We start from the raw sequence: 112818 nt of genomic DNA on the forward strand, positions 1-112818 counted from the left end.
CTTTCGGCCTTCGGCACCTTCCTGATCGTCGGTCTGGTCGGGCTGATCGTCGCGAGCCTGATCAACCTGTTCCTGCAGTCGGGCGTCATGAGCCTCGTCATCAGCGCCGTCGGCGTGCTGATCTTCGCCGGCCTTACCGCCTATGACACGCAGCGGACGAAGAGCCTGTATTTCGAAGTCGCGGGCACGGACATGGTCGGCAAGGCCGTCATCATGTCGGCATTGTCGCTGTACCTCGATTTCATCAACATGTTCCTGTTCGTCCTTCGCCTGTTCGGCGCCTCGCGCGACTAATCAGGAAGGCGAGCGTTACCTGTCATGAGCCCGGTGGCCGATGCCGCCGGGCTCTTTCTTTTGCCTGAAGGATCGGTGCCGATGCGGCTCTCCATTGCCGTCGACCTGGATTACGCGATCATCGGGCAGCCGGCGGACGTGTTGTTGCAGATCGAGGCGGCCGCGATGCCCGATCAGCGGATCGTCGCCGAGGCGCTGACGGTCTGGAGCGACAATCCGGTCGCGGCCGTGCGGGGCGAGGACGGGATCGGGCAGCGATGCTGGATCCGCGCCGAGAACTGGCTGAAGGCGGAATATCGCGCCACCGTCGAGGTCGAGCGGGAGCCGGTCGATCTCGCGTCCTTGCCGCCGACGTCGGTCAGGGCGCTCGACGGCGCGCTGGTGCCGTATCTGTTGCCGAGCCGCTATTGCCAGTCCGACCGGCTGGAAGGATTCGTCCGTCGTGAATTCGGCGGGCTGGAGGGCGGAGCGCTGGCAAGCGCGCTGAGCGAGTGGGTGGCGGAATCGCTGCAATATCGATCAAACGCCAGCAGTGGCGAAACGACGGCGCTGGACACCTTTGCCAGCCGTTCGGGCGTGTGCCGCGATTATGCGCATCTGCTGGTCGCGCTGGCGCGGGCCGGCGAGATCCCGGCGCGGTGCGTTGCCGCTTATGCTCCGGGTGTCGATCCGCCCGACTTCCATGCGGTGGCCGAGCTGTGGCTGGATGGCGCGTGGCGGTTGGTGGATGCGACTCAGATGGCGCCGGCGGAATCGATCGCCCGCGTCTGCGTCGGCCGCGATGCGACTGATATCGCGTTCATGACGGTATTCGGCGAAGCCCAATTCGTCCGGCAGGATGTTCGCGTTGCACAGGTCTGATCCGGCCTGCCGATGACGGCAGGAACGGAAACGTTCGAGCAATCGTTCTCTCCCTGTAATCACAGGAGGGTGTCACTATGACCGGTATCGACGAAAAGGCGCTGGACAGCCTGTCGGTCGCGCCGAACGCCGGCAATCAGGAGCGCGACCCGCGCCAGGATGCCGGCCAGGACAAATCGATCAACAAGCGGCTGGAGAAGAATCCGGAAAGCTCGGACGCGCGGCTCGATGCCGGGCTGGACCAGTCGATGGACGCGAGCGATCCGCCCTCGTCGACGCAGCCCGTACACAGCAACGGGCCGGCTCCGTCGTCGGGATATGACGAGGAGGCGGAACGCGCCCGTCAGGGGTAATCCGTTCGGTCGTTATCACCAAGCGGCGGTCCCGGGAGGGGCCGCCGTTTTCGTCGGTGGTCCCGGCTATCGATATTGGCCGGCGCAGCATTGTTGCTAGCCGGCCGCCGCGAGCGTCCATTGCGACCAATCGTATTCGCTCCGTCGCATCGATGTTGCGGTGCAACAGCTTTCGTGATGCATTTGTGACGTCGAACCGTGGCCGGGATGAGAGCGTTAAGCTGCCCGTTAACCATCCTGTGCCATAGTGCGATCGAGTTCACTGGGGTGGGGTGTAACGATCATGGGTGCCAAGATGAGACCGGCCGAAGGCGCGATGACGCTGTCCGAGATGAAGGAGTTCGCAGGCTTTCCGAGCTCGACGCAGCGCTACATCCGGCGCAGCCTCGATATCGGGCTCGACCGCGACGATGCGATGGCGCGCTGGTCGCGCGACGTGGTCGAGGCGGCGAGCATCCGGGCGCAGGCGCGGCTGTACCGATCGCTGCCCGAACTGCGGCAGATGGTGCCCGACGATTCGGACCTGGGTGCGGTGGCCCCGTTCCTTGCGCCATTGATCACGCTGGTCGGGTTCGATCTGGGGCAGGGGCGGCTGACCACCTTTTCGGCGTTCCGCTTCCTGTACGAACGGTTGATCGGTGCGGAGTCGCGACCGTGGTTGCCGAGCGCATTCTGTGCGGCGGCGGCGTTGCCGCACCTGCACCCCGAATTGCGGCGCAAGCTGTTGCAATCGATCAGCGAAGCCGCGGCCACCGCGTCGGGATGGTCGAACCGGCAGCCTGCATTCTTCCCGCACTGGGTGGAAAAGGTCGACAACGGGTCGGCGGCATTGCCGAACTGATCAGCATGCTGCGCTAACGGCAGGCTCGCCATCCCATGCTGCCGCGGTTCGCCTGATCGAGGTGCAGGTGATCGCGGTGGGCGGCGTTATAGTCGGGCGACAGCGTCGTCGCGAACAGATCGCAGGCGCCATCGCGTATGTCGTGCAAAAACGCGGCTTTGGCGTCGTCGCCGCGCCAGTCCCCCACAACGGTGATGCGGGTGCCGTCGGCAAGGCGGAAACCGGCGATGTCGACCGCGTCGGCGGTCGAGTGTTCGCTCCAGTTGCCGGCATCGCGACCGTAGATGCGGCGACAGGAATAGCTGCCGAAATGGTCGATGGCAGTGACGCGGCTGCCAAGATACTTCTGAGCCGCGGGTTGCACGACGTCCCATTCCCACATCGCCAGTGCCGCCGCGACCGGACAGGCGATGCCGAGGTTCGCCGGACGAAAGCCGATGTTGCGCGATCCGCCGTCGGTCAGGCGCACGCCGTCGGCATAGCCACAGCGGTCACCGTCACGCCGTTCGGGCAAGGCGGTGTAGCGCACGCCCGCATCCTTCAGCAGTGCGCGACATTGCGGAAAATCCCCTGTCAGCGCCGTCAGTTTGCGCCCGGTGAAGAGGCCGATCGGTTCGCCGAGCTGTAACGGCGTCCAGGGCATGTCCTGTGGCCGCCCCTTCGCAAACGCCCAGAGCAGGAAGACCGCCGCGCCGATCGCCAGCAATGCGACGATCCAGTCGATCGCGTGGCGTACCGCCCGGATCCAGCGCGCATCCATCAGCCGCGCATGGCCGCGCTCATCGGCTCGGCCGTGATGGGATAGCCCAGGTCGTCGGGGATGCAGAGGTGCGCGACGCCGTCGCGATCCTCGGTAAAGGGGGTGATGGTGCGGACCGGATAGGCGCGGGCATCGGCGACGGCATCGTCATAGTCGGCGTAGAGTGCCAGTCGTTCGAGGTTGCGGCGGGTGGGATAGATGATCGTCACATGGCCCGCATCCGCCTGCGCCAGCAGTTCGGCCGCGCCAGTCCAGATCAGTCGCACATTCTCGGTACGGTCGACGGTGGCGACCGCTTCATCCGGCGCCCTGACGAGGAAGAAGAGCGTGTCGAAGATCCGCATATGCGCGTGCGCCGGCAACCAGCGGGCAAAGGGCACCAGCACGTCGGGGTCGATCGCCAGCCGTTCGTCGGCGAGGATCGCCGCCAGCCCCTCGCCGGCATGCAGTCGCGCCCGGATCGCGACCACCTGCGCCGGCGAAGGTTGCGGGGACAGGCCGATCGCGAGGCCGGCTTCCTCCAGCGTCTCCCGGATAGCGGCGATGCGAGCCGCGCCGTCCTCGCCTGCACCCGATGCTTGAGCCAATATGTGGTCGCCGGGATCGATCCTCCCACCGGGGAACACCATGGCACCGCCGGCGAAGGCCATCGCCTTCGCGCGTTCGACCATCAGCAGTTCGGGCGGTCCGTCCGGTCGATCGCGGAAGATGACGAGGGTCGCTGCGGGAATCGGATCATCGGGCATGTCACGCTATAACGCGCATCGGCACGGTTGGTGACGGATGATCCGGGGAGATTGCGGGGTGGTGGTGGAGCTGAGGGGAATCGAACCCCTGACCTCTGCAGTGCGATTGCAGCGCTCTCCCATCTGAGCTACAGCCCCGCACCCCGACCGGGCAGCGCCCGGAAGCGTCGCCATTAGCGGCCCCGCGAAACCGATGCAACAGGGCTCGATCGGCGGTTCATAAATTCCCCTGCGACCGGCCGCCCGCTGCGCACGACACAAAGTCGTTGCGATCGTTCAACAATAGGAACGAAGCGACGGCTTGACCTTTGTTAACTCAGGAGCAGGGGCGCGCAGCAACGACGCGTCTCGCACCCGCAGGATGTTAATGCAGGAGACGAGCATGGGCTACGAACGCTATCCGCGCGGCACCAATCCGCAGAGCGACTATTACGGGCGCACCGATCCGCAGGACTATGGCCGCGACTACGGCTCCGGCCGTGATTACAACTATTCGAGCGCGCGCGACTATCAGGCCGCAGGGCAGTCCGGCGATCGCGATCGTCAGGGCTATGGCGCGCGCGAATACGGCAACCAGGGCTATGGCCAGCGCGACCAGTATCAGCGCGGTGCCGAAGACGGCCGTGGTCGTTACGGCGCAGGCAGCGGGTACGATCGCGACGACCGGCAGGATCGCGGCTACGGGCGGTCCGAACACGGCTATGGCGAGCATAGCCGTTACGGCGCAGATGCGGGCGGTGGCCAGAGCCGCGAATATCACGGCAGCTACGGATCGGGCAGTCGCCGGTTCGAGGATCATGGTCGCTACGCCCATGCCGACGACGATAATTACCGCAGCGGCAATCGCGACCGGCAGCAGGCTTATGGGCGATCGCAGCAGCAGGGATATGGGCGCCAGCCGCAGGGCTACGACTATGAGGACCGCGGCTTCTTCGCGCGGGCAGGAGACGAGGTCCGGTCGTGGTTCGGCGACGAGGATGCCGAGCGTCGACGCGAGTTTGATTCGCGGATGGACGACCGGTACGACAACGATCGCGACAACGACTATCACAGCTGGCGCCGCGGGCAGATCCAGTCGCTGGATCGCGACTACGACGAATACCGCCGCGAGAACCGTTCGAAGTTCGAGAGCGAGTTCGGATCGTGGCGCTCGACGCGCCAGACCCAGCGTGATTCGCTGAACAAGGTCGAAGAGCATATGGACGTCGTCGGCAGCGACGGCGAGCATGTGGGCACGGTCGACAAGGTGCGTGGCGACCGTATCCTGCTGACCAAGAACGATGCGGATGCGGGCGGTCGCCACCATTCGATCCCGTCGAGCTGGCTGCAGTCGGTCGACAGCAAGGTGACGCTGAGCAAGTCGGCCGCCGATGCCAAGCGGGCGTGGCGCGACGAGGAGCGCAATCAGGCGATGTTCGGCGACGAGGGCAACGATCGTTCGCGATACGGACTGGGCGGAAGCCAGTCGTCGTCTACGACGAGCGGTCAGTCGTCGGCCAGCAGCACGTCCGGCGATGGCAAGACCCTGAACAAGAGCTTTTCGGGCACCTATTAAGGCGCGGGAGACGTGAAGCGAAAGGCCCGGGGCAATGCCCCGGGCCTTTTTCGTTGCAGACTGCAACTGACATCGTCAGGTTGCGGGTACATCAGAACAGGAGAGCGAGAATGGCACGTGCATGGAGCCTGAAGTCCCGGCCGCAGGGGATGCCGACGATGGACAATTTCGAGTTGGTCGATCTCGGCACCCGCGACCTGAAGGATGGCGAGATCCGCGTCGCCAACAGCTGGCTATCGGTCGATCCGTACATGCGCGGACGGATGAACGACGTGAAGAGTTACACACCACCGTTCGAACTCGGCTCACCGATGCAGGGTGGCGCGATCGGCAAGGTGATCGAGAGCCGCTCCGATACGTACAAGGAAGGCGAGATGGTCCAGCATTTCGCCGGCTGGCGTGACGAAGCGGTGCTGCCCGCCGATCAGGCCCAGTCGCTGCCGCAACTCGACGTCGATCCGCAAGCCTATCTGGGGCAGCTCGGTATGCCGGGGATGACCGCCTATTTCGGACTGCTGGAGGTTGCAGGCGCAAAAGAGGGCGACACGGTGTTCGTGTCCGCTGCGGCCGGCGCGGTCGGATCGACGGTGGTGCAGATCGCCAAGGCCAAAGGCTGCCGCGTGATCGGTTCGGCCGGCGGCGCAGAGAAGTGCGCCTGGGTGGAATCGTTGGGTGCCGATGCGGTGATCGATTACAAGAGCGGAACGCCGGTGGTGAAGGCGCTGGGAGAGGTCGCCCGGACCGGGATCGACGTATACTTCGACAATGTCGGCGGTGAGCATCTGGATGCGGCCCTGGCGCACGGCAATCAGGGTGCGCGCTTCGCGATCTGCGGGATGATCGACGTCTACAACAGCGGCAAGGCGACCGAATTGCGGTATCTTGCGCGGCTGATCGGCATGCGGATGCGGGTGCAGGGCTTCATCGTCAGCGACTACATGGATCGCGCGCCCGAGTTCTATCGCGACATGGGGGGCTGGCTGAAGGACGGCAAGCTGAAGCGCAACGAGACGGTGTTCGACGGACTGGATGCGATGCCGGATGCGTTCCTCGGCCTGTTTACCGGGGGGAACACGGGCAAGATGTTGGTGCGGGTGTAAGGATGGCGAGCGCCGGGTCGCAATGATCGCGTGCGGTGCCCGGCATTCCGGAAGTGGTGACTGGTAACAGTTCGGTCATCGCGACGGCAGAATCCGCTCACAAAGAAAAACCCCTCCCGCTCGAGTGAGCGGGAGGGGTTTTCGTATCAGCTCATGCGCCGAAGGTGCGTTGCCACCAGCCGCGGCGGGGAGCTTCGCCGTCTTCGGGGGCCGTATCGTCGGCGTCGGCCGGAGCGGTGCCGTCCTGCGCAACTGCCAATGTCGATTCCGGCTGTGGGACAGGTTCCGCTACCGGTGCCGCGACCGTTTCCACCGGAGCGGCCTCGGTAGCCGCGGCGGGCTTGCGAGTGCGGCGGCGCTTGGGCTTCTCCTCGGCGGCGGGCGCTTCGGTCGGGGCTTCGACGACAGGCGCCGCTTCCTCGATCGCGGCGGCAGGGGGCGCCTTCTTGCGGGTGCGCTTGGGCTTGATGGCCGGGGCCTCCGCTTCGGTTGCAGGTGCCTCGGCCGGGACCGGCGCTTCGGCGGCCGGAGCCTCCACCGCAGGCGACGCGGCGCGCGCGCGCGGTCGGCGGCGGGTCTTGGGTGCTTCTACAGGAGCTGCGTCCTCGACCGCGACCGGTGCGGGCGCGTCGAGGCCGGTGGTGACCGGACCGGCATCGCCGGCTTCGGCGATCGGTTCGAGCTCCACGGCGTCGGCCTCGACATCGTCGGCCGACAGCTGCGGTTCCGTCGTGCCGTCGTTGCCTTCGGTCTGATCCCCCGCCTGACGACGTCCGCCGCGACGACCGCGACGACCGCGACGACGACGGCCTTCGCCTTGCGGCTGTTCGCCAGCGAATTCGGCGGTGTCCGCCTCGTTGCCTTCGATCGCCTCCGGCTCGTCGCCTTCGCCGGTGTCGGCCTCGACGGCGTCGCTTTCGACACCGGCATCGTCCTGCACCGTCTCGCCGTTCTCGTCCTTGCGACCGCGACGACCGCGACGACGGCGGCGACCACGACCGCGGCCTTCACCCTCGCCACGATCTTCGCGTTGCTCGGGACGGCGGCCGCCTTCGCGACGGGGCAGTTCCTCCGCCTCCTCGACGATCTCTTCCTCTTCCTCGTCCTCGATCTCCTCGGGGACGTCGTCGTAATCTTCCTCGATCAGCGCCTCGATCCTGGGGGCGTAGGCGGGCGGCGGTCCGGAGACCTCGACCGACATGCGGGCGCCCTCTTCCTCGCGATCGGGGATGATCTCGACCTGCACGCCGTAGCGATCCTCGATCTCGGCGATGTCGGCGCGCTTGCGATTGAGCACGTAGATCGTCGCTTCCTGCGAAGCGCGCAGCGTGATGAGCGAGCCGCGACCGCGTGCGGCCTCATCCTCGATCATGCGCAACGCGGACAGGCCGGCTGACGATGCGGTGCGGACCAGACCGGTGCCCTCGCAATGCGGGCAGGCGCGGGTGGAGGCTTCGAGTACGCCCGTGCGCAGGCGCTGACGGCTCATCTCCATGAGGCCGAACGACGAGATGCGACCGACCTGAATGCGGGCGCGATCGTTCTTCAGCGCCTCCTTCATCGCCTTCTCGACCTTCCGGACATTGGAATTGTTGTCCATGTCGATGAAGTCGATGACGACGAGGCCGGCCATGTCGCGCAGCCGCAATTGGCGCGCGATCTCATGCGCGGCTTCGAGGTTGGTCGCAGTCGCGGTCTGCTCTATATTGTGTTCGCGGGTCGAACGGCCCGAATTGATGTCGATCGACACCAAAGCTTCGGTCGGATTGATGACCAGATAGCCGCCCGATTTCAGCTGCACGACCGGATGGTACATCGCGGCGAGCTGATCCTCGACGTGTGCGCGCTGGAACAGCGGCACCGCGTCGGCGTATTGCTTGATGCGCCGGCCGTGGCTGGGCATCAGCAGTTTCATGAATTCCTTGGCGTGGAGATAGCCTTCCTCGCCCTCGACGATCACCTCGTCGATATCCTTGTTGTAGATGTCGCGGATCGCGCGCTTGATCAGGTCGCTGTCGCCGTAGATCAGTGCCGGCGCGGCCGAACCGAGCGTGGCTTCGCGGATGCCGTCCCAGAGGCGGGCGAGATAATCGAAGTCGCGCTTGATCTCGACCTTGGTGCGCTGGAGGCCCGCGGTGCGGACGATGCAGCCCATCGACGGCGGCAGCTGCATGTCGGCCATGATCGACTTCAGGCGCTTGCGGTCGGACGCATTGCTGATCTTGCGGCTGATCCCGCCGCCGTGCGACGTATTGGGCATGAGCACGCAGTAGCGACCGGCAAGCGACAGATACGTGGTCAGTGCCGCGCCCTTGTTGCCGCGCTCTTCCTTGACGACCTGCACCAGCAGCACCTGACGGCGGCGGATGACGTCCTGAATCTTGTAGCGGCGGCGCAGGTTCATGCGGCGCTGGCGCAGCGCCTCGACCTGGTCGTCGTTCGCGGTGCGCGGCTTCTTCGAGGTGCCGTCCGACGTGCCTTCGTCGCCGTTGGCCTCGTCGTGCTCGGCGTCATCGTCGTGATGGTCGGCGTCGTCGAAATCGTCATGCTCGTCGTCATGATGATCACCGTCATGGTCGGCGTGATCGTCGTCATCGCCGTCATGTTCCGCACGCAGCGCGGCTTCCTCGGCGGCATGCTCGGCTTCTTCGCGGAGCAGCGCGTCGCGGTCTTCCTTCGGGATCTGATAGTAATCCGGGTGGATTTCGCTGAACGCCAGGAAGCCGTGGCGATTGCCGCCGTAATCGACGAACGCCGCCTGCAGCGACGGCTCGACGCGCGTCACCTTGGCGAGGTAGATATTCCCCTTGAGCTGTTTGCGCTCGGCACTCTCGAAATCGAACTCTTCGATCCGGTTATTCTTGACGACGGCGACCCGGGTTTCTTCCCGGTGGCGTGCGTCGATCAGCATACGCGTGGTCATTGAAATGTCTCCGCGCGCGTGGCGCTCCAGCGGGTGGCCCTGACAGGACCGGTCCGGAGGGCGCGCATGCGCATTGATAAAGCGCGCCGGGCAATCCGGCGCGTATGTATGGCAAAGATGCGTCTGCTCGCCCGGCACATCGGGGGGCTCGGCCCTCCCACACGTTCGACACGCCGCCGGCCGAAGCCGGGCGGTGTCGAACGTTGGAAAAGTGCGTCATGCGAGCGTCAACCTGGTTAAACCCGACCCAGGAAGGGCCGGGGACCTGTGCTTCGCGTCTTACGGATAGCGCGCGTCGCACGGGTGCAGTCCGTTGGTAGCATCGGACCCGACGCACCGCAACTGGCAGGAACTTGCCGGCCGACGCGGCAAAATAATGCCGAATTCCGGATTAACCTTGCCGGGCAACTCCGCGTTCGCACCCCGGCATCTAGAACAAACCCCGGCGATCGCAGGAGAATCGTCAAAAGGGGTTTGGTAATGGCTTTTCGCTGGACCCGCGCATCGTCTGCGCGGCAAGGACGCCGTGTGTTCGCGCTCTTCGCCCTGATCGCCGGCTGGCTGACGAGCGCGCCCGCGTGGGCAGCGACCGCCATTCGCAGCGTCGTGGTGCAGGACGGATCGATCGTCATCCGCTTCGACGGGCGTGTCGGCGACGCGACCGGCATCATCCTGGACGGGACCCGCCAGATCGCCGTCGATGTCGCAGGCGCCTTACCGGGCGTGCGGGCCGCAACCGGTGGACCGGTAAGCGGTGTACGCCAGCTGCGTCAGGGAAGCGGCACGCGCCTGTTGTTCGATCTCGCGCGTCCGGCGATTCTGGGCGATGGCGGGTTTGACGCGGACGGGCAGAGCCTGACGCTGTCGCTGGAGCCGGTCAGCGCCGCGCGTTTCGCCGCCGCCAGCGCGGCCGGGCCGCTCAGCTTCATGGCATTCGACTTCGGCGACTGGGCCGCCAAGCCGAAGTACAAGGTATCGATCCCTGTGCCGCCGCCCGCGCGCGGCGTCGCGCTGCCACGGGTGCGCGGTGACGACAGCCGCCCGTTGGTGGTGATCGATGCCGGTCATGGCGGCGTCGATCCGGGTGCGATCAATCCCGAGACCGGCCTGCGCGAAAAGGACGTGACGCTGCGGATCGCACAGGCGATTCGTGACGAACTGCTGGCGACGGGCCGCGTCCGCGTGGCGTTGACGCGGGACGACGACCGTTATCTGGTGTTGCGTGAACGGTACGGCATCGCACGCCGGCTGAAGGCGAGCCTGTTCATCTCGGTTCATTGCGACAGCGTCGGTAGTGGCGATGCCTCCGGTGCCTCGGTCTACACGCTGTCCGAGGTCGCGTCCGACAAGGAGGCCGCGCGGCTGGCAACGCGCGAGAACAAGGCGGACGTCATCTCCGGCGTCAACCTGGGAGATGCCGGTGCGGACGTGTCATCGATCCTGATCGATCTGACGCAGCGCGAGACGATGAACACCTCCGCCAGTTTCGCCCGACTTCTCGGGCGTGAGGCCAAGCCGCTGATCCCGACGAAGCCGGTGTTCCATCGCATGGCGTCGTTGATGGTGCTGAAAGCGCCGGACATGCCATCGATCCTGTTCGAGACGGGCTATATCTCCAATCCGTCGGATGCGGCGTTTTTGGATAGCCGGCAGGGGCGCGAACGGATCGCGGAGAGCGTAACGAAGGCGGTGGAAGTACATTTCGCGCGGCAACTGGCAAGCCGCTAGTCGGGATCGCCCCCTCCCTTGCGGGAGGGGGACTGGATCAGATCGCGCCGGAGAAGGTGTCACACTGGGCCGGGTCGCCCGTCGTCAGGCCGCGTTGCAGCCATGCCTGACGCTGCGCCGACGTGCCGTGCGTGAAGCTGTCGGGAACGACCCGGCCCTGGCTCTGCTTCTGGAGCGTATCGTCGCCGATCGCCTGAGCCGCGGTGAGACCCTCTTCGAGATCGCCGGGTTCCATCCGACTGCGGTTCTGCGCCGCCCACACCCCGGCATAGCAATCCGCCTGTAGCTCCAGCCGCACCGAAGCGGCGTTGCCTTCCGTCTCGCTGCCGCGGCGCTGGATCTGCTGCACCTGATCGGACGTGCCGAGCAAATTCTGGATGTGGTGGCCGAATTCGTGCGCGATCACGTAATCCTGCGCGAAATCGCCCTTGGCGCCGAAACGCGTGGCGAGCTCGTCGAAGAAGCTGGTGTCGAGATAGATGCCCTGATCGGTCGGGCAATAGAAGGGACCCATCGCCGCCTGCGCCGCGCCGCAGCCGGATTTGCCGCTGCCACCGAAGAAGACGAGCTTGGGTTCCTGAAAGCGCTGGCCGGCTTTTTCGAACAAGGCGGTCCAGGTGTTTTCCGCGGACTGGAACGCGTTGCAGGCCGCCTTGCTCTGCGGCGTCAGGTTGCAGCTCGATGCGACATCGGTGCCGGCGCGCTGGCTGGTCGGCGCGGACACCTGACCGCCGCCACCGCCGAGCATGCCGCCGAGGTTGCCCAGCCCGCCGAACACCGCGAACAACAGCAGCACCACGACGATGCCGCCGCAGCCAAAGCGACTGCCGATCAGCGGCAGCAGACCAAACAGCAATCCGCCGCCGCCACCGCCGCCACCGCCGAAGCTCTGGCCCCTTTGATCCTCGACATTGATATCATTGGGATCGAAATCGTCGAGGCGCATGGCAGGCTCCGTTTTGCTTGCGTTACGAAATGCGCGAACCGTACCGACGGTTGCAACGTTTACCGTGACGACGCAGGACGACTCGCGTTCATCAGGAGATCCCATCGCCATGTTCCTCAAGGGCAAGACCGCGCTCATCACCGGCTCCACCTCGGGTATCGGCCTTGCCTATGCGCGCGCCTTCGCCGCCGAAGGCGCCGCGGTGATGATCAACGGCTTCGGTGACGCCGACCAGATCGAGGACATCCGGGCCGAGCTGGCCGCCACCAGCGGCGTGGCTGCGCTGTATGATGCGGCGGACATGACGAAGCCGGACGAGATCGCGGCGATGGTCGACCGGGCGGCCCGGGAGACGGGAAGCGTCGATATCGCGGTCAACAACGCAGGCATCCAGCACGTCGCGCCGATCGAAAGCTTTCCGGACGATAAAATGGAGGCGATCATCCGCATCAACCTTCTGTCGGCCTGGTACGTCGCAAAGGCGGCGATACCGCATATGAAGGCGAAGGGATGGGGACGGATGATCACCACCGCCTCGGCACACAGCCTGGTCGCGAGCCCGAACAAATCGGCCTATGTCATGGCCAAGCACGGGATCGCCGGCCTGACCAAGACGCTGGCGCTTGAGACGGCGCAGCAGGGCATCACCGTCAATTGCATCTCGCCCGGCTATGTCTGGACACCATTGGTCGAGGCGCAGATCCCCGACACGATGACGGCGCGGGGCCTGACGCGCGATCAGGTGATCAACGACGTGCTGCTCGCCGCGCAGCCGACCAAGGAATTCGTCACGCCGGAACAGGTTGCCGCGTTGGCGCTGTTCCTGTGCCGCGACGAGGCGAAGGCGATCACCGGTGCGAACATGTCGGTGGACGGCGGCTGGACGGCGGCATGACGGCATGGCGCCTTGCCGTGCCCGTGCTGTTGGCCGCGGCGATGGCATCGCCGGCGACCGGTGCGCAACGCGATGTCGATGTCGACTGGCGCAAGGTCGCGACGAAGCAGGATCGCGAGCGGCTGCGCGGCTGGCGTGATGCGTGGATCGAAGCGCTGGGCAAGGTGCGTACGACGCGCAACGGCGCCGCCGCACTGGCGCAAGACGCGGCGCTGTTCGATCCCGACCGGTTGATTCAGGGAGCGGCGCTGACGCCGGGGTCCTATCGCTGCCGGATGTACCGGCTGGGCGGTGTCGGAGCGGGAGCGCGGGTGCTGCTCAGCGGCGGATGGGCCGGATGCCGCGTCACGGAAAATGGCCTCGTCCGTCGTTTCGTGACCGATGGTGCGCAGCGGGCGAGCGGCAATCTGTTCGACAGCACCGACTCCCGTACCGTCTTTCTCGGCACTCTGGCGCTTGGCGACGAGGACAGGCCGATGCGTTACGGCCGCGATGCGCGTCGCGACATGGCGGGGCTGGTCGAGCGGATCGGGCCGGACCGATGGCGGATGGTGCTGCCGTTCCCCGGTTTCCAGTCCACGCTGGACGTGATGGAAATCGTGCGCGGTTAGTTGACTGTCGCGGGCGCCGTCGCCGGATCGGGGGCGACCGTCGGCCCAGCGGTGATCGGCGGCCCCGCTCCGATCGGCGGCCCCGCTCCGATCGGCGGCAATGACGCGAGATACGCCTTCCCATGCATGTTGACGATCGTCACCCGCCCCGGATTGGCCTCTGCTACCGCCTTCAGGTAGGAACGCGGCTTCTTCATCAATCCGGGCTGGTCGAGACCCGACAGGCCGGCGATTCGTGCCGCTTCCTTGACGAAATGAACGCAATTGCGATTGTTGAGGTTGTAGTGCCCATCACCCGTCTTTTCGTCCCACGCGGCGATCAGCGTCAGTATCTCGGCATATTGCGCATCGCTGAGCACGAGCGAGAACTGGGCATCGCTGCCAGCGATATAACCGGGTTTGGATATGTCGAGCCGGCCGGCGACGGTTCCCATCAGTATCTTCGGTGACACCGATTTGGCCGTGAAGCCGTAATTGACGTCGACCGGGTTACCGCCTGCGTCGGGCACACCGCGCAACGTGAAGAAGGTATGCGGGAAGCTGTTGCCGAGTTCGTGGCTCCAGAAGGTGATCGTCACCGCCGCCCATGCCGGCGCAGATCCGAAGATCGAGCCGAGCAGCAGCAATGTGGCGAGCAACGGGCGCAGAAGTGAGCGGTGCATGGAGGCGATGATATCCGCATCGCCGCGTCACCCGCAATCGCGATTCGCGCGGTGATGCCGTCACGCTGCCGGAACGATCGTGCAGCGCGGCGGTTGGCGGCGTCGAACGGGAGACGCGGCATGACGGCGAAAGCAAAAACGAACGACATCAACGGACTGGAGATGGCGGCGCGGCTTGGCTTCGCTGCGCGTGCGGTGACCTATGGCGCGATCGGCTATCTGACGCTGCGGCTTGGCCGGACGGAGGACAATCAGGGCGTGCTCGGATTCGTGCAGAGCACCGGCGGCAGTATCGTGCTGTCGCTGATGGCACTCGGTTTCGCGGGGTACGGCCTGTGGCGATTGTCCGAGGCGGCGGTGGACAGCGAAGGGCAGGGCAGTGGTGCGGGCGGCATGGTCAAGCGGCTGGGGGGTGCGATCTCCGGCGCAATCCACCTGGGGCTGTGCTGGGCGGCGGTGCGGCTGCTGGTATGGGGCGAGCGGAGCAGCGGCGACAGCGCCGAATGGGGGGCATCGACCGCGCTGCGCTTCCCCGGCGGCGAGGTGGCGTTGATCCTGGTCGCGATCGTGCTGCTCGGTCTTGGCATCTATCAGGCGGTCAAGGCGGTTAAGCTTGGCTTCCTCAAGCATCTGAAGCCGGCGGCGGCGGCAAGGCCTTGGGTCGGCTGGGTCGGCCGTGCCGGTTATCTGGCGCGCGGCATCGTGTTCGCTGCCACCGCATTGTTCATGGTGCAGGCGAGCATGAACAGCCGCGCCTCGGCAGCCGGGGGGCTGGAGCAGGCGCTCGACCGCTTTCCCGAATGGCTGCGGTTGCTGGTCGCGGCGGGACTGTTGCTGTTCGGCGTGTTCAGCGCGGTGGAGGCGGTCTATCGCCGGATCACCGATCCGCAGGTCGTCGAACGGCTGACCCGCGGTGCGGCGAGGATCGTCGGCTGAGCGTCACGGCTGCTCCGGCGGCCGGATGGTCGCCAGCGTCGCGGCATTTTCATGCTTTTCCGGGCGGATGTAGATCGAGCTCAGCATCGGCACGGCGATGCGGAGCTGGTCCTCCATTTCCTCAATCAGTCGCTCGCCATCGCCCATCGTCACGCTGTCGACGAAATCCGCGCTGACCGCGACGAAGATCGCATCGGGCGCGGTGTGGATCGTGCGGACGTGGTTCACCGCCGTCACCGCCGGGTGGCGGGCGATGATGTTGCGCACCGTCTCGACAACCTGAGGGTTGGCTCGTTCGCCGATCAGCAGGCCCTTGGCCTCCCGCGCCAGAAGTACCGCAACCAGACCCAGGATCAGGCCGATGACGATCGAGGCGACGCCATCGATGCGCGGATCGGCGAATGCATGGCTTGCCCAGACGCCGATCCCGGCGATGACCAGGCCCGCGAGTGCCGCCGAATCCTCGAACAGGACGATGAAGCCCGCTGGGTCCTTGCTTTGACGGATCGCGCGCCACCAGCCGCTGTCGCCCTTTGCCTTGCGAAATTCGCGCATGGCGATGAACCACGACGATCCTTCGAGGGCGAAAGCGATGACGAGGACGATATAGTTGACCAGCGGATCGCTGAGTTCCTCCGGCTCGACGATGTGCAGATAGCCTTCGTACACCGATACGCCGGCGCCGACCGCGAAGATCAGGATCGCGACGACAAATGCCCAGAAGTAAAGCTCGCGACCGTAACCGAAGGGGTGGATCGTGTCGGGCTTCTGCCTGGCGCGATGCTGTCCATAGAGCAGCAGGATCTGATTGCCGCTGTCGACGCAACTGTGCACGCCCTCGGTCAGCATCGACGACGATCCGGTGATACCCGCCGCGACGAATTTCGCGACGCCGATCCCGAGATTGGCAGCGAGCGCACCGTATAGAACGATATTCTCGCGGATGCGGGCGGTCAGTCCTTGACTCATGCGGGGTCCTCGTCGGCGTCCGGGGCAGTGTGGAGGCGATACGCGCGAAGGGACGATGGGGTCCGACCGGCGTATCCGCAGCCGCCTCGCCACGCCGTCTGTGCCGCGATCATATCGCACGAGCCCTGAAACGGAATGACCGCCGGAGCACGAAGCGCCGGCGGTCACCTTTCCTCCCCAGGAAACTTTCGAAATTCCGTTAGCTACAGAGTGGGCTTCGGGGCAGTGGGCGGTGACCGGCAAGCGAGGTCATGGTGTATACCGCGCAGACAGTGACACTGGTCATGCTGTAAGGAATTGACAAGTCGCGTTGCATACCGGACCTTCTGTACCGGAAGGAGCTGCGGTGGCGGATCGGAAATTGTTTGCTGGCCATGCGGTGCGACGGCTGCGGCGACAGGCCGGGCTGACGCAGGCGGCAATGGCGGAGGTGCTGGCGATTTCGTCGAGCTATCTCAATCTGGTCGAGCGCAACCAGCGGCCGTTGTCGGCGGCGCTGCTGGTCAAGCTGGCCGAATCCTACGACTTCGATCCACGTGCCTTGACTGCGGGAGAACCGGGTGGCGGCGAAGCGGCAATGCGGCGGCGGCTGGCAGACCCGATATTCGCCGACCTTGAGATCGATCGGAACGAGGTGGGCGAATGGCTCGCCGGCGCCCCCGGCGGGGCGGAGGCTTTCGCGCGCGCCTATGATAAATTGGGTGCCGGTGGCGGTGGTGGCGCTTCGGAGGGCGTCGATCCGGTAGCGGAAGTGCGGCGCGAGATCGAGCGGTGGCGGGGGCATTTCGCCGATCTGGACAGTGCGGCGGAGGCGCTGGCAGACGAATTGCGGCTGGGGGCGGGCGACCTGTATGGTGCCATTGCCGAGCGGTTGCGGGTCAAGCACCAGCTTACCATCCGCATCCTGCCCGTCGATGTCATGCCCGACCTGTTGCGGCGGCTCGACCTGCATGCGCGGCAGGTGCAGTTGAGCGAGGTGCTCGATTCGGCGTCGCGGACCTTCGCCGCGGCGTATCAGCTCGCGCAGATCGAGGCGCGGGCGGAGATCGAAGCGCTGGCCAAGGGGGCGGCGTTTGCGGATCGATCGTCGGAGCGGTTGTTCCGGCGGCACCTCGCCAGCTATTTTGCGGCGGCGGTGATGATGCCGTACGCGCGGTTCCTGCGGGCATGCGAGACGACGGGATACGACCTCGAACTGTTGCAGCGGCGGTTCGGGGCGGGGTTCGAGCAGGTGGCGCATCGGCTGACAACGCTGCACCGGGTGGGTGCGCGGGGGCTGCCGTTCTTCCTGATCCGGATCGATCGGGCTGGGCAATGTTCGAAGCGGTTCTCGGGCGCGAGCGCCTCACCGCTGGCGGAGGCGGAGGGACGGTGCCCGTTGTGGCGGTTGCATCATGCCTTCGACAGGCCGGGGGCGCTGGCGGTGCAACTGGTCGAACTGGAGGACAAGGCGCGGTGGTTGACGATCGCGCGGACGGTGACGCCGCAGCGGCGGCGCTATGGCGGGGTGCTCGCCGAATTTGCGGTGGGGATCGGTGTCGCGGCGGAACTGGGGGGCGCGCTGGCGGTAGCGCGGGGGGTCGATCTGAAGGGGGATGCGACGCCGATCGGACTGGGGTGTCGTGCCTGCCATCGCACCGATTGCCCGCAGCGTTCGGCCCCGCCGGCGGGGCGGGCGCTGCTGATCAACGAGCGCGATCGGGGGGTGTCGGGGTTTACCTTCGCGGGCGACTGATTGTAAACAGTCACACCGAAATACAATGTTTAGTCATGAAATGTTACAGCTTCACGCTGTTTATGTTGGCGTATCGGCTGTAGTGTCTGTGAAGTTCAGTACACATCCTCGCATTCGTACAGAGTGAGGACGTGGACATGACGTATCAGCAGCAGATCGGCACCGCCAGCCAGACCATCGGTGCGCAGGCGACCTGGGGCGGGATCGACGCGGAGTCGGTCGCGCGCATGCGCTTGCAAAACCGCTTCCAGACCGGGCTCGACATCGCGCGCTATACCGCCGCGATCATGCGCCGCGACATGGCGGCCTATGACGCCGATCCGGCGGCGTACACGCAGTCGCTGGGCTGCTGGCACGGCTTCATCGGCCAGCAGAAGATGATCAGCATCAAGAAGCATTTCGGCACGACCGACAAGCGCTACCTGTACCTGTCGGGCTGGATGGTCGCGGCGTTGCGCAGCGATTTCGGGCCGCTGCCCGACCAGTCGATGCACGAGAAGACGAGCGTGCCGGCGCTGATCAAGGAGCTGTACACGTTCCTGCGGCAGGCGGATGCGCGCGAGCTGAGCCTGTTGTTCCGCGATCTCGACCATGCGCGCGATGCGGGTAATGAAGTCGAGGCGCAGCGGCTGATGCAGGCGATCGACAATCACCAGACGCATGTCGCGCCGATCATCGCCGATATCGACGCCGGCTTCGGCAATGCCGAGGCGACGTATCTGCTGGCGAAGAAGATGATCGAGGCGGGAGCGTGTGCGCTCCAGATCGAGAATCAGGTCAGCGACGAAAAGCAGTGCGGCCATCAGGACGGCAAGGTCACCGTGCCGCACGAGGACTTCCTCGCGAAGGTGCGCGCCTGCCGCTACGCATTCCTGGAGCTGGGCGTCGAGGACGGCATCATCGTCACGCGTACCGACTCGCTGGGCGCGGGCCTGACCAAGCAGATCGCGGTGAGCAAGACGCCGGGCGATCTGGGCGACCAATATAACAGCTACCTCGATTGCGAGGAGGTGACCGACCTGTCGACGATCAACGGCGACGTCATCATCAACCGCGACGGCAAGCTGATGAAGCCCAAGCGGCTGCCGTCGAACCTGTTCCAGTTCCGCGAGGGCACCGGCGCGGACCGCTGCGTGATGGATTGTATCGCGTCGTTGCAGAATGGTGCGGATCTGTTGTGGATCGAGACGGAGAAGCCGCACATCGAGCAAATCGCATCGATGGTCGATCGCATCCGCGAGGTGATCCCGAACGCGAAGCTGGTCTACAACAATTCGCCGAGCTTCAACTGGACGCTGAACTTCCGCCAGCAGGTTTACGACGCGTGGGTCGAGGCGGGGCGTGACGTCTCGGCGTACGATCGGGCGCGGCTGATGTCGGTCGATTACGACGGGACCGAGCTGGGGGCGGAGGCGGACGAGCGCATCCGCACGTTCCAGAAGGACGCGGCGGCGCGGGCGGGGATCTTCCACCACCTCATCACGCTGCCGACCTATCATACCGCGGCGCTGTCGACGGATAATCTGGCGAAGGAGTATTTCGGCGACGCGGGCATGCTGGGGTACGTCAAGGGCGTGCAGCGGAAGGAGATCCGCGAGGGGATCGCGTGTGTGAAGCACCAGAACATGTCCGGGTCGGACATCGGTGACGATCACAAGGAGTATTTTGCTGGCGAGGCTGCGCTGAAGGCGGGCGGGGCGCACAATACGATGAATCAATTCGCGGCTTGAAGCCTGCTCACTGCCTCTCCCCTTTGGGAAAAGGGTCGGGGTGAGGGGTTCTCCGACGGGGAGAGGGCTATCGCTTTTTAGGCACCGGCGGTGTCGAGGCGGTCTAGCTGGTTCTTGGTCAGCTTCAGCTCCATTGCGGGGAGCAGGTCTTCCAGCTGGTCTACCCGCGTTGCGCTGGCGATCGGGGCCGTCACGCCCTCCTGTGCGATGAGCCATGCCAGCGCGATCTGTGCCAGCGTTGCGCCGGTTTCCTCGGCAACCGAGTCCATCGCCTTCAGCACCGCGGCGCCTTTGCCCTCGAGCAAGTCGGCCATGCGGCCACCGCGGACGCTCTGGCCAAGGTCGTCCTTCGACCGGTACTTGCCGGTGAGGAAGCCGGAGGCGAGGCCGTAATAGGGCAGCACGCCGATGTTTTCGGTGATGCAATAATCCTGCAACTCGCCCTCGAACTTGTGGCGGCTGACGAGGTTATATTCGGGCTGGAGGACGTGATAGCGGGGCAGGCCGCTCGCCTTGGCTGCGTCGACCGCGGATTTCAGGCGTGCGGCGTGGAAATTGGAGGCGCCGAGGACGCGGACCTTGCCGGCGTCGATCAGCTTGCCGAACGCTTCGAGCACCGCGTCCTGCGGGACGGCATCGTCGTCCTGATGCGCGTAATAGAGGTCGATGCGGTCGGTGCCGAGTCGCTTGAGCGACGCTTCCGCTGCGGCGGCGATGCGGGCGGGGGCGAGCTTTTCGCCGCCGTCGCCGGGTAGCATGCCGACCTTGGTGGCGATCAGCACCTGGTCGCGCTTGCCGCTCGTTTTCAGCCATTCGCCGATCATGGCTTCGGACTCGCCGCCGCTGTGGCCGGGGACCCAGGCGGAATAGACGTCGGCGGTGTCGATCATCGTGCCGCCACCCGCGACGAAGGCGTCGAGCACGGCGAAACTGGCGGCGCGATCCGCGGTCCAGTCGAAGACGTTGCCGCCGAGCACCAGCGGCGCGATCTGGAGGTCGGTGGAGCCCAAGCGGCGTTTGGCGGTCATGATCCGGTGTCCGTATCGTCGGCGGTCGCGGCGTTGAGGTCGATGCTGTTCGCGTCGAGCATCGCGGCGGCGTCGTTGAGTTGTTCGGCCTCGTCGGTGGTCACCGCGCCGGGGTCGTCGCTGCCGCCGCCGGAGCAGGCGGCGAGCAATAGCAGGGGAAGCAGTGCCGACGGGACTGAACGTGACATGCGATACTGCTCCCCCGACTGCAAAGCTTAATCCTTCAACGAACGGCCGGCGCGTTCAAGCGCGTTGCCGGTCGCGTCCACCGCGCGGTCGGCAGCAGCCCCGGCGCGGTCGGCACCGTTGGCGATCGCCGTACCCGCACGGTCGGCCCCGGCATCGAGGCGCTCGCCGGTGCGATCGGCGGCGGCACCGACCGTGGCGCCGGCATTGTCGAGGCTGCGCTCTGCCGAGCCGAACGCCTGATCCGTCGCCGCATCGACGTCGCTGACCGCGTTGCGGGTCGTCGCTTCGGTATCGGCGGCGATCGCGTTACCGGCTTCGGCGGTCTCGTTCTGCGCGCTCGGGCTGCAGGCGGCGAGGCCGAGGGCCACGGGGGCGGCGAGGATCAGCAGGCGTTTCATCTTAATCTCCCTCAAGAACTAACCGCATGCAAACGCAGTCCGGCCGGTTCGGGTCCGCGTTGACCCCATATAAAGATATCTTTATATGTTGATGCGACATGACCCTCGCGCTCGACATCTTCCGTGCCTTAGCCGACGCCACGCGGCTGCGCATCTTTTCGCTGCTGCGGACGATGGAGCTGTCGGTGGGGGAGCTGGCGCAGGTGCTGGGGCAGAGCCAGCCGCGGGTCAGCCGGCATGTGAAGATCCTGTGCGACGCCGGTCTGGCGGAGCGGCGCAAGGAGGGGAGCTGGGTGTTCGTCGCTTTGGGTAAAGCCGCCGCGACGCAACCGGTGGCGGCGGCGATCGACCAGTGGAACAAGGCCGAGCCCGATCATTGGGCGGTGGCGGATGCGGCGCGGCTGGCGGCGGTGCGCGCGGATCGCGCGGCGAGTGCGGCGCAATGGTTCGAGGGCCATGCCGACGAATGGGATGCGATCCGGTCGCTGCATATCGCGGAAGATCAGGTCGAGGCGGCGATGGCGGGGGTGTTGGGGGATGGGCCGCTCGGCAGCCTGATCGACATCGGCACCGGCACCGGGCGGATGCTCGAGGTGTTCGGTGGCCAAGCGGACAGCGCGCTGGGGATCGACCGGTCGTCGGAGATGCTGCGGCTGGCGCGGGCCAAGCTGCACGACCGGCCCAATACGGAATTGCGGCAGGCGGATCTGTACGCGCTGCCGATGGCGGATGGTGCGGCGGATGTCGCGATCCTGCATCACGTGCTGCACTTCGCGCAGCAGCCGGGAGCGGCGATCGCCGAGGCGGCGCGGGTGCTGGGGCCGGGCGGGCGGTTGCTGATCGCGGACTTCGCGCCGCACGATCGCGAGGATTTGCGGACGCGCGATGCGCATACCCGGCTGGGCTTTGCGGACGATCAGATCGCGGGCTGGTTCGGCAATGCCGGCCTTGGACTCGCGCAGACCGAGACGCTGAAGGGCGGGGAATTGACCGTGACATTATGGCTGGGCGTGAAGCCGGGCGCGAACTTGCGTGAGGTAAAAGCAGCATGACGATCTCGGTGAACCAGCTCGAAGAGGCGCAGATCGCGTTGAAGGCGCCGCTCTATGCGGACGTGGCCGGCGACCTCGACGTGTCGTTCGAATTCTTCCCGCCGAAGACGGAGAAGATGGAAGAGCAATTGTGGGACGCGGTGCGGACGCTGGAGCCGCTGGCGCCGAGCTTCGTGTCGGTGACCTATGGCGCGGGCGGTTCGACGCGCGAGCGTACGCATGCGACGGTGGCGCGGATTCAGCGCGAGACGTCGCTGGCGGCGGCGGCGCACCTCACCTGCGTCGAGGCGACGAAGGCGGAGATCGATCAGGTCGCCGAGGAATATTGGGCGGCGGGCGTGCGGCATATCGTCGCGTTGCGGGGCGATCCGCCCGCGGCCGGCGCGAAGTTCGCCAGCCATCCGGGCGGGTATGAGAATGCGGCGGCGCTGGTCGCGGGGTTGAAGCGGCTGCATCCGTTCGAGATTTCGGTTGCGGCTTACCCGGAATGCCATCCGGATTCGGCGGACATGGCGGCGGATATCGACAACCTGAAGGCGAAGTTCGACGCCGGCGCAACGCGGGCGATCACGCAGTTCTTCCACGAGCCCGAGACGTTCTTCCGCTATCGCGACAAGGTGGCGGCGGCGGGGATCACCGCGGAGATCGTGCCGGGGATCATGCCGGTGACCAACTTCGCCAGCGTCGTGCGGATGAGCAGGATGTGCGGGACCGAGGTGCCGGCGTGGATGGCGCGGCTGTTCGACGGGCTGGAGGATCATCCTGCGGCAAGGCAGCTGATCGCGGCGACGCTGGCGGCGGAATTGTCGCGCAAGCTGTATGCGGGCGGGGTGAAGTCGTTGCACTTCTATACGCTGAACCGCGCGGAGCTGGCGTTTGCGATCTGTCACCTGCTGGGTGTGCGATCGAAGCCGGTTGCCGCGGTGGCTGCGGCTTAACACGACGAAGCCCCTCCCCTTCAGGGGAGGGGTTGGGGTGGGGCCTATCCGCGGGCTTCGGTCTCGGTGAGATGCCCCCACCCCCAACCCCTCCCCTGAAGGGGAGGGGCTATCAAGGACAAGACATGACCATCCGCGACACGTTCCTGGCCGAGGCCGCCAAGCGCATCCTGATCACCGACGGCGCGTTCGGGACGGAGATCCAGAATTGGAAACTGTCCGAAGCGGATTATGCCGGCTCGCTGGGGCTGACCCACGACCAGAAGGGCAACAACGACATCCTCGCGCTGACCAAGCCCGAGGTGCCGGCGTCGATCCATCGCGCGTACTTCGAGGCGGGGGCGGACATTGCCGAGACCAACACGTTTTCGGCGAACCGGATCAGCCAGGCGGATTACGGCGCGGAGCATCTGGTGCGCGAGATCAACGTCGAGAGCGCGGCGATGGCGCGCCGCATTGCCGATGAGTTTCAGGCGCGCGACGGGCGTCCTCGGTTTGTCGCGGGGGCGATCGGGCCGACCAACAAGACCTTGTCGCTGTCGCCCGACGTCAACGATCCGGGCTATCGCGAGATCGACTTCGACCATCTTAAAGGCGTGTATCGCGAGCAGATCGATGCGCTGGTCGAGGGGGGCGCGGACTTCATCCTGATCGAGACGGTATTCGATACGCTCAACGCCAAGGCGGGGATCATGGCGACGCTGGACGCCGCCGACGATCTGGGCCGCGACCTGCCGCTGATGCTGTCGATGACGCTGACCGATCTTAGCGGGCGCAACCTGTCGGGGCATACGGTCGAGGCGTTCTGGCATGCGGTGCGGCATGCCAAGCCGGTGACGATCGGGCTGAACTGTTCGTTCGGGGCGGAGCAGTTGCGGCCGCATGTGAAGACGCTGAGCGAGATTTGCGACACGCTCATCATGGTCTATCCCAATGCCGGGCTACCGAACGAACTGGGTGCCTATGACGAGGAGCCGGCGACGACCGCCGGGCTGGTCGGCGAATGGGCGCAGGCGGGGCAGGTCAATGTGCTGGGCGGGTGCTGCGGGTCGACGCCGGCGCATATCAAGGCGATCGCCGACATGGCGCGCGGGGTGACGCCGCGGAAGGTGCCGGTGCCGCCGGTGCGGACGCGGCTTGCCGGGCTGGAGCCGTTTACGATGGCGGCCTGAGTAAAAAGCCCCTCCCCTTCAGGGGAGGGGTTGGGGTGGGGGACGTCGCCTCTGCCGAAACGATCGCCTGATGGGACAGGCCCCACCCCAACCTCTCTCCTGAAGGGGAGGGGCTAGAAAGATTGACATGACCACCAATTCCTCCGCCCAGTTCGTCAATATCGGCGAGCGCACCAACGTCACCGGATCGGCGGCGTTCAAGAAGATGATTATGGCGGGCGATTACACGCGCGCCGTCGAGGTCGCGCGTCAGCAGGTGGAGAATGGCGCGCAGGTGGTCGACGTCAACATGGACGAAGGGCTGCTCGACGCCGAATTCGCGATGACGACGTTCCTGAAGCTGATCGCCGCCGAGCCGGATATCGCGCGCGTGCCGATCATGATCGACAGTTCCAAATGGAGCGTGATCGAGGCGGGGCTGAAGTGCGTCAGCGGCAAGCCGATCGTCAATTCGATCAGCATGAAGGAGGGCGAGGAGGCGTTCCTGCATTACGCCCGCCGCTGCATGGCCTATGGCGCGGCGGTGGTCGTGATGGCGTTCGACGAGGTCGGGCAGGCGGATACGCAGGAGCGCAAGGTCGAGATCTGCAGCCGCGCCTACGACCTGCTCATGGGCATCGGCTTTCCGCCCGAGGACATCATCTTCGATCCCAACGTGTTCGCGGTGGCGACGGGGATCGAGGAGCATAACAATTACGGCGTCGACTTCATCGAGGCGTGCAAGGCGATCAAGGCGCGCTGCCCGCACGTCCATATCTCGGGCGGGTTGTCGAACCTGAGCTTCTCGTTCCGCGGCAACGAGCCGGTGCGACGCGCGATGCATTCGGTGTTCCTCTATTATGCGATCCCTGCCGGCATGGACATGGCGATCGTCAACGCCGGGCAGCTCGACGTGTACGACACGATCGATCCCGAGCTGCGGCAGGCGTGCGAGGACGTGGTGCTCAACCGCGATCCCGAGGCGGGCGACCGGCTGGTCGCGCTGGCGGAGAAGTATCGCGGCACCGATGCGGTCGCGGAAAAGCAGGCCGCCGAGTGGCGCAGCCTGCCGGTGACCAAGCGGCTGGAATATGCGCTGGTGAAGGGCATCGACGCGCATGTCGTCGACGATACCGAGGAATGCCGCCAGCAGTTCGCGCGGCCGATCGAGGTGATCGAAGGGCCGCTGATGGACGGCATGAACGTCGTCGGCGACCTGTTCGGCAGCGGCAAGATGTTCCTGCCGCAGGTGGTGAAGTCGGCGCGCGTGATGAAGAAGGCGGTGGCGCACCTGCTGCCCTTCATCGAGGCGGCGAAGGAGCTGGGCGCGAAGGGCAAGGGCAAGATCGTGATGGCGACCGTCAAGGGCGACGTCCACGATATTGGCAAGAACATCGTCGGCGTGGTGTTGCAGTGCAACGGCTTCGACGTGGTCGATCTGGGCGTGATGGTGCCGTGGTCGAAGATCATTGCGGCGGCGAACGAGAACGATGCCGACATGATCGGGCTGTCGGGGCTGATCACGCCGAGCCTCGACGAGATGGTGACCGTCGCCGAGGAGATGAAGCGGGCGGGCATGACGATGCCGTTGCTGATCGGCGGCGCGACGACATCGAAGGTGCATACCGCGCTGCGCATCTCGCCGGCTTATGACGGGCCGATCGTGCATGTCCTCGACGCCAGCCGTGCGGTGGGTGTGGCGACGACGCTGGTCAGCGATACGCAGCGCGATGCCTATGTGCTCGGGATCGCCGACGAATATGAAAAGGTGCGCATCGCGCGCGCCAACAAGGGGCAGAACGACCTGTTGCCGCTCGCCGAGGCGCGGGCGCGGGGGTTGAAGGTCGACATGGCGTTGAAGGCCCCGCCAGCGGCGCAACCGGGCGTGCACCGGTTCGACGACTGGGACCTTGCCGACCTGCGCGGCTATATCGACTGGACGCCGTTCTTCCGCGCGTGGGAGCTGGCGAGCAATTTCCCGGCGATCCTGACCGACGAGGTCGTCGGCGAGAGCGCGACCGGGCTATACGAGGACGCGCAGGCGATGCTCGATCGGATCATCGCGGAGAAGTGGCTGACCGCGCGTGGCGTCGCCGGGCTGTGGGCGTGCCATCGCCATGACGACGACGTCTGGGTGTATACCGAGCATCGCGAATCGCACCGCAGCCCGGATGGCGCGAGCATTCCCGAAGGGTTCCACATCCCCAACCTCGATCGCACGCAGGAGGCGACGGTGCGGCTGCCGTTCCTGCGCCAGCAGATCGCCAAGCGCGAGGGGCGGGCGAACATGTGCCTCGCCGATTTCATCGATCCGGCGGGCGACTGGATGGGCGGCTTCGCGGTCGGCATCCATGGGATCGAGCCGCATCTGGCGCGCTACAAGGCGGATCACGACGATTACAATGACATCCTGCTGAAGGCGCTGGCGGATCGCTTGGCGGAGGCGTTCGCCGAGCGGCTGCACGCGCATGTCCGCACCGATTTGTGGGGTTATGCGCCGGGCGAGCAGCTGACCAACGAGGCGCTGGTCCGCGAGCAATATCGCGGCATCCGGCCGGCGCCGGGTTATCCGGCGTGTCCGGAGCATTCGTTGAAGCGGACGCTGTTCGATATGCTGGATGCCGAGGCGAACGTCGGGCTGGAGCTGACCGAGAGCTTCGCGATGCTGCCGACGGCGGCGGTGTCGGGGTTCTACTTCGGGCATGCCGAGGCGGAGTATTTCGGCGTGGCGCGGATCGGGCAGGATCAGGTTGCGGACTATGCGACGCGGCGCGGCGTGGACGTGAAGCAGGCGGAGCGGTGGTTGCGGCCTAACCTGGATTGATCGCGCTCACCCTCACCCTATCGCCGCCTTCGGCGTCTTTTCCCTCCCCCGGCGGGAGAGGGAAGGAGCGGCGTAAGCCGCGGGAGGGTGAGGGTGAGGCGGCGCTTCAAAACCCCCGCTTGCGCAAGCCCGGATCGCGATTCAACATCGGCGCGACGATCGGGATCGTCAGCATCGTGCTCGCCACCGCCATCAGCAGCAGGGCGGTGAAGGTTTCGTTGGTGATGATGTGTTTGTCGAGCAGGATGTTGGCGAAGATGATCATGATCAGCGCCTTGGTCTGGAGCAGCCAGCCGATCGCCTTCGCATCGCCCTTCGGCCATTTGAGGACGCGGCCCGCGAGGTGGATGCCGGCGAGCTTGCCGCCGACCGAGGCGACCAGCAGCAGCGCGGCGGCGGCGAAGACCGCGGTGCCGCCGACGCCCCATTGCGTCTTGAGCCCGGTCGAGAGGAAATAGACCGGCATGATCGCGAGCAGGATGGTGGCGCGGAAACGGTCCATCCGCTCCTCGCCGAACCAATGCGCGTCGAGCACTGCACCCGCCAGGAACGCGCCGACCATGAAGTGCAGCCCGGCCCAGTCCGCCGCGAACCCGCAGGCCGCGAGCCAGATCAGCCCGACGTACCAGCGGTCGTTCTCGTTGATCGCGCGCAGCAGCCTGCGGATCGCCCAGGTCGCGATCGCGAAGCCGATGAGGAAGCCCGCCTGTCGCCCGACGCGTTCCCAGTCGAGCAGGATCAGCGCCAGCACGCCCCAGATCGCGATATCGTCGAGGCTGGCGTAGCGCAGCACGCGCTGGCCCAGCGGCGCGCGCAGGATGTCGAGCTTTTCCATCAGCAGCACGAGGATGGGGAGGGCGGTGACCGCGCACGCCATGCCGATACCCAGCACCACCTGCCAGTCGGCCCCGTCGCCCCCGCGCCAGCCGGGGAAACGCAGCATCACCATCGCGGCGAGTGCGCCGGCGACGAGCGGCACGCCCAATGCGAGGCCCGCGGTGATGCCGGTCTCGCGCCGTCGCTTCCATGCTTCGCCGACGTCGAGTTCCAGCCCGGCGACCCAGACGAACAGCATCACCGACCACCAGGCGATGCCGTTGAGCGCGCCCATCGTCGGCGCGGCGAAGACGAAGGCGTAATAGTCCGGGAACAGCGCGCCGAGGATGCCGGGCCCGAGCAGGATGCCACCGATGATCTGCACCACGACAAGCGGCGCCCAGTAATCGGTCCGCCCGACCCGCCAGACCAGCCACGGCAGCGTGAAGATGATGAGGATCGCGAGGAGGAAGACCTCCGTCGGTGACATCGCGTGCATCGTCGGCCTGCTTCCCCCCTGGCCGGCCCCCCGGCCGCCGTCTCGTTATGCCGCGGTCTAGTCGATGCGGGCGCGGGAGTGCAATCGGGCCCGCACGCGCCTCATTTCGGGACAGGTGCCGACGGCGGTAACCGGCGGGGCAGCCGAGGGCGCGCGTTAACCGTGAATGTCACTGGTTCCGGAGCGGAAGGCAGGCGCAGGACGATGGCATGACCCGCGCCATCCTCGCCCTCGCCCTGATCGCCGCGCCTGCCTTTGCGCAAAGCGGTAAGCCGTTCACCATCGCCGAGACCGGGCAGGGCTTCGACGACCTGCAGGAGGCGGTGTCGTCGGTGCGGATGGGGACGGCGACGATCAGAATCGCGCCGGGCGTCTATCGCCAGTGCGCGGTGCAGCAGGGCGGGCGGATCACCTTCAAGGCGGTCGAGCCCGGCACCGCGATCTTCGAGAAGGAGACGTGCGAGGACAAGGCGGCGCTGGTGCTGCGCGGGCAGGGATCGGCGGTAGATGGGCTGGTGTTCCGCGGCTATAGCGTGTCGGACGGCAACGGCGCCGGCATCCGCGCCGAGATGGGCGACCTGACCGTCACCAATTCCATGTTCCTCGACAGCCAGGAGGGCATCCTCGGCGGCGAGCCGACGGGGCAGCGTATCACCATCGACCGGTCGACCTTCTCGGGGCTGGGGCAGTGCGACGAGGCGGTGAATTGCTCGCACTCGATCTACCTCGGCAACAAGGGCAGCGTGACGATCACCAACTCGCGCTTCGAGCGCGGGACGGGGGGGCATTACGTCAAGCTGCGCGTGCCGAATGTGACGATCACCGACAATAGCTTCGACGATACGGCGGGGCGCAAGACCAATTACATGATCGACCTGCCTGACGGCGCACGCGGGCTGATCGCGCGCAATACGTTCGTGCAGGGGCGGGGCAAGGAGAACAGCAGCGGGCTGATCGTCGTCGCAGCGGAGAACAAGAGCTTTCCGTCGGCCGGGCTGCGCGTGGAGGACAATGACGCGCGGATGGCTCCGGGTGCGTCGGGTAGCCCGGCGTTCGTCGCGGACCTGAGCCACGAGCGGCTGGCGGTGGGGGCGAACCGGTTGGGTGCGGGGATACGCATGTTCGAGGTGCGGTGAAAGTGGTCGCGAACCTATTGCGCTACGTCTGATCGACCGGTCGTCTTAGTGCCGACGACGGAGACGGTCGCGCGTTCGCCGGCCGACATCGGCGTCACGATCTTCTTCCCCTTCCAGATGAAGTTGAAGTTGACCGGGCCGAAGAGCTTGCACACTGCGCCCTTGCCGTCCGGCAGGCACATGTTTTCCAATCGGCGATAGTCCTCCACCGTGGCGGGCTCGACCGGCGAGACGCCGACCCCGGTCGCGGACGATCCGCCGACGATGAAGCGCTGGCCGAAATTCATCGCGCTGACCGTCCATGTCGTCCGCCCGTCGGGGGCCGCGGGTCGATCGATGCCGCTATTCGTCGCCAACCGGGAGCAGAAGTCGCCCGTCACGGCAGTCGGTGAAGGCGGCATCGTCTGGCCGGTCAGCAGAATGAACGATGCGCTTACTGTCAGCTGCCAGATGCCTGTCACGATCATCATCCCCGTTGTTGTTCAAGATGCGGCTCGAAAACGCCGTTCCGCGAAGGCTGTTCGCACTTCACATCGCACACGTATCCCCCGCACCGGGATCGAGGTCCAGACACCGGCCGTCGAGCCCCTTCACCGGCAGGCCGATCGTCGCGGCGAGCGTAGGGACGATGTCGACGGTTTCGACCGACAGCGGCTGTTCAAAGCCTGCCATGCCCTTGCGCCAGAACAGGATCGGCACGCGGCGGTCGTAATCCCACGGACTGCCATGGGTTTCGACATAGGTCTTGCCCGGTGCCACCACCGAGGTGACGCGGGGCCTGAGCAGTACGAGCAGGTCGCCAGACCGCTCCGGGTCGAATGAGGCGCGGGCGCGTTCGAGCAAGGTCCAGGTTTCGGGCGGGGTGGTCGGCATCGGCGTCGCCGCGATCTGCGTGGTGGTCAGCACCGCCTCCACCCGCGGATCGGCGGCATAGCGTTTGATCGCGTCGGCAAGCACGCGGGGGCGCTGGGCGGGCGTCAGCGTGCGGGCAAGATAGACGTCGCTGTCGAAGCCGGTCTTCGATTCCGCGCTGACCAGCACCGGCCCGGCGATGCCCAACGCCGCGCCGACCGCGGCGCTCATCGCGTCGGCCTTCAGCGCGACGGGCACGTGCGCCTCCATCGGCATCGCGCGCTGCTGCTGCCGCTCGGTCATGTCGTGCGCACCGTGGTCGGCGGTCAGCACGACCTCGTAATCCACGCCCCAGTGGTCGAGCCGATCGAAGAAGCTGCCGAGCGTCGCGTCGAGCTGCGCCATCTGGATGCACATCTCCGACCCCTGCGTGCCGTTGGCATGGCCGATGTAATCGGTGGCCGACGCACCGATGGAGATGATGTCGGTCGCGGCGCCCTGACCGAGCTTCATGTCCTGGATCAGCCCGGCCGCGAGCGCGAAGACCGCGGCGTCGAAGGGGGGCGAATAGCGGAACTGCTTCACGTCGCCTGCGGCGCGTTCGAACCGCCCGGTGCCGAGCATCTGGTCGCCGACAGCGATCGGGCGCGACAGGCCGGCGCAGAAGGCGGGCAGCGGCAGCGCGGCCTGAGGCTGAGCGATCAGCGCGGCGGTTGCCGCCTTGGCGCGGGTGACGACGGCGGGTTCGGCGCGGCCGGCGTAGGTCGTGAAGGTCTTGTAGTCCCACCACCACAGCTCGTCGACCTTGTGGCCGCCCATCATCACCGCGGCGCGATCCTTGCCCGCGACCGAGACGACGCGGGTGGCGGGGCGCGCCGCCTTCATCATCTCGCCCAGCGTCGGAACCTTCAGGTGGCGATCGCTGACGGTATAGGCATTGTGGTCGGAACCGGGGACGGCTTCGTCCTCGCTGCAATAGACGTTCTTGTCGACGCGGCCGGTGCGCTGGTCGATCCAGTTGTTGGCGATGATGCCGGTGTGCGCCGGGCGCATGCCGGTGAGGATCGTCGAATGGCCGGGACACGTCTCGGTCGCGGCGTGGCTCTGATAGCCGGAGGGGAAGACCGCGCCGGTGAGCAGACGGGCGAAGCCGCCGGTGAAGTGGTTGCGATATTGCGCGAAGAGGTCGGCGGAGAATTGGTCGACCGAGATGGCGACGATCAGGCGCGGCGGCGTGCGCAACGGCACGGTGACGATCTCCGGCATCGGCGTGCCGGCCGGTGCGGGCGTCGGCGTCTGCTGCGCGAACACGGGCACGCAAGACAAAGTCGCGGAAGCGAGCAGGGCGGCGGCGATCAGCGCTTTCATCGGCGATACTCGTTTTATAGGCGTTTAAATGATCCGCGGTCGCTATGGCGGTGCGCGATGGACGGGGCAAGAATGGCAAATCGAACGATCGCGGCGATGCGCGTGCTGTGTTGCGCGGTGATGACGCTGCTGGCGTTTGCGCAGGTGGCGCATGCCGATCTCGCCCCCGCCAACGGACCGCCGCATCTGGCGATGACGATGGTGCCGGAGACGGCGAGCCCGCGCGCCGGCCAGACGCTGACGGTGGCGCTCGACACGCGGCCGGAAAAGGGCTGGCATGGCTATTGGCGCAATCCCGGCGATGCGGGCTTCGCGCCGTCGCTGACGTGGGCCTTGCCCGAGGGCGCGCGGGCGGAGGCCGAACTGCAATGGCCGGTGCCGACGACGCTGCTGATCGCCGGCCTGATGAACTACGTCTACGAAGCGCCTTACGCGCCGTTGGCGACGCTGCATGTGCCGGAAGGGCTGGCGCGGGGCACGCGATTGCCGGTCAAGCTGACGATCAATTATCTGGTGTGCACCGATGCGATCTGCGTGCCCGAGGCGCAGGATTTGACGCTCGACCTGACGATCGGCGACGGCGCGCCTGCCGGGAACGGCCGGTTCGATGCGTGGCGTGCGGCGATCCCCAAGCCGCTGGATGCGGCGGGGACGTATCAGGTGAAGGACGGCCGGCTGCTGCTGGCGGTGCCGCTGCCCGCGGCGGCGAAGGTGCAGGATGCGGCCTTCTTCCCCTACGGGCCGGACATGGTGAAATACGCCGCGCCGCAGACGGTGACGCGCGACGGCGACCGGCTGCTGATCACGACCGAGGGTGCGCCGAAAGGAGGCATTGCGGGCGTGTTGCGGATCGGCCCGAACCTAGGACTGAGCGTGACCGCGGCGGCGGGGACGGTGGCGCTGCCCACCGATCGCAGCGGCTGGTCGGCGGCGTTGCTCGCGTTCGCGGGGGCGGTGCTGGGCGGGTTGATCCTCAACGTCATGCCGTGCGTGTTCCCGATCCTGAGCCTGAAGGCGCTGCATCTGGCGCGTGGCGGCGAGGACGAGCGGGCGGTGCGGATCGATGCGCTCGGCTATATGCTGGGGGCGGTGCTGATGTGCGTGGCGCTTGGCGGGCTGATCCTGGGCCTGCGCGCGGGCGGGTCGGTGGTCGGCTGGGCGTTCCAGTTGCAGGACCCGCGGATCGTCGTGTTGCTGATCGCGCTGACCTTTGCGATCACGCTGAATCTTGCCGGGCGGTTCGAAGTGCCGGTGCCGCAATTCGCGTCGCATGGCGGGGCGGCGGGATCGATCGCGACCGGCGCGCTCGCGGCATTCGTGGCGACGCCGTGTTCGGGGCCGTTCATGGGCGCCGCGCTGGGTGCGGCGCTGGTGCTGCCGTGGCCGGCGGCGCTGGCGGTGTTCGCCGGACTGGGGTTGGGGCTGGCGTTGCCGTTCCTTGCGATCGGCTTTGTGCCGGCGTTGCGGCGGCGACTGCCCAAGCCGGGACTGTGGATGGAGCGGTTCCGGCGAGTGCTGGCCGTGCCGATGGCGCTGACCGTGTTGGCGCTGCTGTGGCTGGCGTGGCGACAGGCGGGGACGCCTGGCTTGATCGCGGGCATCGCGGTGATGGTGGCGATGTTGCTGGTGCTGAGCCTCGGCGGCAAGCGCCAGAAGCGCGGGGAGGGCTTCGGCTGGGCGCTGGCGGCAGCGGCGCTGGTGGTGCCGGCGGGTGTGGCGGCGGCGCTGACCGGCGGCGCGGCCCGGCCCGCGAAGGTCGACGACGATGCGTTCAGCGAGGCGCGGCTGGCGGCGTTGCGCAAGGCGGGGCGGCCAGTGTTCGCCTACTTCACCGCGGACTGGTGCCTGTCGTGCAAGGTTAACGAGGCGTCGTCGATCGATACCGCTGCGACGCGGGTGGCGTTCGCAAAGAACAAGGTGGCGGTGCTGGTCGGTGACTGGACCGACGGCGATCCGGCGCTGGGGCGGTTCATCCAGGCGCACAATCGCGCCGGGGTGCCGCTGTATCTGTACTACGCGCCGGGTGCGGCGGAGCCGCAGGTGCTGCCGCAGGTGCTGACGCCGGGGATGCTGGCGGGCTTGCGGTAGGGAAAGCCTTCTCGCCGTGGGGATGGGGAGCCGAAGGGGCAGACGTCTCCTTGTGGTGCAAAACGACGCTTGTGCAGCGCAGCGATTCCGCACAGCATGGAACTCAGGCATTCGTGGAGGGCTTTACCGTTCCGATGGGGAAACGACCGGCGTTCGACGAAATCATGGGCATGACGGGCGATACGCCCCCACGCCCCGCATTGGCGGCCTTGGGCAAATGGCTCGACGATACGCCGGACGACGATCTGCGGCGACGGCAGGAGGCGGCGGAGACGACGTTCCGCCAGCTCGGCATCACCTTCGCGGTCTATGGCGACACCGACAGCCGGGAGCGGATCATCCCGTTCGACATCGTGCCGCGCGTGTTTCTTGCCGACGAATGGGCGCGCCTGTCCGAAGGATTGGTGCAGCGGGTGGAGGCGATCAACGCCTTCCTCGACGACATCTACGGCGAACGCCGCATCCTCAAGGAAGGCGTGCTGCCGGAGGACCTGATCCTCGGCAATCCGCAATTCCGCCCCGAAATCGCGGGGATGCGCCCGCCTCACGGCATCTGGGCGCATATCTGCGGCATCGATCTGGTGCGCACCGGGCCGGACGAATTCTACGTGCTGGAGGACAACGCGCGGACGCCGTCGGGCGTGAGCTACATGCTCGAAAACCGCGAGGCGATGGTGCGGCTGTGCCCCGAGCTGTTCCGTGAGTTCCGCGTCGAGCCCGTCGACAGCTATCCCGATCGCCTGTTGGAGACGATGAAGTCGGTGGCGCCGCGTGGGTCCGCGTCGCAGCCGGTCTGCGTCGTGCTGACGCCGGGGCATTTCAATTCGGCCTATTACGAACACAGCTTTCTGGCCGATTCGATGGGGATCGAACTGGTCGAGGCGGCCGATCTGGTGGTCGACGATGATCAGGTGTGGATGCGGACGATCGGCGGGCGGGTGCGCGTCGACGTCATCTATCGCCGGGTCGACGACGATTACCTTGATCCTTTGGTGTTCCGGCCGGATTCGATGCTGGGCGTGCCCGGGCTGATCGCCGCCTATGCCGCGGGTAACGTCGCGATCATCAACGCGCCGGGCAACGGCATCGCCGACGACAAGGCGATCTACAGCTACATGCCCGAGATCGTGCGATTCTATTCGGGTGGCGAGGCGAAGCTGCCAAATGTCGAGACGTGGCGCTGCCGGGAACCGCAGGCGTTACAATACGTGCTCGACAATCTCGACCAGGTGGTGGTGAAGCTGGTCGACGGATCGGGTGGCTATGGCATGCTGGTCGGGCCGACCGCGAGCCGGCAGGAGATCGAGGAATTCCGCCGTGCGCTGATCGCCGAGCCGCATCGCTATATCGCGCAACCGACGCTGGCGCTGTCGACGGTGCCGACGCTGGCGGATAGCGGGCTGTCGCCGCGGCACGTCGATTTCCGTCCCTTCGTGCTGAGCGGGTCGAAGGGCGTGCAAGTGGTGCCCGGCGGATTGACGCGGGTGGCGCTGAAGGAAGGATCGCTGGTCGTCAATTCGAGCCAGGGCGGGGGCACGAAGGACAGTTTCGTGCTGATGGCCGATGGCCAGCACCAGACTCAGGGGCAAGGTCAGGCACAGAGCCAGTCGTTGGGCGGTATGACGCAGTCGCAGGGGTTCGGCTCTTGATGCTCTCCCGCACCGCGTCCTCGCTCTACTGGCTGGGACGTTACATCGAACGCGCGGATTTCTTCGCGCGGTTGATTGAGGCGACCGTGCGTTTCGACGTGATGTCTTCGCGCCCGGCGGGTGAGGTCGCGTGGTCGTCGGCACTCGCGGTCACCGACACCGAAGCGGATTTCGCCGCGAGCGGCGGTGCGATGACGCAGACCGACGTGGTGCGGTTCCTGACCGTCGACACCAGCCATCCCGGCTCGCTGATCCGCTGCCTCGACCGTGCGCGCAACAATGCGAAGGCGGTGCGCACCGCGCTGAGCCGCGAAGCGTGGACCGCGATCAATCGGTCCTGGCTGGTGTTCGAGAACCGGGATCAGGTCGGCGATACGCAGGCGACGCTGCGCCTCGTCGAATCGGTGAAGAACGAAACCCGCGGGTTCGAGGGTGCGGTGCACCAGATGCTGCGCAACCAGTCGCACTGGTTCATCCGGCTGGGTCAGGCGGTGGAGCGCGCCGACAACACCGCGCGGTTGCTCGACGTGAAATACCACATCCTGCTGCCCGAGGGCGAAGTGGTCGGCGGCGTCGTCGATCGCGACCAGTGGACGACGATCCTGCAAGTCGTGTCGGCGGTGACCGCCTATCGCTGGCTCTATTCGGACGGTCTGACCCCGGCGAACGTCATCGACCTGCTGATCGCCAGCCGCGAACTGCCGCGCAGTCTGGTCGCGTCGGCGGAGATCACCGTCGATATCCTCGGCCTGCTCGCCGAGCGCACCGGCAGCCATGGCGAGGCAGATCGGATGGCGCGGATGCGGGCGGCGCGGTTGGTCAAGACGCGATCGGGCGAGGTGATCGCCAGCGGCCTGCATCAATATCTGCAAGCCTTCATCCGCGAAAACGGCCAACTGCACGAGGCGATCGGCCGCCAGTTCCGGTTCGGCTGATGCGGCTCTCGATCGATCACCGCACCGTCTATCGCTTCAGCGAGCCACAGACCCGGCTGGTGCAGATGCTGCGCATGACGCCGGAGAACAGCCACGACCAGACCGTCGCGCGCTGGCGGATCGACGTCGATTGCGACGCGACGATGCGGCGCGGGCGCGACGGCTTCGGCAATGCGATCACCATGCTCTATTGCGAGGGGCCGATCGCCGACATCGAGATCGCGGTGCGCGGCGAGGTGCTGACCAGCCATTCGGACGGCGTCGTGCGCGGCGTGGCGGAGGTATTACCACCCGCGGTATTCCTGCGCGCGACGGATGCTACGCCGCGCGATGTGGCAATTGGTGCCTTTGCGATCGAGGCGAGCGCGGGAGCGACGGGGCCGATCGGGATGCTACATCGCCTGAACCGGGCGTTCAACGGGCGGTTCGGGCTGGATCGTGCGCGACCGCAAGCAGGGTTGAGCGCGGCCGACGCATTCCTGAAACCTACCGCTACGTCACGCGATCTGGCGCAGATGTTCGTGGTGGCGGCGCGATCGCTCGGTATTCCTGCGCGCTACGTGTCGGGGTACAGCATCGTCGAGGGATCGCTGCGCCCGACACCGCATGGCTGGGCGGAAGCGCATGTGGATGGTCTCGGCTGGGTGGGATTCGATCCATGCACCGGACGGTCTCCACAAGAGGAGAGCGTGCGCGTGTCCGCCGCGCTGGACGCCTCGGGCGCCGCTCCGGTCGCCGGATCACGATTGGGTGAGGGTGAGGAAGAGATGGACGTGGCGGTAAAAGTGTCCGCCGCGCAATAGCTGACCAGACATCGGCCCGGCATTCCGCCTTTATTCCTTTGATGCAGATCAACCCGAGGCACTGCGGCAGGTTAGCTTCGTTGTGCGGAGAATTCCTCACACCGCGAGTGCCTTCTTCATGACCGATGTTCTTGCTCGTAATCCAGGCCACGGCGGCGAAACGCACCAGGTAACCGACGCCGAGCATCCCGTCCTGACCACCAATCATGGTACGCCGATCAGTGATAATCAGAACCAGTTGAAGGCCGGCGCACGCGGACCGGTACTGATCGAGGATGAAGTCTTCCGCGAGAAGATGAACCACTTCGATCATGAGCGTATACCCGAGCGGATCGTCCACGCCCGCGGTTCTGCGGCGCACGGCTATTTCGAATGTACCGAGAGCCTCGCGGACATTACCGTCGCCGACCTGTTCCAGAAAAAGGGCCAGCGGACCGAGGTGTTCACCCGCTTCTCGACCGTCGCCGGCGGCGCGGGGTCGGTCGATACGCCGCGCGACGTGCGCGGTTTCGCGGTGAAGTTCTACACGCGGCAGGGCAATTGGGACCTCGTTGGCAACAACATCCCGGTGTTCTTCATTCAGGACGCGATCAAGTTCCCGGACCTGATCCACGCCGCCAAGATGGAGGCGGATCGCGGCTATCCTCAGGCGGCGACCGCGCACGACACGTTCTGGGACTTCATCAGCCTGATGCCGGAATCGACGCACATGGTGATGTGGGCGATGTCGGACCGCACGCTGCCGCGCACCTTTGCCAACATGGAGGGGTTCGGCGTCCACACCTTCCGCTTCATCAACAAGGAGGGGAAGAGTACCTTCGTCAAGTTCCACTGGAAGCCGAAGGCGGGGCTCGCCTCGACGATCTGGGACGAGACGGTGAAGATCGCGGGGGCCGACCCCGATTTCCAGCGCCGCAACCTGTTCGAGAGCATCGATCGCGGCGATTTCCCGACGTGGGAGCTGGGCGTCCAGTTGTTCGACGAGGAATTCGCCAACAGCCAGCCCTATGACGTGCTCGACGCGACCAAGATCATCCCGGAGGAAGTGCTGCCGGTGAAGGTCGTCGGCCGGATGGTGCTCGACCGCTACCCGGATAATTTCTTCGCGGAGACTGAGCAGGCGGCGTTCGTGCCGAGCCATGTCGTGCCGGGCATCGGCTTTTCCAACGATCCGTTGTTACAGGGCCGGCTGTTCAGCTACACCGACACGCAATTGTCGCGGCTGGGGTCTGTCAATTTCCACCAGTTGCCGATCAATTCCGCGAAGGGGCGTACGGCGGCGGCGGGGTGTCCGTTCCTGAACCAGCAGCGCGACGGCCATATGCAGATGGCGGTGCCCAAGGGGCGGGCGAATTACGAGCCGAACAGCCTCGCCAAGGCCGGCGAGGAAGCCGGCGCGCGCGAGGATCCGGAGGGTGGCTACAAGACGTTCCCGTCGGAGGAGCAGGGGCAGAAGCTGCGCATCCGGCCGGAGAGCTTCGCGGATCATTATAGCCAGGCGCGGCTGTTCTTCCGATCGATGGACCCGGCGGAGCAGGCGCATATCGCGTCGGCTTTGGTGTTCGAGCTGTCGAAGGTGTCGCTGGAGCATATCCGCGTCGCGGTGATGGCGAACCTGCGCAACGTCGACGAGAGCTTGGCGCAGCGTGTCGCGGACGGTCTGGCGATGGACCTGCCCGATGCATCGCCGACCGCCGCGCCGGTGCTTGACATGGATCCGTCGCCTGCACTGCGGATCATCCGCGGGCCGCTGGAGAAGCATACGCTGGAGGGGCGCACGGTCGGCATCCTGTTCGCGGACGGCAGCGATGCAGGCGAATTGCAGACGTTGAAGGATGCAGTGAAGGCCGCCGGTGGCACGCCCCTGACGATCGCGCCCAAGGTCGGCAAGGTGCCGTTATCGGACGGATCGTTGGTCGCGGCGGATGCGCAGCTGTTCGGTCAGCCTTCTGTCACCGTCGACGCCTGCGCGGTGGTCCTGTCCGACGCCGCTTGCGCCAAGCTGATGAAGGAGGGTGCAGCGGTTCAGTGGGTGATGGATGCGTTCGGGCATCTGAAGGCGATAGGCCATAATGCCGCGGCCAAACCGCTGCTCGACAAGGCTGGGGTCGAGGTGGATGAGGGCATCACCGATCTTGCCGGTTTCGTCGAGGCAGCGAAAAAGCGCTATTGGGACCGCGAGCCCAACGTACGCACGCTCGCGTGATGGTATAATCCGGTATACGACCAACCCGACCAGCGGGTTAACCAGATAATAAGCCGTCCCCGCTATTTGCCGCAGCGTGGGGCGGTTTCGTATCTCGTATCTGGGGCAGGGGCTTCTTGCGGCAACGCTGCTGATGGCGTCGTCGTGCGTTCCGCCGAAGAGCAATGGTTCGCGGATCGGGCAGGCTGTGCCGCCATCCAGTCCGCGGCAGTTGCTGCGTGATCTGGCACTCGACGTGCCGGGGGACATGCCGGGACTGGAAGGGCTGCCGGCGAAGTTGCGCGCATCGATCGGTGATGACGCCGCACCGGCACTGACCGATGCCGCACCACCCTTCCTCGCACAGATGCAAAGTCAGGACGACGCGACGCGGGCGACCGAATGCCTGACCGCGGCGGTCTATTACGAGGCGCGATCGGAAGCGGTCGACGGCCAGCGCGCCGTTGCGCAGGTGGTACTCAATCGCGTGCGGGACCGGGCCTTTCCACACAGCGTCTGCGGCGTGGTCTATCAGGGATCGAACCGGCGTACAGGGTGCCAGTTTTCGTTTACGTGCGACGGGTCGATGGCCCATCGCCGCGATCCGTCCTCGTGGGAGCGCGCCCGTCTGGTCGCCGAGGCGGCGTTGGCGGGCAGCGTCTATGCGCCGATTGGGGCGGCGACCTTCTACCATACCAGCGCGATCTTGCCGTGGTGGGCATCGAGCCTGTCCCGGATCGGATCGGTCGGTGCGCATATCTTCTACCGCTGGCGCGGAGCGATGGAGAATGCACTGAGCTTCCGTGCGTCCTACGCGGGCGTCGAACCGGGCGTGGCGCGGCTGGCGGGTGGCGTCGATCCCGCGGCGCAGGTTACCGCAGTCTACCGGAACAGCAGCGACGATGGTGGCGTCACAGTGCACCGCGGGAGGATGACCCGTGTCGCTGGCGTGGATGCGCCTGCCGCAGCGGCATCGACTGCGATCGTGCGGGGTCCGCGTCTGCTGATCGCAGCGGGCGTTCGTGTCCATCTGGGCAGCGAGGCGCCACAGAACACGGTTGTCGACGGCGCGACGATCGGCGAGGAAAGCGACCCGATCTAACCCGGGGAGTCCGGTTTATGCCGGAACCAGCGCGACCTCGCGGACCGCGCCATCGGGCATGGCATTCTCGGCAAGCAAGCGCCAGCCGTTCGGCCCCAACACTTCCAGCGGGCGATAACGCGTCTTGTACGCCATCCGCGCGGACCCCTTCACCCAATAGCCGAGATAGACATACGGCAGGCCGGCGTCGCGCGCGCGGGTGATGTGATCCATGATGATGTAATTGCCGAGACCGGGGCGACTGCCCGATGGACCATCGTCATCCGCAGCGAAGAAGCTGTAGATCATCGACAATCCGTCCGCTTGACGATCGGTCAGGCACGCGCCCACCAGCTTGCCGCGCCGTCCGTTGGTCGAACGTGTCCGGTATTCGATGATGAGCGAGTTTACGGGCGAATGTTCGACCATGTCGGCATAATCGTCTTCGTCCATGCCCGCCATGCCACCACCGGGGTGGCGAGCCGCAAGGTAGCGGCGTAGCAGCTGGAACTGTTCGTCCGTGGCCCATGGCCGGCAAGCCGAGACGACGATATCGTCGTTCCGGCGCAGCAGTTTGCGCTGGGTCGCGTTCGGCACGAAATCGTCGGTAACCACCCGTACCGAAACGCAGGCGGTACATCCTGCGCAGGAGGGTCGATATGCTACCCCCTGCGAGCGGCGAAAGCCGATCCGGCCTAGGGCATCGTTCAGCTCAGCCGCATGCGGCCCGCTCAATTCGGTGAACACCTTGCGTTCCTGACGACCCGGCAAATACGGGCAAGGCGCGGGCGTGGTGACGAAAAAGCGCGGGAAACGAAAAGGCGCAGTCACCGCCGGCAGTCCTCCAGAAAGCACAATCCGCAATGCGGTGTCGATATCATATGGATTAGGTGTTGGGGTGTGAGAAGTGGTTTTACCGGCAAAGAGCGTTAATCCGTGGCGGAGAGTGTTTCGTGCGGACGGGAACGCCCGATTTCGGGACGATGCTGCACTGCGGGAACCACGCGGGGAGCCAACCGTTGCAGGGGTTCCATCATTTCGGAGTACCTCCATGTCCAAGAAATTCGCGGGCTCGCTCGCCGCTCTGGCGATGACCGTCGCCCCGATCGCAGCCGCACCGGCGTTTGCCGCACCTGCCAACCCGGCGGCATCGCTGTCGGTGGCGAAGTCGGTTCGTGCCAGCGCGCCGTCGGCCAAGAAGAACGACCTCGCCGGTGGCGGCCTCATCGCGGCGCTGATCGCCGCAGGCGTCGTGGCGATCGGCGTCGTCGCGATCGTCCAGGACGACGATTCCGACAGCAACTAATCTGTCGATCGATCGTGAAGGCGGGGGCTGCACCGATGTGCGGCCCCCGTTTTCGCGTCCGGACATCGACTGGACGGATCGCCCGCGACCCGGCACGATCGGGTCCGCGCCGCACGGCGTGAGGCGGGGGCGGTACGGACATGAAGGCTATTCGCGTCGACGATCGCCCGCAGCATGGCTGAGGCGAAATCCAGGCACTGGAAGCACGTTTCGCGCCCATGGTCGGACGACTGGAAGCGCTGGCCGCCGCCGATGCATCGGGATATCGCCGGCGGGTCGTCGCCGCGGGCATGCTCGGCTATGGCGTTCTGGGGACGACGCTGGTGCTGTTCCTGGGCATCGTCGTCGGCACGATCGTCGTGTTGATCGCCCATCCGGGCGCGGCGATCGGCGGCATCAAATTGCTGATCCCGATCGGCGGTGTCGCGCTGAGCCTGATGCTCGCGCTGCGGATCGAATGGCCTGAGCCAGACGGAATCGCGGTGAGCGAAGCGGAGGCGCCGGCGCTATATGCCCTGATCCACGACGTGCGCACCGCCACGCGGGGACCGCGTATCCACGACGTCCGGATCACCGATGCCATGAATGCCGCGATCGCGCAGCGGCCGAGCCTGCTGTTCCTGCGATCGCACAATATCCTGTTCCTGGGCCTGCCGTTGCTACAGGCGATGACCGAAGGCGAGATCGGCGCGGTGATCGCCCACGAGATGGGGCATTCCGCGGCACGTCACGGACGATCCGCCGCATATGTCTATCGCATCCGGACGCGCTGGGGGCAGGTCGCCGACCGGCTGCCGAGGGGAATCGTCGCCGGCGCCATGCGACGTTTCTTCGCATGGTATGGCCCCTGGTTCTCCGCCTACAGCTTCGTGCTGGCGCGGCAGCAGGAATATGAGGCGGATGCGATGGCGGCATCGGTGTCGGGCGCGCGGACGATGGCGGATGCGCTGCTGCGGACCGAATACCAGACCCGACGCTGGCGTGACGGCTGGTCGATGATCTGGTCGCAATCCACGCAGCGGCCCGATCCGCCGGCGTCGCCATATCGTACGTTGGGCGCGATCCTGCCGGAAGAGCCCGACGACGCGGCGATGGCAACGCTGGCCTGGGCGCTGGGGCAAGGCCCGGGGCTGGACGATACCCATCCGTCGTTGTTGCAGCGGCTCGACGCGCTCGACATGACGGCACGTCTGCCGGCGGCCGATGGCGTAGGCGCGGAAGGATTGCTGGGCGCGGCACTGGTGGATGTGACGGAACGGTTCGATGCAATCTGGCATGATCAGGCCGATGCGATCTGGGCCGAGGATTATCAGACCCGACAGGATATCATCGCGGAGCGCGACGCACTGGAACGGTGGGCCGCGGTCGAGGTGCTGGACGTCGACGCGCATCACCGGCTGGCGCAACTCATCGAAGTGCTGGACGGCGCGCAGCCCGGTGCGGAGGCCTTCGCAGCGGTGCTCGCGCTTTACCCGGATTCGCACGGATCGCGGTTCCGGTACGGCGATGCGTTGCTGGATACGGGAGACGATGCGGGCATCGTCGCGCTTCTGGCCGCTGCCGATTCCGTGCCCGAATTGCGTATCGCCGCGATCGAGCGGATCGTACGCCATGCCCACGACACCGATCAGCCCGATCTGGTCGCCGAGTTCGCACCCGCGCTCGACGCCGCGATCGCGCAGGAGGAAGCGGCGCGTGCCGAATCGTCGGCGATCGACGAAGCGGCGACGCTCAGGCCGCTGGACGAGGCCAGACGTGCGGAGCTCGCCGATCTGGCGCGCGACGTCGCCGGGGTGCGCTGGCTTCGTGCCGGTATCCGCGATCTGTCGTCGGGCACCCAGATCGTGGTCGTGTTCCGGACGAAGGGCAAGCGGACGGGCACCGAGGTGCTGGACGATCTGATCGACGCGCTGATGCCGGCCGGCGACCTGTTCGGCATCGAACACAGCCGGACGCGCCGGTGGCTGACGCGGCGACTGGAGGCAATGCCCAACAGCCGCGTCATCGGCTGAGCTATGCCCGTTCGGTCGCGGACGGGTTACGCCTGTTCGACCATGCTCGTTTCGTAGCCGCCGTCGCGCAGGGCGGCGATCAGACGGTCGAGATGGGCGCGATCGCGGGTTTCGCATTCGATGTCGGTGATGAGGCCCTTGGCCGGCAACGACGTGAAGATGCGCTGGTGATAGATTTCGATGATGTTGACGCGCTGTGCATCGAAGATGCGGGCGACGTTGAACAGCGCGCCCGGCTGGTCCTTCAGCCGCACGCGCAGGCGTGCGAGCCGGCCGGAGCGGGCGAGATCGCGGAGCAGCACGTTGGCAAGCAGGCGCGTATCGATGTTGCCGCCGCACAGGATGATGCCGACGGTGCGGCCCTTGAAGCGTTCGGGATAGGCCATCAGCGCGGCGAGGCCCGCGGCACCCGCGCCCTCGACCACCGTCTTCTCGATCTGGAGCAACAGGCTGACGGCTTCTTCCAGATTGCGTTCGCCGACCAGCACGATGTCGTCGACCAGTTCGGCGACCATGCCGCTGGTGATGCCGCCGGGCTCCTTCACTGCGATACCCTCCGCCAGCGTATCGCCGGCGCAGGGGAGATTGGTGCCCCTGATCCGGTTATACATCGAGGGGAACAGTTCGGCCTGCACGCCGACGATTTCGATCGGATGATCCGCGGCGCGTGCGACGACGCCGGTGCCCGAGATCAGCCCGCCGCCGCCGATGGGGATCAGCAGCGTGTCGAGACCGGGAACGTCCTCCAGCATCTCGACCGCGGCGGTGCCCTGTCCGGCGATCACGCGGGGATCGTCGAACGGATGGACGAAGGTGTAGCCGCATTCCGCCTCCAGCACGCGGGCATGCGCGTAGGCGGCGTCGAACGTCTCGCCCTCCAGCACCACGTTCGCCTTGTGCCCTTCGGTTTGCGTCACCTTCACCGTCGGCGTGGTACGCGGCATGACGATCGTCGCCGGGATACCGAGCCGGTTGGCGTGATAGGCGAGGCCCTGAGCGTGATTGCCGGCAGAGGCGGCGATGACGCCCTTGGCACGGGCCTCCGGCGAGAGCTGCAACAGCGTGTTGAGTGCGCCGCGTTCCTTGTAGGCGGCGGTGAACTGGAGATTCTCGAACTTGAGATAGACGCTGGCACCGGTCATGTCGCTCAGCGTCTTGCTAATCAGTGTCGGCGTACGGACGATCGAATCACGAATTCGCATATGGGCGGCGCGGACGTCGTCGATGGTGACGGGAAGGGCGGACGCCGCGGCGAGTTTCGTAGCCATCCGGAGCCGCTAGACCATCTGGTGCGACGGGGGAACACCGCTTATGCGGGCAAGCATGGCAAGACTGGCTTTCAAGACGACCGCGGTCGCACTGGCGATCACCATCTTTTCGGGTGCGGCGCAGGCCGATGGTATCGTCGATAACGTCAACGGCATCACGCTGGACAAGGACGGCAAGGTCGTCCGGTTCCAGGCGCTGCTGGTGACGTCCGATGGCAAGGTCGGCAAGCTGCTGTCCGCCAAGGACAAGCGGCCGGAAAAGCTGGAATGGCGGGTCGACTTCAAAGGCAAGACGCTGCTGCCCGGGATGATCGACGCACATGGCCATGTGATGGACCTGGGCTTCCGCGCGCTGGAACTCGATCTGTCCGATACCAAAAGCCTTGCGGAGGCGCAGGCGAAGATCGCCGCGCATGCGCGGGCCAACGGCGACAAGGCGTGGATCATCGGTGGTGGCTGGAATCAGGAAGCATGGGGACTGGGCCGGTTTCCCACCGCCGCCGACCTGGACGCCGCAGTCGGCGATCGCCCGGTCTGGCTGTCGCGGGCCGACGGCCATGCCAGCTGGGGCAACAGCGCGGCGCTGAAGGCGGCGGGGATCACCGCCAAGAGCGTCTCGCCCCCCGGAGGCCGCATCGAAAAGACCGCCGCGGGTCAACCGTCCGGCGTCTTCGTCGATTCCGCGCAAGGTCTGGTCGCGAAGGTGGTGCCGCAGCCGCTGGGCAAGGATCGCAACGCCGCCTTCCTGAAGGCGCAGTCGATCCTGTTGAGCTATGGCGTCACCGCCGCCGCCGACATGGGTACGACGATGGACGACTGGCTGACCTATCGGCGGATCGGCGACCTCGGCGGATTGCGCGTGCGGATCATGAGCTATGGCGCGGGCGTCGATACGACGGTGCAGATCGGCGCCACGGGGCCGTCACCGTGGCTGTATGGCGACAAACTGAAGCTGGTCGGCGTCAAGCTGTACGCCGACGGCGCGCTGGGATCGCGGGGCGCATGGCTGAAGGCACCATACGCCGACGCCGCGGGGCAGTCGGGCGCCAGTTTCATGAGCGATACGGTGATGCGCAACCTGATGAGCCGTGCGGCGATGGACGGTTATCAGGTGGCGGTTCACGCGATCGGCGACCGGGCCAATGCCGAGGCGCTGGATGCGATCGACGAGATGGCGCAGACCTATAAGGGCGACCGGCGCTGGCGGATCGAACATGCGCAGATCGTCGATCCGGTCGATCTGCCGCGCTTCGGCAAATACGGCACGATCGCATCGATGCAGCCGACGCACCAGACCGGCGACCGGACGATGGCGGAGGCGCGATTGGGAGCGCAGCGGCTGACCGGCGCCTATGCCTGGGCATCGATGCTAAAGAACGGCGCCAAGCTGGCGTTCGGATCCGATTTCCCGGTGGAGAAGCCCGATCCCTGGGCCGGCTGGGCAGCGGCGTTCACGCGGCAGGATGCGGACGGGCAGCCGTTCGGCGGCTGGCGTCCGGAGGAAGCGGTGACGCGCGAACAGGCATGGTGGGCGTTCACCGGCGGCGCGGCCTATGCGGGGTTCGCCGAAGATCGCATCGGACGGCTCGCGCCCGGACTGCGCGCCGATTTCATCATCGTCGATCGCGACCCGCTGCTCGCATCCCCCACCGATCTGCGCGCCACCAGGGTGCAGGAGACGTGGGTCGGAGGCGAGAAGGTGTGGGAGCGGAAATAGACCTTCCCACGATCGTCGCCGATATCGCCGCGGAGATGGCGGCGGCGCCCGATCGGGGCAAGCCGGCGGATTACATCCCGCCGTTGGCCGCGGTCGATCCGGCGAAATTCGGCATGGCGGTGATCGAGGCGGACGGCACCTGCCATCTGGCCGGGGATGCCGACGAGGCGTTCTCGATCCAGTCGATCAGCAAGGTGTTCGCGTTGACCCTGGCGCTGGGCCATGTCGGCGACCAGTTGTGGGCCCGCGTCGGCAGGGAGCCTTCCGGCAGCGCGTTCAATTCGATCGTCCAGCTCGAATTCGAGCATGGCATCCCGCGCAATCCGTTCATCAATGCAGGCGCGATCGTCGTTGCCGACGTGCTGCTCGGCCGGCACCAGCCGCGCGAGGCGATCGGCGAGATCCTGCGCTTCGTGCGGATGCTGACCGACGACGAGGATATCGTGATCGATCGCGCGGTGGCGGAGGCGGAACTGGCGACGGGCCACCGCAACATGGCGCTGGCGAGCTACATGCGGTCGTTCGGCAACATCGATCATGATGTCGAGCGGACGCTGGGTGTGTATTTCCATCAATGCGCGCTGGCGATGAGCTGTCGCCAACTGGCGCTGGCCGGGCGTTATCTGATGGCGGACGGGATACTGCCGACGACGCAGCGGCGGGTCGTGTCAGCACAGCGGGCGCGGCGGATCAATGCGCTGATGCTGACCTGCGGCCATTACGACGGATCGGGCGAGTTCGCGTTTCGCGTCGGCCTGCCGGGGAAGTCCGGGGTGGGCGGCGGCATTCTGGCGGTGGTGCCGGGGCGGGCGAGCATCGCGGTCTGGTCGCCGGGGCTGAACGCGCGCGGCAATTCGCAATTGGGCACGCTGGCGCTGGAGCGGCTGGTGCAGCGGACCGGCTGGTCGGTGTTCGAGCCGGCGCGGGTTTAGCCGCCCGAATCAAAAGGCCGCGGCACCCCCCGATGCCGCGGCCTTCACTCCCGATGACCGGGGAGGAAACGGGTGGCGATCAGGCGACCGCGGTGACCTCTTCGGGTTCGCGCAGGACGTAGCCGCGGCCCCAGACGGTCTCGATGTAATTGTCGCCTTCGCAGGCGAGGCTGAGCTTCTTGCGCAGCTTGCAGATGAAGACGTCGATGATCTTGAGTTCGGGTTCGTCCATGCCGCCGTAGAGGTGGTTGAGGAACATTTCCTTGGTCAGCGTCGTGCCCTTGCGGAGCGAGAGCAGCTCCAGCATCGCATATTCCTTGCCGGTCAGATGCACGCGGCTGCCGTCGACCTCGACCGTCTTGGCGTCGAGGTTCACCGCGAGCTTGCCGGTGCGGATGACCGACTGGCTGTGCCCCTTCGACCGGCGGACGACGGCGTGGATGCGGGCGATCAGCTCTTCGCGGTGGAACGGCTTGGTGACGTAGTCGTCGGCGCCGAAGCCGAAGCTGCGGACCTTGCTGTCCATTTCGTTGATGCCCGACAGGATCAGCACCGGCGTCGACACGCGGGCGACACGCAGCTTCTTGAGCACGTCGTAGCCGTGCATGTCCGGCAGGTTGAGGTCGAGCAGGATGATGTCGTAATCGTACAGCTTACCTAGATCGAGGCCTTCTTCGCCCAGATCCGTCGTGTAGCAATTGAAGCCTTCGGTCCCGAGCATCAGCTCGATCGCCTTGGCCGTGGTCGGCTCGTCCTCGATCAACAACACCCGCATCGCGACGTCCCCTGTTGGCGAGACCGTCAGCACCCCTGCTTCGGCCGGCCCAGATTCATTAACCAAAGAACATCTGAAGGCAAAAGGTTAATTTGGATTTAATCGAGGTAAACCCGCGAGTCGCAATGCCTGTTTACCGGCGAATCACCTGTCGGGATCCTGCGGGGTCAGATCGGGGCCGAGCAACGTCTGGTGGCGGCTGCGGGGAATATCCTCGCCCAGCACCTCGCGGAGGTACAGGCTGCGGACGAGGGTGAAGATCACCACCAGCAGCGCCGCGGAGAAGAACAGGCCGAAGATGCCGAAGATCACGCCGATGCCGATGATCGCGAACACGGTGATCGCGGGCGGGATCGAGACGACGCGGGCCTGCACGTAGGGGGTGATGAAGTTGGTCTGGATCAGGCGGACGAGCGCATAGGTGGTGAGCGTGCCGATGAGCGGGCCGGTCCCCTGCGTCGCGGCGAGGCCGAGCGCGGGGATCATCGCCGCGGTCGGGCCGATGTACGGGATGAACTCCGACAGACCAGCCAGCAGGCCGAGCGCGGCGGCGGAGGGCACGCCCGAAATCCACAGGCCGATGCCGATCAGGACGCCCATGCTGGTCATCAGGATGAGCGACGATCGCAGCCACAGCCTCAGCGTCGACCCGACGTCGAACAGCGCATCCTCGATCGCGGGACGCTTGGTCGGCGGGATCAGGAACAGGAAGCCGCGCTGGTAGATGCCGGGATCGGCGGCGAAGAAGGCGGCGCCGACGAGCAGCAGGATGCAGTTGAGCAGCAATTCGCCGGCACCGGTGACGAGGCCGCCGACATCCTGCGCGACCTTCGATCCGGCATAGGCCTGTTGCACCGCGTCGACGATCTTCGCGCCGACCGGACTCTGCGACGCCCAGGCGGCGAGCTGGTCGAGCAGCGCCGGCAGTTGGGTGACGAGGACGTTGACCTGTTCGCGGAACTGCACGCCGAACAGCCAGACGAGGAAGGCGACGATGCCGAACGCGGTCGCCATCCCGCAGCCGAGGGATGCCCTCTCCGGCACGCGCAGGTGATCGCGATACAGGTCGGCCAGCGCATGGATCGCGATCGCGCCGAGCATCGAGCCAAAGGCGAGGATGAGAAGGTCGCCGGCCTTGAGCAGGGCGGCGGCGACGGCACCGATGACGAGGATGTAGAGGATGCGGCGGATGAATCGCGCATCGTCCGCATCGGGGGAAAGGCGGTTCATGGCGTGGTCGCGTAAACGGTTCGTGCTCCGGCGCAGGCAGGAGCCCAGGGTCGCCAGCGCTCGGCTGCTTGGCTCTGGGTTCCTGCGTTCGCAGGAACACGGGGGGCTATGGTCAACCCGTGGCGCCTTCGCGGCCGAGTGCGGTGCCGATCTCGGTGGCGGCGGTGCGGAGGAGGGGGACGAGTTCCTGCATCTTCGCCGCATCGAGATAGGGCGCGGCGGCGGCGACGTTGATCGCCGCGACGATGGTGCCGGCGGCGTCGCGCACGGGAGCGGCGACCGAGTGGATGTGGTCGGGGCCGGGGCCGCATTGCAGCACGACGCCGAGTTTCGCTGCGCCCTGCATCTCCGCCAGCCAGTCGCCGCGTCGATGGGGTTCGTCGACCTGACCGAACAGGCGACGCCACGCTCCTTCGCTATCGTCCAGCAGCAGCGCCTTGCCGAGCCCGGTTTCGCCAAGGCGGCGGCGGGTGCCGGGCTGGGTGGTAACGGCGACGCGCTCGCGACCGGGGACGCGGAGCATATGGACGGATTCGTCGCCTTCGCGGCGGCCCATGAAGGCGCTCATCCCGCTTTCCTGCGCCAGCCATTCCAGTTGGGGGCGCGCAAGAGCGACGAGGTCGGTCTGGTCCTGCACCAGATGGCGCAATCGAAGCAGCTGGCGACCGCCGCGAACCTGATTGTTGGGCCCCATCGCAAGGAAGCCGCGCGAGGCGAGCGAGCCGACCAGCCGGTAGGCGATGGCACGCGACAATCCGCTGCGTTCGGCCAGCTGGATTACCGACGCCGGTTCCTGCACGGCGAGTTCGAGCAGGTCGAGCCCGCGATCGAGCGTCTGCGTGCCGGCCTTGGCGGCGCGCCCTTCCTCTGGCGCATCGTCGGCGGCGGCGGTCCGGCGCGCGGTGGCGGTGGTGGTCACTTCACGGTCTCTCCCAGACGGCCGATTCGCGTTGCCCGAATCGCCCGTCGCCGCAACCGTTATCGTACAACGGCGCGAAACGGCAGCGGCGTATCAGCCGATACGGATGACGTGGAGGAATCGGGGACCATGCGCGCCGCGGACGTAGGTGCCCTCGATATCGGTCGTGCCGGAGACGCCGGTGACCCAGTAATGCGCGCGCGGGTGCGAACCGGCGAGGACGGCATCCTCGAGATAAAGGACGACCAGCGGCACGACGACGATGTGGTGGAGCGCGAGGAAGTTGGGCAGCATCGGCGCTTCCGGCGCGGTTTCGAAGACGAGGCTGCCGGTTTCGGCGACGCCGCAACGGGCGATGGCGAGAGCCACCGGTTCGTCGGGGGCGGCGCTGTCGTGGAGGGTGAAGTCGGTCCAGTCGCAGGCGTGCAGGCGCGGGTCGGGGGGCACGCAGAGCGTGCGCTGCAGTCCCTGATCGGCACAATAGCGCGTGATCGCGGCGGGCAGGTCGGCGATGTCGCCGATGCGATCGACCGTCGCGGCGACGCTGGGGAGTGTCAGGCGGGCGAGGAACGTCTCTTCCAGCGCCGCCGGATCGACCGGCGGGCGTTCGGGGGCGATCAGCAGCGCTGCCGCCTCCGCATCGATTGCGGACGGCTTGGCGGTGCCGGTGAGGCGGGAAAGGATCGCGTCGCGAGCGCTCACGAGCGGCGGCCCTTTTTATACTGGGCCATAAAGCTTTCCGCGGCGGGTTTGGGCATGTCGCGGTATTGGGTCCAGCCGCCGGCGAGGGGGATTTTGCTCAGCCAGCCGGTGCGGCCCATCAGGCGCATCGACTTGAGCGCGGCGGCGGTGGCCGCGCGGTAGAGGCGGGGACGGCGGGCGAACCACGCCCAGGTGCCGAGGCCGGAGCGCAAGGATGCCGGTTCCAGCCCTTCCCGCCAGCTCTTCTCGCGCCAGCCGCGCAGCAGGGTGGGGAGGGGGATGCGGACCGGGCATACCTCCTGACATTTGCCATTCAAGGTGCAGGCGTTGGGTAGGTCGCGCGATTGCTTCAGCCCGTCGAAGGCGGGGGTGAGCACCGCGCCCATCGGGCCGGGATAGGTACCGCCATAAGCGTGGCCGCCGATCTGCCGGAACACGACGCAATGGTTCATGCACGCGCCGCAGCGGATGCAGCGGAGCATCTCGGCGAGCCCCTCTTCACGCATCGTCGTGCGGCCGTTGTCGACGAGGACGATGTGCATTTCCTCCGGGCCGTCGCGGTCGGCGGCGCGCTTCGGGCCGGTGTAGAAGGTGGTGTATTGGCTGAGCGGTGCGCCGGTCGCCGAGCGCGACAGCATGCGGAGCATGTGGACGGCGTGGCCGGTCGAGGGGACGATCTTTTCGATCCCGGCGGTGACGATGTGCATCCGCGGCGGGACCAGCGAGAGTTCGGCATTCCCTTCGTTGGTAACGGTGCAGACCGCGCCGGTGTCGGCGACGAGGAAGTTCGCGCCGGAAATGCCGACATCGGCGGCGAGCATGCCTTCGCGCAGGTGGCGGCGGGCGCTTTCCGCCATCGCGGCAATGGTTTCCTCGACGTGCGGGTTGCGGTGGCTGGTCTTGAACAGGGCGGACACCTGTTCGCGAGTCTTGTGCATCGCCGGCCAGATGATGTGCGACGGGCGCTCGCCGGAGAGCTGGATGATGTGTTCGGCGAGGTCGGTTTCGATGCGGCCGATGCCGGCCTCGGCGAGGGCGTGGGGCAGGCCGATCTCTTCGCCGAGCATCGACTTGGAGCGGGCGACGCTCTTTGCATTGGCGGCCTTGCACAGGCCGACGACGATGTCGCAGGCTTCCTGCGCGGTGCGCGCCCAGTGGACGTGCGCGCCGGCGGCGGTGGCGTTCGCCTCGAATTGCTGGAGGTAATGGCCGAGATTGGCGACCACGTGGTCCTTGATCGCGGCGGCGCGGGTGCGCGCGGACTCGAAGTCGGGGAAGGCGTCGACGGCGATGGTGCGCTTGGCTTCGGCGGTGCCGGCGGTGCGTTCGACCGCGAGTTTGAGGTTCTTGTCGGCTAGCGCCTCGGCGACGCGCTGATCGAAGGTGGTGGTCATGCCTCTTCCCCGATCGCGGGGCCGTCGCCCATGCCGGCGATCAGTTCGATGGCGTGGAAGGCGCGGACGGGCGAGCCTTCGCGATGGAGTTTGCCGGCCATGTTCATCAGGCAGCCGAGGTCGCCGGCGAGCAGCAGGTCGGCACCGCTGGCGTCGATCGCGGTCGCCTTCTCTGCGACGATCGCGTTCGAGATGGCGGGATATTTGACGCAGAAGGTGCCGCCGAAGCCGCAGCAGGTTTCCGCGCCGTCGAGCGGTTTCAGCGCGAGGCCGTCGACGGCGGCGAGCAGGCGGCGCGGTTGGCGCTTGATGCCGAGTTCGCGCAGGCCGGAGCAACTGTCGTGATAGGTGGCGGTGGCGGGGAGGGCGACGCCTTCGGGTTTCCAGCCGCGGACCTCGTCGAGATAGGCCATGATCTCGTAGGTCTTCGCGGCGAGCGCGGTCGCGCGGGGACCCCAGGTAGCGTCGTGTTCGAGGATCTCCGGGTAGTGGACGCGGATCGTCGCGGCGCAACTGCCCGAGGGGATGACGACATGGTCGTAACCCTCCAGCGCGGCGATGGCGCGGCGGGCGAGGTCCTCGGCGGTCTTACGGTCGCCGGAGTTGAGCGCGGGCTGGCCGCAGCAGGTTTGCGCTTCGGGGACGATCACTTCGCAGCCGGCGGCTTCGAGCGCTGTGATGGCGGCGAAACCTATCTGTGGGCGGATCAGGTCGACGAGGCAGGTGACGAATAGCGCGACGCGGGGGGTGGTCATGCGTTCAAACCCCTTGTCACCCCGGACTTGTTCCAGGGTCCACTTTGTTTCGGGTGGAAAAGCGGGAGGAGCGAGGGTTTCCGTCGTGGATGGGTGGACCCCGGAACAAGTCCGGGGTGACGGGGGTGGTGAGCCTGGCCGAAGGGTGTGTCGCGGTCGGCGAAGTTGAGACACTCGCGCGATGGCAACGTCGCGTCACACCGTCGTGGCGGAGGCGACATGGCAAGGGCGGCACGGGGCATCGGCGCACCCTGCACATCGGCGGCGGTGTAGGACAGAGCCGTGTTCAAACCCGAAATCCTCACCAGTCCCGAGTCTCCGTTTGACGCGGCTTTTCTCATCACCTAACGAGCTATCCCATAAAGTGAAAAGAGTAACAAGCTCGGGAGGATGCTCATATCGCCGATCGGCGGTGCCTCATCCGAGCCTGTGCTGACGAACGGGAGCCTCACCGTGGGAATCGTGTCTCTACCCAAGATCAAGCATGTCCGCGCCTTTACGGTGCGCGGCGGCGGTGCCGATTATCACGATCAGGGCGAAGGCCATTGGATCGACAACCACATCGCGACGCCGATGTCGCGCTATCCCGAATATCGCCAGTCGCGGCAGAGCTTCGGCATCAACGTGCTGGGTACGCTGGTGGTGGAGATCGAGGCGGAGGACGGCACGATCGGCTTCGCGGTGACCACCGGCGGCGAGCCGGCGTGCTTCATCGTCGAGAAGCATCTGGCGCGGTTCCTGGAGGGGCGTTCGCCGACAGACTATGAGAAGATCTGGGACCAGATGTACTTCTCGACCCAATATTACGGGCGCAAGGGGCTGGTGATCAACGCGATTTCCGGTGTTGATCTTGCGCTGTGGGATCTGCTCGGCAAGCTGCGGCAGGAGCCGGTGTATCATATGCTCGGCGGCGCGGTGCGCGACGAGCTGCAATTCTACGCGACCGGCGCGCGGCCCGACAAGGCGAAGGAATTCGGCTTCATCGGCGGCAAGATGCCGCTGCACCACGGCCCGGCCGAGGGGATCGAGGGCCTCAAGAAGAACATCGCCGAGCTGGCCGACATGCGCGAGCGGTGCGGGCCGGATTTCTGGCTGATGTGGGATTGCTGGATGGCGCTGGACGTGGATTACGCCACCCGCCTCGCCATCGCCGCGCACGAATACGACCTGAAGTGGATCGAGGAGGCGATCAGCCCCGACGATTACTGGGGCTATGCGCAGCTCAAGAAGAACGTGCCGAAGGGCATGCTGGTCACCACCGGCGAGCATGAGGCGACGCGCTGGGGCTTTCGCATGCTGATGGAGATGGACTGCTGCGACATCATCCAGCCGGACGTGGGCTGGTGCGGCGGCGTCACCGAATTGTTGAAGATCAGCGCGCTGGCGGATGCGCACGGCAAGATGGTCGTGCCGCACGGATCGTCGGTCTACAGCTATCACTTCGTCATCACGCGGCACAATTCACCGTTCGCGGAATATCTGATGATGCATCCGGGGCCGACCGAGGTGGTGCCGATGTTCCACCCGCAGCTGATCGGCGAGCCGGTGCCGCAGAACGGAAAGCTGAAGGCGAGTGCGCTCGACGCGCCGGGCTTCGGCGTCGAGCTGAACCGCGAGATCGCGATGCACCGTCCCTACACCCACTGATTCCTGTAGAAAGATCCTCCCCATGAAGCTTTGCCGTTTTGGCCAGCCCGGCCAGGAAAAGCCCGGTGTCGTCGACGACGCCGGCACCATCCGCGACCTGTCGGGCGTGGTGGACGACATCACCGTCGATACGATCGCCACGGTGCAGGGCGTCGACATTGCGTCGCTGCCGGTCGTCGAGGGCAGCCCGCGCTATGGCGTGCCGGTGAAGGGCATCGGCAAGATCGTCGCGATCGGCCTCAACTATCGCGACCATGCGATCGAATCGAACCTGCCGATCCCGACCGAGCCGATGATGTTCATGAAGGCGCTGTCGAGCCTGTCCGGCCCGAACGACGACGTGGTGCTGCCGAAGGACGCGACGCACGGCGACTGGGAGGTCGAGCTGGGCGTGATCATCGGCAAGACCTGCCGCTACGTCAGCGAGGACGAGGCGCTGGACAAGGTCGCCGGATACGTGCTGGCGAACGACGTGTCGGAGCGATTCAACCAGAAGCAGCGCGGCACGCAATGGTCGAAGGGCAAGGGCCACGACACCTTCTGCCCGGTCGGTCCTTGGCTGGTGACGCCCGACGAGGTCGGCGATGCGCAGGAGCTGGACATGCATCTGGACGTCAACGGGACGCGGATGCAGACCGGCAATACGCGCACGATGATCTTCAACCTGAAGCAGCTGATCAGCTACGTCAGCGAATATATCACGTTGCAGCCGGGCGACCTGCTGATCACCGGCACGCCACCGGGCGTGGGCGAGGGCAAGAAGCCGGACGCGATCTACCTGAAGGCGGGCGATGTAATGGAGCTGGGCATCGCCAAGCTCGGCACGCAGCGGCAGCAGGTCGTCGCATGGCGTCACCTGGGCGAGGGCGTGCTGGCATGACCTTCGCGGGACGGTTCGAGGGGCGTCATGCCGTGATCACCGGCGGCGCGTCGGGTCTGGGCAAGGACGTGGCGAAGCGCATCGTCGCCGAGGGCGGCACGGTGGCGCTGTGGGACCTCAACGCCGATGCGCTGGCGATGGCGAAGGACGAGATCGGCGCCCGCCACGTCGTGGCGCTCGACGTGTCCGACGCCGATGCGGTGGCGAAGGCGGCGGAGACGACGCTGGCGGCGCTCGGCAAGATCGACGTGCTGGTGTGTTCGGCCGGGATCACCGGGGCGACGGTGCCGGTGCACGAATTCCCGATCGACAGCTGGTTGCAGGTCGTCGGGGTCAATCTGAACGGGCTGTTCTATTGCAACCGCGCGATCGTGCCGGCGCTGCTGGCGAACGGTTACGGCCGTATCGTCAACGTCGCCTCGGTCGCGGGCAAGGAGGGCAATCCCAACGCCTCCGCTTATTCCGCGACCAAGGCGGGCGTGATCGGCTTCACCAAATCGCTCGGCAAGGAACTGGCGGGCAAGGGCGTGATCGCCAACGCGCTGACCCCGGCGACGTTCGAAAGCCCGATCCTGGAGCAATTGCCGCAGAGCCAAGTCGATTACATGCGGTCGAAGATCCCGATGGGCCGGCTGGGCGAGGTGCATGAATCGACCGCGATGGTGTGCTTCATGGCGAGCGAGGAATGCAGCTTCACGACGGGCTCGGTATTCGACACCTCCGGGGGGCGGACGACGTACTGAGCGTTCGCCGCTGTCCTCACCCTTGCGCCGCTGCGCGGCTTCCTCCCACTCTCGTCGGAAGAGGGTGTGAAGGGGTGAGGGCGGGGGCGCTGATTGCTGAACCACTCCGCAGTCGTCCGCTTCGAGACGGCACGGGTTCAAACCGGAGAGGCGGATGACCACGATCCCGTTCGTCGATGCCCACATCCACCTGTGGGACCTGAACCACATATCCTATCCGTGGCTGACCGGGCCGTTCGACGGCGACGGTCCCAACGGCAGCGCGGAAGCGATCGCACGCGATTACGGCGTCGCCGATTATCGCGCCGACCTCGCCCGCTGGAACGTCGTCGGCGCAGTGCATATCGATGCCGGGGCCGACGCGGCGCATGCCCTGCGCGAAACGGAATGGCTGGAAGCGCTCGCCACCGACAGCGGACTGCCGACCGGGATCGTCGGCTATGCCGATCTGGCGGCGCCCGACGCGGACGACCTGCTCGCGCAGCACGCAGCGCATCCGCACGTTCGCGGTATCCGCCAGATCGTCAACTGGCATGCCGATCCCCGGCGGACCTATACGCCGCGGGACGTGACGCTGGACGAAGCGTGGCAGGCGGGGTTCGCGCTGCTCGGCAAGCACGAATTGTCGTTCGACCTGCAATGCTATCCGGGGCAGATGCCGGGACTGGTGCCGCTGTTCGCGCGGTATCCGGAGGTGCCGGTCGTCATCAACCACCTCGGGATGCCGGTGATGAGCGATGCCGATGGGCTGGCCGACTGGCGGCACGGCATGACCGCGCTGGCGGCGTTGCCGCAGGTCGCGGTGAAGCTGTCGGGGCTTGGCTTCGTCTGGCGCGACTGGACGCCGGAACGGGTGCAACCGCTGCTGCTGGAGGCGATCGAGCTGTTCGGTCCGGACCGCTGCCTGTTCGCGAGCGATGCGCCGACCGACACGCTGTTCGCGCCGATCGACCGGTACATGGAAACGTATCACGCGGTGACAGCGGATTTTGCCGAGGACGAGCGGCGGGCGATGTTCGGGCGCAATGCGGACCGGGTGTACCGGTTGGGACTGGGGGTTTGAGGCGATCGCCACGCTGCAGTGACGATCGTCATCCCCGCGCGAGCGGGGATCCGTAAATACCGACATCACGCAAGAGCCGCCGGTACTGCGACTATGCATCCCCGCCTGCGCGGGGACGACTGAAGTAAAGAGGAATGGTCCGATGACACCCAATCCGCTCACGGGCGTGATGTACCATTGGCTGGGCGGTCTCGCCTCCGCCAGCTTCTATGTCCCCTATCGCGGCGTGAAGCGCTGGTCGTGGGAGATCTACTGGCTGACCGGCGGCGTGTTTTCCTGGGTGGTGGCGCCGTGGTTCTTCGCCAGCCTGCAGACCAACGACCTGCTCGGCGTGCTGGGCAGTGCACCGTCGCCGGCCTTCTGGTGGCCGATCCTGTTCGGGTTGCTGTGGGGCTTCGGCGGATTGGGCTACGGCCTCGTCATGCGCTATCTCGGGCTGAGCCTCGGCATGGCGGTGGTGCTGGGGCTGTGTACCGTGTTCGGGACGCTGATCCCGCCGCTGTTCACCGGCGAATTCCACGAGAAGCTGCTCGCCAATACGTCCGGCAGGATCGTGCTCGCGGGCATCGGCCTGACGGTGGTCGGCATCGTCGTCGTCGCCATCGCCGGCGCGCGCAAGGATGCGTTGCTGACGCCCGAGCAAAAGGCGGCGGTGGTCGCGGAATTCGATTTCAAAAAGGGGATCGCGGTCGCGATCTTCGCCGGGATCATGTCGGCGTGCTTCGCCTTCGGCCTTGCAGCAGGTGAACCGATCAAGGGGCTGTCGGCCGCCGCCGGCACGGGGCCGTTGTGGACCGGGTTGCCGGTGCTGTGCCTCGTCATGTTCGGCGGGCTGATCACCAACGGCATCTGGTGCGCCATTCTCGTCAGCCGCAATCGCAGCGGCGGCGAATGGGCGGGACGGACGAAGCCCGGTGTCGAGCGCCCGCCGCTGCTGCGCAATTACGTGCTCAGCGCGCTGGCCGGCGTGACGTGGTATTTCCAGTTCTTCTTCTACACGATGGGCGAGAGCCAGATGGGGCGGCTCGGCTTCTCCAGCTGGACGCTGCACATGGCGTCGATCATCATCTTCGGCACCTTGTGGGGCTTCGCCTTCCGCGAGTGGAAGGACGTGGGTGCTGGGATCAAGGGGATCGTCTGGGCCGGTGTCGCGCTGCTGCTGATCGCGACGGTGGTGATCGGCTACGGCAACAGCATCGCGGTATGATGCGGCTGGCCCTCGCCGCCGCGCTGCTGGCGCTGACAGGCGCGGCGCCGGCGCGCCCGGTGGCGGAGGCGCCGCTGGTGATGACGGCGATGCACCTGCACGATCCATGGATCGTCGCCGACCGGGCGAGCCGCACCTATTACCTGTTCACCCGCAACGAAGCCGCGATGACGGGTGACGGGCGGCTTGGCACGATGATGTACGCCAGCCGCGACCTGAAGCACTGGACCCGGCCGAAGCTGGTCTTCACGTTGCCCGCCGGTATCTGGGCGAAGGCGGGCAGCTGGGCGCCGGAAATCCATCAGTGGAAGGGCAAATGGTATCTGTTCACCACCTTCCACGATCCCGCCGCCACGCTGGGGCGCAGCGGCAAGCGGACGACGTATCGCCGCGGCACCGTTCTGGCGGTGGCGGACCGGATCGACGGTCCGTACCGGCTGGTGCGCGGCGGCGAGCCGATCGTCGCGACGGACCGGATGACGCTCGACGGGTCGCTGTACGTCGATCCGAAGGGCAAACCGTGGCTCGTCTATGCGCACGAATGGTGGCAGACCGGCACCGGCACGATGGAAGCGGTGCCGCTGGCCGACGACCTGTCCGCCGCCGGTCCGCCGCGGGAGCTGTTCAAGGCGAGCGATGCGCCCTGGGCGGTCGGACAGGTGCAGCCGGATGGCGACACGGTATACGTCACCGACGGCCCCGAGCTGTACCGCAGCAAGACCGGCACACTGCTGATGCTGTGGTCGAGCTATGGCAAGAAGGGCTATGTCGAAGCGCAGGCGCGATCGGTGTCCGGCGGGATCGAGGGGCCGTGGGAGCAACTCGGCACGCTGGTGGAGCGGGACAGCGGCCATGGCATGCTGTTCCGTACATTCGAAGGGCGGCTGATGATGATCCTGCATCGCCCGTTCAATTATGCGCTCGGCAAGCTGTACGAGATGCGCGACGACGGCGACCGGCTGTCCGTGGTGCGCGAGGCGACCCAGCTGGATGGCGAGGCCTATCCGACGCATCCCTGCGTCGCGGGCCATTCCTCTTTCGATGGAGCGACACCGGGATGCTGATGCTGGGCGCGGACGCGGTGCTGCCGCTGCGGGGGGATACGCCGGTCCCCGACGCGCTGACGTTCGAGGCGGGTCATCCGGACGATCGTGCCGTGGTGACGGCGGTCGCGCAGCCGGTGCTGCTAGAGTTTCGCCCGGCGGTGCCGAACGGTCGGGCGATGCTGGTGCTGGGCGGTGGCGGCTATGTCGCGCTGATGGTCGGGCGCGAGGGGGTCCAGGTGGCGCGCTGGCTGACCGCGCTCGGCTATCATGCCTATGTGCTGGTGCACCGCTTTCCGGATGCGGACCAAGGCCCGTCCGCACCGCTCGACGATGCGGCGGCGGCGATGCTGGCGATCCGCGCCCTGGGCCATGACGGTATCGGCGTCGTCGGCCTGTCCTCCGGGGGGCATCTGGCGGCCTGCCTCGCGGCGGCGCGCCCATCCGCGTGGCCGGGCGACGACGCGCTGCGGCCGGATGCGATGGTGATCGGCTATGCGCCCATTTCAACCAATGCCGCGGGACGCACCGTCGTCGCCGACAAGCCACCGCTCGCACCGCCGGAGAAACAGGCGCTGTACGATGCGTTGCAGCCCGATCGACAGTTGCTGCCGGCGCCGCCGCCGGCATTCATCGTCTATGCGGGCAACGATCCGGTGGTGCCGGTGGAGAATGCACGGCGGTTGCATGATGCCTGGACGGCGGCCGGCGGGCCGGCGGAACTGCATGTCTTCGTCGATGCGCCGCACGGGTTCGCGATGGACACCGTCGGCCTGCCCGTCGCGATCTGGCCGGCCTTGTGCGAGGCCTGGCTTCGCCAGACCGGCTTCCTCTGATCTTCGGGAACGGTCAGTGGGGCATGCGCATGCGCGGTCCCGGTGCGGCCTCCTCGATCATGCGGGCATAGCGTTTCGCCATTTCGAGATGCACGCGGCGCCCCTCGATATGGCTGGCGCGATCGGCGAGCGCGCGCTCCTGGCGTTCCCGGGAAACATAATATTCGACATCGACATGGCTTGGCATCGTGATGATCCGACATGGAGTTGTGCCTGCCGCCAACGGGCTACTCGTTACAAGCACCTGTTCTATAACGATGTTTTTCAGGCGCTTCGCTTAATTGGATCAATCCGGCCCCATTGATGTGATCGCCGGACGGGCGTAGCATCGGTAGCAAAGAGCAACTGGAGAGATGCCATGGCCACGTCGTTACGCAAGGATGAGTCCGCCGGGATGGCGCCGGGCGAATGGGAGGCGCGGGTCGATCTCGCCGCCGCCTACCGCCTCGTCGCGCTTTATGGCTGGGACGATCTGATCTTCACGCATCTGTCGGCGCGCGTGCCGGGGCCGGAGCATCACTTCCTGATCAACCCGTACGACATGATGTTCGAGGAAATTACCGCGTCCAGCCTCGTCAAGATCGATGTCGATGGCCAGCCGGTCGGCAAGAGCGATCACCCGGTCAATCCTGCCGGCTTCACAATCCATTCCGCGATCCACATGGCGCGCGAGGATGCCGCCGCGGTGATGCATTTGCACACGCCGCACGGGCAGGCGGTGTCGGCAATGGAGTTCGGGCTGTTGCCGCACACGCAGACCTCGATGATCGCGGGGCACGATGTCGCGTATCACGACTATGAGGGGATCGCGACCGACCTGGAGGAACGCGAGCGGCTGGTGCAGGACATCGGCGACAAGAATGCGATGATCCTGCGCAACCACGGCACGCTGACGGTGGGCGATAGCGTAGCCTCGTGTTTCCTGCGGCTCTATTTCCTCGAACGCGCATGCGAGGCGCAGGTGCTGATGCTGGCGGCGGGGCGCGACCGGCTCAATACGCCGCCGCAGGGCGTCGAGCACAAGGTCGCCGGACAGACCAATCCCAAGGGGATGGGCATGGTGGCGAAGGCGCTCGCGTGGCCGGCGCTGCTCCGCAAGCTCGATCGTATCGATCCCGGCTTCCGACACTGACGCCGGTCGCCCGGCACGCCTGCGCTGGCGTGCCGGGCGACGGACCGCGGGTCAGGCGAACGGAAGCCGGATCGTGCAGGCGAAGCCGTGATCGGCGAATGCGATATCGACGTCCGCATCCACCTCGTAGCGCAAACTGCGGGTCAGCAGCTCTAGCCCGAAGCCTTCCGTATCGGGGGCGACGAAGCCACCGTCGGGGTCGTCTTCGCGCCAGTCGATATGCAGCAGCCGGTCCGGGGTATCGCCGGTGATCCACCAGCGAACCTCCAGCCGTCCATGTTCGCGGCTCAGCGCGCCGTGCTGCATCGCGTTCTCGGTCAGTTCGTGCAGCGCGATGCCGAGCTGGTCGGCGATCCGTGGCGGCAGTCGGGCTTCCGGCCCGCTATAGGTAACGCGCCCGCCCACCTGATGCGCCAGTAGTTCGTCGGCGAGCAGGCCTTCCAGATCGACACCTTCGACCCCGGTGCGCATGATGTGGCTCTGCGTGCGGGCAAAGGCGCCGAGGCGGCCGTCGAAGTGATTGCGGTAATCCTCGACCGTCTCGCTGTTCTCGGCCGTCCGGCGGGCGATCGAGCGAATGACCGCGAGCGTGTTGCGGATGCGGTGGTGGAGCGTCGCCCGCAGTGTCGCCTCTCCCTCGAGCCGATCGTAGAGGTCGGACACGTCGATCGCATGGCCCGCCCAGCCGTCCGCGACCTGCGGGGCGTCGCCGATGGGCAGCGCCTGTGTCCTGAACCAGCGGTAGCTGCCGTTGCGGGCGATCCTGATGCGGAGATCGGCGGTGAACACCCGGCCGGTCCGCGCCCTGCGCCATGCCTCGAGCAATCGGCCGCGATCATCGGGATGGACGCAGGCGATCCAGCCGATGCCCTGGCTATCGGTTGCCGCCTGACCGGTCAGCGCCGTCCATTCCGGCGAGAACCAGAGGCAATCGCCACCCGATGTGGCGCGCCATGCGATCGGGGAGGAGGAACCCCCGTGAGATCCCGGTGATGCGGCGATACGCCGGGACGGATCACCCATTGGCATCGAGATGCCGTCCTTCGAAATCGAGGTGGAGATAGGTCGGGTTGAACATCGCGACATTGCACAGTCCGTCAAGATCGAGCGCTTCGAATTCGCGACCTTTCCATCGGATCAATCCGCGCGCCCGCAGTTCCTGCACCATGCGATTGACGTGGACGGGTGTCATACCCGTCGCCTCCGCGAGGTCGGTCTGGGTCAGCGGGATCTCGCAGCAATTGCCCTCGACCAGCCCGACGGTGCGCAGGCGGAAGAACAATTCGCAGAACAGGTGCGACAGGCGCTCGATCGCGTCGCGCTGGCCCAGATTGACCGTCCATTCGCGCTGGATCGCCGCGGCGGTCAACGTATCCCACCACAAGGCCTGATTGAGCCGCGGCCCCAGCATCGACAATCCTTCGATCCGGTCGCGCGGGATTTCGACGTAGCGGACCGGCGTCAGCGCGCCGACGGAATGATCCATTTCCTTCAGAATGTAGCCATGGAGGTCGCACAGGTCGCCCGGCAGGTAGAAGGCGATGATCTGCCGCCGGCCATCCTCCAGCGTCTTGTAGCGGAACGCCCAGCCGTCGAGGATCAGATTTACCCCGCGCGGTCGATCGCCTTCGCGGATCAGGTCGCGCCGCTGTCGCACGGTGACGACCGGTCCGCCGCACGCGGTTTCGATCGCAACGCGCTCGTCATCGCTGAACTGCACGTAATGCTGCAGTCGACTGATCAGACGGTGAGCGGGCGGTACAGAAGACATCGCGCGATCTGACAACATTTGACACTTATGCTCGCTCACCCATGTTAGCGCCATATGGAATACATGCATTATTCCTTGTTTTACAGGGAGTAAGCTAATGAGCTCGACAAGTTCCCCCTTGCTGGGGAAGCGAATAATGATCGTCGAGGACGAATATCTGATCGCCGATGACCTTGCATGCGAATTGCGGCAGGTGGGGGCGGAGGTAATCGGGCCCGCCGCGTCGCTGCCGCAGAGCATGCGAACGATCGCGCACGCCGGTTTCATCGACGCCGCGATACTCGACATCAACCTGCGCGAAACATTGGCATATCCGCTGCTCGATCACCTGATCGCGGCGGGCGTCAAGGTGCTGATCACCAGCGGCTATGACGAAGCCATGATCCCGGATCGCTACCGTCATCTACCCCGCTGCGAGAAGCCGGTGTCGCCAGTGAAGCTGCGCCGCGCGGCAGAGACGCTGTGGGCGGGTCCGACCGTGATCGTGACGCCGGCGCCGGAGACGCCGTCCAAGGGGGTCTGAACACGTAAAAAGGGGCCCGGCATCGCTGCCGGGCCCCTTCCTGATTCAGCCTGAGGCCGAGGATCAGTCGCGCGTTTCGGTCAGGAACGCCGGAGCGAATTCCGGTGCAGGACCGTCGTCGTTACCGCCGCCGTTGCGGGGCGCGCGATCGCCACCTTCGCTGCGGGGACCACGGTCACCGCCGTCACGCCGCGGGCCACGGCCACCGCCATCACGACCGCCGCCGTCACGGCCACCGCCGTCGCGACGCGGACCACGGTCGCCACGACCGCCGCCGTCACGCCCACCGTCACGATCGCCGCCACCAGCGCGCGGACCACGGGGACCACGGTCGCCGCCTTCACGCGGTTCGCGGGCAGGACGGGTGTCCTCCAGCTCGGCACCGGTTTCCTGATCGACGACGCGCATCGACAGGCGGACCTTGCCGCGCGGATCGATCTCGAGAACCTTGACCTTGACTTCCTGGCCTTCGCTCAGGACGTCCGAGACCTTCTCGACGCGCTCGTTCTTGATCTCGGAGACGTGGACGAGGCCGTCCTTGCCACCCATGAAGTTCACGAACGCACCGAAGTCCACCAGGTTGACGACCTTGCCGTCATAGACCTTGCCGACTTCGGCTTCCTCGACGAGGCCCTTGATCCACTTGATCGCGGCTTCGATCTGCGACGGGTCGGACGAGGAGACCTTGATCACGCCCTCGTCGTCGATGTCGACCTTGGCGCCGGTCTGCGCGACGATCTCGCGGATCACCTTGCCGCCGGTGCCGATGACTTCGCGGATCTTCGACTTGTCGATCGTGAAGGTTTCGATACGCGGTGCGTGCGCCGACAGCTCCGAGCGGGTCTCGCCCAGTGCCTTCGCCATCTCGGCGAGGATGTGCGCGCGGCCCTCGTGGGCCTGCTTCAGCGCGACCTTCATGATCTCTTCGGTGATGCCGGAGATCTTGATGTCCATCTGGAGCGCGGTGATGCCCTCGCTGGTGCCGGCGACCTTGAAGTCCATGTCGCCGAGGTGATCCTCGTCGCCCAGGATGTCCGACAGGACGGCGAAGTCCTTGCCTTCGAGGATCAGGCCCATCGCGATGCCCGATACCGGGCGCTTCAGCGGCACGCCGGCATCCATCATCGCGAGGCTACCGCCGCAGACCGTCGCCATCGACGACGAGCCGTTGCTCTCCGTGATGTCGCTGGTGACGCGGATCGTGTAGGGGAATTCCTCCTTGGTTGGCAGCACCGGGTGCAGCGCGCGCCATGCGAGCTTGCCGTGACCGACCTCGCGACGACCCGGCGCACCGAAGCGGCCGACTTCACCGACCGAATAGGGCGGGAAGTTATAGTGGAGCATGAAGTTCTGGTACGACAGGCCGTTGAGGCCGTCGATCATCTGCTCCGCGTCGCGGGTGCCGAGCGTCGTCGTGGCGATCGTCTGCGTCTCGCCGCGGGTGAACAGGGCGGAGCCATGCGCGCGCGGCAGGAAGTGGACTTCCGATTCGATCGGACGGACGGTCGTGGTGTCGCGGCCGTCGATGCGGCGACCGGTCTTCAGGATCGCGGTGCGGACGATGTCCGCTTCCAGCTTCTTCACCAGCTTGAGGCTGGCGAGATAGGCCTGGGGATCGCTGTCCTTCAGGTCGGCCATGCCCTCGCGTGCCTTGGTGCGGGCGGCGTTGATCGCGGTCTGGCGCTGCTGCTTGTCGGTCAGCTTGTACGCTGCCTCCAGATCCTTGCCGATCAGCTTCTTGAGCGTCGCCTTGACGGCGGCCTTGTCGTCCTGGACCTTGAGCTCCCAGGGCTCCTTGGCGGCCTGTTCGGCCAGCTTGATGATCGCATTGATCACGTCCTGCGACGCCTTATGCGCGAACATGACGGCGCCCAGCATGACGTCCTCGGACAGCTCCTTGGCTTCCGATTCGACCATCATCACGGCATCGTGCGTCGCTGCGACCATCAGGTCCAGCTCGCCCTCGGCGACCTGCGTGTCCGACGGGTTGAGGATGTATTCGCCATTCTGGTAACCGACGCGCGCGGCGCCGATCGGACCCATGAAGGGCACGCCGGACAGCGTCATCGCGGCCGATGCGGCGATCATCGCCAGCAGATCGGGCTCGTTCTCGCCGTCATAGCTCATCACCTGCGCGATGCAGTTGATCTCGTTGTAGAAGCCTTCGGGGAACAGCGGGCGGATCGGACGATCGATCAGGCGGCTGACCAGCGTCTCACGCTCGGTCGCGCCACGCTCGCGCTTGAAGAAGCCGCCGGGGATGCGGCCGCTGGCGGAGAACTTCTCCTGATAGTGGACGGTCAGCGGGAAGAAATCCTGGCCTTCCTTCACGGTCTTGGCAGCGGTGACGGCGCAGAGCACGACCGTCTCGCCGAGCGTCGCGATCACCGCGCCGTCGGCCTGGCGGGCGACCTTGCCCGTTTCGAGGGTCAGCGTCTGGCCGCCCCACTCGATCTCTACCTTCTTGGCATTGAACATGTATTTTCCTTCACTCCCCGCGCCAGATGCGTCGGGGGGCCTATCTGCGGGCTAAGCCGGCCCGCGGCGGTATGGAGCGTCTTGTCGCTCCGGGGGATCGGGGCCGAATTGCCCGTTTCCGCTCACCCGGCATCGTGGCCGGTATTTCTGAAATTGGAGGCCGGCTCATAGCACGGCCATAAGAAAAGGGCGACCCGTAGGCCGCCCTTAGCGTTACTTGCGAAGGCCGAGCTTCGCGATCAGGTCCAGATACCGCTGGCCATCGGTCTTGCGGAGATAGTCGAGCAGCGAGCGCCGCTTGTTGACCATCATCAGTAGCCCGCGGCGCGAATGGTTGTCCTTCTTGTGACCCTTGAAATGCTCGGTCAGGTTGCGGATGCGCTCGGTCAGAATCGCGACCTGGACTTCGGAGGAACCCGTGTCGCCTTCCTGGCGGGCGTGTTCCTTGACGACTTCTGCCTTGCGCTCTGCGGTAATGGTCATGTGTTCATCCTCGACATCACAGGTTGAAACCGCGGACGACACGGGCCTCTTCGGCCTCGACCTCTACCAGCGCGACCGGGGTGTCCCCCTCACACGCGAAATATTGGCCATCGTCTTTGGCGATCCCGGTCAGCACGCGCCCCTGACGGAGCGCCCCTGCCTGATCCGGGGAGAGGGGTAGAGCCGGGATGTCGTCCAGCCCCGCCCTCAACGGCAGGAGTAAGTGTTCAAGGGTGCGCGCTGTACCGGCCTCAGCCAATTTGTCCAGCGATATCGCGGGGGCGAGGTCGAAGGGACCGGCCTTGAGGCGGCGCAGCATGGTGACGTGACCGACGGTGCCGAGTGCGATGGCGATGTCGCGGGCGAGGGAGCGGATGTAGGTGCCCTTGGAGACATGGGCGGTGAGGGTGACTTCGGCCAAGTCCTCTCTCGCTTCAGCGGGGGAGGGGGATCGTTCCGCAGGCGTGATTGAGGGGACGTTTCCGCTTTTACCGAGTTCGCCGCTTGCCTCCCCCTCCGTCACGGCTTTGCCGTGCCACCTCCCCCTTGCGGAGGAGGAATGAGTGAGCGAGTGGATCGTCACGTTGCGACTGGCGAGAACTACCTCTTCACCGGCGCGCGCGAGGTCGTAGGCGCGTTCGCCGTCGACCTTCAGCGCCGAATACGCCGGTGGGACCTGGGCGATCGGGCCGGTGAAGCGTGGCAATACCGCCTCCACGTCCGCCAGCGTCGGCCGGACGTCGGAGGTGGCGATCACCGGTCCCTCTGCATCCAGCGTATCGGTCTGTTCGCCGAAGCGGATCGTGAAGGCATAGACCTTGTCGCTGTCGAGCATCCGCCCTGCAAGCTTGGTCGCTTCGCCGACGGCGACCGGAAGGACCCCCGTCGCGAGCGGATCGAGCGTGCCGCCGTGGCCGACCTTGAACTTGCCGTAGCCGCCTTGCCGCAAGCTCCGCTTGACCGCGGAGACGACCTGCGTGCTGCCGAGCCCCAGCGGCTTGTCGATGATGATCCAGCCGTGCATGGCCGCGGTGCTTAGGGGGCATGCGTAGTAGCGGCAATGGGGGGATCAGCGGCGGGGGCGGGGCGCGCCGGGCTGGCCTTTGGGTGGCAGGCTCGTCTTGATGCTGCGTACACCGCAGATCTGGTTGGGAAAACGGCGTAACGATACGCGCGAAAAGCGGTCGAAGGTGCCGTTCGGGTCCGTCGTATAGGTCAACGTGTCGAGCGCGCGATCCTTGATGCAGGGACCGGTCAACTGGACCCGATACCAGCGCAAGGTACGATCGCGCATGTAGACGATGCCGCTGTTCGGTGGCCCGGCTTGCCAGTCGCGCAATCCGCCGCCGGATGCGAAGCCGATGACCGTCTCGCGTCCGATCGCACGATCGTCGCGGGCAAGAACGGGACTTGCCAGCAATATGATCGACAAGGTCCCAAGAAGCATTTTCTGCATGTCGACACTCCCGACGTTGCAAACCAGAACCGGCGACAAGTGCATGCGTTCCAACGGCTTAGGCGATAGCAGCAGCCAAATTCATAAACATTCGCACGACGGCTTCAGCCGGTGGGCCGACGATCCGGCCGACGACATTGGCGCTCGGGACGATCATCGGCAGCACGACCAGAACCAGGATGAGCAACAGGAAACCGAATTGCCCGATCTTGGCCCATTGGGCCGCGAGCGGGCGCGGCAGTAGCCCCTCGACGACATGGCCACCGTCGAATGGCGGCATCGGCAGCAGGTTGAACAATGCGAGAAAGACGTTGACCAGCAGGAAGTTGAACAGGTTCGCCAGCAGGAATGCCCCCACACCGACCGGTTGGGTGCCGCCAGACGCCGCCGCGGTCACACCGATCGCGATCGCGGCGAACGTCGCCAACACCATATTCATGCCCGGCCCCGCAAGCGCCACCGCGACCATGCCCCAGCGAGGATTGCGCAACCGATGCGCGAGCACGGGCACCGGCTTCGCCCAGCCGAACACCGGCGCGCCCGCGATGGCGAGGCCGAGCGGCAGGATCACCGTGCCGATCGGATCGACGTGGCGGATCGGGTTGAAGCTCAATCGCCGCTGCTCCTGCGCCGTCGGGTCACCGAGCCATTTCGCCATCCAGCCGTGCGCGACTTCGTGAAAGACGATCGCTATGACCAGCGGGATGATCCAGATGGCCGTGCGGTAGACGATGTTGTCGGGGTTCATGGGTCGGATATGGCGTGGGGAAGGCCCGCGCGCTAGAGCTTCGGCGGGTCGGCCAATGCCTCGCTGAAGTGGCGGCGGCACAGCGCTATGTAGCGGTCGTTGCCGCCGATCTCGGTCTGGGCACCCTCGGCGATGGCACGCCCCTCCGCATCGACGCGCAGGTTCATGATCGCCTTGCGGCCGCAGACGCACACCGACTTGATCTCGATAAGCGCGTCGGCGGTCGCGAGCAGACGCGCCGATCCTTCGAACAGCCGCCCCTGGAAGTCGGTGCGCAGGCCGTAGGCGAGGACCGGCACGTTCAACACGTCGCAAATGCGGGCGAGCTGCGCGACCTGCCCGGCGGTCAGGAATTGCGCCTCGTCGACCAATACGCAGGCGAGCGGCTCCGACGCCTGTCGGTCCCCCACGCAGGCGGCGAGATCGGTGGTCGCGTCGAACGGCGTCGCTGGCGCCTCCAGCCCGATCCGGCTGGTGATCGTCCCCGCGGCGAAGCGGTCGTCGACCGCCGCGGTGAACAGCATCGTGTTCATGCCTCGCTCGCGATAGTTGAAGTCCGCCTGCAGCAGCGTCGTCGACTTCCCCGCATTCATCGAGGCGTAGTAGAAATAGAGCTTGGCCATGCCCACTTCATAGCGCCCTTGCGGATCGCTGCCAGCGGCGGAAAATCAGGCGCCAGATCGAGTGCTTTTTCGGCGCGGCCACCCCAGCAGGGCGGGCACCGGGCTGATTGCCGAATACGGTTTGTACGAACGTTTTGACCGGCATCTCAAACATCGCGGGGTTCAAATCTATTGTCCGCGACCCCGTGTCTTGCTCCACGTTGTCGACAAGCACGATCATTGTTCCCGGACCACCAGCCCAAACCACGAGTGTCTCATCGACAATCTCAAGTTTAGGGGGCGCAACGCCTGCTCCAACCGATCTGAATGCTGCCTCAGCGCGAGAGGGAAGTACAAGCTCATCGCACCATGGCTCGATCCATATCGTCATAGGCACAGCCAGGGCATTGCTGACGGTGACGCTGGTCAAGCGGCGGTCAATTCTCGCCCAAATCTCGTGCCACTTCGGGCTTGCGGAGGAGGGCGTCGATGTGGCTGCCTTCGTCGAAGCTCTCGTCGGCCAGAAACTTGAGTTTGGCCGCATATTTGTTCTGGATGCGATGCGCGACCTCGCGCTGGAGGTAGGCGGTGTTGGTACGCAGCGCCTTCAGCACCGCTTCCTCGTCCTTGCCGAGCAGCGGCTTCACGAACACCGTCGCGTGGCGCAGGTCGGGGGACATGCGGACTTCGGTGACCGAGACCATGTGCTTTTCCAGCGTCGCGTCGTGCACGTCGCCGCGTGCGAGAATTTCCGACAGGACGTGACGGACCTGTTCGCCGACACGCAGCGTGCGAACGGATTTTTCCTGGGGTTCTTTGTTCATATTCCCTCTCCCGACGGGAGAGGGAGGGGACCGCCGCCGTCAGGCGGTGCGAGGATGAGGGCCATATTGCGCCACCCATCCGTCCTCACCCTTCCGCCAGCTTTGCCGGCTCCCTCCCTCTCCCGCCGGGAGAGGGAGAAGAAGGTTACAGCGTCCGTTCGCGCATCTCGACTTCGAACGTTTCCAGGAAGTCGCCCGCCTTGATGTCGACGAAGTTCGACGTGAAGGTCACGCCGCACTCCAGACCGGCGCGCACTTCGGGGACATCGTCCTTGAAGCGGCGCAGCGATGCGATTTCACCCTGGTAGATGATGACGTCGTTGCGCGTGATGCGGGCCTTGAGCGCCTTGCGGATGTTGCCCTCGACCACCAGCAGACCGGCGGCCTTGCCGTGCTTGCCTGCCGAGAAGACGTCGCGGATTTCCGCACGGCCGACCACGGTTTCGAACGCTTCCGGCCCGAGCTGTCCGGCCATGCCGGCGCGGATCTCGTCCGTCAGGTCGTAGATGACGTCGTAATATTTCAACGCCACCTTCTGCCGATCGGCGATCTCGCGTGCCTTCGAATTGGCGCGGACGTTGAAGCCGATGATCGGCGCGCCCGAGGCTCCGGCCAGCGTCACGTCGCTCTCGGTGATGCCACCGACGCCCGCGTGCAGCACGCGTGCCTTGATGAGATCGGTCGAGATCTTGTTGATCGACGCGACGATTGCCTCGACAGTCCCTTGCGTATCGGCCTTCACGACGAGCGGATATTCGATCGCGGCATTGGCCTTCAACGCCGAGAACATGCTCTCGAGGCTCGCCGGCGCGGTCGTGGTGCGCTTCTGCGTCAGCACGCCCTGGCGATATTCCGCGACCTCACGGGCGCGGGCCTCGCTCTCGACCACCTGCAACGGATCGCCTGCCGAGGGAACGCCGGTCATGCCGAGCACTTCCACAGGCATCGCCGGGCCGGCTTCCTTCACCTGACGGCCCTTGTCGTCGATCAGCGCACGGACCTTGCCGCTTTCTGCGCCGATGACGAAGATGTCGCCGACCTTTAGCGTGCCGCGGTTGACGAGCACCGTCGCGACCGGGCCGCGACCCTTGTCGAGCTTAGCCTCGATCACCGTCGCCTCGGCGGCGCGATCGGGGTTGGCGCGCAGTTCGAGCAGTTCCGCCTGAAGCTGGATCTTCTCGATCAGCGTATCGAGCCCGGTCTTGTTCAGCGCGGAGACTTCGACGTCCTGGACGTCGCCGCCCATTTCCTCGACCACCACTTCTTCGCTCAGCAGGCGCTCGCGCACGCGCTGGGCATTGGCCTCGTACTTGTCGATCTTGTTGATCGCCACGATCATCGGCACGCCGGCCGCCTTGGTGTGGTTGATCGCCTCGATCGTCTGCGGCATCAGCCCGTCGTCGGCCGCGACCACCAGCACCACGATGTCGGTGACGTCGGCACCGCGCGCGCGCATCTGCGTGAACGCCTCGTGGCCCGGCGTGTCGAGGAACGTGACCTTCGACTTGTCCTTCAGCGTGACCTGATAGGCACCGATATGCTGCGTGATGCCACCTGCTTCGCCGCGCACCACGTCGGTGCCGCGCAGCGCGTCGAGCAGCGACGTCTTGCCGTGATCGACGTGGCCCATGATCGTGACGACCGGCGGACGCGGCTTCAGTTCGCCCTCGGTGTCCTCGGTCGTGTCGAGCGCGAGATCGATATCGCTGTCGCTGACGCGGACGATGTTGTGGCCGAATTCGGTCACCAGCAATTCTGCGGTGTCCTGATCGATCGTCTGCGTCATCGTGACGGGCATGCCCATCTTGAACAGCGTCTTCACGAGGTCCGCGCCCTTTTCCGCCATGCGGTTGGCGAGTTCCTGGACGGTGATCGCCTCCGGCACCTGGACGTCGCGGACCTGCTTGGCCTGCTGTTCGCGCGGGCCGCCGAAGTGACGCTTTTCCTTCTCACGCGCGCGCTTGAGCGCGGCGAGGCTGCGCGAGCGCGCACCATCGTCGCCGAGCGCGCGGTTGACGGTCAGCTTGCCGCCGCGGCGTTCGTCGCCCTTGCGGTCGCGCTGCGTCGGCCGGCTGGGCGGCGCGTTGCGCGGCGTCGCCTGACCCGAGGGCAGGTTGCGCGACGCTGCGCCACCAGCCGAAGATGCGGCTGCCGTGGTCGGTGCCGCCGCAGGCGCGGGGGCCGGCTCCGGCTTGGGCTGCGGCTTCGGGATCTCGGGTCGGGCGACCGGCGAGAAGCGACGCGGTGCCGGCATCGACGGATCGCGGCCGAGTTGCAGCGTCGGCGCAGGGGCGGGAGCGGGTACAACGGCACGCGGAGCAGGAGCGGGCGTTGGGGCCGGTGCGGGCACAGCAGCCTCGACCGGCGCCGGCACGGGTGCTGCGACGGACTCGGGAGCAGGCGCTTCGACCGGCGCGGGTGGCGGCACGGGCCGCTCGACCGGACGGAAACCACGACCGGCTGGCGTCGGTACGACGACCGGGGCCGGCTGCGGAGCGGCAGGCGCTGCTGCCACAGGCGCAGGTGTCGGTTCCGGAGCGGACTCGGGTGCCGGAGCAGGCGCTGCCGCGGCAGCCGCCTTCTCGGCGGCACGGATGCGTGCGTCCTCGGCGGCCTGCACACGCGCGGCCTCCTCACGTCGGCGGGCGTCCTCCAGCGCGTGCATGCGCTGGTCCTCGGCCTCGCGCAGCATGCGGGCCTGCCGCTCCTGCGCCGTCTCGTTCGACGGGGCTGGACGCGGGGCAGGCGCGGGGGCGGCGACCGGAGCCGGTGCGGCGACGGGTGCCTGCACCTGCGATTCGGTCGCGGCCGGTGCCTCGCCCGGACGGCCGAGCACGCGGCGCTTCTTCGTTTCGACGATCACCGTGTTGGACCGGCCATGGCTGAAGCTCTGCTTCACCTGGCCGGTCTCGACCGTGCGCTTGACGCCCAGGGGCGTGCGCATGCCAAGTTTCGGCTTCTCGTTGTCGGTGTCGCTCACTCAAATTCCTCGTTTACGTCTACGGCCGGTCGATGCCCGTCGGATTCGGCCCCGAAAGTATCGGGGGAATGTCCGGGCGCCGATGCGCCCTGCGAGGCCGTTTCGCAAGGCACGGGAGTGGGTTCAGGTCCGATAAAATGCAGCCAGCGGTCGAGCGCATCGCTCACCCGCGCGGCGGCAGCGCGGTCGGTCAGGCCTATATGTACCACATTCTCGCGGCCCAGCGCCAACGACAATATGGTGCGCGGCACCGGTAATACCAAGCCCCTGAGCGGCGAACCTTCGCGATCCGATCCGATCCGCCATGCCTGGTCGAGCTTGCGGTTGCCGTCGGTGCCGGCGTCGGCGGCGTGGTAGAGCGCTTGAAGCTGGCCGGAACGGGCGGCGGTCTCGATCTTTTCCGATCCGGTGAACAGGCCGCCCGAGCGTGATTCAAGACCGAGGCGGTCGAGCGCGTTGCGTTGCAGGGCGTCTTCAATACGCTGGGGCAGATCGTCGGGAATCGTGAGCGGTTCGCCTTTGAACGCGCGGGCAAACGCACCGCGCAGGCGCTTCTTGGCGATCGCCTCTTCGAGCGCGAAACGGGTGACGCCGATCCACGCGCCGCGGCCGGGCGCCTTGGCGCGGACATCGGGCAGGATCGTGCCGTCGGGTGACAGCGCGAGCCGGATGAGGTTGTCGCGCTGGTCACGGTCTTGCGTAAGGATGCACTTGCGGATCGGGTCGGTCATGCCGTGGCCCCCGCTGGTTCGTTTCGCCGGATCAATCGCAGGCTTTCCGTGCGTGGACGGGTGGACCCCGGAACAAGTCCGGGGTGACGGGGGGGGGGGGGGGGCGGGCGACGCGCACACGACCGTCCCCGCGGTCACCCGCGAGCCGTTACGCACAGCGCGAACCTGGTGGAGCGTTAGCGCATCATTGTGAGGGAACCGCATGCGCGTCCTCCCTCGGTTTGGGGGCGTCGCGATCGGCGAGCAATTGCCCGCCGGCGCCGTAATTCTCCGTCGACACTTCCTCGATCACGATCTGCACCGCGGCGGGGTTCTTGCCGAGGCGCGACACCAGCGAGGACGTCACGTCGGCGACGATCCCCGCCTTCTGGTCGCGCGTGGCGCTGCCGGAGATGCGGATCGAGACGAACGGCATCAGGCTTCCTCGCCCTCGGCCGTTTCGTCCGAAGCAGCAGCGGCAGGCACTTCGGCAGCAGGAGCTTCGTCATCGGCGAACCAATGCTGGCGCGCGGCCATGATGATCTCGTTACCCTGTTCGTCGGACAGGCCGTATTCGGACAAAATACCGCCCTTCGGCTCGGGACGCTTGGGAGTGTCCTCGTTGCGGCGGCGCGGTTCGACGCGCTTCTTCTCGACCAGTTCGTCGGTGGCGAGATCGGCGAGATCGTCGAGCGTCTTGATGCCGGCCTTGCCGAGCGTGACCAGCATCGCTTCGGTCAGATACGGCATGTCGACCAGCGCGTCCTCGACGCCAAGTGCACGACGTTCCTCGCGATTCGCGGCTTCGCGGCGATCGAGCGCTTCCTGTGCGCGGCTCTGGAGTTCCTGCCCGAGGTCTTCGTCGAAGCCCTCGATCCCGGCGATCTCGTCGAGCTCGACATAGGCGACCTCTTCCAGCGCACCGAAGCCTTCGGCGACCAGCAGCTGCGCCAGCGTCTCGTCGACGTCCAGCTCGGTCTGGAACATCTCGGTGCGCTCGGTGAATTCCTTCTGGCGCTTCTCGCTCGCGTCCTGCTCGGTCAGGATGTCGATCGCCTTGCCGGTCAGCTGGCTGGCGAGGCGGACGTTCTGGCCGCGGCGACCGATGGCGAGGCTGAGCTGATCGTCGGGCACAACGACCTCGATCCGCTCTTCCTCTTCGTCGATCACGACGCGGCTGACCGAGGCCGGCTGCAACGCGTTGACGACGAAGGTGGCGATGTCGGGCGACCAGGGGATGATGTCGATCTTCTCGCCCTGCATTTCCTGCACGACGGCCTGCACGCGGCTGCCCTTCATGCCGACGCAGGCGCCAACCGGGTCGATGCTCGAATCGCGGCTGATGACGCCGATCTTGGCGCGCGAACCGGGATCGCGGGCGGCGGCCTGAATGGTGATGATGCCGTCGTAGATTTCCGGCACTTCCTGCGCGAACAGCTTCTTCATGAAGTCGGGGTGCGCGCGGCTAAGGAAGATCTGAGGCCCGCGGTTCTCGCGGCGGACGTTGAGGATCAGGCTGCGGATGCGGTCGTTGACGCGGACGACTTCGCGCGGGATCTGCGCGTCGCGGCGGATAACCCCCTCGGCGCGGCCCAGATCGACGACGACATGGCCGAACTCGACGCGCTTGACGACGCCGGTGATGATCTCGCCCTGCCGATCCTTGAACTCTTCATACTGGCGCTCGCGCTCGGCATCGCGGACCTTCTGGAAGATGATCTGCTTCGAGGCCTGCGCCTGAATGCGGCCGAATTCGATCGGGGGGAGGGGGTCGACGATGTAATCGCCGACGACCGCGCCCGGCTGCAACTTCTGCGCCTGCGTGACGTCGACCTGCTTGAAGTAATCGTCGACCGCCTCGACCACCTCGACGACGCGCCACAGGCGCAGGTCGCCTGTGGTCGGATCGAGCTTCGCGCGGATGTCGTTTTCGATGCCGTAGCGCGTCTTGGCGGCGCGCTGGATCGCTTCTTCCAGAGCTTCGATGACGATGCTCTTGTCGATCATCTTTTCCGATGCGACCGAATTGGCGATCGCGATCAGTTCCGCACGGTTGGCGGTGGCAACGGTGGCCATCTTACTTCTGTCCTTCGTTCAAGGAGTCGTTGTCGTTGGTGTCGGCATCCTCGGATACCTCTTCGAATTCGTCCGCGCCTTCGCTGGAGAGGGGTGCGGTGGCGGCGAGCAGCCGGTCGGTGATCGTCAGCTTGGCATCGTGGATCGCATCGAGGCCGACGGTCATGCGGGTGTGGCCGCGCACGTCGATCGTGACCTGATCGCCCTCGATGCCGACGAGATCGCCGGTCAGGATCTTGCGGTTGTCGATCTTCTCGACCAGCGTGATCCGCGCCTCATGGCCCGCCCAGGTCGCGTAATCCTTCGGCCGGGTGAGCGGGCGGTCGATACCGGGCGACGATACTTCGAGTCGGTATGCATCCTCGATCGGGTCGCGACCCTCGGCTTCCAGCACGTCGAACGCATCGGAGACGCGGCGCGACAGATCGGCGCAATCGTCGATCGTCAGCTGCCCGGTCTCGGGGCGTTCCGCCATGATCTGCAACGTGGGGTCGGACTTGCCGCCGATCATCTTCACGCGCACGAGGTCGAAGCCCAGCGCGCGGGCCTCGGGTTCGATCAATTGCGTGAGGTGGGCGACGTCCGCCATGCAAGCTCCAGATAACAGGTCTTCGCCGCCGCGGAGGTCGTCCCCCGCAGCCTCTTTCACCTGACGATGTTAGAGAAGGCATCAGCCATATACGTCGAGGCCGGGTTGGAAACAAGCATCCATCGCGGCTAGTCAGGCGTTCGCCGTGGAAACCGGGAGATATTCATGCGCCTAAGCCTGCTCGCCATCCTGCCAATCGCCCTCATCGCCTGTTCGGGCAACGCCCCCGTGGAGGGGCAGGCCGGCGAGACGCCGCCGTCGACCAAGCCGTTCCGCGAGACGGTGGTGGCGGATTTCGTCTCTCCGTGGGCTCTGGCGTTCCTGCCTGACGACCGGATCGTCGTCACCGAGAAAGCAGGGCAGATGATCCTGCTGTCCGCCGACGGCAAGCGCCGCCAGACGATCGCGACGATCACCGTCGATACGGCGGGGCAGGGCGGATTGATGGACGTGGTGCCCGCACCCGATTTCGCGAGCAGCAAGCGGATATACTTCAGCTATTCGACTGCGGGTGCGGGTGGCAAGGGCGTGGTGCTGGCGCGCGGTCGTCTGCGCTCCGACGGCAACGGTGGCGAGCGGCTGGGCGAGATCGAGGCGCTGTTCCAGGCGCGGCCCTTCGTCGAGGGCGGCGGGCATTACTCCGGGCGGATCGCGTTTTCCCCGGATGGCCAGTCGCTGTTCTTCACCAATGGCGAACGGCAGAAGTTCACGCCGGCGCAGGACCCGCAGGCGACGCTGGGCAAGGTGTTGCGTCTGACGCTCGACGGCAAGCCGGCGCCGGGCAACCCGCTGGTGGCGAAGGGCTTCGCACCGGAGGTGTGGAGCTATGGCCACCGCAACCTGCTGGGTATCGCGTTCGATGCGCAGGGGCGGTTGTGGGAACAGGAGATGGGGCCGAAGGGCGGCGACGAGCTCAATCTCGTGATGCCGGGGCGCAATTACGGCTATCCCAACGTGTCGAACGGCAGCCATTACGATGGCCGCGACATTCCCGATCATGCGCCCGGCGACGGCTACGAGCCGCCCAAGGTGTGGTGGAATCCGGTGATTTCGCCGGGCGGGCTGATGATCTATTCGGGGTCGATGTTCCCGGCGTGGAAGGGTGATGCCTTCATCGGCGGGCTGTCTTCGCAGGCGCTGATCCGCGTCGATCTGGATGGCCAGAATGCGAAGAAAGGCGACCAATGGCCGATGGGCGCGCGCATTCGTGATGTCGAACAGGGGCCGGACGGCGCGATCTGGGTGATCGAGGATGGTGGCAAGTCGCAGGGCCGGTTGATCCGGCTAACGGCGAAGTGATCTGCATTCCTCCCCCGCGAGGGGGGGTGGCAGCCGCAGGCTGACGGAGGGGGAGGTAAGCATCGGACGTGGTGCTTGCGGAAACGCCCCTTCCACCACGCCTTCGGCGCGGTCCCCCTCCCCGCAGACGCGAGGGAGGAATGAGAAGAGAGAAACCATGACCAAACCCCTGATCGGTCGCGACACGCTGTTGTGCATGTCGCTCTCCGCGCGGCCCAGCAACTTCGGCACACGGTTTCACAACCGGCTGTATGAGCTGACCGGTCTCGACTATGTCTACAAGGCGTTCACCACCACCGATCTGCCCGCCGCGATCGGCGGTATCCGGGCGCTCGGCATTCGGGGGTGCGCGGTGTCGATGCCGTTCAAGGAGGCGGTGATTCCGCTGCTCGACGAGTTGAAGGGATCGGCGGCGGCGATCGACAGCGTCAACACGATCGTCAACGATGCCGGGCATCTGACCGGCTACAACACCGATTATTCGGCGGTCAAAACGCTGATGGAGCAGGCGGCGCTGCCTGCCGACACGACCGTGCTGCTGCGTGGTTCGGGCGGGATGGGCAAGGCGGTCGCGACCGCGTTGCGCGACGCCGGGCTGACGCAGGGTACGATCGTGGCGCGCAACGAAGCGACGGGACGTGCGCTGGCGGAGTCGGTCGGTTGGGACTGGGCGGCCGAGGTGGGATCACGGACCGCGGGACTGCTCGCCAATGTCACCCCGCTCGGCATGGAAGGCGCGGATGCCGAGGCGATGGCGTTCGATAGCGACACGATCGCGGCGGCGGACATCGTCCTCGATGCGGTCGCATTGCCGCCGGAGACGCCGCTGCTGCGCGCGGCGCAGGCGGCGGGCAAGCGGGTCATCACCGGCGCGGCGATCGGTGTGTTGCAGGCGGTGGAGCAGTTCGTGCTCTACACCGGCGTGACGCCGACAGAGGCGCAGATCGCCGATGCAGCCGCAGTGGCGCGGGGGTAAACCTTGCCGAAGCCCCTCCTTTTCAAAGGAGGGGTCGGGGTGGAGGAATTAACTGGCGCTGGTCTCGGTGAGATGTCCCCCACCCAACACCTTCCCTGACTGGGAGGGGCTTCTCCGTTGCGAGTTAATCCCGCGCAATCAGATAGTTCATCCGCGCATGCGCGATCGGCTTGGCGCGGTCGTCCTGCCATGCGATCGCCTCGACGTTGGCGACGCGGGTGCCGAGGCGGGTGACGATCCCTTCCGCACGGGTCGGCTTGTCGCGACCACCGCGCATGAAGTCGACGGTGACGTTGACCGGCTTGATCCGGCCTCCGCCTTCTTCGGTCAGCGCATGTTGCAGCGAGACGATCGCCGCTACTTCCAGCAATCCGGCAATCGCGCCGCCGTGCAGGAAGCCGGGGCGACCGAGCACGTCGTCCCCGAACGGCATTTCCAACAACGGTGCAGCGCCGTCGCGCGGCTCCAGCGTGATGCCGAGCAGCTCGGCATAGGGCGGCAGGCTCATGCGAGCGCATCCATCAGCATGAATGTGCCGGCGACATGCGCCAGCGGATCGTCGGGCGTTTCGTCATAGGCGATGCCGCGAACGAAGGCGATCGACCGGGTGACCTTCAGGCATTCGCCCCGGCCGATCACGGTGCGGCCGGGCGTCGCCGGGCGCAGATAATCGACGCGCAGGTCCAGCGTTGCCTGAGCCGCGAACTTGTCCCGCTTCACCCACACCGCGACGCTGGTCGCCATGTCCATCAGCGCGATGATCGGACCCGACGCCAGCACCTTGCTATCCGGGTCGCCGATCAAGGTATCGGCATAGGGTAGCGCCAGCTCGACCCAGCCGTCGCCCTTGGCATGATAGGTGATGCCCAGCAGGCCCGCGTGTCCGGCAAAGCGGTGCGCGAGGAAAGCATCGATGTTGAAGCCGCTCATCCGCGCTCCTCTACACGGTGACGGCGGTAGCGCAACGCGAGTGGCTGGCCTAGCGTGGCCGCAAAAGGAGAGATGCCATGAACGACCGCGTCACGCTGACCGTCACCGACGGGATCGCCGATGTCCGCCTCGCGCGCGCCGACAAGATGAACGCGATCGATCCTGCGATGTTCGAAGGCATCGGCGCGACGATCGATGCGCTGGCGACCCGTACCGACGTGCGCTGCGTCGTGCTGTCGGGCGAGGGCAGGGGATTCTGCGCCGGGCTCGACATGGAGAGCATGGCGCGGGGCGGCTCCGGCACGTCGAAGGAGCGCAATGCGCAAGGGAGCATCCTGCCGCAGCACGTCACCTGGGGCTGGCGGCAATTGCCGATGCCGGTGATCGCCGCGGTGCACGGCGTCGCCTTCGGCGGCGGGTTCCAGATCATGTCGGGCGCGGACATCCGCATCGCTGCGCCCGCGACGCGGTTCGCGATCCGCGAAACGTATTGGGGGCTGGTGCCCGACATGGCGGGCTTCCCGATCTGGCGCGGGCTGGTGCGCGACGATGTGCTGCGCGAGCTGGTCTATACCGCGCGCGAATTCGATGCGGACGAAGCGCTGCGCCACGGCTTCGTAACGCGGTTGGCGGACGATCCGCTGGCAGAGGCGCTTTCCCTTGCGAAGGCGATCGCCGGTCGCTCGCCGCACGCGATCCGCGGAGCCAAACGGTTGCTCAACATGGCGCATGACGCCGATCCGCGAACCATGCTGGAGGCGGAGACGGAGGAGCAGCTGAAGGTGATCGGCAAGCCGAACATGATGGAGGCGGTCGCCGCAAACATGGCCCGCCGGGCGCCGATATTCGTGGATTGATCCATCGCCCGGTATCGCGGACGGACCGTCTGCGTTAGGGTAAAGCCATGCCCGATCAACGCCCTGCGACCCGGTCCCGCCGGTGGACGCCCCATCGTTTTCGTGCCCTGTTGCGGTCCCGTGGGCCGACCAGCGTCCGCTTCCGGCGGCGGATCGCGGTGATCACCGGGGCGATCGCGATCGGCATCGTCGCGGTGCTGTTCGCCGAGGCGTCGGACGAGATGGGGATGCTGTTCAGCACCTATGCGCGGCACTGGCACTGGCTACCGCTGGTCACCACGCCGCTGGGCTTCATGGCGCTGGTGTGGGTGACGCGCGCGTTCGTACCGCTGGCGCGCGGATCGGGAATTCCGCAGGTGATGGCGGCGCGACCCGATCCGCAGGCGGCGACCGGCGGGCTGATCGCGGTGAAGACCGTCGTCGGCAAGGTCGTGCTGACGATGGGCGCGATCCTGTGCGGCGCGAGCGTCGGGCGCGAGGGGCCGACGGTGCAGATCGCCGCCGCGGTGATGGGCGTCAGCCACCGGCTGTTGCGCGTGCCGTTGCAGGGCGCGGTAATCATCGCCGGCGGCGCGGCGGGTGTTGCTGCGGCGTTCAACACACCGCTCGCCGGGGTGCTGTTCGCGATCGAGGAGCTTGCAGCGGCCTATGAGCAGAAGGTGACGCTGCTGGTGCTGTCGTCGATCGTCATCGCCGGCATGGTCGCGCAGAGCCTCGCCGGCGACTACGTCTATTTCGGCGCGATCGGCGCGCACATGCCGATCGCCAGCGCGCTGCTGGTGGTGCCGGTAGCGGGGATTGCGGGCGGCGCGTTCGGCGGCTTGTTCTCGCGCGTCGTGCTGGGGCTGGCGAGCGGGCGGCATGCGGTGACGCGCTGGAGCAAGGCGCACCCCGTCGCTTTCGCCGGACTGTGCGGAACGGTGGTGGCGGTGCTCGGCGTGTTCACCACCGGGCTGACGTGGGGAACGGGCTATTCCGCGGCGCGGGCGATGATCGTCGGCGTCGATGCGCCCTTGTGGTTCGGCCCGGCAAAGGCATTGGCGACACTGGCGACCGCGGTGGCGGGCCTGCCCGGGGGGATCTTCGCGCCGAGCCTCGCGGTCGGTGCGGGCGTGGGCAACCTGCTGCACGCGGTGTTCCCGAACGATCCGGCGGGGGCGGTGGTGATCCTGGGAATGGTCGCCTATTTCGCAGGCGTCGTGCGAGCGCCGCTGACGGCGGTGATCATCCTGTCGGAGACGACGGCGAGCCGTGGCCTGCTGCTGCCGATGTTCGCGACCGCGTTTCTGGCGGATTGGGCGAGCCAGCTGGTGTGTCGCGAGAAGCTGTACCACGGGCTGGCACAGACGTTTCGACAGAACTGAAACGATGGGGAGGGGCGTGTACGCTCCCGTATCAGTGCAGCGCCTTCACCGCGGGCGTGTCCATGCACGCCAGCATTGCGGCCGGCTCCAGCGGCTTGCCCGTTTGTGGCTTTGCATATGGCGCGACCTCGAACGGCACACCGATCGCGGCGGCGGCGAACCCCGTGCCACCGGTGCACCGCATCGCCGCCGCCAGCATCCTCGGCGGCGTGTCGTATCCCTCGTACGACAGGCGGAACGTGCCCCAGTGGATCGCGAGCGACCGCGCGGCACCCAGTCGCTGGTGGACCAGCGCAGCCTCCGCCGGGCCGATGTGGCTGCCGGAGCTCATCTGGCCGGGCGCGAAGCGAAAGGCGCCGATCGGGATCATCGCGAAACGGACCGGGCCGTAGGCGGCAGCCTCTGCCGCCCACAGGCCGTCACCGAAGCCCGTGTCGCCGGCGAAGAAGACGTTGCCGCCGCTCGGCAGTGCGATGACGAAGCTGGACCAGAGGGCGCGATTGCGATCGGTGAACCAGCGGCTGCCCCAATGGTGGTTGCGGGTGATGAACACGCGGGCGCGGTCGCCGGGGCACCAGCTGTCGGGATCGCAACGGATGTCGGTGCTGGTATCCTTCAGCCCAGCCGCGGTCAGCGTGGCATTGCCGCCCCAGTCGAGGGCGATCGCCTTCGCACCGGTCTGGCCGATGACGCTGTCGTTGCCGAGGCTGGTGACGATCTGCGGCCGGTCGCGCTGCCACAGGCGCTTGAGCGTCGCCTGATCGAGGTGATCGTAATGGTTGTGACTGACCAGCACGAGATCGATCCGCGGCAGATCGTCGAATGCCACGCCGGGAGCGGCGACGCGCTTCGGCCCGAAGCCCATCGGGCCGGCCCGGTCGGCGTAGACCGGGTCGGTCAGAATATTCAGGCCTTGGGTCTGGATCAGCACGCTGGCGTGACCGATCCACGTCACCACCATCCGTTCGCCCTCGACGCGGGCAGCGGGTTTCGAGGCGGCAACGGGCACGCTGGCGGGCCAGGCCGGGCGGCCGTCGCTCCCGGTGAACTGCCGCCAGAAGAAGCCGGCGCGGCCACCGCGGCCGGGGGGAGCGCGCAGCGTGTCCTCATCCTTGTCGGGATTGAAGAAGCGTTCGCCATCGTAGTGATCGCTGGCATCGCCCCGATAATAGATCCGATCGAGGAAACGCGGCGCGATCGTTACGGCCAGTCCTGCCGCCACGATCAGCAATAGCACGACTCCGCCGATGATCTTGAATGCGAATGCCACGGACGTCCTTCGGTATTGATGCAGATCAAGACGACGGAGTGCCGCGTGATCGCCATCGGGTCAATCGCGCGCCGCTCGCTTGCGCGGGCGCCGCGTCGCGGTAGCATCGTTTCGATACGACAGGGGGTTCCAATGCGCCGGATGTTTCTAGGGTTTCTGCTCGCCGCCACCGCCGTGCCGGCCGCGACGAGAAACGTGAAGGTCGAAGAGGTGTCGCTGGAACAGGTGCAGGCGCTGATGACGGCGGGCAAGGCGACCAGCGCCGAGCTGACGCGCGCCTATCTCGAGCGGATCGCGGCGATGGACCGCAAGGGCCCGACGTTGCGCAGCGTCATCACCGTCAACCCCGACGCAATCGCACAGGCGAAGGCGCTGGATGTGGAACGCAGGGCCGGGCGCATGCGGGGTCCGCTGCATGGCGTACCGGTGCTGATCAAGGACAATATCGAAACCGCCGACCGGATGGCGACGACGGCGGGCAGCCTGGCATTGAAGGACAATGTCACCGGGCGCGACGCACCGGTAGTGGCGGCGCTGCGGGCGGCGGGTGCGGTGATCCTCGGCAAGACCAACCTGTCGGAATGGGCCAACATCCGCTCGACGCATGCGATGAGCGGGTGGAGCGCCATCGGCGGGCTGGTGCGCAACCCCTATGCGCTCGATCGCACCGCCTGCGGGTCCTCCTCGGGATCGGGCGCGGCGGTGGCGGCGAGCTTTGCGGCGGCGGCTGTGGGGACCGAGACCGACGGCTCGGTGGTCTGTCCGTCGTCGATCAACGGGCTGGTGGGGCTGAAGCCGACGATCGGGCTGGTCAGCGGCGAGCATGTCGTGCCGATCAGCCATTCGCAGGACACGCCGGGGCCGATGGCCCGCAGCGTGCGCGATGCCGCAATCCTGTTGCAGGGGATGGCGGCCGGCGGACCCGACTATGCCGCCGGCCTGTCGGTCAGCGCGCTGTCGGGCGTACGCGTCGCGGTGTTGAGGCCGGCGTCGTTGTCGGCAGAGGTGGCGGCGCGCTACGATACGGCGCTCGAGGTGCTGCGCAGCGCAGGGGCCGTGCTGGTCGAGGTGAAGGCGCCCAAACTCGACGGGATCGGCGATGCCGAATTCACGGTGCTGAAGACGGAATTGAAGGCGGACCTCGACGCCTATCTGGCGACCACGCCGCCGAGCGTCACCGCGCGAACGCTCGACCAGCTGATCGCCTTCAACCGTGCGCACGCGGCCGAGGAGATGCCGTTCTTCCAGCAGGAGATTTTCGAGGAGGCGGCGAAGACGAGGGGACTGAACGATCCCGCCTACAAGGCAGCGCGCGCCAGATCGTTCAAATTGGCGAGCGAGGCGATCGACGGCATGCTGCGCAGCGCGGGTGCAAAGGTGCTGGTCGAGCCGACCTATGCGGGCGCGTGGCTGAGCGATCCGGTGTATGGCGACCAGTATAACGGGCCGTCGTCGTCCGAGCTGCCGGCGATCGCGGGCTATCCCAATCTGACGGTGCCGATGGGTCTGGTGAAGGGCCTGCCGGTCGGCCTGTCGTTCATCGCGACGCGGAACGGCGAGGCGTCCGTGCTGGGCGCCGGTTATGCCTATGAACAGCGGGCGCAGGCGCGGGTTGCGCCGCGCTATCTGCCGCAGGCCGACGTGGGGAAGGGGCTCGACGGGCGCTGACTCGTCGGCGCCGCGCTACGCCTGCGACGATGGCAAGTGTGCCCGCCATCGCCGGGCGAAGCTGGCCTGCCACAGCATCAGCAACGGGACGGCGCCCAATTCCATGCCGAACCCGAAGACATGACCGGCGGACGGCACGCCGACGGCGACCAGCGACACGACGCGCGCCAGACCGCCCGCCACCACCAGCGCGCCGAGCAGCCGGAACCGCGGCCCGCTCGTCTCGATCCGCGGTATGCAGGTCGCAAACGCGACGCCGACTGCGAAGAAGATGCCGGAAATGTAGCGGAAATGGCTGTCGAGATCGGTCGGGACGACCGGCGGATGGCCAAGGAAGGCTGGACCCTGCACGATGCTCTGCCCGCCGACGCTCAGCGGCACGATACAGGCAAGCGCGACGACGATTTGCAGGATGCGGCGTTCGACCCGGACGTTCACGACAGGATTTCCTTTCGCACGTGGATCGCGCGCAGGCTGACCCGTACTTCCCACATAAAGGCGGTGAGGCAGCAGATCAGCAGCGACACCGCGACGATGAACGCCAGCGCGATCCACGTCCCGATGTGAAAACTCGCGATGTTGGCAACGAACAGCAATGCGATGACGATACATGCCATCACCGCGCTCGATACCGCCAGGAACAACGCGCCGTTGATGATCGACATCCGTTCGTCGAGCAGCTTCAGTTCGCGGACGTACCGCTTGCGGTCGGCACCCTCGCTGCCCAATACGCGATCTTCCAGCGCCCGCGCCCTGTCGATCACCCGTGCCAGCCGCCCGGCGAGCACGTTGAGGATCTGGCCGATCGCGGCGAGCATGAACACCGGCGCGAGCGACAGCTGGATCGTCTGGGCGATCGTCGAAACCTGAAAGAACGTCGGCATGGGACGCATCATAGGTCACTTCGCGGCGCGCGAAAGGGTGCACGGCCCGTCGCAATCTGCACAGGTTGGTAACGGATCGCGGCTACAGCCCCACGCTGTGACCAAACCGATGTTCCTCGCCGACTTCCAACGCCTGCCCCCGGTGGCGCGGGGCAGCGTCGCCGATGGCCTTGCCGCAGCGATCGACGCCGTGGCCGATGCCGCGGCGCCCGGGCAGGCCTTCCTGCGCTACGGCTGGTATGCCGCGGCCCTGAATGCCTATGGCGGTCGCGCCCGTACCTTGCTCGTCGAGGAGGATGGCGAGCCATCGCTGGCGTTGCCGCTAGTCGACGTCGGGCCGACGTGGCTGAAACTGGCGGCGGTGCCGGGGTCCTATTGGCCGTTCCGCAGTTTTCCGGTTGCGACGTTTGCGGGCGAGGCCACGGTGAAAGCGGCGCTGTCGACGCTCGCCGGATCGCTCAACGGCTTGCGGATCGGGCCGGTGTACGACGACGATGTCGCGGCGATGCCATTGATCGCGGCAGCGCGGGCGGGCGGATGGGCGGTGCTCGACCGGTTCGTCGCCGACAGCTGGCTGCTCGACATGGCGGCGTTGCAGGCAGAGGGAACGTGGCCGCGCGGTTCGACGCTGCGCAAGAACCGCTTCCACGAAAAGCATCTGGCGGCCCATGGCGCGCCCGACTGGCGTTTCCTGACGGGCGCCGACTGGCCCGCGGCGTTCGATGCGCTTGCGGACATCGAACAGGCGAGCTGGATCGCCGCGCGCACCGATGGCTCTGACGCGAAATTCACCACCACCGGTCATGGTGCGTTCTGGCGCGCAGCCGCGGCGGATCCGGTGATCGCCGATATGCTTCGCGCGGCGCTGCTGACGATCGACGGCAAGCCGGCGGCCTTTTCGTTCGATCTCGATGCCGGCGATCTGAAATATGCAATCGCGAACAGCTACGATCCCGCTTACGCCAAGCATTCACCGGGCAAGTTGCTGTATTACCGCAACCTCGTCGAGGCGTTGGGGCGTGGGATCGGCCGGGTCGACTGGGGCGCGGGCGACAGCGGCTACAAACAGGTGATCGGCGCCGACAAGGGGCCGGCGATCCGCGATTGGCTGTTGCTGAGGCCAGGGCTGCCGGCGCTGGCTGGACGGCTCGTGCGCGGCCTGTGGCGGCGATCGGGCCACTAGACGGCACCCCTTTTTGCCGCGTACGCGTTCAACCGTCATGCTGGTGTTCCTCGATTTCGAAGCCTCGTCGCTCGCCAAGAAGAGCTATCCGATCGAGGTCGCCTGGGTGTTCGAGGACGGCCGCGACGAAAGTCATCTGATCCACCCACCGCTGCAATGGGACGATTGGGATGCCGAGGCGGAGGCGATCCACCACATCCCGCGCGCGACGCTGGAGGCGGAGGGCACGCCGCACGACATCGTTGCGCGGCGGATGGTCGAGGTGCTCAGCGGCCACGCACTGTTCGCCAGCGCGCCATCCTGGGACGGCAAATGGCTGAGCGCGCTGCTGCGCGCCGCGAAATTGCCGCGCCACGCGCTGCGGTTGCGCGATACCGAGGATGCGCAGCGCGAAACGGCGACGGCGATCCTGCGCGATGCGGTGCCGGCGGCGAATCTGGGCGTGGCGGTGGCGGACGTGATCACGCTCGCCGAGGTGCGCGACCGCGATGTGCCCACGCATCGGGCGCTGGCGGATGCGCGCGACGAATGGGAGCGCTGGTGCGCGGTGAAGCGCGCGGCCGAAGCGCGCGCAGCGGAGCGATAGGATGGCGGAGATCGTCAACCTGCGCCGTATCAGGAAAGCGCGGGATCGTACGGCGGCGGCAATCACGGCCGAAGCGAACCGCGCGAAGTTCGGGCGGACGAAGGCGGAGCGGGAAGCGGATGCCGTCGAGCAGGCGCGGGTCCGGCGGACGCTGGATGGAGCCAAGCTGGACGATTAGCTGCGGATCGCCTGCCTCTGAACGAACACTGGGCCGCCATCCCCGATGAATTGGCGCCACTCGATATTCAGGACCGGTAATCCTTCTGTCTTCGTTCGTCACCCCGGACTTGTTCCGGGGTCGACTGTGCCGCGCGGGAATGACGAGCGGCTCCACCTGCTCCCTTGGCCGCACGGTAGACCCCGGAACAAGTCCGGGGTGACGATGTCTCTGCGGCCGTCCCCGTCCTGCGAGTCTGGATATCGATCGGACCTCGGTCGGCGCATGGAACCAGACGCCCGGTAGCTCGCAGTGACGAGTTGGGGGTGGCGCACCGCGCCGCTCGACCGATTAAATTCGCCTCCGCACGCGCCAGGCCATAACGGCGACCAACAGCGCCAGTCCGAACCATGTCAGCGCGTACACCAGGTGGCTGTTGCGGAAGCGGACGACGGTCATGCCGCCGCGGGGCCAGCCGGTCCGGGGTTCGCTCGCGTCGATGAAATAGGGCGCGACCCGACCCAGATGCCTCGCCTCGGCAATGGCGGCGAGGTCGCGGGAGTACCACCGGTCGCCGGCCGGGTCGTTGGAGCGGAGGAAACCGCCGCCCGGCTCCGTGAGGCGCAGCAGGCCACGGATGCTCTGCGGGGCAGTCGGCGGGGCTACCTTGCCGCGCTGGTCCGCCGGCACGAAACCGCGGTTTACCAGCACGGTGAAGCCGCGATCCGTATCGAACGGGGTAAGCACCCAGAACCCGCCGCCGAGGTCGGTCACGGCCTGAACGTACGTGTCCGCGCCGGCGCGATAGCGACCGGTGGCGACCACGGGCTTGTAGGCGTCGTCCGCATCTATCGGAGCCGATGGCGGCGGGGCCGCGACGGGGGCCGCGCGCAACTGCCGCTCGGTCTGCGCGATCAGCGCCAGTTTCCACGTCCGGCGTTCGATCTGCCAGACGCCCAGACCGATCAGCAGGGCGATCGTGGCCAGCAACAGGCCGGGAACGATCGCCCTGCGCATCGTCACATCGCGCCCATGTCTCCGGAGGTCATGCCGGGCATCATGTTGGTGTTCATGTGATACATCACCCACAGCGACCCGGCGAGGCAGATGGTCAGCACGATGATCGTGAAGATCAACGCCATCAGCGTCCACCCGTTCTCCGACTTCGAGTTCATGTGCAGGAAGTAAACCATGTGAACGACGATCTGCACCAGCGCGAACACCATGACGATGCCGGCGGTGATCCGGGTGTCGGTGATGATGCCGCTCATGACCAGACCGAAGGGGATCGCGGTCAAGATCACCGACAGCACGAAACCGATGACATAGTCCTTGCGGGTGCCGTGCGCCTCGTCCGACGAATGGCCATGACCGTGGGCATTGTCGTTCGGGTGATCGTGATGGGGCTGGCCGGACACGACCGGGTTCTCGCTGCTCATCGCAGGACTCCCAACAGGTAGACGAAGGTGAACACGCCGATCCAGATCACGTCGAGGAAGTGCCAGAACAGCGACAGGCATTGCAGGCGGCGCTGGTTGGCGGCGATCAGCCCCTTGCGGCCGACCTGCACCATCAGCGTCACCAGCCAGATCAGGCCGAAGGTGACGTGCAGGCCGTGCGTGCCGACGAGGGTGAAGAACGCCGACAGGAACGCGCTGCGTTGCGGCCCGGCGCCCTCATGGATCAGCTCGGAAAATTCGTACAATTCGATGCACAGGAAGGCGAGGCCGAACAGGCCGGTGATCGCCAGCCAGCCCTGCACGGCGCGCACCTTGCCGTCGTTCATCGACAGCATGGCAAAGCCGTAGGTGATCGACGACAGCAGCAGCATCGAGGTGTTCAGCGCCACCAGCGGCAGGCTGAAGATCTCGTGCGGCTGCGGTCCGCCGGCATAGCTGCCGCCATACACGCCATATGATGCGAACAGCATGGCGAAGATCAGGCAGTCGCTCATCAGGTACAGCCAGAAGCCCAGCATCGTGCTGCCGCCGGCGTCGTGATGATGTTCGTCGGTCTCGTAGAAGACCGGCGCCTGCGTGCCCGGGGGGATGGTCGCTTCGCTCATGATCCTCAGGCTCCCGCCACGGCTGCGCGGGCGTTCAGCTGCCGGGTGTGTTCGTCCTCGGCGGCGGTGACCTCATCGGCAGGGATGTAATAGTCGCGGTCGTAGTTGAAGGTGTGACCGATCGCGACCGCCACGAGGCCGAGCAGCGACAGCGCCGCGAGCCACCAGATGTACCAGATCATCGCCAGGCCGAAGACCATCGACAGGCCCGCCAGCATGATCCCCGCGCCGGTGTTGCGCGGCATGTGGATGTCGCGGAACCCGTTGATCGGACGGACGGCATTGTTCGACTTCATGTCGTACCAGGCGTCCAGATCGCGGACGACGGGTGTGAACGCGAAGTTGTACGCCGGCGGCGGCGACGAGGTCGCCCATTCCAGGCTGCGGCCGTTCCACGGATCGCCGGTGAAGTCGCGCAGTGCCTCGCGGTTGCGGAAGCTGACGTAGAACTGGATCAGGAAGGCAGCGATGCCGACCGCGATCATCGCGGCACCGATGCCGGCGATGATGAACCAGATCTGCAACGACGGGTCCTCGAAATGGCGCAGGCGGCGCGTCACGCCCATCAGGCCGAGCACGTAGAGCGGCATGAATGCGACGTAGAAGCCGATGACCCAGAACCAGAAGCTGATCGTGCCCCACTTCTTGTCGAGCTTGAAGCCGAACGCCTTGGGGAACCAATAGTTGATCCCCGCGAACATCCCGAACAGCACGCCGCCGATGATCACGTTGTGGAAGTGCGCGATCAGGAACAGCGAATTGTGCAGCACGAAGTCGGCAGGCGGCACCGCGAGCAGCACGCCGGTCATGCCACCGATGACGAAGGTGATCATGAACGCGATCGTCCACATCATCGGCAGCTCGAACCGGATGCGCCCCTTGTACATGGTGAACAGCCAGTTGAAGATCTTGGCCCCGGTCGGGATCGAGATGATCATCGTGGTGATGCCGAAGAACGAATTGACGCTAGCCCCCGACCCCATGGTGAAGAAGTGGTGCAACCAAACGAGGTACGCGAGGATGGTGATGACCAGCAAGGCGTAGACCATCGACGTATAGCCGAACAGACGCTTGCCGCAGAAGGTCGAGGTGACCTCGCTGAACACACCGAATGCCGGTAGGATCAGGATATAGACTTCCGGGTGACCCCAGATCCAGATCATGTTGACGTACATCATGGGGTTGCCACCCATGGTGTTGGTGAAGAAGTGCGTGCCGACGTAACGGTCGAGGCTGAGCATCGCGAGCACGGCGGTCAGCACCGGGAAGGCGGCGACGATCAGCACGTTGGTGGCCAGCGCCGACCAGGTGAAGATCGGCATCTTCATCAGGCTCATGCCCGGCGCGCGCATCTTGACGATGGTCGCGAGCAGGTTGACGCCAGACAGCAGGGTCCCGACGCCGGCTATCTGCAGCGACCATATGTAATAGTCGACCCCGACATCCGGCGAATAATCGAGCCCCGACAGCGGCGCCATCGCCAGCCAGCCGGTGCGGGCGAATTCGCCGACGAACAGGCTTGCCATCACGATCGCCGCACCCGCCGCGGTCATCCAGAAGCTGAAGTTGTTGAGGAAGGGGAACGACACGTCGCGGGCGCCGATCTGCAACGGCACGACATAGTTCATCAGACCGGTGACGAACGGCATCGCGACGAAGAAGATCATGATCACGCCATGGGCGGTGAACACCTGGTCATAGTGATGCGCGGGCAGGTAGCCGTCGTTCGCGCCGAAGGCGATCGCCTGCTGGATGCGCATCATGATCGCGTCGGAGAATCCGCGCAGCAGCATGACGATGCCGAGGATCATGTACATGATCCCGATCTTCTTGTGGTCCACGCTGGTGAACCACTCCTTCCACAGATAGCCCCAGACCTTGAAATAGGTCAGCGCGCCGACCAGCACGGCGCCGCCCAGCGCGACCATGGCAAAGGTCGCGATCAGGATCGGCTCGTGGATCGGGAAGCTCTCGAGCGTCAGCCGCCCGAAAATGGTCTTCAGAAAAGCGTCGGACATCAGGTTCGTCCTAGGATCGAGCGGCCGCGTTTCCGGCGAGCAGCGCCGGAAGCGGGTCGATGGAAGTCATGGATCGGTTGTCTTCGTTGCCAGGCTTGTTGCTGCCGGGCGCCGCGGGGCGGGGCGCGTTACGATGCGGGCTGCTGCCCTTCTCCTCCGGCTCCTTCTGCAGCGCGCCTTTCGACTCGCTGCCGCGCATGTGGCCGCTGTCGTTGACGGGGGCACCATGGCCGCTGTCGCGACGCGGATCGTGCGCACCATCCTTCATCATCGTCGCCTGCATGCAGGTTTCACCCGGCTTGGTGCACATGCCGACGATGCGGTCGAACAGCGTCGGCGCGACCGAGGCATAGCGGATCGCCGGCACCTTCTCGCTGGGCTTTTCCAGTTGGACGTACGTCGGCAGATCGAGCGTCTTCTGCGCGGTGCGCGCCTCCGAGGACCATTTGGCGAAGCCGGCGTCATCCATGCTGTCGACGGTAAAGCGCATTTCCGAGAAGCCGGCGCCGCTGTAATTGGCGCTGAACCCCTCGAACCGCCCGGGCTTGTTGAGCACCGCGTGCAGCCGCGTCTCCATGCCCGGCATCGAATAGATCATGCCGGCCATCGCGGGCACGTAAAATGTATTCATCACCGACGACGACGTGATCCGGAACCGCACCTGCCGGTTCATCGGCAGGACCAGTTCGTTGACTGTCGCCACGCCCTGTTCGGGATAGATGAACAGCCACTTCCAGTCGAGCGACACGACCTGGATTTCCAGCGGCTTGTCGTTCTTCGCCAGTCGCTTGCCTGCTTCGAGGCGGGAGAGCGGACGGTACGGGTCGAGCGCATGGGTGCTGATCCAGGTCAGCGCACCGAGCGCAATGACGATCAGGAGCGGCGCCGACCAGATGATCAGTTCCAGCCCGGTCGAATGATCCCAGTTCGGCGTGTATTCCGCCTCTTCGTTCGTATGGCGGTATTTCCACGCGAACAGGATGGTGAGCGCGATCACGGGGACGATGATCAGCAGCATCAGGCCGGTCGACCACAGGATCAGATTGGCCTGTTGTCGGGCAACGTCGCCTGACGGGTTCATCACAACCCAGTCGCAGCCGCCCAGCAGGGCGGGCGCGAGGAGCGCGACGGCAGCGGTCCGGAGCCGCGTGAGGGGGAACGGGGGTGTTCGCATCGTCATGTCCGCTACGCCTGTGTGCTGCATCGCAAAATAGGACATTTTGTCCTATCCCGCATGGTCCCGGTCTGCGGTAGAAGCCCGTGTTCGTGCTGCGTCCTTTTCGGGGCGCAGTGCGTTGATGACCGGTGGCCGTTGGGCTGCGAGACGACAGGACTGCGATACATGTCAGTGGCTTCCGCCCATTCCGCACCGCTCGAACGCGATGCCCGTGCCGTCAACACCCGGGGCGACCATGAGGTCCGTCCCGGTGAGATCGCAATCGGCGTCATCATCGGGCGGACGTCGGAATTCTTCGACTTCTTCTGTTACGCCATCGCATCGGTCATCGTGTTCCCGGCGCTGGTGTTTCCGTATGTCGACCGGCTGACCGGCACGCTGTGGTCGTTCGCGCTGTTCCCGCTGGCGTTCATCGCCCGCCCGTTCGGTACGCAGATCTTCATGTGGGTCGATCGCGAATATGGCCGGGGCACCAAGCTGACGATCGCGCTGTTCCTGCTCGGGACGTCCACCGTCGCGCTTGCGTTCCTGCCCGGATATGCCGAAGTCGGCGCTGCTTCGGCGTTCCTGCTGGCGGCGTTCCGCATCGGCCAGGGGCTGGCGCTGGGCGGTGCATGGGACGGCCTCGCCTCGCTGCTGGCGCTCAACGCGCCGCCGGAAAAGCGCGGCTGGTACGCGATGGTGCCGCAGCTCGGCGCACCGCTCGGCCTGATCGTGGCGAGCGCCCTGTTCGCGTTCTTCCTCGCGAACATGGAGATGGTCGATTTCCTGTCGTGGGGCTGGCGTTATCCGTTCTTCGTCGCCTTCGCGGTCAACGTGGTGGCGCTGTTCGCGCGGCTGCGCATCGTGGTTACGCCGGAATACACCGAACAGTTCAAGAGCCGCGAGCTGACCCCGTCGCGGGTGACCGCGACGGTGAAGGCGCAGTGGCGCAACATCGTCATCGGTGCGTTCGCACCGCTGGCCAGCTTCGCCTTGTTCCACATGGTGACGGTGTTTCCCCTGTCGTGGGTCGCGTTGTATACGAACGAGAATATCGCGCGCTTCCTGGGGATCGAGATCATCGGTGCGTTCTTCGGGCTCGGCTCTGTAGTGATTTCGGGTCTGCTCGCCGACCGGATCGGACGGCGTTCAGTGCTGGGCTACACCGCCGCGGCGATCGCGGTGTTCAGCGGCTTCGCGCCGCAGTTGCTGGCCGGCGGAGATGCAGGCGAGCTGGCGTTCATGATCGGCGGCTTCATCCTGCTGGGCCTCGCCTTCGGCCAGTCGTCGGGCGCGGTCACCAACAACTTCCCGAAGCGGGCGCGCTACACCGGTGCGGCGCTGACCTCGGATCTCGCATGGCTGTTTGGTGCGGGCTTCGCGCCGCTGGCTGCCCTGGTGCTGGCAAGCCAGTTCGGCCTGATCGCCGCGGGCGGGTATCTGCTGTCGGGCGCGGTCGCGACACTGGTCGCACTGGGCCTGAACAAGGAACTGGCACGCCGGCTGGACTGACACCGAAGACCGACTACGTGGGGAGCAGCCGTCATGTGCTGCTCCCCACGCGGGTCACATTCCGTCGCGTCCACGCTTCCCACGCCGCTTGCCTGACGCTTCTACGCGGACGTTGACATGGGGTAGCTCGTCCCAGCTCAACGCTCCGTCCTTCCCGGTATCGAGCGATGCGAAACGCTTGTCGGCGGCATCGCCGAATTCGCGCGGGTCGACACCACGATTGAAGTTGCGATCGGCTGCGGTGACCGGTTCGGGCAGGTCGAAGTAGCTGAACCGGGCCGCCCCGAACTTGCCTGCATCGTACAAGGGGGCCTTGGGGCCACCCTGCGCATTCGAATCGGAACCGCGCGCGATGATGCCGCGGCCGCCGTCGCTGGACCGCACCTCCGGCGCAATGGTGTTCTCGTAATAGTCGATGTCGTCCGGATCGATCTCGCCGTCGCGCTTGCGGTCAAGCGCGGCGAAGAAGCGGCCGGCGTCGCTCTTGAACTCGGCAATCGTGATCTTCCCGTCGCCGTTCGCATCGGCCGCGGTGAACCACGCGCGCTCGGGATCGGGCGCGGCGTCGCTACCGTGGAACGGTTGTCCCATCGGGCTGATGAAGGTGCGGCGGTTCCCCTGTGCGGTTGCGGCGGCGGCGGTGCAGGCTACGACGAATAGTGCGCAGGCAATCTTGCGGGTCATGACGATTCTCCAGAAGCTGTCATCAACCAGCCCCATGTTGCGGTCGGATGTCCAGTCGCATGCTCTGTCTGGCCCGGATTGGATATTCCACTGCAACAAATGATCGGCATGAAGGCGGCATGATGATGAGCGCGATCCCGCAACCCGTCGACGAGCCCGCCTCTATCCTGATCGTCGACGACGACCGTGATATCCGCACGTTGTTGACCGACAGTCTGGGCGCACGCGGCTATCGCGTATCGGCGGCGGCGAACACGCGCGAAATGGATGCGGTGCTGGCGCGCGAACGGATCGATGCGGTGCTGCTCGACGTGATGATGCCGGGCGAGGACGGCATTTCCGCCTGCCGCCGGATCACTCGCGACGGCGGTCCGGCGGTCATCATGCTGAGCGCGCTGGGCGAGGAACGCGATCGGATCGTCGGGCTGGAGATCGGGGCGAGCCATTATCTGCCGAAGCCGTGCAGCGCGCGCGAGGTGCTGGCCACAGTTCGTGCCGCACTGCGCAGCCGGCAGCAGGCCGAGCCGCAGGACCGGTCCCGCCTGACCTTCGACGGATGGACGATGGACCTGCTGGCGCACGAACTGGTCGATGCGCAGGGCGTTCTGGTCGGTCTGACCGATGGCGAGTTCGCGCTGCTGCGCGTCTTTGCCGAACGCCCGCGACGGGTGCTGTCGCGCGAACTGCTGCTGGAGACGGCGCGCGGCCCGAATTCGGACGCGTTCGATCGCGCGATCGACGTCCAGATCAGCCGCCTGCGTCGCAAGCTGCGGAGTGGCGGGGATGAGATCATCCGCACCATCCGCAACGAGGGCTATCTGTTCGTGCCCGCCGTCGGCCGCCTGTGACCGACCTCACGCAGCCACGTCGGGCTGCATGGCGATGGGCGCGACGGTCGCTGTTCTGGCGGGTATTTCTGGTGATGCTGCTCAGCGTAGCGGCAGTACAGGCGCTCAACGTCGCGCTGGTAGTGTCGATCGCGCCGCCCACGCCGCGCATCTATTCCGTGGCGCAGGTCGTGGCGGCGTTGCGGGCCGGGCGCGATGCCAGCGGCGAATTGCTGCTGTCGGACGATGCCGACAATGCCGCACCGTACGACGAACGCGGCAACCTGTTGGCGGGCGCCATCGCGAGTCAGCTGGGGATCGCCGCCGACCGCGTGCACGTTCATTTCGGTGGCGGTCCGCCACCGATGGCGTTCGGACCGTTGCCGCGCCTCAGGGGCTTGTCCCCAACGCGCCGCTCGCCCGATGCGCGGAACCAGATCCTGTTCGGGCATTTCACCGTCTCGGTGCAGCGCCCCGACGGTAGCTGGACGAGCGTGCGCGGCGCGCGGACCGGGTTCGAGAGCTGGCGCTGGCGGGCCTTGCTGTGGCTGCTCGCGGCGATGCTGGCGGTAGCGCCCTTCGCCTGGCTGCTCGCACGCCGTTTGATCAAACCGATCGCGGCCTTCGGTGCGGCGGCGGAGCGGCTGGGTCGTGATCCGCGTGCCGCGCCGGTGCCGCTCGGCGGCCCCGCGGAGATTGCCGAGGCGGCGGAAGCGTTCAACCGCATGCAGGCGCGCCTCAACCGCTATGTCGAGGATCGCACGACGATGATCGCCGCGATCGCCCACGATCTGCGCACCCCGCTGATGCGGCTGGGCCTGCGGCTGGAACAGGCGCCGGAGCCGCTGCGCACGCGCAGCGAATCGGACATCCGCGACATGCAGGCGATGCTGCAGGCTGCACTCGGCTTCTTCCGCGATGGCAACCAGATCGGCGAACGCCGCCGGCTCGACCTGCGCTCGCTGGTCGAGAGCGTGACCGACGATCTCGCCGATCGCGGCGAGCCGGTGACGCTGCACGACGGCGATCCGCTGGTGATTGAGGGCGATGCGGCGGGATTGAAGGCGCTGGTCGGCAACCTCGTCGGCAATGCGCTGAAATATGCCGGGGATGCCGAAGTGACGCTCGCGCAGGCGGATGGACATGCGGTGATCGCGGTGCGCGATCACGGAGCGGGGATCGACCCCGACGATCTCGACCATCTGTTCGACCCCTTTTACCGCGGCGAGCGGTCGCGCAACCGGGATACCGGCGGCATCGGTCTGGGCCTCAGCAGCGTCAGGGGCGTGGCACGGGCGCATGGCGGCGACGCGACGATCGGCAACCATCCCGACGGCGGCGCGATCGCTCGCGTGACCCTGCCGATCTGACGCCCGCCGATCCGGCCGGATATCGGGGATCAGCCGATCTCGTCAGCGATGATCCACTGCCGGCTGATCGCCGTCCGCATCAGGCGCAAGCCGCAGCACGTGCAGCGCGCCCGGCGGATGCCGCCGCTGCTGGTCTGTCCGCGACCGGGTTTGTGCCGGGTGGCGATGCAGGCATTCACGGAATGGGCGACGGACATGCCGAACTCCTTCGTGCGCGCTTTTACCGTCGTGTGTTGCGCAGCGATGTCCTGACCCACGCGACATGGACACATCGCCGCAACACGCTGTCGCTATGCTTATGCGTCGGTGGCGTTCTCTCCCACATTGGCCCACCGGCCGCAGGGCGCTCCCCGGTGCCCGACGGTCGAACTACGGGGCCAGCGATGGCCTTGTAGTTCGGCTCAGGCCTCTGCACTTACGGCGATGACCTCGATCGCATCGGCCCGCCCGTTGAACGGGAGTCGGTCGCCGGCCTCCGCACCCATCAGCGCCCGCGCCAGCGGCGCGCCATAGGCGATCCGGTCCCGCGGGGGATCGGCCTCGTCGTCACCGACGATGACGATGTCGCGCCGCTTGCCGGCGATGTCGACGACGATCCGGCTGCCGAAGCCGATGCTGCCGTCCGCAGGCGCGGCGATCTCGATCGCCGTCGTGCGCCGGGTATGCCAGTATCGCAGGTCACGCCTGATCGCGTCGATGTCCGCCGCAGCGGCCACCGTCAGCGATGCCTCCAGCGCCGCGATCCGCTCATCGATCAGCGCCTTGCCGGCGCGCGTCACCAGGTTCGGGCCGGCCGGGATCGGACGTTCGAACTTCGGTTCCAGATGCTCTTCATCGCTCTCGCGACGGAACGCGACACTCATCAATCAGCCTTTTCCGGAATGTCCCATCTTCGGACAGCGCCTGCTTAACCACCTTTGCGACTGGTCCCAATCGTAAACGCGGCGTTAACGTCTTCATGATGACCCGACGCCTAGTCCTGACCAACGAGTCCGCTCGCCATCCGCTTCGCCGGTCGCTGCCGCCACCGGTTGTGGCGCATGCCGGCAGCAACGACGATTCCGACTGGAAGCTGTTCCTGTTGAGCTTCGCCGCTTTCTTTACCTGTTTCTACACCCTGATCTTCTGATCGGGCATCTGCGACCTAATCGCAGGCAGCATGCAGTCTTTGTGCGATCCAGGCCGACACCAGGCACATCGCCGCGACGAGGAATAGCATGTCGACGGGCCGGACGCCCATCACGTTGATGCCGATCGCCACCACCGATCCAAGCGTCATAGCACCCGAATTGACGACATTGTTCGCAGCGACGGTGCGTGCGGTCTGATCCTTTTCGACCGTGGTCGTCAGGAATGCGTAGAGCGGCACCACGAACATGCCGCCGGTGGTCGCGATTGCGAGCAGGCTCAGCATGATCGGCACCGCGCGCGGCTGCGCGACGAACTCGCTCCAGTCGTAATAGGTGCCCGGCGCCGCGGGGATCCAGCTGCGGCACAGGAACGAGAATATCACCACGAACACGCCCATCGCGATCACCGATAGCGGTGAATAGCGCGCGCTGATGCGACCCTTCAGCATCGTGTTGATGACCACCGATCCGATCGCCACCCCGACCGAGAACACAGCGATCGCACCGCTTGCGACGCGTTCGTCGGCCGTGAGCACGTTCTTCACCAGCGGCGGAAAGATGATGATCAGCACTGCACCGATCGTCCAGAAAAAGCTGATCGCACAGATGGCGAGGAACAGACGCGGGATGTGCATCGTCGTGCGGATCAGCCGCCAGGATGCGGTGAAGGGATTGTAGTTGAGCTTCAGTCGCGGGCCCTCGCGTGGCGCAGGGGGCACCTGCCGCGCGGTGATCCAGCCGATCAGCGCGACGACGATGACGAGGATCGCCGCGCCCTCGATCGGTACGTACCCGGCCATGACGGTGCCGAGCAGGATCGCGAGATACGTTCCCGCCTCGACCAGCCCGGTGCCGCCGAGCACGTCGCACGGCTTCAAATGCTGCGGCAGGATTGCGTATTTGATCGGCCCGAAGAACGTCGAATGCACGCCGAGGAACAGCACCGCACCCAGCATCAGGCCGATCCCCGCGCCCGGATAGCCCGCACGCGCCACCATCAACCCGGCGGCGCCGAGCAGCATGATGCCGATCTCCGCCGTTTTTACGATTCGGATGATCCGCGCCTTGTCGTGGCTGTCCGCCAGCTGTCCGGCGAGCGCGGAGAACAGGAAGAACGGCAGGATGGCGATTCCGGTCGCCAGCGCGTTGAAGTTCGTTTCCATGTGCGGATCGTTGAAGATCGCATAGGTCGCGAACAGCACCATCGACGTCTTGAACAGATTGTCGTTGAACGCGCCGAGGAACTGGGTGGCGAAGAGGGGAAGGAAGCGGCGCTGCCTCAGCAACCCCATGGCATTCAGCATGCGAAAGTCGGCCTTCGATCGTGGCGATATTGCGGCGGGCATAGCCCAGCGGGCCAGCATCGCCAACGGGGCATCGCCGATGGGGGCCACGCGATCCGCCAACCCATGTGGAATGATGGCAGGATGTGGGGGCAACGGGGTGCGGCACGGGGTTACGCAGGCGCGCGCACCGGAGTAGGGAGAACAGGATGCTGACCTTGCCCAACCTTTTGACGCTGTCGCGGATCGTCGCGGTACCGTTGCTCGTCGCCTTCCTGTGGTGGCCGCGTTGGGAGGCGGGGTTCGGCATCGCCTTCGCGCTGTATTGCCTGATGGGCATTACCGACTATTTCGACGGCTATCTCGCGCGGGCGCAGGGCGCGGTGTCGCGGCTCGGCGTGTTCCTCGATCCGATCGCCGACAAGATCATGGTCGCTGCGGTGATCCTGATGCTGGTCGGCACGCGGCACGACGACATGGCGCTCATCACCGGCGTGCACCTGATCGCCGCGCTCATCATCCTGCTCCGCGAGATCGCAGTGTCGGGCCTGCGTGAATTTCTGGCCGGTATTCAGGTATCGCTGCCGGTATCGAAGCTCGCCAAGTGGAAGACGACGCTGCAGCTCGTCGCCTTCGGTGCGCTGATCCTCGCGGGCGCGCTGCCGGCGCAGGTGTGGATCAAGGCGATCGGTCTTGCCTGTTTGTGGGCGGCGGCGGCGCTGACGCTGGTGACGGGCTGGGATTACCTCCGCGTCGGCCTGAAGCACATGGACTGAACCGATGGCGATCGAGATGCTGTATTTCGCCTGGGTGCGGGAGCGGATGGGCAAGGCGCAGGAAACGGTCGATCCACCGGCAGCAGTGGCCAGCGTTGCCGATCTGGTCGAATGGCTGGCGGCGCGAGACGACGTGAGCGCTGGGGCGCTGGCGGATCGCGTCCGATTGCGGGCCGCCGTCGATCAGGACTTCGTCACGATGCACGCCAGCATCGCCGGCGCACGCGAGATCGCGTTATTCCCTCCGGTGACCGGCGGATGATCCGGGTGGTGGTCGATCGCACGCCGATCGATGTGGCAACGGAAATGGCGCTTGCCGAGCAGGCGGCCGGCGCGGGCGCGGTCGCGACGTTCAGCGGGTTGGTCCGTGCCGATGATGGTGTCGGCACGCTGGAGCTGGAGCATTACCCCGGCGCGACCGAGGCCGCGCTGGTGCGGGTCGCGCAAGAGGCGGTGGCGCGCTGGTCGCTGGGCGCGGCGTCGATCGTGCATCGGGTCGGGCCGATGGCGCCGGGCGAACGGATCGTCTTCGTGGCGGCATCGGCGCCACATCGGGCTGCGGCGCTTGAGGCGTGCGCTTATTTGATTGATCGGCTGAAAACCGATGCACCGTTCTGGAAACGCGAGACCCGTGGCAGCAAGGCGGAGTGGGTCGAGGCGCGTGCGGCGGATACGGCAGCGGCGGAGCGATGGGAGATATAGACTCTCCCAGGTCATCCCGGGTTCGTTTGCCGGTATGACCAAATCGACTTTACGGCAGCTTCGGCACCAGCACGCCGTTCACCACATGGATCACGCCATTGACCTGCGCGACGTCCGCCGCCTCGACGTAGCTGCGGTTGCCGGTGACGCTGGTCAGTGTGATGACGTCGCCAGTCATCGTCGCCGTGATCGGCTGGCCGCCCAACGTGGTCAGCGTCGCGCGTCCGCCGCCGGCGCGGATACGGTCCGTCAACTGTTCCGTGGTCATCGTGCCCGCGACGACATGGTAGCGGAGTAGCGCCACCAGCGCCGAACGGTTCTTAGGTGCCAGCAGGTCGCGAGCGATCCCGGGGGCGAGGTGGGCGAAAGCCGCGTCGGTAGGCGCGAAGAGCGTGTAAGGGCCATCGCCACCCAGCAGCTGGTCGAGTTCGGCGGCACGCAATTCCATCGCCAGCATGCCGAGTCCAGGTGTCGAGGCGATCGACGTGGCGATCGTCGCCTCCGATTCCAGGCGGGACGGGTCGACGGCGACCGGTGCACTGGCCACCGGTGGTGGAGCGATGACCGGCGACGCCGCGGGCGGCACGCAGCCGGCCAGCAGCGACAGGAGTACGGGAACGGCAAAGCGCCGCGCGCGGATGAGGATGGTCTGGGTCACGTACGCTCCTCTACGCCCGGGCGGCGTCAGGGTTGCATCAACGGGCTTGTGCCAGCGCCTCGGCGAGAAGCTGGAAGTCCTTTTCGCGTGGGGATGCCTTGCGCCACACCAGTGCGATCCGGCGAATGGCATTTTCGGCGTCGAGGGGCCGCGCTACGATATCGGTATGGTCGAGGATACCGGCCTTCAGCGCCATTTCGGGCAGCATCGTCATGCCGAGGCCATTGTCGACCATCTGCACGATCGTGTGCAACGATGTGCCGAGCATTGTCGCCTCCGCGCGCAATTCGGGGCGGTTGCAGGCGGAGAGCGCGTGATCCTTCAGGCAGTGGCCATCCTCCAGCAGCAACAGGCGCGTTTCGTCGATCAGTGACGCGGGGATGCTGGGCGGATCACTCGGCATATCCTGTGGCAAATAGGCGACGAACAATTTGTCGTCGAACAGCGGGTATGAGGCGACATCGCCGCAGGCGAACGGCAGCGCGAGCAGCACGCAGTCCGTGCGGCCGTTGTGGAGGCCTTCGCAGGCCGCGCCCGAGGGTTCTTCGCGCAGGAACAGCTTGAGGTCGGGATAGTCGCGGCGCAGGCGGGGGAGGATGTGCGGGAGCATGAACGGCGCGATCGTCGGGATGACGCTCATCCGCATTTCGCCCGACAGCGGCCGACCGGCGGCGCGGGCGATGTCGCCGAGTTCCTCTGCCTCGCGCAGGACGCGGCGCGCCTTGTCGGCGATGCGGTCGCCCAACGGTGTGAAGCGGACGACCCGGCGGGTGCGCTCGACAAGCGTGACGCCGATGAGGGTTTCGAGTTCGCGCAGACCCGCCGAGAGAGTGGACTGGGTGACGAAGCAGGCTTCGGCGGCGCGGCCGAAGTGGCCGGCGTCCTTCAGCGCGACGAGATATTGGAGCTGTTTGAGCGTGGGGAGGTAAGTCGCCGCCATGCCGGGCGGGATAGAGGGGCGGGGCAGGCCGCGCCAGTCCCCTCGCTACCTTATTCCTCCCCCGCCAGGGGGAGGTGGCGCCGCAAAGCGGTGACGGAGGGGGAGGTAAGCGACTAACCTAAAGGCTCGCGGAAACGCCCCCTCCGTCAGCTGCGCTGCCAGCTCCCCCGCTGAAGCGAGGGAGGAATTAGGACGCTACTCCGCCGCTTCTTCCCAGTCGTGGGTCTCTTCCGCCGGCAGGCGGATGAGGTGGTCGAACGCCGACAGCGCCGCCTTCGAGCCCTCACCCATCGCAATGACGATCTGCTTGAACGGCACCGTCGTCACGTCGCCCGCGGCGAAGATGCCGGGCTGCGAGGTGTGGCCGCGGTGGTCGATCTCGATCTCGCCCCGGGGGCTGAGCGCGATCGCGCCGGCGAGCCATTCGGTGTTGGGTACGAGGCCGATCTGCACGAAGATGCCCTCCAGATCGACGCGGTGCATCGCGTCGGTGTTGCGGTCGCGATAGGACAGCGCGGTCACCTTCTCGCCGTCGCCATGCACTTCGGTGGTGAGCGCAGAGGTGATGATGCGGACGTTGGGCAGGCTGGCGAGCTTGCGCTGGAGCACCGCATCGGCGCGCAGGTCGCTGTCATATTCGATCAGCGTGACGTGCGCGACGATGCCGGCAAGATCGATCGCCGCCTCGACACCCGAATTGCCACCGCCGATCACCGCGACGCGCTTGCCCTTGTAGAGCGGGCCGTCGCAATGCGGGCAATAGGCCACGCCCTTGTTCTTGTATGCATCCTCGCCCGGCACGTTCATCTGGCGCCAGCGGGCGCCGGTGGAGAGGATGACGGTCTTCGCTTTCAGCGACGCGCCGCTGTCGAGCACGATCTCATGCAGGCCGCCTTCGCCGGTCGCCGGGATCAGCTTGGCGGCGCGTTGCAGGTTCATGATGTCGACGTCATAGTCGCGGACGTGGCGTTCCAGCTCAGCGGCGAGCTTTGGCCCCTCAGTATGCTGGACCGAGATGAAGTTCTCGATCGCCATCGTGTCGAGCACCTGCCCGCCGAAGCGCTCAGCGGCGATGCCGGTGCGGATGCCCTTGCGCGCGGTGTAGATCGCCGCGGCCGCGCCGGCGGGGCCGCCGCCGACGACGAGGACGTCGAACGGGTCCTTCTGCGCGATCTTCTCCGCGGTACGCGCGGTGGCGCCGGTGTCGAGCTTGGCGACGATCTGTTCCATTTCCATGCGGCCCTGACCGAAGGGTTCGCCGTTGAGGAACACGGTCGGCACCGCCATCACCTTGCGGGTGGCGACTTCGTCCTGGAACAGCGCGCCGTCGATCGCGGTGTGCGTGACGCGCGGGTTGAGGACGGCCATCAGGTTGAGCGCCTGCACCACGTCGGGGCAGTTGGCGCAGGACAGCGAGAAGAAGGTTTCGAAGTGGAAATCGCCGTCGAGCGCTTCGACCTGCTGGATCAGTTCCTGCGCGGCCTTTGACGGGTGACCGCCGACCTGAAGCAGGGCGAGCACGAGGCTGGTGAATTCGTGGCCCATCGGCAGGCCGGCGAAGCGGACGCCGATGTCGGTGCCGGCGCGGCGGATCATGAAGCTGGGCTTGCGCTTGTCGTCGGCGGTGACGACCGCGATCTTGTCGGACAGCGCGGCGATCTCGTCGAGCAGTTCGGCCATCTGGCGCGACTTGGCGTCGTCACCGAGGCTCGCGACCAGCTCTATGGGCTGGCGGATGTTGACCAGATAGGCCTTCAACTGCTGCGTCAGATTGGCGTCGAGCATGGCGGAAACTCCTGGAAATTCTGTCGTCTAACAGACGGCCCGGGGTGGAAGGTGTCCACCCCGGGCCGCGATCACCCTGACCCTCGGGGAAGGGCGGGGATGGGGTAGGCGCCGTCGTATCCCTGCGTGCGCAGGAACACGGGTGCCGGATCGCTTAGATCTTGCCGACGAGGTCGAGGCTGGGGGCGAGCGTCTCTTCGCCCTCTTCCCACTTCGCGGGGCAGACTTCGCCCGGATGCGCGGCGATATACTGCGCGGCCTTGATCTTGCGGAGCAGTTCAGCGGCGTTGCGGCCGACGCCTTCCGAGGTCACTTCGATCAGCTGGATCACACCTTCGGGATCGATCACGAACGTGCCGCGATCGGCGAGGCCCTGGCCTTCGCGCAGGATCTCGAAGTTGTTGCTGATGCTGTGGTTCTGATCGCCCAGCATGAAGTAATTGATCTTGCCGATCGCGGGCGAGCTGTCATGCCACGCCTTGTGGCTGAAGTGGGTGTCGGTCGACACGCTGAACACCTCGACGCCCATCTTCTGGAGCGTGGGGTATACGTCGGCGAGGTCTTCCAGCTCGGTCGGGCAGACGAACGTGAAGTCCGCCGGGTAGAAAAAGAATACCGCCCACTTGCCCAGCACGTCAGCGTCGCTGATCTGCACGAACTTGCCTTCCTTATAGGCCTGGGTGGTGAACGGCTTCAGCTTGCTGCCGATGAGGGCCATGTTGGTCTCCGGTATTGAATGGTGTGAACCGGATATAGGTGCTCATGCCGCAGCGCAAAATTAATCTGTTTGCACTGCGTGATCGGATAAGCCGATCAATAACGATCGTAGCACCTTAGGCCATGCACTTGCGTGCGCGAATCACTTCGCGAGTGCGGCGTAGACGGACCAGGCGCTGGTGAGCGTCAGCAGCACGCCGACCAGCGCCATCAGTCCCCGGGTCGGTACGCGCTTCGCCAGCACGCCGCCCAACGGCGCGGCGATGATGCCGCCGATCAGGATGCCGAGCGTATGCAGCGTGAACGCCGACCAACCGAGCGCGAAGAAGAAGGTGACCGACGCCGTCGCGGTCAGGAAGAACTCCGCGGTGTTGACGGTGCCGATCGTATGCCGCGGCGTCGCGCCCTGGATCAGCAGGTTGCTGGTCACCACCGGCCCCCAGCCGCCGCCGCCCGCCGCGTCGAGAAAACCGCCGATCAGCCCGAGCGGCGCGATCACTCTGGGCTTCCGCGGCTCGATCCGCCCCTTCACCGCACGAAACAACAGATAGATGCCGATGCAGGCGAGATACAGCATCACGAACGGTTTCGCGACCGACGCATCGACGTTGCTCAGCAGTGTCGCGCCCAATATCGCGCCGATCACCCCGGGAATCACCAGCCGTCGAAACAGCTTCCAGTCGACGTTCTTGTGAACGATGTGGCTGACGCCCGACGCGGCGGTGGTGAAGGTTTCCACGGCATGCACGCTGGCCGAGGCGACCGCGGGAGGCACGCCCATCACGGTCACCAGCAATGTCGAATTGATGACGCCGAATGCCATGCCGAGCGCGCCGTCGACGACCTGCGCGGCGAAACCGATCGCGATGAACGGCAACACCTGGCTCCAGTCGATGGCGGTAAGAAACTCGGGCATCGGCGACGGTAACTCCGGAAGGACGCGAAACGGTTCAGACCCATGCACCGTGCACGGCGTACGCAATCCCTACAACAAAGCTGGAGTTTGCCACGGCAAAGTTGCGACCGGGCGGGCATGGAAATCGGTTGCCGGAAAGATTACATGCGGAGGTCTGCAAGGGGAACGATGGATGTTCGGACGGTTCGCCGCCTATCTCGATTCGATCCGGGCGCGCGATCCGGCACCGCATTCGCGGGCCGAAATCCTGCTGTATCCGGGGGTATGGGCGCTGGGGTTCCACCGCATCGCGCATGCTTTGTACCGGCGGCGCTGGTTCTTCATGGCGCGGCTGGTCAACCACATCGCGCGGGCATGGACCGCGATAGACATCCATCCGGGCGCCAAGATCGGCCGTAACTTCTTCATCGACCACGGTTTCGTCGTAATCGGCGAAACGGCGGAGATCGGCGACGACGTCACCATCTATCAATGCGTCACGCTCGGTGGCACCAGCCCCGATAACGGCGTCGCGGGCAAGCGGCACCCGACGCTGGCCGACGGCGTCATCATCGGATCGGGTGCGCAGGTGCTGGGGCCGATTCTGGTCGACCGACGCGCGCGCGTCGGCGCCAACGCAGTGGTGACGAAGGACGTGCCCGAAGGCGCGGTGATGGTCGGCATCCCGGCACGCGCGACGATGGTCGAAGGCGGGGCGTCCGCTGCGCCGGCGCGCTTCGTTCCTTACGGCACCCCGTGCAGCGACATGTTCGATCCGGCGACGCAGAAGATGGAGATCATGCGCTGCGAGCTGGAATCGATGCGCAAGCGGCTGGATGCGCTGTTGGCGGAACAGGCGCCCGAAGCGGAGCGTGATCGCGCCTGATGGGGATCGTCACACCGTTTCCGCATGGTGGGCAGCCATCGCAGATCGGCTTCGAACGTGCCGAGCTCACCCGGATCCTCGACCTGTATGGCCGCATGGTCGCTGCCGGGCACTGGAAGGATTATGCCATGAACCTCGGCAAGGATGCCGCGGTTTTCGCGGCGTTTCGCCGTGCCGCCGAGCGCCCGGAATTCCGGATCGAGAAACGCCCGGCGCTGCGCGGGCGACAGGGGATGTGGGCGCTGATCGGCGAACAGGGCATGGTGCTCAAGCGTGGCCATGAACTGGGTCCGGTGCTCGCACCCGTTGAGCGGCGGCTGATGAAGCTGGTCGACTAGAACGGCAGTCGTCATTGCCGGCAGAGCGAAACAGCCCGGATTCCGTCATGGATTCCGGGCTGCTGCGTTCGGTTGGCACGAGCGATTGTCGGCGGCGATCAGGCCATCGCTACCGGCGGCAGGCGATGGCGCAGCGATTGCGACAAGGCGGTCACGACCGCACGACGCATCGGCTGCCAGAACGCCGAGAGGCACAGCAGCGCCGACCCGATCACGAAGGCGGTAAGCGCCGTTCCCAGTTCGACCGCTCCCGCGCTGCGGAACAGCGCGTAGAGCGCAGCCAGAACATAAGCGAGGCCGGATACGAGCAGCGCCCGGCGATCGACTGCCAGTGCGATGGCGGCGAACGCGATGTACAGCGCCACCACGACGATCGCCATGGCGACGCCGATATCCGCCCTGAATACGCCCAGCATCTGGAAGATCGAATGCGCGATCATCGGGGCGGCGGTGAGGTGGAGCCAGAACGCGACGTCGGAGCGGCGGGTCTGGCGCTGCGTATCGCTCATGTCCCAGCGCATCGCCGTGGCGAAGACGCCAAGGCCACCGATCAGCAGCAACGGCCAGACCGCTTTCTCGATCTGCGGAACCGCTGCGAGGACAAGGCCGATGGCTGTGGCGACCAGCGCGGCCGCACCAGCCGCGACGGTGATCGGTACCATGAAGCGCCGCCAGTGCAGCCACGCCGCCCCCGCCGCACACAGTGCGATACCGGCAGCTGCCAGCGCACCTTCCCGGCCATCGATGTCCGGTGCGACCAGTTCCACCGCGCCGGCGAGCGCCCCCGCTACACCGCCGACGAAAGCGATCAGCAGCAGGATGCTCGGCAGCGCCATGCGGCGTCGTGCGGTGAAATATTCCGCCAGCAGCCACGCCCCGCCGGCAACCAGCCCGCCAGCCAGCGGATAGGACAGGCGAAGACCGATCTGGCCAAGGGCGACCAGTAGCAGGACGATCGCTATGGAAACGAAGATGTCGTTGAAGCCGGTGAGCAGCCGGAAATGCTCTTCGTCCACGGCCGGCGCCTCATGGCTAGCCGCGATGTGCGCGCGCAACGCTGCTGCGGCCTCTCGTGATATAGCCCCGGCCGTCACCGCACCATCAATGTCGCTTTCGCTGTACATAGTGATCCTCCCTGTTGATGCGTGAGCGTACCAGCTGTGTGTTATTGAATCAATACACCTTTGGGAGGATGGTGCGCCAGCCTCTCGATGATCTGTCATCCGTGTGCAGGCGGGCACCCATGGTCGCAGTGCCCGCGGTCTATTCCTGTCAGCGTGCGTCCGGATCGGCGCGTGTGCGGGGATGACGGTCTGGAATGTGGTCAGACGATCGCGCCTGGGCTGCCGTTCAGCCGCTTTGGAGCAGCTTGCCGATCGCCATCGCCTGCTCGCCTCCCATCTTCGGCACGATCTCTCCGGTGCGATCCGTGACCGCAGTCCAGTGCGCGGCGACGCCCTCGGGTGACAGATCATCGCCGGTCAGCAGTGTGCCGGGGGTAAGCGTAACGTAGGACGACTGGAACACGCCGGCACCGGCGCCGAGGATCACGTTGCTGGGGGCCTCCTCGCTGACCAGATAGAGCGCGCCGGGGGCGACCTTTTCAGGCGCGAATGCGTCGAAGGCCTGCTTGGGAAACAGGTCTTCGGTCATGCGCGTGCCCGCTGTCGGCGCAATCGTGTTGACGCGGATGTCGTTCTTCGCGCCTTCGATGCCGAGTGTCCGGGCCAGACCTGCGATGCCCATCTTGGCCGCACCGTAGTTTGCCTGACCGAAATTGCCGAACAGCCCGCTCGACGATGCGGTCATCAGTACGCGGCCGTAATTCTGCTCGCGAAACGTATCCCAGCACGCTTTCGTAGCAAAGGCGGAGCCCAGCAGGTGGACGCGTACGACGAATTCGAAATCGGCAGGGTCCATCTTCGCGAAGGTTTTGTCGCGCAACACGCCTGCGTTGTTGATGAGGATGTGGACGCCGCCCCAGGCCTCCCCAGCTTTCGCGACCATCTCGGCCATCTGGTCGTATTCCGCGACGTTGCCACCGTTGGACATCGCCTCGCCGCCGGCAGCATGGATTTCGTCCACCACGGCCAGCGCCGCGTCGGAATGGCCGGTGCCGTCCCGTGACCCGCCCAGATCGTTGACGACCACTCTGGCACCGCGGCGCGCCAGTTCGAGCGCATAGTGGCGACCAAGGCCATTGCCGGCACCGGTGACGATCGCGACCTTGCCGTCGAAGCGGATGGGGGACATGGAAAAGGCGCTCCTCACTATCGTTGGAGCGCCTTTACCTAAACGTTAGGTGCGATGTGGCAACCGGTCATGCCGGTTGCCGCGACATCGACCTTACTTGCCGCCGCGCTGGATGCACTGGTCGTACTGACCCTTCTTGCACACCGGATATTTGGCGAGCGGGGCGGGAGCGGGATAGGCCTGATCGGGGGTCTGCGCCGGGCGGAACACCGGTGGCAGCGTGCTGCCCGGGGTGCCACCGCTCAGCGCGGAACCGGTTGGCGCGTAACCACCCGCCGGCGATCCCGAACCCGTCGTCATCGGCGCAGGCGTCGATGCCTGTGGCATCGGTGCGGCGTCCGCCGGGGCCGGGGCCGCTGCGGCGGCAGGATCTGCAGGAGCGGCCGCATCTGCCGGCGGCGTGGACGCATCGGCGGGCGGCGGCGTCATGCTCTGATCGGCGGCGCCGGCGGGAGCGGTCTGTGCGGGGGGCGCCGCCGGAGTGGTCTGTGCCAGGACAGGAACAGAGATCAGGGCCGTGGCGGCCAGCAGAATGAGCTTCATTGCGGGGTCTCCTTAGGAATCTCATGCGCTGCATTTTTCGTCAGCGCCCCCGCCCAACGTCCCAGTTCCGACTTTTCTCCTTCGTTTCGCGCCCGATTCTATTACGCGCCCGAATCGAGCGAATATCCGGCAGAACGCACCGTGCGGATCAGGTCGGGTCGTTCGCCGATGTTGATCGCCTTGCGCAGGCGGCGGATGTGGACGTCGACGGTGCGGCTCTCGATGTCGCTGTCATGTCCCCACACTGCGTCGAGCAGCCGTTCGCGGCTGAACACCCAGCCGGGATGTTCGAGGAAATGCTTGAGCAGGCGGAATTCTGTCGGCCCGAGCGGCACGACCTCGCCCGAGCGGCGGACCTTGTGGCCGACGGTGTCCATCTCGATGTCGTCATAGGTCAGCGCTTCGCCGGCGAGCGCCGGGCGGACGCGGCGCAGCACCGCGCTGACGCGGGCAACGAGTTCGCGGGGACTGAAGGGCTTGGTGACGTAATCGTCCGCGCCGGTTTCGAGGCCGCGGATGCGGTCCTCTTCCTCGCCGCGCGCGGTCAGCATGATGATGGGAACGTTCTGCGTCTCGGTCATCCGGCGCAGGCGGCGGCAGACCTCGATCCCGCTCAATCCCTCGACCATCCAGTCGAGCAGGACGATGTCGGGCGCCTTTTCCTTGGCGAGCAGCAGCGCCTCCTCGCCATCGGGAGTGTGCGCGACCTCGAAATCCTCACGCTTGAAGTGATAGATCAGCAGTTCGGCGAGGGCGGCATCGTCCTCGACCAGCAGCATGGATGCGCGTGCCATCAGCGTCTGTCCTCGTTATTGCCGCCGCGGTCGCGGTCGGCCATTTGGGTGCCGGTTGCGGCGAAATAGACCATCTCGGCGACGTTGGTCGCGTGGTCGCCGATGCGTTCCAGATTCTTGGCGACGAACAGCAGGTGGGCGACCTGGCTGATCGTGCGCGGGTTCTCGACCATGTAGGTGACGAGCGTGCGGAAGATGCTGTCGTAAAAATCATCAAGCGCGGCGTCGCTCTCCACGACCCGGACGGCGGATTCCGCGTCGCGGGCGGCGAAGGCATCGAGCGCGGCGCGCACCATGTCGCTCGCCATCCGCGCCATCGCGGGGAGCAGCGAAAGCGGCTCGATACGGTGTTCGCCGTCGATCATGGGAACACGCTTGGCGATGTTCTTGGCGTAATCGCCGATGCGCTCGACCACCGCCGCGATCTTCAGCGCCGCGACGACTTCGCGCAGGTCGACCGCCATCGGCGCGCGCAGGGCGATGATGCGGACGGCGAGCCGCTCGACCTCCGCCTCGATCGCGTCGATCGCCTTGTCGTCGGCGCGAACGCGCGCGGCGAGTTCGGGGTCGGGGCGTTGCAACGCCTGCATCGCCAGCGCGATGGCATCCTCCGCCAGCCCCCCCATCTGCGAGATCATACCCCGCAGCTGCCCGATATCGGCGTCGAATGCCTTGACCGTATGTTCCACCATTAGCCGTACCGTCCGGTAATGTAGTCGCGGGTGCGCTCCTCCCGCGGGTTGGTAAAAATATCGCTCGTAGCGCCGAACTCGACCAACTGGCCGAGGTGGAAGAAGGCGGTCTGTTGCGATACGCGCGCCGCCTGCTGCATGTTGTGGGTGACGATCACGATCGCGTAGCGCCCCTTCAG

At 66.2% G+C, this 112818-nt stretch carries 114 protein-coding genes and 1 tRNA gene (2 of these 115 running past the window's edge); 53 read left to right on the forward strand and 62 right to left on the reverse strand.

Translation table 11 applies throughout. From position 1 onward, the window contains the following. From NF699_17480 to NF699_17495, 4 genes are all read left to right on the forward strand, one after another. A protein-coding gene (locus NF699_17480; GenBank protein ID USU04800.1) for a Bax inhibitor-1/YccA family protein crosses the window boundary here: on the forward strand, positions 1-294 show its 3' portion. 447 nt of this gene lie to the left of the window's left edge; the window shows 294 of its 741 coding nt (coding positions 448-741); its start codon lies beyond the left edge, outside the window; the stop codon is at positions 292-294. Positions 295-375: 81 nt separating this feature from the next. Then, a complete protein-coding gene (locus tag NF699_17485) occupies positions 376-1155 on the forward strand; it encodes a transglutaminase family protein (GenBank protein ID USU04801.1) in 780 nt (259 codons plus the stop codon). A gap of 77 nt (positions 1156-1232) precedes the next feature. Then, on the forward strand, positions 1233-1508 hold the full coding sequence (locus NF699_17490) for a hypothetical protein (GenBank protein ID USU04802.1): 276 nt from the start codon (positions 1233-1235) through the stop codon (positions 1506-1508). A gap of 283 nt (positions 1509-1791) precedes the next feature. Then, positions 1792-2349 (forward strand): hypothetical protein, encoded by a 558-nt coding sequence (locus NF699_17495; protein USU04803.1) that lies wholly within the window; start codon positions 1792-1794, stop codon positions 2347-2349. 13 nt (positions 2350-2362) lie between these two features. Here NF699_17495 and NF699_17500 read toward each other — a convergent pair whose 3' ends face one another. The 3 genes from NF699_17500 to NF699_17510 all read right to left on the reverse strand — a co-directional run bounded on the left by NF699_17500 (position 2363) and on the right by NF699_17510 (position 3993). Next, positions 2363-3109, reverse strand: coding sequence for an extensin family protein (locus NF699_17500; protein USU04804.1), 747 nt, complete (start codon positions 3107-3109; stop codon positions 2363-2365). Then, positions 3109-3855, reverse strand: coding sequence for an NUDIX domain-containing protein (locus NF699_17505; GenBank protein USU04805.1), 747 nt, complete (start codon positions 3853-3855; stop codon positions 3109-3111). The genes NF699_17500 and NF699_17505 overlap by 1 nt, the downstream gene beginning before the upstream one ends. A gap of 62 nt (positions 3856-3917) precedes the next feature. Then, a tRNA-Ala gene (locus tag NF699_17510) sits at positions 3918-3993 on the reverse strand. A gap of 244 nt (positions 3994-4237) precedes the next feature. On the opposite strand from NF699_17510, the gene NF699_17515 reads away from it, so the two are divergent. Beyond that, on the forward strand, positions 4238-5410 hold the full coding sequence (locus tag NF699_17515) for a DUF2171 domain-containing protein (GenBank protein USU04806.1): 1173 nt from the start codon (positions 4238-4240) through the stop codon (positions 5408-5410). A gap of 110 nt (positions 5411-5520) precedes the next feature. Further along, positions 5521-6510 (forward strand): NADP-dependent oxidoreductase, encoded by a 990-nt coding sequence (locus tag NF699_17520; protein USU04807.1) that lies wholly within the window; start codon positions 5521-5523, stop codon positions 6508-6510. A 151-nt stretch (positions 6511-6661) separates the two neighbouring features. Here NF699_17520 and NF699_17525 read toward each other — a convergent pair whose 3' ends face one another. Beyond that, positions 6662-9421, reverse strand: a complete 2760-nt coding sequence (locus NF699_17525) for an Rne/Rng family ribonuclease (GenBank protein ID USU07143.1) — start codon at positions 9419-9421, stop codon at positions 6662-6664. A gap of 492 nt (positions 9422-9913) precedes the next feature. Here NF699_17525 and NF699_17530 point away from each other — a divergent pair, with 492 nt between their 5' ends. Then, the gene (locus tag NF699_17530) at positions 9914-11161 is read left to right on the forward strand and encodes an N-acetylmuramoyl-L-alanine amidase (GenBank protein ID USU04808.1); all 1248 of its coding nucleotides are present in this window, start codon (positions 9914-9916) and stop codon (positions 11159-11161) included. Positions 11162-11198: 37 nt separating this feature from the next. On the opposite strand, the gene NF699_17535 is transcribed toward NF699_17530, so the two are convergent. After that, positions 11199-12107, reverse strand: coding sequence for a zinc metallopeptidase (locus tag NF699_17535; protein ID USU04809.1), 909 nt, complete (start codon positions 12105-12107; stop codon positions 11199-11201). 109 nt (positions 12108-12216) lie between these two features. Between NF699_17535 and NF699_17540 the strand changes: the two genes are divergently transcribed. Next, positions 12217-13002, forward strand: a complete 786-nt coding sequence (locus NF699_17540) for a 3-hydroxybutyrate dehydrogenase (GenBank protein ID USU04810.1) — start codon at positions 12217-12219, stop codon at positions 13000-13002. Next, positions 12999-13613 (forward strand): DUF4893 domain-containing protein, encoded by a 615-nt coding sequence (locus NF699_17545; protein USU04811.1) that lies wholly within the window; start codon positions 12999-13001, stop codon positions 13611-13613. The genes NF699_17540 and NF699_17545 overlap by 4 nt, the downstream gene beginning before the upstream one ends. On the opposite strand, the gene NF699_17550 is transcribed toward NF699_17545, so the two are convergent. Beyond that, a complete protein-coding gene (locus tag NF699_17550; protein USU04812.1) occupies positions 13610-14275 on the reverse strand; it encodes a hypothetical protein in 666 nt (221 codons plus the stop codon). The genes NF699_17545 and NF699_17550 overlap by 4 nt on opposite strands. Positions 14276-14395: 120 nt before the next feature. On the opposite strand from NF699_17550, the gene NF699_17555 reads away from it, so the two are divergent. After that, positions 14396-15211: a DUF1206 domain-containing protein gene (locus NF699_17555; GenBank protein USU04813.1), complete on the forward strand. Its 816-nt coding sequence runs from the start codon at positions 14396-14398 to the stop codon at positions 15209-15211. A 3-nt stretch (positions 15212-15214) separates the two neighbouring features. Here the strand turns inward: NF699_17555 and NF699_17560 are convergent, their stop codons facing one another. Then, positions 15215-16180 carry a cation diffusion facilitator family transporter gene (locus tag NF699_17560; GenBank protein USU04814.1) on the reverse strand — a complete coding sequence of 322 codons (966 nt, stop codon included), beginning with the start codon at positions 16178-16180 and terminating at the stop codon, positions 15215-15217. 346 nt (positions 16181-16526) lie between these two features. On the opposite strand from NF699_17560, the gene NF699_17565 reads away from it, so the two are divergent. Both NF699_17565 and NF699_17570 read left to right on the forward strand, forming a co-directional pair. Next, positions 16527-17915: a short-chain fatty acyl-CoA regulator family protein gene (locus NF699_17565; protein USU04815.1), complete on the forward strand. Its 1389-nt coding sequence runs from the start codon at positions 16527-16529 to the stop codon at positions 17913-17915. Positions 17916-18052: 137 nt separating this feature from the next. Beyond that, positions 18053-19645, forward strand: a complete 1593-nt coding sequence (locus tag NF699_17570; protein USU04816.1) for an isocitrate lyase — start codon at positions 18053-18055, stop codon at positions 19643-19645. Between the two features lie 77 nt (positions 19646-19722). On the opposite strand, the gene NF699_17575 is transcribed toward NF699_17570, so the two are convergent. From NF699_17575 to NF699_17585, 3 genes are read right to left on the reverse strand one after another with little or no spacing between them, the layout of a single operon-like run. Continuing rightward, positions 19723-20673, reverse strand: a complete 951-nt coding sequence (locus tag NF699_17575) for an aldo/keto reductase (GenBank protein USU04817.1) — start codon at positions 20671-20673, stop codon at positions 19723-19725. Continuing rightward, complete coding sequence (locus NF699_17580; GenBank protein USU04818.1) at positions 20670-20861, reverse strand: hypothetical protein; 192 nt, start codon at positions 20859-20861, stop codon at positions 20670-20672. Before NF699_17580 ends, NF699_17575 begins: the two co-directional genes overlap by 4 nt. Positions 20862-20888: 27 nt before the next feature. After that, positions 20889-21260 (reverse strand): hypothetical protein, encoded by a 372-nt coding sequence (locus NF699_17585; protein ID USU04819.1) that lies wholly within the window; start codon positions 21258-21260, stop codon positions 20889-20891. Between the two features lie 98 nt (positions 21261-21358). Between NF699_17585 and NF699_17590 the strand changes: the two genes are divergently transcribed. The 4 genes from NF699_17590 to metH all read left to right on the forward strand — a co-directional run bounded on the left by NF699_17590 (position 21359) and on the right by metH (position 27225). Next, positions 21359-22312, forward strand: a complete 954-nt coding sequence (locus NF699_17590) for a metalloregulator ArsR/SmtB family transcription factor (GenBank protein USU04820.1) — start codon at positions 21359-21361, stop codon at positions 22310-22312. After that, complete coding sequence (metF, locus tag NF699_17595) at positions 22309-23250, forward strand: methylenetetrahydrofolate reductase [NAD(P)H] (protein USU04821.1); 942 nt, start codon at positions 22309-22311, stop codon at positions 23248-23250. Before NF699_17590 ends, metF begins: the two co-directional genes overlap by 4 nt. Before the next feature lie 125 nt (positions 23251-23375). Next, on the forward strand, positions 23376-24422 hold the full coding sequence (locus tag NF699_17600; GenBank protein ID USU04822.1) for a homocysteine S-methyltransferase family protein: 1047 nt from the start codon (positions 23376-23378) through the stop codon (positions 24420-24422). Positions 24423-24549: 127 nt separating this feature from the next. Continuing rightward, positions 24550-27225, forward strand: a complete 2676-nt coding sequence (gene metH / locus NF699_17605; protein ID USU04823.1) for a methionine synthase — start codon at positions 24550-24552, stop codon at positions 27223-27225. A gap of 106 nt (positions 27226-27331) precedes the next feature. Here metH and NF699_17610 read toward each other — a convergent pair whose 3' ends face one another. Then, positions 27332-28540, reverse strand: coding sequence for a cation:proton antiporter (locus tag NF699_17610; protein USU04824.1), 1209 nt, complete (start codon positions 28538-28540; stop codon positions 27332-27334). Positions 28541-28749: 209 nt separating this feature from the next. Between NF699_17610 and NF699_17615 the strand changes: the two genes are divergently transcribed. Beyond that, positions 28750-29676 carry a right-handed parallel beta-helix repeat-containing protein gene (locus NF699_17615; GenBank protein ID USU04825.1) on the forward strand — a complete coding sequence of 309 codons (927 nt, stop codon included), beginning with the start codon at positions 28750-28752 and terminating at the stop codon, positions 29674-29676. A 14-nt stretch (positions 29677-29690) separates the two neighbouring features. Here NF699_17615 and NF699_17620 read toward each other — a convergent pair whose 3' ends face one another. Both NF699_17620 and NF699_17625 read right to left on the reverse strand, forming a co-directional pair. Next, positions 29691-30143, reverse strand: a complete 453-nt coding sequence (locus NF699_17620; GenBank protein USU07144.1) for a hypothetical protein — start codon at positions 30141-30143, stop codon at positions 29691-29693. 61 nt (positions 30144-30204) lie between these two features. Beyond that, a complete protein-coding gene (locus NF699_17625; GenBank protein USU04826.1) occupies positions 30205-31896 on the reverse strand; it encodes an alkaline phosphatase family protein in 1692 nt (563 codons plus the stop codon). Positions 31897-31968: 72 nt separating this feature from the next. Here NF699_17625 and NF699_17630 point away from each other — a divergent pair, with 72 nt between their 5' ends. The 6 genes from NF699_17630 to NF699_17655 all read left to right on the forward strand — a co-directional run bounded on the left by NF699_17630 (position 31969) and on the right by NF699_17655 (position 40658). Then, positions 31969-33984 carry a thioredoxin family protein gene (locus NF699_17630; GenBank protein USU04827.1) on the forward strand — a complete coding sequence of 672 codons (2016 nt, stop codon included), beginning with the start codon at positions 31969-31971 and terminating at the stop codon, positions 33982-33984. Positions 33985-34118: 134 nt separating this feature from the next. Then, positions 34119-35633 (forward strand): circularly permuted type 2 ATP-grasp protein, encoded by a 1515-nt coding sequence (locus NF699_17635; protein USU04828.1) that lies wholly within the window; start codon positions 34119-34121, stop codon positions 35631-35633. Then, positions 35633-36568, forward strand: a complete 936-nt coding sequence (locus tag NF699_17640; GenBank protein ID USU04829.1) for an alpha-E domain-containing protein — start codon at positions 35633-35635, stop codon at positions 36566-36568. The genes NF699_17635 and NF699_17640 overlap by 1 nt, the downstream gene beginning before the upstream one ends. Continuing rightward, a complete protein-coding gene (locus NF699_17645) occupies positions 36568-37371 on the forward strand; it encodes a transglutaminase family protein (GenBank protein USU04830.1) in 804 nt (267 codons plus the stop codon). The genes NF699_17640 and NF699_17645 overlap by 1 nt, the downstream gene beginning before the upstream one ends. Positions 37372-37489: 118 nt before the next feature. Next, a complete protein-coding gene (locus tag NF699_17650; protein ID USU04831.1) occupies positions 37490-39577 on the forward strand; it encodes a catalase in 2088 nt (695 codons plus the stop codon). 76 nt (positions 39578-39653) lie between these two features. Further along, on the forward strand, positions 39654-40658 hold the full coding sequence (locus NF699_17655; protein USU04832.1) for a cell wall hydrolase: 1005 nt from the start codon (positions 39654-39656) through the stop codon (positions 40656-40658). Positions 40659-40673: 15 nt separating this feature from the next. On the opposite strand, the gene NF699_17660 is transcribed toward NF699_17655, so the two are convergent. Continuing rightward, positions 40674-41468, reverse strand: coding sequence for an arginyltransferase (locus tag NF699_17660; GenBank protein USU04833.1), 795 nt, complete (start codon positions 41466-41468; stop codon positions 40674-40676). A gap of 220 nt (positions 41469-41688) precedes the next feature. Between NF699_17660 and NF699_17665 the strand changes: the two genes are divergently transcribed. After that, positions 41689-41943 (forward strand): hypothetical protein, encoded by a 255-nt coding sequence (locus NF699_17665; protein ID USU04834.1) that lies wholly within the window; start codon positions 41689-41691, stop codon positions 41941-41943. A 218-nt stretch (positions 41944-42161) separates the two neighbouring features. Next, entirely contained in the window at positions 42162-43955 is a 1794-nt protein-coding gene (locus NF699_17670) for a M48 family metalloprotease (GenBank protein ID USU04835.1), read from the forward strand. 26 nt (positions 43956-43981) lie between these two features. Here NF699_17670 and NF699_17675 read toward each other — a convergent pair whose 3' ends face one another. Next, positions 43982-45223 (reverse strand): threonine ammonia-lyase, encoded by a 1242-nt coding sequence (locus tag NF699_17675; protein USU04836.1) that lies wholly within the window; start codon positions 45221-45223, stop codon positions 43982-43984. A 55-nt stretch (positions 45224-45278) separates the two neighbouring features. Here NF699_17675 and NF699_17680 point away from each other — a divergent pair, with 55 nt between their 5' ends. Together NF699_17680 and NF699_17685 are read left to right on the forward strand one after the other, a co-directional pair. After that, entirely contained in the window at positions 45279-46940 is a 1662-nt protein-coding gene (locus NF699_17680) for an amidohydrolase family protein (GenBank protein USU04837.1), read from the forward strand. Positions 46941-46975: 35 nt separating this feature from the next. Further along, entirely contained in the window at positions 46976-47872 is an 897-nt protein-coding gene (locus NF699_17685; GenBank protein ID USU07145.1) for a glutaminase, read from the forward strand. Positions 47873-47951: 79 nt separating this feature from the next. On the opposite strand, the gene NF699_17690 is transcribed toward NF699_17685, so the two are convergent. The 6 genes from NF699_17690 to NF699_17715 form a co-directional block, all read right to left on the reverse strand. Then, the gene (locus NF699_17690; GenBank protein ID USU04838.1) at positions 47952-48647 is read right to left on the reverse strand and encodes a response regulator transcription factor; all 696 of its coding nucleotides are present in this window, start codon (positions 48645-48647) and stop codon (positions 47952-47954) included. Positions 48648-48791: 144 nt separating this feature from the next. Further along, positions 48792-49877 (reverse strand): AI-2E family transporter, encoded by a 1086-nt coding sequence (locus tag NF699_17695; GenBank protein ID USU04839.1) that lies wholly within the window; start codon positions 49875-49877, stop codon positions 48792-48794. Positions 49878-49989: 112 nt separating this feature from the next. Beyond that, the gene (locus NF699_17700; protein ID USU04840.1) at positions 49990-50796 is read right to left on the reverse strand and encodes a helix-turn-helix domain-containing protein; all 807 of its coding nucleotides are present in this window, start codon (positions 50794-50796) and stop codon (positions 49990-49992) included. 93 nt (positions 50797-50889) lie between these two features. Beyond that, a complete protein-coding gene (locus NF699_17705; protein USU04841.1) occupies positions 50890-51498 on the reverse strand; it encodes an LUD domain-containing protein in 609 nt (202 codons plus the stop codon). Continuing rightward, positions 51495-52892 (reverse strand): lactate utilization protein, encoded by a 1398-nt coding sequence (locus NF699_17710; protein ID USU04842.1) that lies wholly within the window; start codon positions 52890-52892, stop codon positions 51495-51497. The genes NF699_17705 and NF699_17710 overlap by 4 nt, the downstream gene beginning before the upstream one ends. Then, positions 52889-53647: a (Fe-S)-binding protein gene (locus NF699_17715; GenBank protein ID USU04843.1), complete on the reverse strand. Its 759-nt coding sequence runs from the start codon at positions 53645-53647 to the stop codon at positions 52889-52891. The genes NF699_17710 and NF699_17715 overlap by 4 nt, the downstream gene beginning before the upstream one ends. Positions 53648-54109: 462 nt before the next feature. Between NF699_17715 and rhmD the strand changes: the two genes are divergently transcribed. From rhmD to NF699_17750, 7 genes are all read left to right on the forward strand, one after another. Next, positions 54110-55294 (forward strand): L-rhamnonate dehydratase, encoded by a 1185-nt coding sequence (gene rhmD / locus NF699_17720; protein ID USU07146.1) that lies wholly within the window; start codon positions 54110-54112, stop codon positions 55292-55294. Positions 55295-55316: 22 nt separating this feature from the next. Next, the gene (locus tag NF699_17725) at positions 55317-56174 is read left to right on the forward strand and encodes a fumarylacetoacetate hydrolase family protein (protein USU04844.1); all 858 of its coding nucleotides are present in this window, start codon (positions 55317-55319) and stop codon (positions 56172-56174) included. Beyond that, positions 56171-56917, forward strand: a complete 747-nt coding sequence (locus NF699_17730; GenBank protein USU04845.1) for an SDR family oxidoreductase — start codon at positions 56171-56173, stop codon at positions 56915-56917. The genes NF699_17725 and NF699_17730 overlap by 4 nt, the downstream gene beginning before the upstream one ends. Before the next feature lie 154 nt (positions 56918-57071). Continuing rightward, positions 57072-57980, forward strand: coding sequence for an amidohydrolase family protein (locus NF699_17735; protein USU04846.1), 909 nt, complete (start codon positions 57072-57074; stop codon positions 57978-57980). A gap of 142 nt (positions 57981-58122) precedes the next feature. Further along, a complete protein-coding gene (gene rhaT / locus NF699_17740; GenBank protein ID USU04847.1) occupies positions 58123-59187 on the forward strand; it encodes an L-rhamnose/proton symporter RhaT in 1065 nt (354 codons plus the stop codon). Continuing rightward, positions 59187-60251 (forward strand): glycoside hydrolase family 43 protein, encoded by a 1065-nt coding sequence (locus tag NF699_17745; protein ID USU04848.1) that lies wholly within the window; start codon positions 59187-59189, stop codon positions 60249-60251. The genes rhaT and NF699_17745 overlap by 1 nt, the downstream gene beginning before the upstream one ends. After that, a complete protein-coding gene (locus NF699_17750) occupies positions 60245-61066 on the forward strand; it encodes an alpha/beta hydrolase (GenBank protein ID USU04849.1) in 822 nt (273 codons plus the stop codon). Before NF699_17745 ends, NF699_17750 begins: the two co-directional genes overlap by 7 nt. A gap of 13 nt (positions 61067-61079) precedes the next feature. Here the strand turns inward: NF699_17750 and NF699_17755 are convergent, their stop codons facing one another. Beyond that, on the reverse strand, positions 61080-61253 hold the full coding sequence (locus tag NF699_17755) for a hypothetical protein (protein ID USU04850.1): 174 nt from the start codon (positions 61251-61253) through the stop codon (positions 61080-61082). Positions 61254-61424: 171 nt separating this feature from the next. Here NF699_17755 and NF699_17760 point away from each other — a divergent pair, with 171 nt between their 5' ends. After that, positions 61425-62198, forward strand: coding sequence for a class II aldolase/adducin family protein (locus NF699_17760; GenBank protein ID USU04851.1), 774 nt, complete (start codon positions 61425-61427; stop codon positions 62196-62198). Between the two features lie 51 nt (positions 62199-62249). On the opposite strand, the gene NF699_17765 is transcribed toward NF699_17760, so the two are convergent. Both NF699_17765 and NF699_17770 read right to left on the reverse strand, forming a co-directional pair. Beyond that, entirely contained in the window at positions 62250-63221 is a 972-nt protein-coding gene (locus tag NF699_17765) for a PAS domain-containing protein (protein ID USU04852.1), read from the reverse strand. Beyond that, positions 63214-63918, reverse strand: a complete 705-nt coding sequence (locus tag NF699_17770; GenBank protein USU04853.1) for a Crp/Fnr family transcriptional regulator — start codon at positions 63916-63918, stop codon at positions 63214-63216. Before NF699_17770 ends, NF699_17765 begins: the two co-directional genes overlap by 8 nt. A 187-nt stretch (positions 63919-64105) precedes the next feature. Between NF699_17770 and NF699_17775 the strand changes: the two genes are divergently transcribed. Beyond that, positions 64106-64492 carry a response regulator gene (locus NF699_17775; protein USU04854.1) on the forward strand — a complete coding sequence of 129 codons (387 nt, stop codon included), beginning with the start codon at positions 64106-64108 and terminating at the stop codon, positions 64490-64492. 63 nt (positions 64493-64555) lie between these two features. Here NF699_17775 and pnp read toward each other — a convergent pair whose 3' ends face one another. The 13 genes from pnp to rimP form a co-directional block, all read right to left on the reverse strand. Beyond that, the gene (pnp, locus tag NF699_17780) at positions 64556-66970 is read right to left on the reverse strand and encodes a polyribonucleotide nucleotidyltransferase (GenBank protein USU04855.1); all 2415 of its coding nucleotides are present in this window, start codon (positions 66968-66970) and stop codon (positions 64556-64558) included. 213 nt (positions 66971-67183) lie between these two features. Next, entirely contained in the window at positions 67184-67453 is a 270-nt protein-coding gene (gene rpsO, locus NF699_17785; protein ID USU04856.1) for a 30S ribosomal protein S15, read from the reverse strand. A 16-nt stretch (positions 67454-67469) separates the two neighbouring features. After that, positions 67470-68477 carry a tRNA pseudouridine(55) synthase TruB gene (gene truB, locus NF699_17790; GenBank protein ID USU04857.1) on the reverse strand — a complete coding sequence of 336 codons (1008 nt, stop codon included), beginning with the start codon at positions 68475-68477 and terminating at the stop codon, positions 67470-67472. A gap of 45 nt (positions 68478-68522) precedes the next feature. Next, positions 68523-68909 (reverse strand): hypothetical protein, encoded by a 387-nt coding sequence (locus NF699_17795; GenBank protein ID USU04858.1) that lies wholly within the window; start codon positions 68907-68909, stop codon positions 68523-68525. A gap of 58 nt (positions 68910-68967) precedes the next feature. After that, positions 68968-69657, reverse strand: a complete 690-nt coding sequence (locus tag NF699_17800) for a site-2 protease family protein (GenBank protein ID USU04859.1) — start codon at positions 69655-69657, stop codon at positions 68968-68970. A gap of 32 nt (positions 69658-69689) precedes the next feature. Continuing rightward, entirely contained in the window at positions 69690-70280 is a 591-nt protein-coding gene (locus NF699_17805; GenBank protein ID USU04860.1) for a thymidine kinase, read from the reverse strand. A 7-nt stretch (positions 70281-70287) separates the two neighbouring features. Further along, positions 70288-70689, reverse strand: a complete 402-nt coding sequence (locus NF699_17810; GenBank protein ID USU04861.1) for a hypothetical protein — start codon at positions 70687-70689, stop codon at positions 70288-70290. A gap of 7 nt (positions 70690-70696) precedes the next feature. Beyond that, complete coding sequence (gene rbfA, locus NF699_17815; GenBank protein USU04862.1) at positions 70697-71083, reverse strand: 30S ribosome-binding factor RbfA; 387 nt, start codon at positions 71081-71083, stop codon at positions 70697-70699. Between the two features lie 145 nt (positions 71084-71228). Beyond that, complete coding sequence (gene infB / locus NF699_17820) at positions 71229-74063, reverse strand: translation initiation factor IF-2 (GenBank protein USU04863.1); 2835 nt, start codon at positions 74061-74063, stop codon at positions 71229-71231. Then, a complete protein-coding gene (locus tag NF699_17825) occupies positions 74060-74794 on the reverse strand; it encodes a DUF448 domain-containing protein (protein USU04864.1) in 735 nt (244 codons plus the stop codon). The genes infB and NF699_17825 overlap by 4 nt, the downstream gene beginning before the upstream one ends. 184 nt (positions 74795-74978) lie before the next feature. Further along, a complete protein-coding gene (locus tag NF699_17830) occupies positions 74979-75209 on the reverse strand; it encodes a 4-oxalocrotonate tautomerase family protein (protein ID USU04865.1) in 231 nt (76 codons plus the stop codon). After that, a complete protein-coding gene (gene nusA / locus NF699_17835) occupies positions 75209-76849 on the reverse strand; it encodes a transcription termination factor NusA (protein USU04866.1) in 1641 nt (546 codons plus the stop codon). The genes NF699_17830 and nusA overlap by 1 nt, the downstream gene beginning before the upstream one ends. 1 nt (position 76850) lies before the next feature. After that, a complete protein-coding gene (gene rimP / locus NF699_17840) occupies positions 76851-77438 on the reverse strand; it encodes a ribosome maturation protein RimP (protein USU04867.1) in 588 nt (195 codons plus the stop codon). A gap of 165 nt (positions 77439-77603) precedes the next feature. Here rimP and NF699_17845 point away from each other — a divergent pair, with 165 nt between their 5' ends. Together NF699_17845 and NF699_17850 are read left to right on the forward strand one after the other, a co-directional pair. Continuing rightward, positions 77604-78737 (forward strand): PQQ-dependent sugar dehydrogenase, encoded by a 1134-nt coding sequence (locus NF699_17845; protein USU04868.1) that lies wholly within the window; start codon positions 77604-77606, stop codon positions 78735-78737. A 157-nt stretch (positions 78738-78894) separates the two neighbouring features. Then, positions 78895-79713: a shikimate 5-dehydrogenase gene (locus NF699_17850; protein ID USU04869.1), complete on the forward strand. Its 819-nt coding sequence runs from the start codon at positions 78895-78897 to the stop codon at positions 79711-79713. Between the two features lie 124 nt (positions 79714-79837). Here the strand turns inward: NF699_17850 and NF699_17855 are convergent, their stop codons facing one another. Both NF699_17855 and NF699_17860 read right to left on the reverse strand, forming a co-directional pair. Then, a complete protein-coding gene (locus NF699_17855) occupies positions 79838-80221 on the reverse strand; it encodes a PaaI family thioesterase (protein USU04870.1) in 384 nt (127 codons plus the stop codon). Continuing rightward, a complete protein-coding gene (locus tag NF699_17860) occupies positions 80218-80643 on the reverse strand; it encodes a PaaI family thioesterase (protein USU04871.1) in 426 nt (141 codons plus the stop codon). Before NF699_17860 ends, NF699_17855 begins: the two co-directional genes overlap by 4 nt. A gap of 77 nt (positions 80644-80720) precedes the next feature. Here NF699_17860 and NF699_17865 point away from each other — a divergent pair, with 77 nt between their 5' ends. Together NF699_17865 and NF699_17870 are read left to right on the forward strand one after the other, a co-directional pair. Then, the gene (locus NF699_17865) at positions 80721-81500 is read left to right on the forward strand and encodes a crotonase/enoyl-CoA hydratase family protein (protein USU04872.1); all 780 of its coding nucleotides are present in this window, start codon (positions 80721-80723) and stop codon (positions 81498-81500) included. A gap of 47 nt (positions 81501-81547) precedes the next feature. After that, the gene (locus tag NF699_17870; protein ID USU04873.1) at positions 81548-82864 is read left to right on the forward strand and encodes a chloride channel protein; all 1317 of its coding nucleotides are present in this window, start codon (positions 81548-81550) and stop codon (positions 82862-82864) included. Between the two features lie 31 nt (positions 82865-82895). On the opposite strand, the gene NF699_17875 is transcribed toward NF699_17870, so the two are convergent. Beyond that, a complete protein-coding gene (locus NF699_17875; GenBank protein USU04874.1) occupies positions 82896-84134 on the reverse strand; it encodes an MBL fold metallo-hydrolase in 1239 nt (412 codons plus the stop codon). 141 nt (positions 84135-84275) lie between these two features. On the opposite strand from NF699_17875, the gene NF699_17880 reads away from it, so the two are divergent. Further along, positions 84276-85802: an amidase gene (locus tag NF699_17880; protein ID USU07147.1), complete on the forward strand. Its 1527-nt coding sequence runs from the start codon at positions 84276-84278 to the stop codon at positions 85800-85802. Positions 85803-85817: 15 nt separating this feature from the next. On the opposite strand, the gene NF699_17885 is transcribed toward NF699_17880, so the two are convergent. Continuing rightward, entirely contained in the window at positions 85818-86240 is a 423-nt protein-coding gene (locus NF699_17885) for a DUF4345 domain-containing protein (protein ID USU04875.1), read from the reverse strand. Continuing rightward, positions 86237-86686: a DUF2721 domain-containing protein gene (locus NF699_17890; GenBank protein USU04876.1), complete on the reverse strand. Its 450-nt coding sequence runs from the start codon at positions 86684-86686 to the stop codon at positions 86237-86239. The genes NF699_17885 and NF699_17890 overlap by 4 nt, the downstream gene beginning before the upstream one ends. 97 nt (positions 86687-86783) lie before the next feature. On the opposite strand from NF699_17890, the gene NF699_17895 reads away from it, so the two are divergent. The 3 genes from NF699_17895 to NF699_17905 are packed head-to-tail and all read left to right on the forward strand — an operon-like array spanning position 86784 to position 88633. Next, positions 86784-87869, forward strand: a complete 1086-nt coding sequence (locus NF699_17895) for a GNAT family N-acetyltransferase (GenBank protein ID USU04877.1) — start codon at positions 86784-86786, stop codon at positions 87867-87869. Between the two features lie 37 nt (positions 87870-87906). Next, a complete protein-coding gene (locus NF699_17900) occupies positions 87907-88455 on the forward strand; it encodes a transcriptional regulator (GenBank protein ID USU04878.1) in 549 nt (182 codons plus the stop codon). A gap of 1 nt (position 88456) precedes the next feature. Further along, on the forward strand, positions 88457-88633 hold the full coding sequence (locus tag NF699_17905) for a DUF4169 family protein (protein USU04879.1): 177 nt from the start codon (positions 88457-88459) through the stop codon (positions 88631-88633). A 330-nt stretch (positions 88634-88963) separates the two neighbouring features. On the opposite strand, the gene NF699_17910 is transcribed toward NF699_17905, so the two are convergent. Genes NF699_17910 through cyoA form a run of 5 tightly spaced genes read right to left on the reverse strand, consistent with a single transcriptional unit; the run spans position 88964 to position 93869 of the window. Continuing rightward, positions 88964-89635, reverse strand: coding sequence for an SURF1 family protein (locus tag NF699_17910; protein USU04880.1), 672 nt, complete (start codon positions 89633-89635; stop codon positions 88964-88966). Beyond that, complete coding sequence (gene cyoD / locus NF699_17915; protein ID USU04881.1) at positions 89632-90051, reverse strand: cytochrome o ubiquinol oxidase subunit IV; 420 nt, start codon at positions 90049-90051, stop codon at positions 89632-89634. Before cyoD ends, NF699_17910 begins: the two co-directional genes overlap by 4 nt. Continuing rightward, positions 90048-90677, reverse strand: coding sequence for a cytochrome o ubiquinol oxidase subunit III (gene cyoC, locus NF699_17920; GenBank protein ID USU04882.1), 630 nt, complete (start codon positions 90675-90677; stop codon positions 90048-90050). Before cyoC ends, cyoD begins: the two co-directional genes overlap by 4 nt. Before the next feature lie 5 nt (positions 90678-90682). Next, positions 90683-92695, reverse strand: coding sequence for a cytochrome o ubiquinol oxidase subunit I (cyoB, locus tag NF699_17925; protein USU04883.1), 2013 nt, complete (start codon positions 92693-92695; stop codon positions 90683-90685). A 10-nt stretch (positions 92696-92705) separates the two neighbouring features. Further along, positions 92706-93869 (reverse strand): ubiquinol oxidase subunit II, encoded by a 1164-nt coding sequence (gene cyoA / locus NF699_17930; GenBank protein ID USU07148.1) that lies wholly within the window; start codon positions 93867-93869, stop codon positions 92706-92708. A 168-nt stretch (positions 93870-94037) separates the two neighbouring features. Between cyoA and NF699_17935 the strand changes: the two genes are divergently transcribed. After that, positions 94038-95366, forward strand: coding sequence for an MFS transporter (locus NF699_17935; GenBank protein USU04884.1), 1329 nt, complete (start codon positions 94038-94040; stop codon positions 95364-95366). A 54-nt stretch (positions 95367-95420) separates the two neighbouring features. On the opposite strand, the gene NF699_17940 is transcribed toward NF699_17935, so the two are convergent. Beyond that, a complete protein-coding gene (locus NF699_17940; protein ID USU04885.1) occupies positions 95421-96050 on the reverse strand; it encodes a hypothetical protein in 630 nt (209 codons plus the stop codon). 122 nt (positions 96051-96172) lie between these two features. Here NF699_17940 and NF699_17945 point away from each other — a divergent pair, with 122 nt between their 5' ends. Then, positions 96173-96898 (forward strand): response regulator transcription factor, encoded by a 726-nt coding sequence (locus tag NF699_17945; protein ID USU04886.1) that lies wholly within the window; start codon positions 96173-96175, stop codon positions 96896-96898. Beyond that, entirely contained in the window at positions 96895-98247 is a 1353-nt protein-coding gene (locus NF699_17950; GenBank protein USU04887.1) for a HAMP domain-containing histidine kinase, read from the forward strand. Before NF699_17945 ends, NF699_17950 begins: the two co-directional genes overlap by 4 nt. 29 nt (positions 98248-98276) lie before the next feature. Here NF699_17950 and NF699_17955 read toward each other — a convergent pair whose 3' ends face one another. Both NF699_17955 and NF699_17960 read right to left on the reverse strand, forming a co-directional pair. Continuing rightward, complete coding sequence (locus NF699_17955; GenBank protein ID USU04888.1) at positions 98277-98504, reverse strand: hypothetical protein; 228 nt, start codon at positions 98502-98504, stop codon at positions 98277-98279. 144 nt (positions 98505-98648) lie between these two features. Beyond that, positions 98649-99110 carry a GreA/GreB family elongation factor gene (locus NF699_17960; GenBank protein USU04889.1) on the reverse strand — a complete coding sequence of 154 codons (462 nt, stop codon included), beginning with the start codon at positions 99108-99110 and terminating at the stop codon, positions 98649-98651. Between the two features lie 98 nt (positions 99111-99208). Between NF699_17960 and NF699_17965 the strand changes: the two genes are divergently transcribed. Beyond that, on the forward strand, positions 99209-99376 hold the full coding sequence (locus tag NF699_17965; protein ID USU07167.1) for a hypothetical protein: 168 nt from the start codon (positions 99209-99211) through the stop codon (positions 99374-99376). A gap of 15 nt (positions 99377-99391) precedes the next feature. On the opposite strand, the gene NF699_17970 is transcribed toward NF699_17965, so the two are convergent. Beyond that, on the reverse strand, positions 99392-100681 hold the full coding sequence (locus NF699_17970; GenBank protein USU07149.1) for an MFS transporter: 1290 nt from the start codon (positions 100679-100681) through the stop codon (positions 99392-99394). Positions 100682-100869: 188 nt separating this feature from the next. Between NF699_17970 and pgsA the strand changes: the two genes are divergently transcribed. The 3 genes from pgsA to NF699_17985 are packed head-to-tail and all read left to right on the forward strand — an operon-like array spanning position 100870 to position 102138. Next, a complete protein-coding gene (pgsA, locus tag NF699_17975) occupies positions 100870-101436 on the forward strand; it encodes a CDP-diacylglycerol--glycerol-3-phosphate 3-phosphatidyltransferase (protein USU04890.1) in 567 nt (188 codons plus the stop codon). Positions 101437-101440: 4 nt separating this feature from the next. Then, entirely contained in the window at positions 101441-101698 is a 258-nt protein-coding gene (gene moaD / locus NF699_17980; protein ID USU04891.1) for a molybdopterin converting factor subunit 1, read from the forward strand. Next, positions 101695-102138 carry a molybdenum cofactor biosynthesis protein MoaE gene (locus tag NF699_17985; GenBank protein ID USU04892.1) on the forward strand — a complete coding sequence of 148 codons (444 nt, stop codon included), beginning with the start codon at positions 101695-101697 and terminating at the stop codon, positions 102136-102138. Before moaD ends, NF699_17985 begins: the two co-directional genes overlap by 4 nt. A gap of 49 nt (positions 102139-102187) precedes the next feature. Here NF699_17985 and NF699_17990 read toward each other — a convergent pair whose 3' ends face one another. From NF699_17990 to NF699_18010, 5 genes are all read right to left on the reverse strand, one after another. Next, positions 102188-102796, reverse strand: coding sequence for a fasciclin domain-containing protein (locus NF699_17990; protein ID USU04893.1), 609 nt, complete (start codon positions 102794-102796; stop codon positions 102188-102190). Between the two features lie 37 nt (positions 102797-102833). After that, positions 102834-103736, reverse strand: coding sequence for a hydrogen peroxide-inducible genes activator (locus NF699_17995; GenBank protein ID USU04894.1), 903 nt, complete (start codon positions 103734-103736; stop codon positions 102834-102836). Between the two features lie 195 nt (positions 103737-103931). Next, entirely contained in the window at positions 103932-105521 is a 1590-nt protein-coding gene (ahpF, locus tag NF699_18000; protein ID USU04895.1) for an alkyl hydroperoxide reductase subunit F, read from the reverse strand. A gap of 154 nt (positions 105522-105675) precedes the next feature. Continuing rightward, entirely contained in the window at positions 105676-106239 is a 564-nt protein-coding gene (ahpC, locus tag NF699_18005) for an alkyl hydroperoxide reductase subunit C (GenBank protein USU04896.1), read from the reverse strand. A 141-nt stretch (positions 106240-106380) separates the two neighbouring features. Then, positions 106381-107154 carry a sulfite exporter TauE/SafE family protein gene (locus tag NF699_18010; GenBank protein ID USU04897.1) on the reverse strand — a complete coding sequence of 258 codons (774 nt, stop codon included), beginning with the start codon at positions 107152-107154 and terminating at the stop codon, positions 106381-106383. Positions 107155-107326: 172 nt separating this feature from the next. Here NF699_18010 and NF699_18015 point away from each other — a divergent pair, with 172 nt between their 5' ends. Beyond that, complete coding sequence (locus tag NF699_18015) at positions 107327-108019, forward strand: serine acetyltransferase (protein USU04898.1); 693 nt, start codon at positions 107327-107329, stop codon at positions 108017-108019. Beyond that, positions 108019-108357 (forward strand): DUF2794 domain-containing protein, encoded by a 339-nt coding sequence (locus tag NF699_18020; protein ID USU04899.1) that lies wholly within the window; start codon positions 108019-108021, stop codon positions 108355-108357. The genes NF699_18015 and NF699_18020 overlap by 1 nt, the downstream gene beginning before the upstream one ends. Before the next feature lie 98 nt (positions 108358-108455). On the opposite strand, the gene NF699_18025 is transcribed toward NF699_18020, so the two are convergent. The 6 genes from NF699_18025 to pstB form a co-directional block, all read right to left on the reverse strand. After that, positions 108456-109481 (reverse strand): hypothetical protein, encoded by a 1026-nt coding sequence (locus NF699_18025; GenBank protein ID USU04900.1) that lies wholly within the window; start codon positions 109479-109481, stop codon positions 108456-108458. Positions 109482-109707: 226 nt separating this feature from the next. Next, positions 109708-110610, reverse strand: coding sequence for an SDR family NAD(P)-dependent oxidoreductase (locus tag NF699_18030; GenBank protein USU04901.1), 903 nt, complete (start codon positions 110608-110610; stop codon positions 109708-109710). Positions 110611-110703: 93 nt separating this feature from the next. Beyond that, entirely contained in the window at positions 110704-111153 is a 450-nt protein-coding gene (locus NF699_18035) for a hypothetical protein (protein ID USU04902.1), read from the reverse strand. Between the two features lie 101 nt (positions 111154-111254). Beyond that, the gene (phoB, locus tag NF699_18040) at positions 111255-111947 is read right to left on the reverse strand and encodes a phosphate regulon transcriptional regulator PhoB (GenBank protein ID USU04903.1); all 693 of its coding nucleotides are present in this window, start codon (positions 111945-111947) and stop codon (positions 111255-111257) included. After that, positions 111947-112639: a phosphate signaling complex protein PhoU gene (gene phoU, locus NF699_18045; GenBank protein ID USU04904.1), complete on the reverse strand. Its 693-nt coding sequence runs from the start codon at positions 112637-112639 to the stop codon at positions 111947-111949. Before phoU ends, phoB begins: the two co-directional genes overlap by 1 nt. Then, positions 112639-112818, reverse strand: the final stretch of a protein-coding gene (gene pstB, locus NF699_18050) for a phosphate ABC transporter ATP-binding protein PstB (GenBank protein ID USU04905.1). Its footprint extends 579 nt past the window's final position; only the last 180 of its 759 coding nucleotides appear in the window; its start codon lies beyond the right edge, outside the window — the gene reads right to left on this strand; the stop codon is at positions 112639-112641. Before pstB ends, phoU begins: the two co-directional genes overlap by 1 nt.

The organism is Sphingomonadaceae bacterium OTU29LAMAA1 (genome assembly GCA_024072375.1).
Classification (GTDB): domain Bacteria; phylum Pseudomonadota; class Alphaproteobacteria; order Sphingomonadales; family Sphingomonadaceae; genus Sphingomonas.

Coding starts and splice junctions, on each gene's coding strand:
- NF699_17485 (USU04801.1), top strand. CDS start 376: ATGCGGCTCTCCATTGCCGTCGACCTGGATTACGCGATCATCGGGCAG.
- NF699_17490 (USU04802.1), top strand. CDS start 1,233: ATGACCGGTATCGACGAAAAGGCGCTGGACAGCCTGTCGGTCGCGCCG.
- NF699_17495 (USU04803.1), top strand. CDS start 1,792: ATGGGTGCCAAGATGAGACCGGCCGAAGGCGCGATGACGCTGTCCGAG.
- NF699_17500 (USU04804.1), bottom strand. CDS start 3,109: ATGGATGCGCGCTGGATCCGGGCGGTACGCCACGCGATCGACTGGATC.
- NF699_17505 (USU04805.1), bottom strand. CDS start 3,855: ATGCCCGATGATCCGATTCCCGCAGCGACCCTCGTCATCTTCCGCGAT.
- NF699_17515 (USU04806.1), top strand. CDS start 4,238: ATGGGCTACGAACGCTATCCGCGCGGCACCAATCCGCAGAGCGACTAT.
- NF699_17520 (USU04807.1), top strand. CDS start 5,521: ATGGCACGTGCATGGAGCCTGAAGTCCCGGCCGCAGGGGATGCCGACG.
- NF699_17525 (USU07143.1), bottom strand. CDS start 9,421: ATGCTGATCGACGCACGCCACCGGGAAGAAACCCGGGTCGCCGTCGTC.
- NF699_17530 (USU04808.1), top strand. CDS start 9,914: ATGGCTTTTCGCTGGACCCGCGCATCGTCTGCGCGGCAAGGACGCCGT.
- NF699_17535 (USU04809.1), bottom strand. CDS start 12,107: ATGCGCCTCGACGATTTCGATCCCAATGATATCAATGTCGAGGATCAA.
- NF699_17540 (USU04810.1), top strand. CDS start 12,217: ATGTTCCTCAAGGGCAAGACCGCGCTCATCACCGGCTCCACCTCGGGT.
- NF699_17545 (USU04811.1), top strand. CDS start 12,999: ATGACGGCATGGCGCCTTGCCGTGCCCGTGCTGTTGGCCGCGGCGATG.
- NF699_17550 (USU04812.1), bottom strand. CDS start 14,275: ATGCACCGCTCACTTCTGCGCCCGTTGCTCGCCACATTGCTGCTGCTC.
- NF699_17555 (USU04813.1), top strand. CDS start 14,396: ATGACGGCGAAAGCAAAAACGAACGACATCAACGGACTGGAGATGGCG.
- NF699_17560 (USU04814.1), bottom strand. CDS start 16,180: ATGAGTCAAGGACTGACCGCCCGCATCCGCGAGAATATCGTTCTATAC.
- NF699_17570 (USU04816.1), top strand. CDS start 18,053: ATGACGTATCAGCAGCAGATCGGCACCGCCAGCCAGACCATCGGTGCG.
- NF699_17575 (USU04817.1), bottom strand. CDS start 20,673: ATGACCGCCAAACGCCGCTTGGGCTCCACCGACCTCCAGATCGCGCCG.
- NF699_17580 (USU04818.1), bottom strand. CDS start 20,861: ATGTCACGTTCAGTCCCGTCGGCACTGCTTCCCCTGCTATTGCTCGCC.
- NF699_17585 (USU04819.1), bottom strand. CDS start 21,260: ATGAAACGCCTGCTGATCCTCGCCGCCCCCGTGGCCCTCGGCCTCGCC.
- NF699_17590 (USU04820.1), top strand. CDS start 21,359: ATGACCCTCGCGCTCGACATCTTCCGTGCCTTAGCCGACGCCACGCGG.
- metF (USU04821.1), top strand. CDS start 22,309: ATGACGATCTCGGTGAACCAGCTCGAAGAGGCGCAGATCGCGTTGAAG.
- NF699_17600 (USU04822.1), top strand. CDS start 23,376: ATGACCATCCGCGACACGTTCCTGGCCGAGGCCGCCAAGCGCATCCTG.
- metH (USU04823.1), top strand. CDS start 24,550: ATGACCACCAATTCCTCCGCCCAGTTCGTCAATATCGGCGAGCGCACC.
- NF699_17610 (USU04824.1), bottom strand. CDS start 28,540: ATGCACGCGATGTCACCGACGGAGGTCTTCCTCCTCGCGATCCTCATC.
- NF699_17615 (USU04825.1), top strand. CDS start 28,750: ATGACCCGCGCCATCCTCGCCCTCGCCCTGATCGCCGCGCCTGCCTTT.
- NF699_17620 (USU07144.1), bottom strand. CDS start 30,143: ATGATCGTGACAGGCATCTGGCAGCTGACAGTAAGCGCATCGTTCATT.
- NF699_17625 (USU04826.1), bottom strand. CDS start 31,896: ATGAAAGCGCTGATCGCCGCCGCCCTGCTCGCTTCCGCGACTTTGTCT.
- NF699_17630 (USU04827.1), top strand. CDS start 31,969: ATGGCAAATCGAACGATCGCGGCGATGCGCGTGCTGTGTTGCGCGGTG.
- NF699_17635 (USU04828.1), top strand. CDS start 34,119: ATGGGGAAACGACCGGCGTTCGACGAAATCATGGGCATGACGGGCGAT.
- NF699_17640 (USU04829.1), top strand. CDS start 35,633: ATGCTCTCCCGCACCGCGTCCTCGCTCTACTGGCTGGGACGTTACATC.
- NF699_17645 (USU04830.1), top strand. CDS start 36,568: ATGCGGCTCTCGATCGATCACCGCACCGTCTATCGCTTCAGCGAGCCA.
- NF699_17650 (USU04831.1), top strand. CDS start 37,490: ATGACCGATGTTCTTGCTCGTAATCCAGGCCACGGCGGCGAAACGCAC.
- NF699_17665 (USU04834.1), top strand. CDS start 41,689: ATGTCCAAGAAATTCGCGGGCTCGCTCGCCGCTCTGGCGATGACCGTC.
- NF699_17670 (USU04835.1), top strand. CDS start 42,162: ATGGTCGGACGACTGGAAGCGCTGGCCGCCGCCGATGCATCGGGATAT.
- NF699_17675 (USU04836.1), bottom strand. CDS start 45,223: ATGGCTACGAAACTCGCCGCGGCGTCCGCCCTTCCCGTCACCATCGAC.
- NF699_17680 (USU04837.1), top strand. CDS start 45,279: ATGGCAAGACTGGCTTTCAAGACGACCGCGGTCGCACTGGCGATCACC.
- NF699_17685 (USU07145.1), top strand. CDS start 46,976: ATGGCGGCGGCGCCCGATCGGGGCAAGCCGGCGGATTACATCCCGCCG.
- NF699_17690 (USU04838.1), bottom strand. CDS start 48,647: ATGCGGGTGTTGTTGATCGAGGACGAGCCGACCACGGCCAAGGCGATC.
- NF699_17695 (USU04839.1), bottom strand. CDS start 49,877: ATGAACCGCCTTTCCCCCGATGCGGACGATGCGCGATTCATCCGCCGC.
- NF699_17710 (USU04842.1), bottom strand. CDS start 52,892: ATGACCACCACCTTCGATCAGCGCGTCGCCGAGGCGCTAGCCGACAAG.
- NF699_17715 (USU04843.1), bottom strand. CDS start 53,647: ATGACCACCCCCCGCGTCGCGCTATTCGTCACCTGCCTCGTCGACCTG.
- NF699_17725 (USU04844.1), top strand. CDS start 55,317: ATGAAGCTTTGCCGTTTTGGCCAGCCCGGCCAGGAAAAGCCCGGTGTC.
- NF699_17730 (USU04845.1), top strand. CDS start 56,171: ATGACCTTCGCGGGACGGTTCGAGGGGCGTCATGCCGTGATCACCGGC.
- NF699_17735 (USU04846.1), top strand. CDS start 57,072: ATGACCACGATCCCGTTCGTCGATGCCCACATCCACCTGTGGGACCTG.
- rhaT (USU04847.1), top strand. CDS start 58,123: ATGACACCCAATCCGCTCACGGGCGTGATGTACCATTGGCTGGGCGGT.
- NF699_17745 (USU04848.1), top strand. CDS start 59,187: ATGCGGCTGGCCCTCGCCGCCGCGCTGCTGGCGCTGACAGGCGCGGCG.
- NF699_17750 (USU04849.1), top strand. CDS start 60,245: ATGCTGATGCTGGGCGCGGACGCGGTGCTGCCGCTGCGGGGGGATACG.
- NF699_17755 (USU04850.1), bottom strand. CDS start 61,253: ATGCCAAGCCATGTCGATGTCGAATATTATGTTTCCCGGGAACGCCAG.
- NF699_17760 (USU04851.1), top strand. CDS start 61,425: ATGGCCACGTCGTTACGCAAGGATGAGTCCGCCGGGATGGCGCCGGGC.
- NF699_17765 (USU04852.1), bottom strand. CDS start 63,221: ATGGGTGATCCGTCCCGGCGTATCGCCGCATCACCGGGATCTCACGGG.
- NF699_17775 (USU04854.1), top strand. CDS start 64,106: ATGATCGTCGAGGACGAATATCTGATCGCCGATGACCTTGCATGCGAA.
- pnp (USU04855.1), bottom strand. CDS start 66,970: ATGTTCAATGCCAAGAAGGTAGAGATCGAGTGGGGCGGCCAGACGCTG.
- rpsO (USU04856.1), bottom strand. CDS start 67,453: ATGACCATTACCGCAGAGCGCAAGGCAGAAGTCGTCAAGGAACACGCC.
- truB (USU04857.1), bottom strand. CDS start 68,477: ATGCACGGCTGGATCATCATCGACAAGCCGCTGGGGCTCGGCAGCACG.
- NF699_17795 (USU04858.1), bottom strand. CDS start 68,909: ATGCAGAAAATGCTTCTTGGGACCTTGTCGATCATATTGCTGGCAAGT.
- NF699_17800 (USU04859.1), bottom strand. CDS start 69,657: ATGAACCCCGACAACATCGTCTACCGCACGGCCATCTGGATCATCCCG.
- NF699_17805 (USU04860.1), bottom strand. CDS start 70,280: ATGGCCAAGCTCTATTTCTACTACGCCTCGATGAATGCGGGGAAGTCG.
- rbfA (USU04862.1), bottom strand. CDS start 71,083: ATGAACAAAGAACCCCAGGAAAAATCCGTTCGCACGCTGCGTGTCGGC.
- NF699_17825 (USU04864.1), bottom strand. CDS start 74,794: ATGACCGACCCGATCCGCAAGTGCATCCTTACGCAAGACCGTGACCAG.
- NF699_17830 (USU04865.1), bottom strand. CDS start 75,209: ATGCCGTTCGTCTCGATCCGCATCTCCGGCAGCGCCACGCGCGACCAG.
- nusA (USU04866.1), bottom strand. CDS start 76,849: ATGGCCACCGTTGCCACCGCCAACCGTGCGGAACTGATCGCGATCGCC.
- rimP (USU04867.1), bottom strand. CDS start 77,438: ATGGCGGACGTCGCCCACCTCACGCAATTGATCGAACCCGAGGCCCGC.
- NF699_17845 (USU04868.1), top strand. CDS start 77,604: ATGCGCCTAAGCCTGCTCGCCATCCTGCCAATCGCCCTCATCGCCTGT.
- NF699_17850 (USU04869.1), top strand. CDS start 78,895: ATGACCAAACCCCTGATCGGTCGCGACACGCTGTTGTGCATGTCGCTC.
- NF699_17855 (USU04870.1), bottom strand. CDS start 80,221: ATGAGCCTGCCGCCCTATGCCGAGCTGCTCGGCATCACGCTGGAGCCG.
- NF699_17860 (USU04871.1), bottom strand. CDS start 80,643: ATGAGCGGCTTCAACATCGATGCTTTCCTCGCGCACCGCTTTGCCGGA.
- NF699_17865 (USU04872.1), top strand. CDS start 80,721: ATGAACGACCGCGTCACGCTGACCGTCACCGACGGGATCGCCGATGTC.
- NF699_17870 (USU04873.1), top strand. CDS start 81,548: ATGCCCGATCAACGCCCTGCGACCCGGTCCCGCCGGTGGACGCCCCAT.
- NF699_17880 (USU07147.1), top strand. CDS start 84,276: ATGTTTCTAGGGTTTCTGCTCGCCGCCACCGCCGTGCCGGCCGCGACG.
- NF699_17890 (USU04876.1), bottom strand. CDS start 86,686: ATGCCGACGTTCTTTCAGGTTTCGACGATCGCCCAGACGATCCAGCTG.
- NF699_17900 (USU04878.1), top strand. CDS start 87,907: ATGCTGGTGTTCCTCGATTTCGAAGCCTCGTCGCTCGCCAAGAAGAGC.
- NF699_17905 (USU04879.1), top strand. CDS start 88,457: ATGGCGGAGATCGTCAACCTGCGCCGTATCAGGAAAGCGCGGGATCGT.
- cyoD (USU04881.1), bottom strand. CDS start 90,051: ATGAGCAGCGAGAACCCGGTCGTGTCCGGCCAGCCCCATCACGATCAC.
- cyoC (USU04882.1), bottom strand. CDS start 90,677: ATGAGCGAAGCGACCATCCCCCCGGGCACGCAGGCGCCGGTCTTCTAC.
- cyoB (USU04883.1), bottom strand. CDS start 92,695: ATGTCCGACGCTTTTCTGAAGACCATTTTCGGGCGGCTGACGCTCGAG.
- cyoA (USU07148.1), bottom strand. CDS start 93,869: ATGCGAACACCCCCGTTCCCCCTCACGCGGCTCCGGACCGCTGCCGTC.
- NF699_17935 (USU04884.1), top strand. CDS start 94,038: ATGTCAGTGGCTTCCGCCCATTCCGCACCGCTCGAACGCGATGCCCGT.
- NF699_17940 (USU04885.1), bottom strand. CDS start 96,050: ATGACCCGCAAGATTGCCTGCGCACTATTCGTCGTAGCCTGCACCGCC.
- NF699_17945 (USU04886.1), top strand. CDS start 96,173: ATGATGAGCGCGATCCCGCAACCCGTCGACGAGCCCGCCTCTATCCTG.
- NF699_17960 (USU04889.1), bottom strand. CDS start 99,110: ATGAGTGTCGCGTTCCGTCGCGAGAGCGATGAAGAGCATCTGGAACCG.
- NF699_17965 (USU07167.1), top strand. CDS start 99,209: ATGACCCGACGCCTAGTCCTGACCAACGAGTCCGCTCGCCATCCGCTT.
- NF699_17970 (USU07149.1), bottom strand. CDS start 100,681: ATGCTGAATGCCATGGGGTTGCTGAGGCAGCGCCGCTTCCTTCCCCTC.
- pgsA (USU04890.1), top strand. CDS start 100,870: ATGCTGACCTTGCCCAACCTTTTGACGCTGTCGCGGATCGTCGCGGTA.
- moaD (USU04891.1), top strand. CDS start 101,441: ATGGCGATCGAGATGCTGTATTTCGCCTGGGTGCGGGAGCGGATGGGC.
- NF699_17985 (USU04892.1), top strand. CDS start 101,695: ATGATCCGGGTGGTGGTCGATCGCACGCCGATCGATGTGGCAACGGAA.
- NF699_17995 (USU04894.1), bottom strand. CDS start 103,736: ATGGCGGCGACTTACCTCCCCACGCTCAAACAGCTCCAATATCTCGTC.
- ahpF (USU04895.1), bottom strand. CDS start 105,521: ATGCTCGACGCCAATCTGACGCAGCAGTTGAAGGCCTATCTGGTCAAC.
- ahpC (USU04896.1), bottom strand. CDS start 106,239: ATGGCCCTCATCGGCAGCAAGCTGAAGCCGTTCACCACCCAGGCCTAT.
- NF699_18010 (USU04897.1), bottom strand. CDS start 107,154: ATGCCCGAGTTTCTTACCGCCATCGACTGGAGCCAGGTGTTGCCGTTC.
- NF699_18015 (USU04898.1), top strand. CDS start 107,327: ATGTTCGGACGGTTCGCCGCCTATCTCGATTCGATCCGGGCGCGCGAT.
- NF699_18020 (USU04899.1), top strand. CDS start 108,019: ATGGGGATCGTCACACCGTTTCCGCATGGTGGGCAGCCATCGCAGATC.
- NF699_18025 (USU04900.1), bottom strand. CDS start 109,481: ATGTACAGCGAAAGCGACATTGATGGTGCGGTGACGGCCGGGGCTATA.
- NF699_18030 (USU04901.1), bottom strand. CDS start 110,610: ATGTCCCCCATCCGCTTCGACGGCAAGGTCGCGATCGTCACCGGTGCC.
- NF699_18035 (USU04902.1), bottom strand. CDS start 111,153: ATGAAGCTCATTCTGCTGGCCGCCACGGCCCTGATCTCTGTTCCTGTC.
- phoB (USU04903.1), bottom strand. CDS start 111,947: ATGGCACGCGCATCCATGCTGCTGGTCGAGGACGATGCCGCCCTCGCC.
- phoU (USU04904.1), bottom strand. CDS start 112,639: ATGGTGGAACATACGGTCAAGGCATTCGACGCCGATATCGGGCAGCTG.